Genomic DNA, 115,343 nt, shown 5'->3' with positions numbered 1-115,343 from the left:
TTTCCCAGTCACCAAAAAACATCTCATTGAGCTCAGGCATGTTGCGCACAGGAACCTCACGATCGCCTAAGATCAACTGCGTTGTATGGCGGGCACGTTCCAACTCGCTGCACAGAACGTTGTCGACAGGCACATTGCGTAACAGCGTACCCAGTGTTTGCGCCTGAGCGATACCCCGTTCCGTTAGCGGAGTGGGGGCGTGGCCGCTGTATAAACCAGCGACATTGGCTTCAGTTTCTCCATGACGTACTAACCAGAGTCTCATTTTTTCCTCTTGAGGTTATTCGCACAAAACATGATGTTTGCCCTGATTGCGCAGAGATTTTTCACTAAAATACCTTTTTTTGCGTGGAGCGGCACGATGTCTTTATTGAAGAGCGCGCATGGTGGCAATACCCGAGAAGCCGCCGAACTGTTGGGCATCTCGCCTGAACAATTGTTGGATTTTAGCGCGAATATTAATCCGCTGGGTATGCCGACAAGTTTAAAACGCGCGATCGTCGACAACCTGGACTGCGCGGAGCGTTACCCGGATGTTGATTACGCTAAATTGCATGCGGCGCTGGCGGAGCATCATCAGATTCCTGCCTCATGGATACTTGCCGGAAACGGCGAGACTGAGTCGATTTTCACTTTGGTGCAAGGACTTAAACCACGCCATGCGATGATCGTGACGCCCGGGTTTGCTGAATATCGTCGGGCGCTGCACTGGGGAGACTGCACGATCCATGAGTTTGCGCTACGCGAAGACGATGGCTGGCAGCTTACCGATGCAATCCTCGATACGTTAACCTCAGAGCTGGACTGCCTGTTTCTCTGTACGCCCAACAATCCCACTGGCTTGCTGCCCGATAACCGCCTGCTGCGCGAAATAGCCGCGCGTTGTGAGTTGCTTGGGATCAATCTGATCCTTGATGAAGCGTTTATCGATTTTATTGCCGTGGAGCAGGGGTTTATTCCGCTGCTTCGGGATAACCCGCATATTTGGGTGCTGCGCTCGCTAACCAAGTTCTATGCGATACCGGGGCTGCGGTTGGGGTATCTGGTCAACAGTAATGAACAGGCTGTTGCACAGATGCGCCGTCGACAAATGCCGTGGTCAATTAACGCATTTGCTGCACTGGCAGGTGAGATTATTTTACACGACAGCGCATATCAGCAGGCAACATGGAAGTGGCTGGAGCAAGAGGGCGCGAGGTTTGATCGGCAGTTGAAAGAACTGCCCGGCCTGACGGTGTATCCTGGCAGGGCAAATTATCGCTTATTGCGCTGCGATCGGGCGGATTTTGATCTGCAACGCGCAATGCTGGAACAACATGTCTTGATTCGCAGTTGTGCTAATTATCCGGGGCTGGATGCGCGCTATTATCGGGTAGCCGTTCGCAGCCAGGAAGAGAATAACCGCCTGTTGGCGGCTCTACGCAAGGTGCTTAGCGGTACAACCCCTGCTGATTGATATAGTCAAGCACTGCAGCTGGCATGAGGTCGTCGCACGGCTCGCCTTTTTCCAGACGCTCACGGATGAGCGTGGCGGAGATGTTAAACCACGGCGTTTCAGCCAGATAAATTTTCCCGCAAGGCAAGTTGTGCAGGTCATCTGGCGAATGGGTCAGATGATCCTCCAGCCACTGCTGGTGCTTTTCCTGCGCCATTTCGAGCGGATAGCCCGGACGTCGGCAGACAATGAGGTGGGTGTTACCCAGAATCGTGTCGTAGTCATGCCAGGACGGAAAGGTAAGCAGTGAGTCCTGGCCAATAATAAACGCTAACGGTACTTCCGGGCCTTGCTCCTCGCGCCACTCTTTGAGCGTTTGCGCGGTGTAGGAGGCGGTATCGCGTTTCAGTTCGCGTTCATCAAGGGAGAACAGCGGCTTATCGGCAATGGCCAGTTCAACCATGCGCTGACGTTGTTCGCCGGACGCTTCGGGTTGCGCACGATGCGGCGGCACATTATTGGGCATGATAATAACCCGGGAAAGGCCAATCAGATTCGCCAGAATTTCAACCGGTTTAAGATGACCATAATGCACCGGATCAAAGGTGCCACCGAACAGAGCCTGCAATGATTTCATATCAACCATCAATAAAAACATCGGCCAGCGATTTATGGCAGAGCAACAGGGAAAGCCCCTCAAGTTCCGCCCACACTGACTGACCATAGTCTTGTTTAAGCGTAATTTCCGTACGCGTTAACAGCGTTACCGCCTGACGCAACTGCGCAGGATTCAGCCGGTTTAGCGCGTCTCCCATCATACCCCGGCGATTTTGCCACACCCGGTGTTTATCAAACAACGTGCGCAAAGGCGTATGGGCTGACTGCCGTTTTAAGTTGACCAACAGCAGTAATTCACGCTGTATCGTGCGCAGCAAAATAACCGGCTCACTGCCTTCCAGGCGTAACTGTTGCAGAATGTGCAGCGCGCGTTTGCTTTTGCCCATCAGCAGCGCATCCACCCAATGGAACGGGGTAAAGTGCGCGGCATCGTTAACGGCTTTCTCCACGCGAGGCAGCGTTAGTTTGCCATCAGGCCAAAGCAATGCTAGCCGTTCCAGCGCTTGCGCCAGCGCTAACAGATTACCTTCATAGCAATAGCACAACAGCTGATTGGCTGCGTCATCCAGTTGTAGATTGTTAAGCTTAGCTCTGGCGGCGACCCAACGAGGAAGCTGTGCTTGCTCCGGAGTCTGGCAGCTTACCTGCACCGCATTATTGGCAAGTCCGGTATACCATGCGGCGTTTTCCTGCGCTTTAGTCAGTTTGTTGCCGCGAACGATCAGCAGCAGGTCGTCATGTAGCAGTGTGACGAGTGAAGCGAGCTGTTCGTTAATGGCGGCATTGGGGCCATTTTCAGGCAACTGCAAAAGTAGGGTTTGACGGCTGGCAAACAGGCTCATTGCCTGGCAGAGTGAAAAAATCTCTCCCCAGTCGGTGCTATTGTCCAGGGTGAAAGCGTGGTGTTCTTCGAACCCTTGTGTGGCGGCAGCCTGACGGATAGCGTCCTGGCTTTCCTGCAACAAGAGAGGATCGTTACCTAAGAGCAAATACGCCGCGCGCAGCCCTTCATTGAGCTGTGCGCGGAGTTGTTCAGGGTACAACTTGAGCATCAGTTACCCAGCGTGGTGGAAACACGCGCCGGAGATGACGCAGGCTCTGCGGCTTTTGTCGCCGCTGGCTTAGCATCATCATCAGCATTGGATGACAGAGTATCGGCCAGATGTACGCTTGGCAGCTTACGAATTAACTGTTCAGCCGCTTTGTCATACATCTCTTTAACGATCATCTCTTGCTCGTTATCCTTCGCCAGTGCAGCCTGTGGGTTGTCAAAGAACGAACGATAAACTTTGGCGCTGATTGGATAAATATCATGACCTGGAATCAGCACAGTAGCACTTACGGACATCACCATCTGGTATTCAGCCGTTTGACCGTTCTGGAATACCGACGCCGTATCCTGCGAAATGCTTACTGCGCCAAGACGTAAGGACGTCACATCTTTACGCATTGTACCGTCTTCAAGCAGCGTAACGCCGTTCAGGCGCAGCTGATTACGAACCGCGCGGCTTAATGGGCCGTTCGGATCACCAGAGTTCAGGATCATGGTTTTCATTGAGGGTGGAACCTGCGTAGTATTACGCAGATGCCAGCCACACCCGGCGGTGACAAGCACCGCCAGAGATAACAACAATGTTGTCAGAAGTCGCACGCTTCCTCCCGCGCTTAGCCAACGACCAGATTGAGGAGTTTACCTGGTACATAAATCACTTTACGTACGGTAACGCCATCAAGATATTTTGCCACCAGGTGCTCCTGGCCAGCACGTTCACGAACCTGTTCTTCTGTCGCATTTACCGGAACGGTAATTTTGCCACGGACCTTACCGTTCACCTGAACAACAACCAGCGTCGAGTCTTCAACCATTGCGGCTTCGTCCGCCACCGGCCACGGTGCGTTGTCGATATCGCCTTCGCCTTTCAGTGCTTCCCACATCGTGAAGCAAACGTGTGGGGTGAACGGGTTCAGCATGCGAACGACGGCCAGTAAGGCTTCCTGCATCAGGGCTCTGTCTTGTTCGTCTTCCTGCGGTGCTTTCGCCAGCTTGTTCATCAGCTCCATAATCGCCGCAATTGCGGTGTTAAAGGTCTGACGACGACCGATATCATCGGTAACTTTAGCAATGGTTTTATGCACGTCGCGACGCAGCGCTTTTTGGTCTTCGCTCAACGCATCAACGTTCAGGGCAGCAACATCGCCTTTGGAAGTATGTTCGTAAACCAGCTTCCATACACGTTTCAGGAAGCGGTTCGCCCCTTCAACGCCGGATTCCTGCCATTCCAGCGTCATATCAGCCGGAGAAGCGAACATCATGAACAGACGTACCGTATCAGCGCCGTAACGTTCAACCATGACCTGCGGGTCGATACCGTTATTTTTCGACTTGGACATTTTGCTCATGCCGGTATAGACCAGTTCATGGCCTTCTGCGTCCTGAGCTTTGACGATACGACCTTTTTCGTCGCGCTCAACGATGGCATCAACCGGAGAAACCCAGTTACGCTCGCCGTTTGCACCAACGTAATAGAACGCATCAGCCAACACCATACCCTGGCACAGCAGCTGTTTGGCCGGTTCGTCAGAGTTGACCATGCCCGCATCGCGCATCAGCTTGTGGAAGAAGCGGAAGTAGAGTAGGTGCATGATGGCGTGTTCAATACCACCAATGTAGATATCAACTGGCAGCCAGTAGTTTGCAGCTTCTGGATCCAGCATCCCTTCGTTGTACTGCGGGCAGGTGTAGCGCGCGTAGTACCAGGAGGATTCCATAAAGGTATCGAAGGTGTCGGTTTCGCGCAGCGCAGGCATGCCGTTAACGGTGGTTTTTGCCCACTCCGGATCGGCTTTGATTGGGCTGGTGATGCCGTCCATAACCACGTCTTCCGGCAGAATAACCGGTAATTGATCTTCTGGCGTCGGCAGTACGGTACCGTCTTCCAACGTCACCATCGGAATTGGCGCACCCCAGTAACGCTGACGGGAAACACCCCAGTCACGCAGTCGGTAGTTCACTTTACGCTCACCCACGCCTTTGGCTACCAGCTTGTCAGCAATGGCGTTGAAGGCAGCTTCGAAGTCGAGGCCGTCAAACTCGCCGGAGTTAAACAGCACGCCTTTTTCGGTCAGAGCTTGTTCGGACAGATCCGGCTCTGCGCCTTCAGCGGTCAGAATTACTGGCTTGATGGTCAGGCCATATTTTGTCGCAAACTCGTAATCGCGCTGATCGTGGCCCGGAACGGCCATGACTGCGCCCGTACCGTATTCCATCAGGACGAAGTTTGCTGCCCAAACGGGGATTTCTTCGCCAGTCAGCGGGTGAACAGCTTTAAAGCCCGTGTCGACGCCTTTCTTCTCCATGGTTGCCATTTCGGCTTCAGCAACCTTGGTGTTGCGGCATTCGTCAATGAAGGCGGCCAGTTCTGGGTTATTTGCAGCAGCTTTCTGCGCCAGCGGGTGACCTGCGGCAACGGCCAGATAGGTCGCACCCATAAAGGTGTCCGGGCGGGTGGTGTAAACGGTTAGCGTGTTGTCGTAACCGTTCACATCGAAGGTGATTTCCACGCCTTCAGAACGGCCAATCCAGTTGCGCTGCATCGTTTTCACGGTGTCAGGCCAGTGATCCAGGTTATCCAGGTCACGCAGCAGTTCGTCAGCGTAAGCGGTAATTTTGATGAACCACTGTGGGATCTCTTTACGCTCGACTTTGGTATCGCAACGCCAGCAGCAGCCGTCGATAACCTGTTCGTTCGCCAGTACGGTCTGGTCGTTCGGGCACCAGTTGACCGCAGACGTTTTCTTGTACACCAGGCCTTTTTTGTACAGCTCGGTGAAGAATTTCTGTTCCCAACGGTAGTATTCCGGGGTGCAGGTCGCCAGCTCACGGCTCCAGTCGTAACCGAAACCCAGCATTTTGAGCTGGTTTTTCATGTATGCGATGTTGTCGTACGTCCACGGTGCTGGCGCGGTATTGTTTTTAACCGCAGCGCCTTCTGCAGGCAGACCGAACGCATCCCAGCCAATTGGCTGCAGTACGTTTTTGCCCAGCATGCGCTGGTAGCGGGCGATCACGTCACCGATGGTGTAGTTACGTACGTGGCCCATGTGTAGTCGACCAGAAGGATAGGGAAGCATAGACAGGCAGTAATACTTCTCTTTGCTCTCGTCTTCGGTAACTTCAAATGTGCGCTTCTCATCCCAGTGAAGCTGTACTTTGGATTCTATCTCTTCCGGGCGGTATTGCTCTTGCATGGCAGCCAGTGGTCCTGTTTTCAATACAGCTACAAACGTAGCTTTAGATGTGGTGTTTCAGATCCGCATAGCATAGCCCAAACGCCCGCGCCAAAACAGCCTTTCGCGCATTCAGCGTTGAATTCCCGCAAGGATAATTCTTGCACGAATTTACACACTCTGTGGACAGTCTTGCAAAGCGTAGCGTAAATAACGTCTATTATTATAGACAGTTAACGACCCAGGAGGCGAAGCGATGAACAAGGTTGCTCAATATTACCGTGAACTGGTGGCTTCACTGAGCGAACGTCTGCGTAATGGCGAACGCGATATTGATGCGTTGGTGGAGCAGGCGCGTCAACGAGTTATGCAGACCGGGGAGTTAACGCGAACCGAGGTAGAAGAGCTCACCCGGGCCGTCAGACGTGACCTGGAAGAGTTTGCTCTGAGCTATGAAGAAAGTCTTGATGAGGAGACAGACAGCGTCTTTATGCGGGTTATCAAGGAGAGTATCTGGCAGGAACTGGCCGATATTACAGATAAAACGCAGCTCGAATGGCGCGAGGTGTTCCAGGACCTCAGTCATCACGGGGTTTATCACAGCGGTGAGGTGGTCGGATTAGGTAATCTGGTCTGCGAGAAGTGCCACTTCCATTTAGCGGTTTACACCCCGGATGTGCTGCCGCTGTGTCCGAAATGCGGACACGATCAGTTCCAGCGCCGACCGTTTGAGCCGTGATGATTAGGCGTGCCAGAAGTTATTTGTAGGCCTGATAAGATGCGCCAGCATCGCCATCAGGCAATATGCCGGATGGTGGCGCAAGCGCCTTATCCGGCCTACAGTTTTACGCGTAATATCTTAAACGTTCTGCCAGCAAATCGACAAACCCTTCGCGATCCACGTCTACCATTACGTTGGCGTTTGGCTTATTGCCGCTCAGGAAGTAGTAATCCACCACGGTCATTCCCTGGGTATATTTACCCTGAGTTTCCACGCCGACCCAGCGTTCAACGGTGGTAAACAGTTCAGGTTTCAGCAGCCAGGCAATGGTGCATGGATCATGCAGTGGCGCGCCGATGAATCCCCATTTTTCATCTTTGTGATATTCAAAGAAGAAGTCGAGTAGTTCAGCCACGATCGTCGAAACAGGGTTGCCGATAGCGCGGAATCGTTCGGTATCTTCGCGATGTATTTGCGCTTTATGCGTGACGTCCAGACCAGCCATCACCACTGGAATGCCAGACTGGAATACGATTTCAGCGGCTTCAGGATCCACGAAAATATTGAACTCGGCGGCGGGCGTCCAGTTTCCGAGGCCCATCGCACCACCCATAATTACGATACGGGCGATTTTGGCGTGCAGCTCAGGATGGCTATTCAGGAGCAATGCGACGTTAGTTTGCGGCCCGGTGGAGACAATCGTCATCGGTTCCGGGCTTTCACGCAGGGTTTTCGCCATCAGTTCCACGGCGGTACAGTCTTGTGGCGCAAAAGCGGGTTCCGGCAGCGCCGGGCCATCCAGCCCACTCTCGCCGTGAACGTTATCGGCGATAATCAGATCGCGCATCAGTGGTTTCACTGCGCCACCAGCTACTGGTATATCCGTACGGTTGAGCAACGTTAACATGCGCAACACGTTACGCAGCGTTTTGTCAGGTGTCTGGTTACCGGCTGATGAGGTTATCGCTTTCACATCCAGTTCTGGTGAGGCGAGGGCGAGCACAATTGCGATAGCGTCGTCATGACCCGGATCGCAATCAAACAGGATAGGAAGTGCCATTGTTGCTCCTTGTAAGTGGGACTTTGTGACAAGGTTAACGCTGGGCTGTATGTGTTTCGAGAGGCGAAGGGATAAAGCGTGAGGTGGCGCGCACATGGAGGTGCGCGCCAGCAAGATTAGTGCAGTATTTTCGCGAGGAAGTCTTTGGCGCGGTCCGATTTCGGATTAGCGAAGAACTCTTCTTTCGGCGAGTCTTCAACAATTTTCCCTTCATCCATGAAGATCACCCGGTTCGCCACTTTACGCGCAAAGCCCATTTCGTGGGTTACCACCATCATGGTCATCCCTTCATTGGCCAGTTCAACCATAACATCCAGTACTTCGTTGATCATTTCAGGATCAAGCGCCGAGGTCGGTTCGTCAAACAGCATGGCGATAGGATCCATGCACAGCGCCCGGGCGATAGCGACACGCTGTTGCTGGCCCCCTGAGAGCTGAGCTGGAAACTTTTCTGCATGTGCTGACAGACCAACGCGTTCCAGTAACTTTTGCGCTTTGTCGCGGGCCGGCTTTTTATCGCGCTTGAGCACTTTTACCTGCGCCAGAGTCAGGTTCTCAATGATCGACAGGTGAGGGAACAGTTCAAAGTGCTGGAACACCATACCAACGCGAGAGCGCAGTTTGGCCAGATCGGTTTTTTTATCATTCACCACGGTACCATCAACGGTGATGACGCCTTGTTGTACCGGCTCCAGCCCGTTCACCGTTTTGATAAGCGTTGATTTACCTGAACCTGACGGGCCGCAGACCACCACCACTTCCCCTTTTTTCACTTCCGTGGAGCAGTCGGTCAGCACCTGAAAGTGACCATACCATTTAGAAACATTTTTCAGGGTAATCATTAAACTGTCCTTTTCTTCAAATAGCTGACCAACAACGATGCGCTCAGACTGAATACAAAATAAACGGCGCCAGCAAACAGGATCATTTCAACCTGTGTGCCGTCACGCTCGCCAATGGTAGAGGCGGTACGGAAGAAGTCTGCCAGACTTAATACGTAGACCAGCGAGGTATCCTGGAAGAGTACGATGCCCTGGGTTAGCAGCAGCGGTACCATCGCGCGGAATGCCTGCGGCAGAATAATGAGCTTCATCGACTGCCAGTGGGTCATCCCCAGAGCCAGCGCGGCGCTGGATTGCCCACGAGAAATACTCTGGATACCGGCACGGATAATCTCGGAATAGTACGCGGCTTCAAACATCGAAAACGCGACCATTGCTGAGATCAGGCGAATATCGGTTTTTGGCGACAGACCCAGTACGTTTTGCAGGAAGCCGGGCACAATCAGGTAGAACCACAGCAGCACCATGACCAGCGGAATAGAACGAAATACGTTGACGTAGCCTTTCGCAAACCAGGCAATCGGCGCGAAGCTGGACAGACGCATGACGGCCAGGATAGTTCCCCATACGATACCAATGACTACCGCCGTAACGGTGATTTTCAGCGTGATGATCAGCCCGTCCAGCAGATACGGCAGGGAAGGGATGATAGAACTCCAGTCAAATTCGTACATTATTTGCCTCCCAAATTGCCAGGCAGGCGGATTTTACGTTCAACGAGATTCATCACCAGCATGATGACGGCGTTAATCAGGACGTAAGCCAGAGTGATAGCGGTAAACGATTCCCATGCGTGGGCGGAGTAATCCAGCAGTTTGCCTGCCTGTGCCGCCATATCGACCAGGCCGATGGTGGAGGCGATCGCGGAGTTCTTCACCAGGTTCATCATCTCTGAGGTCATTGGCGGAACAATCACGCGGTATGCGTTTGGCAACAGAACATAGCGGTAGGCCTGCGGTAACGTCAGCCCCATCGCCAGTGCGGCGTGTTTCTGCCCACGAGGCAGAGACTGAATAGCGGCGCGAACCTGTTCGCAGACGCGCGCGGCGGTAAACAGCCCCAGACAAAGCATCGATGAAAGGAAGAACTGGATGTTGGGATCCAACTCAGCCTTGAACCACATCCCAATGTTTTCCGGCAGCAGTTCAGGAATAACCAGATACCAGGTAAAAAACTGGACGATGAGCGGAACGTTACGAAACAGCTCAACGTACAGCGTGCCGATCCCAGAAAGGAAACGATTTGGAACGGTACGTAAGATGCCGAATAAAGAGCCTATGAGGAAAGCGATAATCCATGCGGTGATGGATAACGCGACAGTGACCTGGAAACCACTCCAGAGCCAGCCGAGATAGGTGGTGTTGCCGAACGGGGCTTGTTGTAAAAAAATACCCCAGTTCCAGTCTATAGACATAAATCTACTCCAGAAAAAAAAGGGTAGCAGCGCTACCCTCGAAGATTGTTATTCGGCGTTTTGCGGTTTTCAGGCCTGATGGGGAACGACCATCAGGCTTATAGTCTGTCCGTGCCGAGTAACAATCGAGAGGGAGGGGAAGCCTCCCATTTATTTTAGTTAGTTAAGCGCTTTATCATTCGGTTCTTTGAACAGGGCTTTCATCTCGTCTGACAGTTCGAAATTCATGTTCAGGTTCTTCGGCGGAATTGGATTTTTAAACCACTTATCAAACCATTTCTCAGCTTCGCCTGAGGTTTGCGCCTTGGCGATAGTGTCGTCCATCAGCTTTTTGAACTCAGGATCATCTTTGCGCAACATACAGCCGTAGGCTTCCTGAGACTGTGGCTTGCCGACGATCTCCCAGTTGTCTGGTTTCTTCGCTTTCGCGCGCTCACCAGCCAGCAGGGCGTCATCCATCATAAAGGCAACGGCGCGACCGCTTTCCAGAGTACGGAAAGAGTCACCGTGGTCTTTCGCGCTGATGATGCGCATATCCATTTTTTGTTCTTCATTCAGCTTGTGCAGCAGAACTTCGGAGGTGGTACCTGAAGTCACGACTACGGCTTTACCTTTCAGATCGGCGAAATCTTTAACGTCGCCGCCTTTTTTCGCCAGCAGACGGGTGCCGACAACGAAAATGGTGTCAGAGAAAGCCGCTTGTTTTTGGCGCTCGACGTTGTTGGTGGTGGATCCACATTCAAAATCGAAGGTGCCGTTTTGCAGCAGCGGGATACGGTTTTGTGAAGTAATCGGGATCAGTTTCACCTGCAGATCAGGCTTGTTCAGCTTTTTCTTCACGGCTTCAACGATCGCGTTGGAGTAATCCTGTGAATAACCGACCACTTTTTGCTGATTATCGTAGTAAGAAAACGGTACTGATGATTCACGGTGGCCGACAACGATCACGCCATTTTTGGCGATCTTATCCAGCGTGCTGCCTGCCGCTGGTGCTGCGTCTTCTGCGTGCGCCAGACCGGCGGACATTCCCATAACCAGCATGGCAGTGGCGAGCTTACGTAATTGCATATCCAACTCCTTTATCGTCTGCGCCAGGGACGCATTGATACCCATTGTGATGTTGTTATTGTTTGCTACTAAAACGTGCAGTCTTGTATGTGTTTGTTAACATTTAGTTTGGATGAATGTAAAGAATTTGCTGTGTTATTGTTTATTTTTGCGAAGTGCGCCGCACCATTTGGGGGCAAAAATATCTTGTTGCACTTTTCAGGTGCTACCGGCGCTCAACTTTGGTGCGACCAGGTTGCACATTCAGCCAAAACAGCGTTTGCCTTGTAGAACAAAGCAATAGACGTGCCAGAATGGTCTTTTGGAGGGGGGAAGTAGGCCTGATAAGCGTAGCGCCATCAGGCACGATGCTGCACAACTGCCGGATGGCGGCGTACCGCCTTATCCGGCCTGCATTTGATGGGGCGCTGTTTTACTTACGACGTTGGCGCAGACTCATTATCACTGCGCCAAAGCCAAACAGCGCGGTTAGCAGCCAGAGCGGCCAGTTTCCGGTACGGGCATAAGGGGTTAAGCCCGTCGTTGGCGTCACGCTGGTGGTCAGCACCTGACGGGTAAACTGCGGGATCATCGCCTGAACTTCGCCCTGTGGACCAATCACCGCCGTAATACCGTTGTTGGTGCTACGCAGCAGAGGTCGCGCCAGCTCCAGGGAACGCATACGCGCCATCTGGAAGTGCTGCCACGGGCCAATAGATTTACCAAACCATGCATCGTTGGAGATAGTCAGCAGGTAGTCCGTATCCGGGCGGAAGTTATCCCGTACCTGTTCGCCAAGAATGATTTCGTAGCAGATGGCAGCGGTCAGCTTAAAGCCGTGTGCATGCAACTGTGGCTGTACATAAGGACCGCGGCTGAACGAAGACATTGGCAGGTCAAAGAATGGCGCTAGCGGGCGCAGGATAGATTCCAGCGGGACAAACTCGCCAAACGGTACCAGATGGTTTTTGTTGTAGCGGTTGCTGGAGTCGTAGCTGTATGGGCTGTCTTTACCCAGTGTGATGATGGTGTTGTAAGTGTCGTAACGATTCTGCTTGTTCAGACGTGCGTCTACAATACCGGTAATCAGCGTGCTATTTTTCGATTTCAGCAGGTCATCCATCATACTCAGAAAACGCTGCTGGTTAATTTCCAGGTCCGGAATAGCGGATTCTGGCCAGATGATGAGCTGTGATTTGCCCATCTCAGGCTGGGTGGCGTCGAGATAAATCTTCAGGGTGTTGAGTAACTGGCCTTCATCCCATTTGAGCGACTGCGGGATGTCACCCTGCACCATCGAGACCTGGGTGGTTTTTTCCGGCTCCAGCGTGTACCACTGAATATAACGTAGCGGGAAGGGCAGAGCGAAAAGCACCACGGCGGTAGCCAGCGGCTTCCAGTTACGCGTTACCAGTGCAAGTGCCAGCAGGCCGCTAACCATCATCAGCAGGAAGTTTATCGCCTCAACGCCCATTACCGGCGCCAGCCCTTTTAACGGACCGTCGATCTGGCTGTAGCCGAACTGCAGCCACGGGAAACCGGTCAGTACCCAGCCGCGTAGAAATTCAGTGATTTGCCAGACTACCGGCGCGGCAATCGCTACGCGTATCCAGGTTGTTTTCGGCCACAGACGCGCCAAAACGCCGGCAAACAGGCCAGTGTAGAGGGAAAGGTAAGCAGCAAGCAGAACCACGAGGAAGACGTTAACGGGGCCCGGCATACCGCCAAACTGCGCGATACTGACGTAAACCCAGTTGATGCCTGAGCCAAACAGTCCCAGTCCCCAGAAATAGCCGATAGCGGCAGACTGGAGCGGACGGCGGTTGAAGGTGAGAGCCTGCAGGCCCATCAGCGAAACAATCGCAGCGGGCCAGATGTCATACGGTGAGAAAGCCAGTGTCCCGCAGGCACCGAATAATAACGCCAGCAGCAGGCGAATGCGCTGGCGTTCAATTAAAGGGGCAAATGCCATGTAGTCTTAGATCCAGTTTCGGGTTTATTCGTCCAGTTTGGGCTGGGGTGAGTCGTCCGGAATTCTGACATGAACCTGAATAATACGACGGCTGTCGGCCATTGCCACTTTGAACTGGTAACCATCAATGTCGATGGTCTCTCCACGCGCGGGCAGATGACCGAAGGCCTGCATGACCAACCCGCCAATGGTATCCACTTCTTCATCGCTGAAATGCGTGCCGAAAGCTTCGTTGAAGTCTTCAATCGGCGCCAGTGCACGAATAGTCCAGGTGTGGCGACTGAGCTGACGGAAATCAATATCGTCTTCTTCGTCGTACTCATCTTCAATTTCACCGACAATCAGTTCAAGGATGTCCTCAATGGTCACCAGACCTGAGACACCGCCAAACTCGTCGATGACGATAGCCATATGATAACGCTGGGAGCGGAACTCTTTCAGCATGCGGTCAACCCGCTTGCTTTCAGGGACGACAACCGCCTGGCGTAACACTTTCTCCATGCTGAAGGCTTCGGCATCGCTACGCATAAACGGCAGCAGATCTTTGGCCATCAGAATCCCTTCAATGTGATCCTTGTCTTCGCTAATTACCGGGAAACGCGAGTGGGCAGACTCGATAATGACATCGAGGCATTCGTCCAGAGTTTGGTTGCGTTTCAGGGTAATCATCTGGGAGCGAGGGATCATGATGTCGCGAACGCGTTGGTCCGCAATATCCATTACCCCTTCGAGCATATCGCGCGTATCTTCATCGATAAGGTCGTTTTGCCCGGAATCACGGATCAGCTCCAACAGTTCGTCGCGGTTTTTCGGTTCACCGTGGAAAAGTTGGCTCAGTAACAGGGAAAAAAATCCCTTTTTGCTGTTTAAGGTGTCACTACTGTGTGAATTGTCGTCGCTCATGGCGTCGTATGGGTTCTCATGTTAGTTAATACAAAGCGCGTCATGCGTTTACTCAGCTGTTGACGGCATATCTCTTCATTGTACTTCAAACCTTGTAGGCCTTATCAGGCCTACAAGATGTCGAAATGCTTACTCTTTCTCGGCAATGTACGGATCCTCATAGCCCAGAGCAAGCATAATCTCTGTTTCGAGGGATTCCATCTCTTCCGCTTCATCGTCTTCAATATGGTCGTAGCCGAGTAAATGCAGGATACCGTGCACCACCATGTGCGCCCAGTGGGCCTCAAGCGGTTTGCCTTGCTCCTGCGCTTCTTTCTCGACCACCTGACGGCAGATGATCAAATCGCCCAGTAGCGGCATCTCAATGCCCGGCGGAGCCTCAAACGGGAAAGAGAGCACGTTGGTGGATTTGTCTTTCCCGCGATAGGTCAGGTTCAGGTCGTGGCTTTCCGCGTCATCGACCAGACGAATCGTCACTTCAGACTCTTCCTGAAATTGCGGGATCACCGCATCCAGCCAGCCCTGAAACTGACTTTCTGTTGGCAAACCGGATTCGTCTTCACATGCCAGCTGTAAATCGAGGATAACCTGACTCATTTTTGTTCCTGCTCCTGAGCTTCGCGCTTGCGTTCTGCAGCCTGCTCGGCTTTGCGTTTCTGTTCTGCTTCTTCCCAGGCTTCATACGCCGTGACGATACGGGCGACCACCGGGTGGCGCACCACGTCTTCGCTATGGAAGAAATTAAAACTAATTTCGTCGACTTCAGCCAGCACTTCAATGGCATGACGCAGACCGGATTTGGTGCTACGCGGCAGGTCAATCTGGGTGATATCGCCAGTGATGACCGCTTTGGAGTTAAAGCCGATACGGGTCAGGAACATTTTCATCTGTTCGATGGTGGTGTTCTGGCTTTCATCAAGAATGATGAACGCATCGTTCAACGTACGACCGCGCATATAGGCCAGTGGGGCAACTTCAATGACGTTACGCTCAATCAGCTTTTCAACCTTTTCAAAGCCGAGCATTTCGAAAAGCGCGTCATACAGCGGTCGTAAATACGGATCGACTTTCTGGCTGAGATCTCCTGGCAGGAATCCCAGTTTTTCGCCCGCTTCCACTGCCGGACGGGTCAGCAGAATGCGACGGATCTCCTGACGCTCAAGCGCATCAACCGCAGCGGCAACCGCGAGATACGTTTTACCCGTACCCGCAGGGCCAACGCCAAATGTGATGTCGTGGTCGAGGATATTCGCAATGTACTGTGCCTGGTTCGGCGTGCGCGGCTTAATTACTCCACGCTTGGTTTTGATGTTCACCGCTTTGCCAAATTCAGGCACGCTGTCTGCGCTTTGCTCAAGCACACGCGCTTCTTTGATCGCCAGATGAATTTGTTCAGGCTCGATGTCCTGCGTCTGACCGCGCATTGGGGCGGTATCGACGTACAGGCTACGTAAAATATCTGCCGCAGCGGTGACGCAAATTGGACGACCGGTCAGTTTAAAGTGGTTATCACGGCGGTTAATTTCGATGCCGAGGCGACGTTCCAGCTGTTTGATGTTGTCATCAAATGGGCCGCAAAGGCTCAACAGGCGGGCGTTGTCTGCGGGTTCAAGGGTGATTTCGCGAGTGTCTATGTTCAAACTGTTCCTCTTATGCATGTCTCGCCGGACGCTGAACATTTACCGGCATCTAAGGAAATTATTCACGCCATGGGGGAAAGGCGCAAGCATTGCAGCAAATATGGGGATGATAGGGCAGATTACAAGACCCGCCGGGACAGCGAGCCCAGGATTGTAGGCCCGATAAGTGTAGCGGCATCGGGCCTTTTTTACGTTTTTCAGCAGGATTAAGGCTGATAAATACCGACGCCCAGATCGTTTTCTTTGCGGGTACGCGCAATGACCGATTCAGGGGATTCTGCGATACGCAGACCCATTTCGTCCTCGGTACGCACCACTTTACCGCGCAGGGAGTTAGTCCAGACATCGGTAATTTCTACGTCTACGAACTTACCGACCATATCCGGGTTGCCTTCAAAGTTCACCACACGGTTATTTTCGGTACGGCCTGACAGTTCCATGATGCTCTTACGCGAAGTGCCTTCAACCAGAATGCGCTGGGTCGTGCCGACCATACGGCGGCTCCAGGCCATAGCTTGCTGGTTGATACGCTCCTGTAGAATGTACAGACGCTGTTTCTTCTCTTCCTCCGGTACGTCGTCAACCATATCGGCGGCAGGGGTGCCAGGACGCGCAGAGAAAATAAAGCTGTAGCTCATGTCAAAATTGACGTCAGCAATCAGCTTCATGGTCTGCTCGAAATCCTGAGTGGTCTCACCCGGGAAGCCAACGATGAAGTCGGAGCTAATCTGGATATCCGGACGCGCAGCGCGCAGTTTGCGGATGATCGCTTTGTATTCCAGCGCGGTATGGGTACGCCCCATCAGGTTCAGTACGCGGTCTGAACCGCTCTGTACCGGCAGATGCAGGAAGCTCACCAACTCTGGCGTATCGCGATAAACTTCAACGATATCATCGGTGAATTCGATCGGATGGCTGGTGGTGAAGCGGATACGATCAATACCGTCGATCGCTGCGACCAGACGTAACAGATCGGCAAAAGATCCGATCGTGCCGTCGTAGTTCTCACCACGCCAGGCGTTCACGTTTTGCCCCAGCAGGTTCACTTCGCGCACGCCTTGGGCTGCAAGCTGGGCGATTTCAAACAGAATATCATCCGCCGGACGGCTGACTTCCTCACCGCGGGTGTAGGGCACCACGCAGTAAGTACAATATTTATTACAACCTTCCATGATGGACACAAACGCGCTTGGACCTTCAGCACGCGGTTCTGGCAGGCGGTCGAACTTTTCGATCTCCGGGAAACTGATATCAACCACCGGGCTACGGGTCGTGCTTCCACGCACTTTGTTGATCATTTCCGGCAGGCGGTGCAGCGTTTGCGGCCCAAAAATAATATCGACGTAATGCGCGCGCTGGCGAATATGATCGCCTTCCTGAGACGCAACACAGCCACCGACCCCAATGATGAGCTTGGGGTTTTTCTCTTTTAACAGTTTCCAGCGGCCCAGTTGATGGAACACTTTTTCCTGAGCCTTCTCACGGATTGAGCAGGTATTCAGCAGCAGCACATCCGCTTCTTCCGCCACGTCAGTCAGTTGATACCCATGGGTGGCATCCAGCAGATCGGCCATCTTCGATGAATCGTATTCGTTCATCTGACAGCCCCAGGTTTTAATATGGAGTTTTTTGGTCATCGACTTGCTCTTGCGAAATTGTGGCTGAAATGCAGGGCGCATAGTGTACTGCTTTGGCGCGGTTGTGACCAGTATGACGGATGTCAGCCTCAAGGGGTAAAAAATCCTGTAAACTTACACAATACATGTAACTGGATAATTGACCATGACAAATCAACCAACGGAAATTGCCATTGTCGGCGGGGGGATGGTCGGCGGCGCGCTGGCGCTTGGACTGGCGCAGCATGGATTTACGGTAACGGTCATTGAGCATGCCGTTCCCGTGCCGTTTGTGGCTGACGGACAGCCTGATGTCAGAATTTCTGCCATAAGTTCCGCATCGGTGTCGTTGCTAAAAGGGCTGGGCGTCTGGGATTCGGTGCAGGGGATGCGCAGCCATCCTTATCGTCGACTGGAAACGTGGGAGTGGGAAAATGCCCATGTGATGTTTGATGCCGCCGAGCTTAAGCTGCCTCTGTTGGGCTATATGGTGGAAAACACGGTCCTGCAACAGGCGCTCTGGCAGGCGCTGGAAGCCCACCCTAAAGTCACGCTGCGCGTACCGGCGTCCCTGATTTCTTTGCATCAACATAACGATCGACATGAGCTTGAGCTGGCAGGCGGCGAAACCATCAGCGCGAAGCTGGTCATCGGCGCCGATGGTGCCAACTCTCAGGTGCGAAAAATGGCCGGGATTGGTATCCATGCCTGGCAGTACGCGCAGTCCTGTATGTTGATAACCGTGCAATGCGAAAATTTACCGGGAGACAGCACCTGGCAGCGATTTACGCCTGACGGCCCGCGCGCGTTTTTACCGCTGTTTGATAACTGGGCCTCGTTGGTGTGGTACGACTCACCGGCTCGCATCCGCCAATTGCAAGCGCTGAATATGCCGCAATTGCAGACGGAGATTGCTAAACATTTTCCATCGCGACTCGGTAAGGTGATGCCAGTGGCTGCGGGGGCGTTCCCGCTTACGCGTCGTCATGCGCTGCAATATGTGCAACCGGGGCTGGCGCTGGTAGGTGATGCCGCGCATACCATTCATCCGCTGGCGGGGCAGGGCGTTAATCTGGGCTTTCGTGATGTCGATGCGTTGATTGATGTGCTGGTGAACGCGCGCAGCTACGGTGAATCCTGGGCCAGTCAGCCGGTGCTCAAGCGCTATCAGAATCGCCGTATGACTGACAATTTCATCATGCAAAGCGGTATGGATCTGTTCTATGCCGGATTCAGCAATAACCTGCAGCCGCTGCGCATCATGCGTAATCTCGGGCTCATGGCCGCAGAGCGCGCTGGCGTACTGAAACGTCAGGCACTGAAGTATGCGTTAGGGTTGTAATTCAGGCAGGCCTACGGGGAAAATACGTAGGCCTGATAAGCGGAGCGCCATCAGGTGATAAATGCAGAAAAGCAAAAAGCTCGCCGAAGCGAGCTTTTTTAATATGGCTGGGGTACGAGGATTCGAACCTCGGAATGCTGGTATCAGAAACCAGAGCCTTACCGCTTGGCGATACCCCAACGGGTGCACCCACAGAGTGGACGACTTTTTGAAATTGGCTGGGGTACGAGGATTCGAACCTCGGAATGCTGGTATCAGAAACCAGAGCCTTACCGCTTGGCGATACCCCAACAATTTTTTGGATTTACCGAACGAGTCGATACGTCCTTAATATGGTGGCTACGACGGGATTCGAACCTGTGACCCCATCATTATGAGTGATGTGCTCTAACCAGCTGAGCTACGTAGCCAAATACTAACATTTTCTTCGATGGCTGGGGTACCTGGATTCGAACCAGGGAATGCCGGTATCAAAAACCGGTGCCTTACCGCTTGGCGATACCCCAATGACCGTTGCGGTGAACCGCTATATCGAAGAAAAAATGGCTGGGGTACCTGGATTCGAACCAGGGAATGCCGGTATCAAAAACCGGTGCCTTACCGCTTGGCGATACCCCATCCGTGCAACGCTTACGGGTGAATGGTGCGGGAGGCGAGACTTGAACTCGCACACCTTGCGGCGCCAGAACCTAAATCTGGTGCGTCTACCAATTTCGCCACTCCCGCAAAAAAGATGGTGGCTACGACGGGATTCGAACCTGTGACCCCATCATTATGAGTGATGTGCTCTAACCAGCTGAGCTACGTAGCCATCTTTTTTTCGCGTAACCTTATCGGCGTTGCGGGGCGCATTATGCGTATTGAGCCTTGAAGCGTCAACCCCTTTTTCATTGAAAATAGCTGGAATGTGACTGTTTGGTTAGGTTGCGAACAGCATGACGCAATATTCGGCAATTATTAGTTATTAATTGTTTTTTTGCACAGAAAACAAACATAAAAAAAGAGCCCCGCAGGGCTCTTATCTAAGGATTAACTTATTTATAAGCGGACTGGTGTACGCCAACGGCACGGCCAGATGGATCGTTCATGGTTTTAAACGCCTCATCCCATTCGATCGCCTTGGCAGAAGAACAGGCAACCGACGGCCCGCCAGGCACGCATTCGGCAGCGCTTGCTACCGGGAACAACTCTTCGAAAATCTCACGGTACAAATACGCTTCTTTTGACGATGGCGTGTTGTACGGGAAACGGAAGCTGGCGGTTTCCAGTTGTTGGTCTGAAACTTGTTCTGCAGCCACCTCTTTCAGCGTGTCAATCCAGCTGTAACCGACACCGTCAGAGAACTGCTCTTTCTGACGCCATGCGACGCTTGCCGGCAGGTAGGACTCAAAACATTCGCGCAGAACGTGTTTTTCCATTTTGCCGTTGCCGCACATTTTGTCCTGCGGGTTGATGCGCATCGCCACATCAAGGAATTTCTTATCCAGGAAGGGCACGCGAGCTTCTACACCCCAGGCCGACATGGCTTTGTTGGCACGGGCGCAGTCGAACATATGCAGCGCTTGCAGCTTGCGCACGGTTTCTTCGTGCAGTTCTTTTGCATCTGGCGCTTTGTGGAAATAGAGATAGCCGCCAAACACCTCGTCCGAACCTTCACCCGACAACACCATTTTAATACCCATCGCTTTAATTTTACGCGACATTAAGTACATTGGCGTCGAGGCGCGAATCGTCGTGACATCGTAAGTTTCGATGTGGTAAATCACGTCGCGGATCGCATCCAGACCTTCCTGCACGGTGAAGTGGATCTCATGGTGCACGGTCCCCAGATGGTTCGCCACCTCTTGCGCAGCTTTCAGATCCGGAGCGCCTTCCAGGCCGACGGCGAAGGAGTGCAGCTGTGGCCACCAGGCTTCGCTACGTTCCTGATCTTCAACACGGCGTGCCGCGTATTTTTTAGTTATCGCGGAAATGACGGATGAATCCAGACCGCCGGACAACAGAACTCCATAAGGAACATCTGACATCAGGTGACTTTTCACCGCATCTTCCAGCGCCTGGCGCAGCTCGTTTTTATCGGTAACGTTGTCTTTGACGGCATCGTATTCAAACCAGTCGCGCTGGTAGTACTGACGAATTTCACCGTCTTTACTCCACAAATAGCTACCGGCCGGGAATTCTTTGATTGTGCGGCAGACGGGAACCAGCGCTTTCATTTCAGACGCAACGTAGAAGTTACCGTGCTCGTCGTAACCCATATACAGCGGGATGATCCCGATATGATCACGACCGATCAGGTAGGCGTCCTGCTCGCTGTCGTACAGGGCAAAAGCGAACATGCCTTGCAGGTCATCGAGGAACGCGGGTCCTTTTTCCTGATACAGCGCGAGGATAACTTCGCAGTCGGAACCGGTCTGGAACTGGTAGCGATCGCCGTATTCAGCACGCAGTGTCTGGTGGTTATAAATTTCACCGTTAACCGCCAGGATATGTGTCTTCTTCACGTTGTACAGCGGCTGAGCACCGGCATTGACGTCGACGATGGACAGACGTTCGTGCGCCAGAATGGCGTTATCACAGGCGTAAATACCTGACCAGTCCGGGCCGCGGTGGCGCATCAGACGAGACAGTTCCAGGGCTTTTTTACGCAGTTCAACTGCGTCAGTTTTAATATCGAATACGCCAAAAATAGAACACATAACCTTCTCCGTTAACCTGTTGCGTGATGCTTTTTAAGTTTGCTTGATAAAGAAAATGCCGCAAAGCTGGAGAGGGCGCAAGCGAATTACGGGTCAGAAAATAAAAAACGCAATGGTCATTGTGGATTGATGAAAAAAGAATATGTAATGAGCGCTATTATTGATGAATCAGCAGTGAAATGGTGATTTTATTGAATGGATGTATTTTTCAGGCCGGATAACTTGCAGATGTTGTTATCCGGCTAAAGAGATTAAATGACGTCTATTTCAGCAACGGACGGGTAAATCCAGCTTGGTCTGAACGGCATGTTGTCAATATCATCAAGCTTGGAAACGCCAGACAGTACCAGGATAGTTTCCAGACCCGCCTGAAAACCTGCCAGAATATCGGTACGCAGGTTGTCACCAACGATAACGGTTTCTTCCGAGTGCGCCTGCATTTTGTTGAGCGCCGCGCGAATAATCCACGGGCTGGGTTTGCCGACATAAAACGGTTTACGGCCTGAGATCTTCTCAATACCGGCACAGAGTGCTCCACAGGCGGGATAAAAGCCGCGACCGTGGGTATCCGGGTTAGTGGCGATAAAACGAGCGCCGTTGGCGACAAAATACGCCGCTTTATGCATCATGTCCCAGTTATAGGAACGTGTCTCGCCAACAATCACAAAATCGGGGTTCACGTCGGTAATGGTAAATCCAGCTTTATACAGTTCGTGTATTAACGCGCCTTCACCCACCACGTAGGCCTTTTTTCCTTCCTGGCGACGAAGAAAATCAGCGGTAGCCATCGCGGAAGTATAAAAGACGCTATCAGGGACATTCACACCCGCGGTGGCGAAGCGGTTTGCCAGATCTTGCCCGGTCTGCGAAGGGTAGTTAGTCAGCAGGACTAACGGCAGGCCTTTTTCCAGGATCCCAGTCAGAAATTCTGCCGCACCCGGTACAGCAACATTGTCGTGCATCAGCACGCCGTCGATATCACAAATTACATTCTTAATGGCCATGGACAATCCGACATTAAAAAAAGAAGGCATTACTATACACAAAATACACTACATCATTCGAGTTGCATCAAGGCGGCAAGTCTGCGAACCCCTGGAGCTTACTGAAGTAAGTGACCGGGGTGAGCAGATGCAGCTAACGCAGAGGCAGCTCGAAGGATGACGTGTATTAGTTTTCCAGCAAACGTTGCAGCAGTGTACCGTTGAGCATTGCGCGCTTCACCAGCGCAAAGGCGCCAATGGCGGAGCGGTGATCCAGCGTGGACCGAACCACCGGTAAATTATGGCGAAACGCCTTTAACGCCTGCGTGTTGATACAGCTTTCTATTGCAGGCAGCAGCACCTTATCCGCCTCGGTAATTTCGCCCGCAATGACGATTTTTTGCGGGTTAAACAGGTTGATGGCAATGGCGATAGTTTTACCCAGGTGGCGACCAACGTGCTCAATAACTTCTGCTGCCAGATTATCGCCTTTATTTGCTGCCTTACAGATGGCTTTGATGCTGCAATCATCCAGCGTGAGTCGACTTGGATAACCCTGCTTCAGTAAGTTTTGCACGCGATGTTCAATAGAAGCATTGGCGGCAATGGTTTCCAGGCAGCCGAAATTACCGCAGTGACAGCGCTCACCCAACGGCTCTACCTGAATATGACCAATCTCGCCGACGTTGCCATTGCGACCGATGAAAATTCGGCCGTTGGAGATGATACCCGCGCCGGTTCCGCGGTGCACTCGCACCAAAATAGAGTCTTCGCAATCCTGGCTTGCCCCGAAATAGTGCTCAGCCAGCGCAAGGCTGCGAATATCATGACCAACAAAGCAGGTGACTTTGAAGCGTTTTTCGAGCGCTTCGACCAGTCCCCAGTTTTCGACCTGAATGTGTGGCATATAGCGGATGACGCCGCTTTCAGGATCGACAAGGCCTGGCAGGATGACAGAAATTGCGATCAGCTCACGGATTTTCCGCTGGCAGCTCTCAATAAAGATGGCAATGGTGTTGAGCAGCGCATATTCCAGCGTTTCCTGGGTGCGCTCCGGGAGGGGGTAATGCTCTTCGGCGACAACTTTACTGCTCATATCATAGAGCGTGAGCGTTGTGTCGTGGCGACCCAGTCGTACGCCAATGGCGTGGAAATTGCGGGTTTCTGTGACGATAGAGATAGCGCGGCGGCCCCCGGTGGAGGCCTGCTGATCGACTTCTTTGATCAGCCCGCGTTCGATCAACTGACGCGTAATTTTGGTTACGCTGGCGGGGGCAAGCTGGCTTTGCTCGGCAATTTGAATTCGCGAGATTGGCCCATGCTGGTCAATCAGGCGATAAACCGCCGCGCTGTTAAGCTGTTTTACGAGATCAACATTACCTATTTGAGCTTGTCCGCCTGGTGTCATTCTTTCTCTTACTCAGTAACGACCTCGTTGCCATTAACGATGGTCTTGATAATTTTAAAGTCGTGCGTGAACGCAGTCAGGTTGGCTACTTTGCCTGGCGCGATGCTGCCGAGTTGTTTGTCGACGCCGATGGCGCGAGCAGGGTAGAGCGTTGCCATGCGTAAGACTTCGTCGAGAGCGATATTCGCATGTTCGACCAGATTGCGTACGCCTTCAATCATGGTTAATGATGAACCGCTCAACGTACCGTTCTCATCAACACACAGTCCATTGCGGTAGTATATTGTTTTACCAGCGAAAATGAACTGTTCAATGTTTGCACCTGCTGGCGCGGTCGCGTCAGTAACCAGGCACAGCTTGTCGCCTTTCAGGCGCTTAGCATTACGAATGTTAACGTAGTCAACGTGCAGGCCATCGGCGATGATACCGCAGTAGATATCGGCTTCATCCAAGATAGCGCCCGCCAGACCGGGTTCGCGGCCGGTAATGTACGGCATCGCGTTGAACAGATGCGTTGCAAAGGTAATACCTGCACGGAATCCGATTTTTGCTTCTTTTACCGTTGCATTGGAATGACCCGCAGAAACCACGATACCCGCATTCACCAATTTGGTGATGACCTCTACCGGGACCATTTCTGGCGCCAGTGTGACTTTGGTGATCACATCCGCATTATCGCACAGGAAATCAACCAGTGCAGCGTCCGGCTGACGGACAAATCCCGGATTATGGGTGCCTTTTTTCACCAGGTTCAGCCACGGGCCTTCAAGATGAAGTCCTAATGCCTGATTCGGGTGTTTCGCCAGGTATTCACGCATCACGCGAACACCTTGTTTCATCAGGTCATCGCTGGTGGTGATAAGCGTTGGCAAATAGTTGGTGCAGCCAGATTTTTCATTGGCTTTCTGCATGATTTCCAGCGTTTCAACGGTTACGGCTTCTGCCGTATCGTTAAACTGCACACCGCCGCAGCCGTTCAGCTGTACATCAATAAAACCGGGGGAAACAATGGCCCCATTCAGTGAGCGCTGTTCAATCCCTGACGGTAATTCAGCCAGTGGGCAAACGCTGTCGATCAGGCCATTGGCGACAACAATCGCATGGTCATCAAGAATTTCGTGACCGGTAAAGATCCGGCCCTGGGTTAAAGCATACATTCCGACCCCCGATTTCAAAAAAATGCCGCCCTGCAACTTATCGACAGGGCGGAGACATCAATTACAGACCTTTAATATTTTCCGCTTCTAACTCGTTGAAGTATTTCAGCGTCTTCACTTTCAGTTCCATGGTGGAAGGCTCATCGCAGACCACAACGGCTTTTGGATGCAACTGCAGGCAGCTGATGGTCCACATGTGGTTAACGTTGCCTTCAACGGCGGCTTGCAGCGCCTGTGCTTTCTGGTGGCCCAGAACCAGGATCATCACTTCTTCAGCATCCAGCAGGGTGCCCACGCCAACGGTCAGCGCATATTTAGGCACCTGGCTTACGTCGCCGTCAAAGAAGCGTGAGTTAGCAACACGTGTGTCGTGAGTCAGCGTTTTGATGCGGGTACGGGAAGCCAAAGAGGAAGCTGGCTCGTTGAACGCGATGTGACCATCGTTGCCTACACCGCCCATAAACAGGTGGATTTTACCGTAAGAACGGATTTTTTCTTCATACTGACGGCATTCTGCATCAATATCCGGCGCGTTACCATTGAGGAGGTTGATGTTTTCTGCTGGAATATCAACGTGATCAAAGAAATTGCGGTGCATAAAGCTGTGGTAGCTTTCCGGATGCTCTTTCGGCAGGCCAACATATTCGTCCATGTTGAACGTAACAACATGCTTGAAGCTCACCTGGCCCGCTTTGTGCATTTCAACCAATGCTTTATAAGCTGTCAGCGGAGTACCGCCAGTCGGCAGGCCCAGAACGAACGGACGATCTGCCGTTGGTTTGAACGCGTTAATACGGTTAACGATATGGCGAGCAGCCCATTTGCCGACTTGTTCAGCGGTATTCAGGGGGATCAGTCTCATTCTTCACCTCAAAAGTAAAAGTAAGCAGTTGGCGGATTGAGTCTCTGTGCAGTAATAAGCGTAACCTGGTTTTGCATCGGTAAGGATCAATCCGTTTCGATTTTTTGAATGATAAAATAAGTTTTCGTAGTTAGCCAGTGAAAGGGAGGGTTAATAACGATATTTGGTGACTGGAATCACAAAAAACACGCGTTTAATTTGCGATACGAATTAATTTTTCACACACTCTGAATGTAGATGAATGGTTAATATCGTTGTTACAGAATCTTGCTGTCAGGAATGGTCGCACAATAAAAATATGGCTTCAAAGAAGCCTAATCGGGGTCTCGTAGGGGGAATAAAATGAATATTTTAGGTTTTTTCCAGCGGCTGGGTAGGGCGTTACAGCTCCCCATCGCTGTGCTGCCAGTCGCGGCACTGCTGCTGCGATTCGGCCAACCAGATTTACTTAACGTACCCTTCATCGCGCAAGCGGGTGGGGCCATCTTTGATAACCTCGCGTTAATTTTTGCGATCGGTGTTGCTTCCAGCTGGTCAAAAGACAGCGCAGGTGCAGCAGCGCTGGCAGGTGCGGTCGGTTATTTCATATTGACCAAAGCAATGGTTACCATTAACCCTGCAATCAATATGGGCGTGCTGGCTGGTATCATCACCGGTCTGGTCGGCGGTGCCGTGTATAACCGCTGGTCTGGTATCAAACTGCCTGACTTCCTGAGCTTCTTTGGCGGCAAACGATTTGTGCCGATCGCCACTGGCTTCTTCTGCCTGGTGCTGGCTGCTATCTTCGGTTACGTATGGCCGCCGGTGCAGAACGCCATCCATGCGGGTGGTGAGTGGATCGTGGGCGCTGGCGCGCTGGGTTCCGGTATCTTTGGTTTCATCAACCGTCTGCTGATCCCAACCGGTCTGCATCAGGTGCTGAACACCATCGCCTGGTTCCAGATTGGCGAATTTACTAATGCTGCAGGTACCGTATTCCACGGTGACATCAACCGCTTCTACGCGGGTGACGGCACTGCGGGTATGTTCATGTCTGGCTTCTTCCCAATCATGATGTTTGGTCTGCCGGGTGCGGCGCTGGCGATGTACTTCGCGGCTCCGAAAGCACGTCGTCCGATGGTTGGCGGTATGCTGCTGTCCGTTGCGATCACCGCGTTCCTGACCGGTGTTACCGAGCCGCTGGAATTCCTGTTCATGTTCCTGGCTCCACTGCTGTACCTCCTGCACGCACTGTTAACGGGTATCAGCCTGTTCGTTGCAACACTGCTGGGGATCCACGCAGGCTTCTCCTTCTCCGCAGGTGCTATCGACTACGTGTTGATGTACAACCTGCCGGCAGCAAGCCAGAACGTCTGGATGCTGGTGGTGATGGGGCTGGTGTTCTTCGTTATCTACTTTGTGCTGTTCAGCGCGGTTATTCGTATGTTTAACCTGAAAACGCCGGGCCGCGAAGATAAAGAAGACGATATCGTTACTGAAGAAGCCAACAGCAACACTGAAGAAGGTTTGGCTCAACTTGCAACCAACTACATTGCAGCGGTTGGCGGTACTGATAACCTGAAAGCGATTGATGCCTGTATCACTCGTCTGCGTCTGACCGTTGCCGACTCCGGTCGCGTTAACGATGCGATGTGTAAGCGTTTAGGCGCATCTGGGGTAGTTAAGCTGAACAAGCAAACTATCCAGGTCATCGTGGGGGCGAAAGCCGAATCCATCGGCGACGAAATGAAGAAAGTTGTCGCGCGTGGCCCGGTGGCAGCAGCATCTGGTGAAAGTGCGCCAGCAGCAGCGGCTCCAGTAGCAAAACCGCAGGCTGTAGCGAATGCAGTCACCGTTGAAGCGCTGGTTTCTCCGATTACTGGTGACGTAGTTGCTCTGGATCAGGTTCCTGATGAAGCCTTCGCCAGCAAAGCAGTAGGCGACGGCGTGGCAGTGAAACCAACGGATAAAATCGTGGTTGCTCCGGCTGCGGGCACCATCGTGAAAATCTTCAACACTAACCATGCGTTCTGCCTGGAAACTGTTAAAGGCGCGGAAATCGTGGTCCATATGGGCATCGATACCGTAGCGCTGGAAGGCAAAGGCTTTAAGCGTCTGGTTGAAGAAGGTGCTGAAGTTACGGCAGGCCAACCGATTCTGGAAATGGATCTGGAGTTCCTGAACGCTAACGCACGTTCGATGATAAGCCCGGTTGTGTGCAGCAACAGCGATGATTTCGGCGCTCTGGTTATTGAAGCCGAAGGTCATGTGGTTGCCGGTCAAACACCACTGTATGAGATTAAAGGTAAATAACTGCTCCTGAGTAAAGTGAGTTAAGTGCCTTAAGCGGCGGGGGATATTCCTCCGCCGCTTTTTTTTGCAGCAAATGCCCTCATATATCCTGTTGAAACACCTTTTTTGTGCAACTAATAGTTGTCTCCTGACGTCGCTTATAAGATCATACTCCGTTATACGTTGTTTACGCTTTGAGGAATCCACGATGAGTGAGGCTGAAGCCCGCCCGAGTAACTTTATTCGTCAGATCATCGATGAAGATCTGGCCAGTGGTAAGCACACCACTATCCATACCCGTTTTCCGCCGGAGCCAAATGGCTATCTGCACATTGGCCACGCGAAATCCATTTGTCTGAACTTTGGCATTGCGCAAGATTACCAGGGCCAGTGCAACCTGCGTTTTGATGATACGAACCCGGTTAAAGAAGATATCGAGTACGTTGAGTCGATTAAAAACGACGTTGAATGGTTAGGTTTCCACTGGACTGGCGACATTCGCTACTCTTCGGATTACTTCGATCAGCTTCACGCCTATGCGGTAGAGCTTATTAATAAAGGCCTGGCGTACGTTGACGAACTGTCAGCGGACGAAATCCGCGAATACCGCGGCACGCTGACTCAGCCTGGCAAAAATAGCCCGTACCGCGATCGTAGCGTCGAAGAGAACCTGGCGCTGTTCGAAAAAATGCGTGCCGGTGGCTTTGAAGAAGGTAAAGCGTGCCTGCGTGCGAAAATCGACATGGCGTCGCCGTTTATCGTGATGCGCGATCCGGTGCTGTACCGTATTAAGTTCGCCGAACACCACCAGACCGGCAACAAGTGGTGCATCTACCCGATGTACGACTTTACCCACTGCATCAGCGATGCGCTGGAAGGCATTACGCATTCCCTGTGTACCCTGGAGTTTCAGGATAACCGTCGTCTGTACGACTGGGTGCTGGACAACATCACCATTCCGGTTCATCCGCGACAGTACGAATTCTCGCGCCTGAATCTGGAATATACCGTGATGTCCAAGCGCAAGCTGAACCTGCTGGTGACCGACAAGCACGTTGAAGGCTGGGACGATCCGCGTATGCCGACAATTTCTGGCCTGCGTCGTCGCGGTTATACCGCTGCCGCGATCCGTGAGTTCTGCAAACGCATTGGCGTGACCAAGCAAGACAACACCATTGAGATCGCTTCTCTGGAATCCTGTATCCGCGAAGATCTGAACGAAAACGCCCCGCGCGCGATGGCGGTTATCGATCCGGTTAAACTGGTTATCGAAAACTATCCGCAGGGCGAAAGCGAATTGGTCACCATGCCTAACCATCCGAACAAACCGGAAATGGGCAGCCGCGAAGTGCCATTTAGCGGTGAAATTTGGATCGATCGCGCAGACTTCCGTGAAGAAGCGAACAAGCAGTACAAGCGTCTGGTGATGGGCAAAGAAGTACGTCTGCGTAATGCTTATGTGATCAAAGCCGAACGTGTTGAGAAAGATGCGGAAGGGAATATCACCACCATTTTCTGCACCTACGATGCCGACACCCTGAGCAAAGACCCGGCCGATGGTCGTAAAGTCAAAGGCGTTATTCACTGGGTGAGCGCGTCCCATGCGCTGCCGATTGAAATCCGCTTGTACGATCGTCTGTTTAGCGTGCCAAATCCAGGCGCGGCGGAAGACTTCCTGTCCGTTATTAACCCGGAATCGCTGGTCATTAAGCAGGGTTACGGTGAGCCGTCGCTGAAGGCAGCGGTTGCAGGTAAAGCGTTCCAGTTTGAGCGTGAAGGTTACTTCTGCCTGGACAGTCGTTATGCAACGGCTGACAAGCTGGTGTTTAACCGAACCGTTGGTCTACGTGACACGTGGGCTAAAGCGGGCGAATAAGCCGCAACACATCCTCTCTAAACGCCGCTTCATGCGGCGTTTTTTTTCGCAAAAAAACCATGTTCCAGGCTCCGTTTGCGGAGCGAATTAATTACATGTCCGTAATAATGGACTGGGCGAATGTTTTTACGTTTAAATAACTTACCTCAATATGAAATGGGCTGAAACCGATTTCATCTCCATGGAAAACAAGCGATTTTTTAATTTTTTCAACGCTTTTTTATCTTCCGATGAAAATGTAACAGAAAGCAATCAAATATGTGCGGTTGCTCATACTATTACATACTCGTTACAGAAAGAGATTGATAATTCGCGTCGCGAAAAATAGTCTATTCATTGTAGTCACTGAGGTTTTCTTAGCGCTACTTTTTTATTTTTTGTTTTTTCGCTGTCCGCTTTTGTCGGCAGCATTTTATATGTCAAAGAGGATTAACATATGCGTACGTTTAGTGGCAAACGTAGTACGCTGGCGCTGGCTATCGCCGGTATCACAGCAATGTCGGGTTTTGTTGTCGCTCCGCAGGTACACGCCGAAGGATTTATTGATGACTCAACCTTAACCGGCGGCATCTATTACTGGCAGCGTGAGCGTGACCGTAAAGATGTGACCGATCATGACAAATATAAAACCAACCTTTCTCACTCCACCTGGAACGCTAACCTCGACTTCCAGTCCGGTTATGCGGCCGATATGTTTGGTATTGATATCGCAGCATTTACCGCGATTGAAATGAACGAAAGTAGCGAAAGCGGCCATCCAAACGAAATCGCATTCTCTTCTAAAAATAAAGGCTATGACGAGGATTACTCCGGCGATAAGAGCGGGATTAGCCTTTATAAAGCAGCAGCCAAATTTAAATACGGCCCAACCTGGGCGCGCGCCGGTTACATTCAACCAACCGGGCAGACTCTGCTGGCACCGCACTGGAGTTTTATGCCAGGTACCTATCAGGGTGCTGAAGCCGGTGCCAACTTCGATTACGGTGATGCTGGCGCACTGAGCTTCTCCTATATGTGGGCTAACGAATATAAAGCACCGTGGCACACCGAAGTCGATAAATTCTATCAGGCTGATAAAAAGACCAGTGTTGATTACCTGCACTCAATTGGCGCGAAATATGACTTCAAAAATAACCTGTTGCTGGAAGCGGCATTTGGTCAGTCTGAAGGTTATGTCGATCAGTACTTCGCAAAAGCCAGCTATAAATTTGATTTAGGCGGTAACCCATTTACCACCAGCTACCAGTTCTACGGTGCACGCGACAAGGTTGATGATCGTACCGTGAACGATATTTATGATGGCACTGCCTGGTTGCAGGCGTTGACCTTTGGCTACAAAGTGGCAGAAGTCGTCGACCTTCGTCTGGAAGGGACCTGGGTTAAAGCGGACGGCCAGCAGGGTTACTTCCTGCAGCGTATGACCCCAACCTACGCCTCTTCAAACGGTCGTCTGGATGTCTGGTGGGATAACCGTTCTGACTTCAACGCCAACGGTGAAAAGGCAGTCTTCTTCGGCGCAATGTATGACCTGAAGAACTGGAATCTGCCGGGCTGGGCGGTAGGTGCGTCCTACGTTTACGCATGGGATGCTAAGCCATCAACCTGGCAGCTCAACCCGGATGCGTACTACGACAAAAACCGGACTATCGAAGAATCTTCTTACAGCCTGGATGCGGTCTACACCCTGCAGGAAGGTCGTGCGAAGGGCACCATGTTTAAGCTGCACTTCACTCAGTACGACAACCATTCAGACATTCCGAGCTGGGGCGGTGGTTACGGCAACATGTTCCAGGATGAGCGCGACGTGAAGTTCATCGTTATTGCTCCGTTCACCATCTTCTAATGCCAACAGCGGCAGGCCGGGTGCCTGCCGCATCGTTGAGGAAAGTGCTATGAAAAAACTGATACTCATCGCCGTTATGGCATCAGGGCTGGTGGCGTGTGCGCAATCTCCTGCGCCGAAAGAGGACAGCCGTCTGAAAGAAGCCTACAGCGCGTGTATTAATACCGCGCAGGGATCGCCGGAGAAAATTGAAGCCTGCCAAAGCGTGTTGAATGTGCTGAAGAAAGAAAAACAGCACCAACAGTTTGCCAATGAAGAAAGCGTACGCGTGCTGGATTATCAGCAGTGTATCCAGGCCACGCGCACGGGTAACGGTCAGTCCGTCAATGCTGATTGTGACAAGGTCTGGCAGGAAATACGCAGTAAGAATACTGCGCAGTAAATCGAAAAATGAAAATACAACGGGCGGAGAATTCTCCGCCCGTTTGCATGTCAGAGTTTCTGTTCGGCCGGTTGATAATGACGACTCAGGCGGACAAACAACATTGCCGTGGCGGCGAGTCCGCAAAGTGCCGCGCACATCAGCCACCATCCCGGCGAGCTTTTATCTCCGGTTAGCTGGACCAGCGCCGTGGATATGACGGGTGTCAGACCGCCAAAAATCGCCGTAGCCAGACTGAAGGCCAGTGAAAAACCCACCGTACGGACATAGACAGGCATCACCTCGGTGAGTGCCGCGACCATTGCCCCATTGTACATACCAAAAAAGAACGAGAACCAAAGCAGGACCAGCGTCATGCGTATAAAATCTGGCGCGGCGGTGAGCCAGTGCATGACCGGCAAGGTGGTGAGCAGTGCGAGTACGGTAATCCCCATCAACACCGGGCGGCGACCAATTCGGTCAGAAATCGCTCCGCCAATCGGCAGCCAGATAAAGTTAGAAATACCGACCAGCATGGTGACGATCAGGCTGTCGCGAGCGCTCAGATGGAGTACAGCCCTGCCATAGGTCGGGGTATAGACGGTAATAAAGTAAAACGTCGTTGTGGTCATCGCCACCAGCAGTGTACCCGCTGAGATCAGACGCCAGTTTTTGATGATAGTGGTGAAAATTTCCCTGGTGTCGGGACGGTGTGTACGTTGTAAAAATGCGTCCGTTTCCTGAAGCGAGCGGCGCAGGACGAAGATCAACGGAATAATCATACAACCAATAAAGAACGGAATGCGCCAGCCCCATTCAGAGATTTCATCGTGCCCCAGCGTGGCATTCAGGCCGTAGCCAATCAGCGCTGCCACCACAATGGCAACCTGTTGGCTGGCGGACTGCCAGCTGGTGTAGAAACCTTTATTGCCAGGCGTGGCGATTTCAGAAAGATAAACCGAAACGCCGCCCAACTCTACGCCCGCAGAGAAGCCCTGCAATAATCGACCGACTAATACCAGCACAGGAGCCAGCAGGCCAATACTTTGATAACCGGGTACCAGGGCAATCAGCAGGGTACCGCATCCCATAATGGCCAGCGTCACCATCAGTCCTTTGCGGCGACCAATTCTGTCGATATAAGCACCCAGCACGATTGCGCCAACGGGCCGCATTAAAAAACCCGAACCGAAAACCGCAAAGGTCAACATGAGCCCGGCAAACTCACTCTCCGCGGGGAAGAAAGTCTTTGCGATATAGGTGGCGTAAAACCCGAACAGAAAAAAGTCGAACTGTTCGAGAAAATTACCGCTGGTTACCCGCAGTATTGCGCCGAAAGTTCCGGTGCGCGATGGTTGTTGTGTCATTGGGTTTGCTCCACTGTCTTATCATAATATTTATAGAGGTAAGAGTTTGCGGGTTAGTCGCCTGAGACTCCCGCCTGTTTGCCGCGCCGTTTCTCAATCGCCCACTTGAGTAAGGCTGCGCAGCGGTAAAATCCGTGGGCAAATTTTCCGTAAGGAATGGTCAGAAAAAGCGCCATGACCACGCCGAGATGAATGGCCAGTAAAATAGCCATCCATGAGGTATCTCTTCCCGCCAGCAGCGCCAGACCGGTCAGACTGGTCAGCAGCAGCAGCAAAATAAAACCGCGATCCATCGGTTTTTGCCGGGCGTCGCCGTGTAGCGGTGAGCGCCTGAGATTAAGCCATAGCAAGCCAGCCGGACCGACAACCAGGCCAATGCCACCCAACGTGCCCAGCATGACCGGAACGCTGAAGAACGGGTAGGGTGCTTCTATGCCTGCAAAGTAGTGATAGCCCGTTGCCACCACGGTGGCGGCAAAGCAGAGCATAAAACCATAGAAGGTAAAGTGGTGGAAACGGCGACGCATCAGGGTGAAAGCATCATCCGCTTCGTTACAACCTTTGCCATGGCCTCCATCGAGATACTTCAGCGTCAGCGCATTGTGCGAGGCTTCAGCAATCTCGGCGGAACGCGGCATGCCCGGAGAAATCTCGCGCCAGAAGCGGATCACTCCTGCCATCAGCAAACCGATCGCCAGAACAAAGACCGAACCAAACATCCAGGCCAGCAGGTTATGCGGGAAAATTTGATAGAAATCCCCGGCCAGCGGAGGATGGAATAGTGAACCTTTCAAGCCTATAGCGAGGAGTAAAAACAGGATCAGACCGAATACCAGCGCCAGCGTCACGGTTACGCCTGCGCGACGATATAGCGCTCCAAAAGCGGCGGGCTGCGCGTAATGCTGATAGGTTTCGAGCCGGACTTCCGCCATCGCCTTCGGCACGTTGATGGCAAATTCATGAGGCGGGGCATACTGACACGCGTGCAGGCAAGCGCCGCAGTTATGGCACAAGTTTGCCAGATAATTGATATCCGCTTTACCGAATTCCAGACGCTGAGTCATGGCCGGGAACACGGCGCAAAAGCCTTCGCAATAGCGGCAGGCGTTACACACCTGCATCACGCGTTCAACTTCAGCTTCCGGTTCGGTGATAATTTGCGCTTCGATGATCAGTTTCTCAAGCTGCTTCATGACGTGTCTCCTTACGTGCAGCCAGCGCGGCTTCTTTTCCGGCAATGCGGCCAAAGGTCGTGCCGATCGACATCCCCACGCCTGCGGTGTAACCCTTGCCCAGCACGTTACCCGCCATCATCTCTCCGGCGACGAACAGGTTACGGCTTGGAAGCCCTGCAAAATGCACAGCGGCGCGTTCGTTCACTTTTAACCCAAGATAAGTGAAGGTGAGTCCTGGCCGCAGGGCGTAGCCGTAGTAAGGCGGTTGATCCAGCGGTCGCGCCCAATGCGTTTTCTCGGGTAGCAAATCTTTAGTGGCGCAGTTATCCAGAACGGTATGGTCGAACTGACCTGGCTGGCAGGCGTTGTTGTACTCTGTCACGGTGTGGGTAAAGCGTTCGGCATCCAGTCCTAACTGAAAGGCCAGTTCAGCCAGCGTATTGGCCTGCGTGCCAGGAAAGACCGGAGGCATGAAGTGTCCGATAGCTTTACTGTCGATGATGGAGTAGCCAATCTGTCCTGGCTGTTGAGCGACCAGACGTCCCCAGATGGCGTAGCGTTTGGGCCAGAAATCTTCACCTTCATCATAAAAACGCTCAGCGTCCCGGTTCACCACAATACCGAGCGAAACGCAGTCCACGCGGGTGCAAATCCCGCCGTCATATAATGGCGCTCTGGCATCAATTGCCACACAGTGTGACTGGGAGGGATCGCCGATAATGTCTGCGCCAGCATCCATCATAAATTTGAGCAGTACGCCCTGATTAAAACGCGTGCCGCGAATCAGGAAGTTATCCGCTGGCCTCTCGCCGCGCTCGTTCTCTCCCCAGGCTTCTCGCAGCCACTCCCGGTTAGATTCGAATCCGCCAGCGGCAAGCACGCAGGATTTCGCTGTGATACGCTCGTTGCCTGACAGCGCCGCCACGAACTCGCCGTTGTGCAGTTCAAGCGCCTGAACGGGAGTGTCATAGCGGATTTGCACGCCCAGCTTTTCTGCGCTGCGGTAATAGGCATTCACCAGGGCTTTTCCGCCCCCCATAAAAAAGGCGTTGGTACGCGCCACGTGCAAAGCGCCAGAGAGAGGAGGCTGAAAGTTAACGCCGTGCTGGCGCATCCAGTCGCGGCATTGGGAAGAGGTACGGATCACCAGACGCGCCAGGGCTTCGTTGGTATTTCCTTCCGTGACGCGGCGCAGATCCTGCCAGAACTCCTCTTCCGGATAGCTTTCCACCAGCACATCCTGCGGCGCATCATGCATACAGCGCAGATTACGCGTGTGTTGGGAATTTCCCCCTCGCCATTCACGGGGAGCCGCTTCGAGCAGGAGTACCGAAGCTCCTTGCTCGCGGGCAGACAAGGCAGCGCATAACGCGGCATTGCCACCACCAATCACCAGAACATCAACCATCGTATACTCCATTACCATTTAACCATTTGTTAAATTTGTAATTGAAATGTATACGCACGGCTTGTGCGGGCGCTATGACGTGGTGCTAAACGGTACTTTAGTTATTGTAAAGGATGGCGCCAGGCCAGCTTCCTGCTTCCACCAGTTGATGCATCACTTTCGTCAGTACCACGCGGGCAGCGAGGCCCGCCGGGGTGAGCTCATCGTCTGAGAGACTCACCAGAAAGTTGGGGCGACTAAGTGTTGGATTGTGGACGCCGATCACTCTTAGCGTCTCTTTATCGAGATGGGAAATTGCCGCGCCGGGCTGGAGAGTGGCACCAATGCCACTGCGCACGGCGCGCATGAGTAGCGCCAGACCATCAATTTCCGTGGCGATCTCAATGTTCAGCGCGTGTTCCTGACAAATCGCTTCCAGCCTGCCGCGCAGACCGTGGCCCGGGCTTGGCATTATCAATGGGATACTTGCCAGCTGGGCTGGAGCAATATTGTCATCGGCAATATCAGCCAGTAAGGCATGAGTCCCAATCAAAAACAGCCGCTCTTCGAGAATCGGTATGGCGCTCCAGCGCAGGATCTTTTCTTTCTGAAACACGACAGCCAGATCAATCTGGCGGGTATTAATCATCCGCTCCAGATTGCCAGAGAGGCTTTCCACCACATGCAGACGGACATCACTGTAGCTTTCCCGCATGGCGTTGATAAACGGCATTCCGAGAACGGAAGCGGTACTGGGAGCCATGCCGACGCTGACGTGCCCGGAAAGCCGGGACTCGCGTGCGGCGAGGATCGCGTCGTCTGCGTGACGGAGCGCCAGCTGCGCCTGGGAGTAAAAAGCCAGTCCGGCGCTGGTGGGCGTCACGCCTCGCGAGGTGCGCTGCAGCAGGCGAATAGCGAGTTCGTTTTCCAGACGCGACATTTGCTGGCTGAGTGCCGAAACCCCTATATTGAGATCGAGTGCCGCGCTACCCATGCTGCCGGTTTCTACAATGCGCACAAAATAGCGTAGCTGGCGAAGTTCCATTTCGACTCTCCGGAAGGGGCAATTGATTTTACATTAAAGCAACACAGGAGCGGAGGGAAGGGGAAAAGGGCAGGTAATGCTCATAAAAAAAGCCAACCGGAAGGTTGGCTTTTCAAAAAGCATTACATTATTTGCCGTCGTGGGCATGCTCATCTTCGCGGCAATCGCCTTCAGCGCAGTGGCCGTAGAGATAGAGACTATGGTTGGTTAAACGAATGCCATGTTTAGCTGCAATCTCACGCTGGCGCGCTTCGATGGAATCATCGCTGAACTCGACCACTTTGCCGCAGTCGAGGCAAATGAGGTGATCGTGGTGATGCTGTTGAGTCAGTTCGAAGACGGATTTACCGCCTTCAAAATTATGGCGGGTCACGATACCGGCATCATCAAACTGGTTCAGCACACGATACACGGTCGCCAGACCAATCTCTTCACCCATATCGATCAGGCGTTTGTATAAATCTTCCGCACTGACGTGATGGTTATCCGGTTCCTGAAGAACTTCCAGAATTTTTAAACGAGGAAGCGTTACTTTCAGGCCAGCCTTCTTTAATGCGGTATTGTTGTCAGTCATGCGGAATCTGTCCTGTAGCTAAACGATTCACTTCATTAACAGAAGTGACAGAAATTGCACTTGAGATAATGCGTATCATTATAGAACTGCCATGGCTAAATGAAAACTGCAAGTCTCTGGCATATATTGTTAATCAAAACGTGGTATCGCCGACAAACACACTGTGCAACACCCGATTGGCATCCAGCCATTGTACAGGGTCAGACGAAAAAGTTACAAATTTGTAGCAATTATTTTGATTGGTTTTATCTATTGATGCGGCGCAGATGGAAATCTGCGCCGCACGAAATCAGGCATTAATGATTTCGTCGAGGTGCAGCTCTTCAGAGATCTGCTTAACCCATTTTTCTACGCGTTCTGCTGTCAGCTCTGGCTGGCGATCTTCATCGATAGCCAGACCGACAAAGTGGTCGTCGTCAGCCAGGCCTTTAGACGCTTCAAAGTGATAACCCGCAGTCGGCCAGTGACCAACGATAGTTGCGCCGCGCGGTTCGATGATGTCGCGAATGGTCCCTAACGCATCACAGAAATATTCTGCGTAATCTTCCTGGTCGCCGCAGCCGAACAATGCAACCAGTTTGCCATTAAAATCAATGTCTTCGAGGGTAGGGAAGAAGTCGTCCCAGTCACACTGCGCTTCACCGTAGTACCAGGTTGGGATGCCGAGCAGCAGAATGTCATAACCTTCGAGGTCTTCTTTGCTGCTTTTTGCAATGTCATGAACATCGGCAACGTCTTTACCAAGCTGTTTTTGAATCATTTTTGCGATGTTTTCGGTATTACCGGTGTCGCTGCCGAAAAAGATGCCAGTGATTGCCATGAGTAAAATAACCTCTTGAAACTTATTGAAATGGTGGTGGCGCATTGCCCACGGATAAGGGCAATCATAGCAGAACAGTCAGGCATGCGGAAACAGCAAACACGCAGGACTGCACTCTGTGCTACACGATTTATGATTTAGAGCAGAAATTCAGACTATGCCTGACCGCGCAATGTGCTGAGTTGGGTCATCAGCATCTCTTCGATGAGTTCACTGCGACTCATGTTGCGCGCCTCAGCCAGCTCGTTCAGAGCGTCAACGGCATCAGCGTTCAGTTTCAGTTCGACACGCTTAAGCCCGCGAACTTTGTCACGCTTAAGCTGATTACGTTTATTAATACGTAACTGTTCATCACGCGAGAGCGGATTAGTTTTGGGTCGTCCCGGGCGACGCTCCTGCGCGAACAGATCTAATGTCGTACGGTCCGTTTGTTCTTTGGCCATGATCTTGGTGACTTCGGGGAAACAATCAGCCAGGCGTCTGCCCGGATGGATAGCGCGCCATAATACATCAGCAGGGGTGACACGCCAACGCCCACGCGCGTAATCGCGCGCAGACGCTGAGTTTTTAATCAGTTAGCCTGTTCGTTCAGATAACGACGGATGGCGCGCAGCACCGCCTCCGGTTTTTCCGCATGCACCCAATGACCGGCTCCAGCAATAACATGCGCCCGAGCCTGTGGGAATTGCGCCAGCAGTTGTTCGCGATACGCTTCGGTAACATACGGTGAGTTGCCGCCAGGGATAAACAGCGCCGGGTGCTCCCATGCAGGAATGGTTTCCCAACCGACGATATGAGGATACTGATCCCACAGCACGGGAACGTTAAAACGCCACTCGCCGTCGACGAAAGATTTCAGCAGAAACTGGATTACGCCTTCTTCATGCAGATGTTGACGCATGACGCCGGCCGCCTGCTGACGCGAAGTGGCCTGGGCATCGGTTACGGCATTAATAGCGGTAAAGATCGCATCGTGACGGCGAACATGATAGTCGACCGGCGCAATATCAATGGCCACCAGTCGATCGATACGATCAGGAGCCAGCGCGGTTAACGCCATGACGGCTTTTCCCCCCATCGAGTGACCAATAAAGGTCGCCTTTTCTATTTGCTGAGCGTCCAGCGTATCCAGCAAATCTTGCGCCATGGCCGGATAATTCATCTCAGGGGAACGAGGGGAGAGGCCATGATTTCGCATATCGACCTGGATGATATCGTGATCGACCACCAGATCGCGCGCCAGGATCCCCAGGTTATCCAGACTGCCAAACAGGCCGTGAACCAGGACGATGGGAGAATTATTGTGCAGGTTTTGCGCAGATTGCGCTCGGATATTCAATTTCATGGCAAAGTTCTTTTTTTCACACTCACGGGTTAGGGTATCATGTTGACCATTCTGCCACATGGCTGCAACAACTACGGTTACTCTGAGTTTTGCTGGCCACCAGGCTTGACGCTATCCGCTGTTGGGATTTGCCTTTACACTACGTGTGTTTACCCCGACAACTTGTATTCAGCTAAACACTGCACTGGATTAAGATGAAAACGATTGAAGTTGATGATGAACTCTATAGCTATATTGCCAGCCACACCAAGCATATTGGCGAGAGCGCATCCGACATTTTACGGCGTATGTTGAAATTTTCCGCCGCATCACAGCCTGTCACTCCGGTAGTCAAAGAAGTCCGCGCTGTGCAACCTGTCGTGGAAGCTAAGCCGGTTAACCCCGTAAAAGATAAAGTGCGCGCGATGCGTGAACTGCTGCTGTCCGACGAATACGCGGAACAGAAGAAAGCAGTAAATCGCTTTATGCTGGTGCTGTCTACACTCTATTCACTGGATCAAAACGCGTTCGCCGAAGCAACGGAATCGTTGCATGGCCGTACGCGCGTTTATTTTGCAGCGGATGAACAGACGCTGCTGAAAAATGGTAATCAAACCAAACCGAAACACGTGCCAGGCACGCCGTACTGGGTGATCACCAACACCAATACCGGCCGTAAATGCAGCATGGTTGAACACATCATGCAGTCAATGCAATTCCCTGCGGAATTGATTGAAAAGGTTTGCGGAACAATTTAATCCTTGCATTAGAAGGACCAGGCAATGGCAATCCACAACCGTGCAGGTCAACCTGCGCAACAGAGTGATTTGATTAACGTCGCCCAACTGACGGCACAGTACTATGTACTGAAACCAACAGCAGGGAACGCTGAGCACGCCGTTAAGTTCGGTACGTCCGGACATCGTGGCAGTGCAGGTCGTCATAGTTTTAACGAGCCGCATATTCTGGCTATCGCTCAGGCGATTGCTGAAGAACGTGCGAAAAACGGGATTACTGGCCCGTGCTATGTGGGCAAGGATACCCACGCGCTGTCTGAACCGGCTTTTATCTCTGTACTGGAAGTGCTGGCGGCGAACGGCGTTGACGTCATCGTGCAGGAAAATAACGGCTTTACGCCAACCCCTGCTGTGTCGAATGCTATCCTGGTCCACAACAAAAAAGGCGGCCCGCTGGCTGACGGCATTGTGATCACGCCGTCCCACAACCCGCCGGAAGATGGCGGCATTAAATATAACCCGCCAAACGGTGGTCCGGCAGATACCAACGTCACCAAAGTGGTGGAAGACAGAGCCAACGCGCTGCTGGCTGACGGTCTGCAAGGCGTGAAGCGCATGTCGCTGGACGCTGCGCTGGCATCTGGTCATGTAACAGAGCAGGATCTGGTTCAGCCGTTTGTTGAAGGACTGGCTGACATCGTCGACATGGCGGCGATCCAAAAAGCGGGTCTGACGCTGGGTGTCGATCCGCTGGGCGGTTCCGGTATCGAATACTGGAAGCGTATTGCTAAGCACTACAACCTGAACCTGACTATCGTTAACGATCACGTTGATCAGACTTTCCGCTTTATGCATCTCGACAAAGATGGCGCAATCCGCATGGACTGCTCCTCCGAGTGCGCGATGGCGGGCCTGCTGGCGCTGCGCGACAAGTTCGATCTGGCCTTTGCCAACGACCCAGACTACGACCGTCACGGTATCGTCACCCCGGCAGGGCTGATGAATCCGAACCACTATCTGGCGGTGGCGATCAACTACCTGTTCCAGCATCGTCCGCAGTGGGGCAAAGACGTTGCCGTTGGTAAGACGCTGGTGTCCTCGGCGATGATTGACCGCGTGGTGAATGATTTAGGGCGTAAACTGGTCGAAGTGCCGGTTGGCTTTAAATGGTTTGTTGACGGTCTGTTCGACGGCAGCTTTGGCTTTGGTGGTGAAGAGAGCGCGGGGGCATCTTTCCTGCGTTTCGACGGTACACCGTGGTCGACCGACAAAGACGGCATCATCATGTGCCTGTTGGCGGCAGAAATTACCGCAGTGACCGGTAAGAATCCGCAGGAGCACTACAACGAACTGGCTGCCCGCTTTGGTGCGCCGAGCTACAACCGCCTGCAGGCAAGTGCGACCTCTGCACAGAAAGCGGCGCTGTCTAAGCTGTCTCCGGAAATGGTGAGTGCCAGCACGCTGGCGGGCGACCCGATCACCGCACGTCTGACGGCGGCACCGGGCAACGGTGCTTCTATCGGCGGTCTGAAAGTGATGACTGACAACGGCTGGTTTGCCGCTCGTCCGTCCGGCACCGAAGACGCTTATAAAATCTATTGCGAGAGCTTCCTCGGTGAAGAACACCGCAAGCAGATCGAAAAAGAAGCGGTTGAGATCGTCAGCGAAGTGCTGAAAAACGCGTAAACCGTAGGCCGGATAGCGTCGCTATCCGGCATGAATTAAAAAGCCGGATAGCTTTGCGCTGATCCGGCTTTTTTTTATTCGGCTTAGATTCACGGCATAAACCGATAGCCAATCCCGGTTTCGGTCAGAAAATGACGCGGACGCGCCGGGTCCTGTTCCAGCTTCTGGCGCAGGTGTCCCATGTAAATTCGCAGATAGTGACTGTGTTCGACGGCGTTCGGTCCCCAAACCTGATTTAGCAACTGGCGTTGCGTTAGTACCTTTCCGGCATTATTCAGCAGTACCGCTAACAGGCGAAACTCAATCGGCGTCAGATGAATCTCTTCATCACCACGATGTACGAGGCGGGCGGCGATATCTACTTTTACGTTGGAAAAATGCACCACCGGCTCGGGAGACGCGCCGCTGGCGTGGCGGCGCAATGCCACGCGTAATCGCGCCTGTAGCTCGCCAATACCAAAGGGTTTACTGAGATAGTCATCGGCACCGGCATCCAGGGCAGCGATTTTATCGCTTTCTTCGCTGCGGGCTGAGAGCACAATTACCGGTATCGCGCTCCATTGTCGTAGGTCACGAATAAAATCAATGCCGTCACCGTCCGGCAGACCGAGATCGAGAATGATGAGATCGGGTTTTCGCGTGGCGGCTTCCAGCAGACCACGTTGCAGCGTTTCCGCTTCATATACACGCAGACCATCGGCTTCCAGCGCGGTGCGCAGAAAGCGACGGATAGCCTGTTCATCTTCAACAATCAGTACGTTCGTCACATATCCTCATGAAAATCTTCAAGTTCAGGGGGGATTTCCTGGGGCAGTGTAACACGGAAACATGCTCCTCCCTGTGCGCGATTGTGGACGGAAATCGTACCGCCGTGCACGTCCACAATGGCCTGACAGATTGCCAGCCCCAGCCCAACGCCCGGTACCGATGACTCTTTGTTTCCCCGGGAAAACTTGTCAAAAACTCGCTGCTCCATACCCGATGGAATGCCGGGACCATTATCCCAGACGTCCAGTTGCAGGTGCTCGCCATCGACGCTGGCATCAATACCGATTTGCGCCGCTGGACCTGCGTATTTAACGGCGTTTTCCAGCAGATTAATCAGCACCCGTTCAAAGAGTGGGCCATCGACGTGGATCAGCGTCAACGGTGCTGGTAGCGACAAATTAATAGGAGCAGAGAGTCCTGGCTCCAGCATCTGCAGGGCGCTGCCGACCACCTCTTCCAGTGTTAACCACTCCTTCTTAAGATTAAAGCCGCCAGACTGAATTCGCGCCATATCCAGCAGGTTATTAACCAGTCGGGTCGTATTCAGGACGTGCTGGCGAATCTCACTGGCCTGGCGCGCGTGCGGCGATCCTTCGCTTGCCAGATCCAACGTTAAGATCTCTGCCTGACCAAACAGCACCGTTAGCGGCGTACGTAAATCGTGGGAAAGGGCGGCGAGCAGCGCGTTGCGAATGCTTTCGCGCTCGCTGGCAAACCGGGCTTGCTCTTCGCTGGCAGTCAGCGTCAGACGCTCCAGCGCACTGGCGACCAGTAAAGTAAAAGTTTCCAGCAGGCGTTGCTGTTCGGGGATCATCAACTGGCGTAAATTTCCTGGTTCCACAACCAGCAGCCCATGCGTTTTGTCAGCACTTTTTAACGGTAAAATTTGATACGGCACACCTGGCAACGTGTCAGTACCTGCGCCAGCCGGTTGCCCTTTATCAAAGCTCCATTGGGCAATGGCATCATCCCACGGCGTCATGCCCTGTTGATGGGTGAGAGGGGCCAGCTTACCGTTCTCACCGGGCAGTAAAACCTGGCTGCGGGCCTGGAACGTTGAGGCAATAAACTGTTCGCTGGTGGCGGCAATATCTTGCTGACTACGCCCAACGGCCAGCGCTTTTGACATCTCATACAAATGGCGCGTACGTTGTTCACGATAACGGGCCACCCGCGCCTGATAACGCACTCCGGCGGTAAGATTACCGATTACCAGCCCTACCGTTAGCATCACGGCGAAGGTAAGCAGGTACTGGACATCGGAAACGGCCAGCGTGCCGCGCGGAGCAATAAAGAAGAGATCGAAGCTGGCGACGTTAATAAAAGTTGCCAGCACCGACGGCCAGCGTCCGTAAAAGAGGGCGATAACCACCACGCCCAATAAATAGATCATCACCAGGTTGGCGGCGTCAAAGGCCATCAACCACTGCATGGCAATCAACGTAATGATGGCGCACAGCGCGACGGCAACCACACAACCCTGAATTTGTACCCGCCATTTATCCTTAAAGGTGCGGTTATCTGCAGTTTGTAGCACAGGGCGCGAAGGTGGCTCATCGAGCGCAACAATCATCAGGTCGAGATCCGGTGCGCGATGGGCCAGTTTGTCAGCAAAGGAATCACTGCGCCACCAGCGTCGTGTAGTCGGACGTCCGAGGACAATTTTTCCCAGATTATGCTCACGGGCGTAGCGGATTACCGCCTTGTCTTCAGCGGGATCGGAAAGGGTGGCGGTTTCTGCACCCAGCTCCTGGGCTAACCGCAGAGCGCTTAGGATTGCCCGGCGCTGTTTTTCGGGCAGTCGGTGCAGCGCTGGCGTTTCGACATACACTGCATGCCAGACGCTGCCGAGGCGCGCTGCCAGACGCGCGGCTGCACGCACCAGCTTTTCGCTGCCGGTATTGTGTCCAATACACAGTAAAATGGCGTCACGGGTATGCCAGACTTTTTCTTCCCCCGGACGCCCTCGCCAGGCACGCATCTGATCGTCAACCCGATCGGCCGTGCGGCGCAGGGCCAGCTCACGTAGCGCGATCAAGTTCCCTTTGCGAAAGAAATGCTCGATGGCTCTTTCCGCCTGACCGGCGATATAGACCTTGCCTTCGTTCAGGCGTTGGCGCAAATCGTCGGGGGGAAGATCGACCAGCACCACATCGTCGGCGGCATCGAAAAAAGGATCGGGGACGGTTTCGCGAACCTGAATGCCGGTGACGCCGCTGACCACATCATTGAGGCTTTCCAGATGCTGCACGTTGACGGTAGTAAAAACGTCAATACCGGCTTCGAGCAGTTCTTCAATATCTTGCCAACGCTTAGGGTGGCGTGAGCCAGGCGCATTACTGTGCGCCAGTTCATCCATCAAAATGAGCGCCGGACGGCGGGCCAGCGCCGCGTCGAGATCGAACTCGCTAATATGACGGCCATGGCGCGCCTGTCTCTTTAGCGGCAGGATGCTGAGACCGTCCAGCAACGCGGCGGTCTCTTTGCGTCCGTGGGTTTCCACCACGCCAATCAGCACATCTAACCCCTGCGCCCGCAGCCGCTGGGCCTCTGCCAGCATGGCCCAGGTTTTACCGACGCCTGCACACGCGCCGAAGAAAATTTTCAGTTTTCCGCGGTGCGGGGCAGCGGTCTGCTCCAGCAGGCGATCGGGGTCGGGGCGTAAGGGTTCGTTATGCATGTCCTTTTTCTCAGTGCTTATCCAGCGCTAAATTAAGTTCCACCAGGTTCACCACCGGCTGGCCGATAAAACTGACCAACGGCTTTTGCGTGTATTGTGCAACCAGGCGCGTGACCTCTTCAATGCTGAGGTTGCGAGCCTGCGCCACGCGGGGGATTTGCCAGGCCACCGCGGCGGGTGTCAGATTGTTATCCAGCCCGCTGGCAGAAGCCGTTACCAGCTCTACCGGAACGACAGGATTTGCCTGCGGGTTGGCGGCACGCAGCGCGGCTATCCGGCTTTGCAGCTGTTTATCCAGTTCCGGGTTGCTGGCTGCCAGGTTACTGCCGCCTGAAGCCATTGGATTATAGGGCATTTCTGCTGTAGCTGACGGACGTCCCTGAAAATAACCGGCCGCGGTAAAATGTTGCCCAATGAGCGCAGAGCCGCGAACGACTTGACCTTCGCGTAGAAGCGAACCGTTAGCCTGGTGGGGAAACCACCACTGCCCCAACGCGGTGGTCAACAACGGGTAAGCCCCGCCGGTGATAAGCATCAGGAAAATCAATGTTGATAATGCAGGACGTAATCCACTCATCTGAAACCTCACACCAGACCCAGCAGGGTCAGCAGTAAATCAATTGCTTTGATACCGATAAACGGCACAACCAGACCACCCAGACCATAGATCCACAAATTACGGCGCAGCATTGCGGATGCGGATAACGGTTTGTAGCTCACGCCTTTAAGCGCCAGCGGGATCAGAAAGACGATAACCAGCGCATTAAAGATAACCGCGCTGAGGATCGCCGAATCCGGCGAATGCAGACCCATCACGTTAAGCGCATTGAGCTGCGGGTAGGTGGCGGCGAACGCGGCCGGGATAATGGCGAAATACTTCGCCACGTCGTTGGCGATACTGAAGGTGGTCAGCGAACCACGCGTCATCAGCATCTGTTTACCAATGTGCACCACCTCAATCAGCTTGGTGGGGTTAGAGTCGAGATCCACCATGTTGCCTGCTTCCTTCGCCGCCTGGGTCCCGGAGTTCATGGCGACTGCCACGTCGGCTTGCGCCAGCGCCGGGGCGTCATTGGTTCCGTCGCCGGTCATCGCCACCAGACGACCTTCCGCCTGATACTGACGAATCAGCGCCAGCTTGGCTTCCGGCGTGGCTTCAGCTAAGAAGTCATCTACCCCGGCTTCTGCCGCAATCGCGGCAGCGGTCAGGCGGTTATCGCCGGTGATCATCACCGTTTTGATGCCCATTTTACGCAGTTGGGCAAAACGTTCCTTGATTCCGCCTTTTACGATATCTTTCAGGGCAATCACGCCCAGCACGCGGGAGCCTTCGGCAACCACCAGCGGCGTAGCGCCAAGGCGTGCGACGTTTTCGACCTTCTGCTCCACGTCGGCAGGGAACTGGCCGCCGTTGGCCTCGACGTGACGACGAATAGCATCGACCGACCCTTTGCGGATCATGCGGTTGTCGATGTTGATCCCGCTCATCCGACTTTGGGCGGTAAACGGTACAAAGGTGGCGTGTAGCGATTGCACGTCGCGAATACGCAGATTAAAGCGCTGTTTAGCCAGAATCACGATGCTGCGGCCTTCTGGGGTTTCATCGGCAAGTGATGAAAGCTGCGCGGCGTCGGCCAGCGTTTTTTCGTCCACGCCCTGGGCGGGCAGGAAATCTGAAGCCTGGCGGTTACCCAGCGTAATGGTGCCGGTTTTGTCCAGCAGCAGTACGTCCACGTCACCCGCAGCTTCTACTGCACGTCCGCTGGTGGCGATGACGTTCGCGCCCAGCATGCGGCTCATCCCGGCGACGCCAATTGCGGAGAGTAGCCCGCCGATGGTGGTGGGGATCAGACACACCAGCAGGGCAACCAGTACCGTGACGCTAACCGCGCTACCACCCCAGGCGGAAAATGGCCACAGCGTGGCGGTCGCCAGCAGAAAAACGATGGTCAGGGCTATCAACAGGATCGTCAGGGCGATTTCATTCGGCGTTTTACGCCGCTGCGCGCCTTCAACCATGGCGATCATCCGGTCGAGGAACGTTTCACCAGGGTTTACGCTACATTCAATCACCAGCCAGTCGGAGAGGATGCGGGTCCCGCCGGTGACGGAGGCGAAATCACCTCCGGATTCACGAATGACCGGCGCGGATTCACCGGTAATGGCGCTTTCATCTACCGATGCGCCACCTTCGATGACCTCGCCGTCACACGGGATAATATCGCCCGCTTCTACTAACACGATATCTCCTTTGCGCAAATCCTCCGCCGGAACGTGATCCATGGCGGCACCGTATTTCGGTTCGCGGAGTTTGCGAGCAAATGCGGTTTTTTTCACTCCTTTCAGACTGTTAGCCTGAGCCTTACTGCGTCCTTCCGCCAGCGCTTCGGCAAAGTTGGCGAACAGAACGGTGACCCACAGCCACAGACTTATCGCGCCGGTAAACCACGGATTGCCTTGCATATGGCCTGTGGCCATTGCCAACGTTAACAGGGTTGTCAGCAGACTGCCCAGCCAGACGATAAACATCACCGGATTGCGCCACTGGGTATGTGGGCTTAATTTTTTCACGGCGTCCATCAGCGCCTGTGCGACCAGAGAGGGTTCGAACAGCGCCAGTTGCTTGCGACTCATAGTCATGTGCTCCGCATCACTCAGTGTAATGACAGGTATTCTGCGACCGGGCCAAGCGCCAGGGCAGGAACAAAGGTGAGGGCGCCAACCAGTAACACCGTACCGATTAACAACCCGACAAACAGTGCACCGTGAGTAGGCAGCGTGCCTGGACTTGCTGGCTGGATCTTTTTACTGACCAGCGATCCGGCAATTGCCATCACGGGAATGATCACGCCGAAACGGCCGAAGAACATGCACAGGGCCAGCAGACAGTTCCAGAACGGGCTGTTGGCGCTTAATCCGGCGAAGGCACTGCCGTTGTTGTTCGCGGCAGACGATACGGCGTACAACACCTCACTAAAGCCATGTGGACCAGGATTGAGCATGGCGCTGCGTCCGGCGTCGCTCATCATCGCTATCGCCGTACCGAGCAGGACCAGCGCAGGGGTGACCAGAATCGCCAGTGCGGTCATTTTCATTTCACGCACGTCTATTTTCTTACCCAGATATTCCGGCGTGCGACCAATCATCAGGCCCGCGATAAACACCGCCAACAACACGAACAGCAGCATGCCGTACAGGCCCGAACCGACACCACCGAAGACCACTTCGCCAATCTGCATTAGCCACATCGGCACCATCCCGCCCAGCGCGGTGAAGGAGTCATGCATCGCATCGACAGCGCCGCAAGATGCCGCTGTCGTCACGACGGAAAAAAGACTCGTAGCCAGCACGCCAAAGCGGCTTTCTTTGCCTTCCATGTTGATATTACTGTCTGCACCGAATGCCATCAGGTGCGGGTTGCCTTGAACTTCGGCCCACATCACCACGGCTACGCAGACTACAAATATCAGCGACATGGCCCACAGCAGGGTCCGCCCCTGGCGACGATCGCCAACCACATCACCAAAGGCAAAACACAGCGCGGTAGGAATTAAGAAAATGGCCAGCATCTGTACCAGATTGGTCAACGCGGTAGGGTTTTCAAACGGATGTGATGAGTTAGCGTTAAAGAACCCGCCCCCGTTAGTGCCAAGCATCTTAATCGCTTCCTGTGAGGCGACGGGCCCCATCGGCAGCAGCTGTTTCACCCCTTCAAGGGTAGTAATGGGCTGATAGGGCAACACGTTTTGCAGCACACCTTGCTGAATGAAGAACAACGCAATGAGCAATGCAATTGGGAGCAGGATCCACAATGTAATGCGAACCAGATCGACCCAGGCATTGCCCAGCGTGTTCATGCTCTGGCGAGTAAAGGCACGGGCCAGGGCAAAAATCACCGCAATCCCGGTTGCCGCTGACAGGAAGTTCTGCACGGTCAGCCCGACCATTTGGCTGAAGTAGCTTAAGGTGGTTTCGCCAGCATAGGATTGCCAGTTGGTATTAGTGACAAAACTCACCGCTGTGTTGAGCGCCAAATCCCACGAAAGCCCAGGTAGCTGTTGCGGATTTAGCGGCAGCAGGTTTTGCGCCATCAGCATTGAAAACAGGACCAGCAAACCCAGCACATTGAGCACGAGGATCGCCAACAGATACTGCCGCCAGTTCATCTCCTGCTGCGAGATGCCCAGACCGCGCCAGAGCAGATGTTCCACGCCAGCCAGGCCCGGCAGGGACGTATTATTGATCAGCCGAGCCAAGCCAAAACCCAGCGGTCTGGCGATGATAAACAGTACCAGCAAGAAACTGGCAATGAGTAAAAATCCTTGGGCCGCCATCAGAACGCCTCCGCATTAATCAGGGCATACACCAGATAACCTAATAATAAAAAGACCAGCACAATGCCGGTTATCACGCCTGCACTCACGGTGCACCTCCAGTGGCATAAATGTGATAACCAGAGCGTAGATTTTTGCTTGCAAAGATTTCGCAAAAATCAGTGGGAGGGGTGTAAAAAAAGTATAAAAATGGCAAAGACCATTACTTAACTAATGATTAGTATTAATTTAACTTTTATGTAACTTAATTACGGTTTTTAGCTAAACGGAGCATCAATAGATAAAAATAAGTGGTCGGATGAGTAGCAAAATTACACACAAGGCGGTATTATTTTCATCAGTTAACCAACTTTATTTTTCCGGTGCGATTCACCGAACAGATATATGGGAGAGGATTATGGACTTTTATAAAGAATATCCAGCACACATTGTTTTCTTGCGCCGTACCTTTGCCGTTGTGGCGGGCGTGCTGGCGCTGCCGGTCATGTTGTTCTGGAAAGACCGCGCCCGTTTTTACAGCTATCTGCACCGCGTCTGGTCCAAAACCAGTGATAAACCGGTGTGGATGGAGCAGGCTGAAAAAGCCACCTGCGACTTCTATTAAGTTGTCGTTATTGTTCAAGAAAACCGCCAACAGCAATGTGGCGGTTTTTTTATACGCCGACGTCTACACTTATCTGAGTAACGGATAAGGAGTGGCGATGAGCACGAGAATTCCTGTTGGTATCCGCACCTGTCTGACCACAGAAGCGAGTGAGGCACCTCAGTTCGACGAAAATACATTAATACGTGTTTACGCTTTGCATGAATTGCACCGCCTGCGTCAGCGAAAATTAACGCGGGGCGCATTAATTGACTATCATACCCGTTACAAACTAGTACTACTGGCGCATTCCCAGCCAGAGTATCGGGAGCTTGGCCCCTTCGTTGCCGCAATCCATGAATGGCAAGATCTCGATGCTTTTTTTACCGAGTATCGCCTACGATTGACCCATCTGTTATTAAATCCTGCTACCCGGCGTAACCATACCAATGTATTGATGCACGTACAGGGCTATTTCCGTAATCAGCTCGATCTGCGTCAACGTCAGGAATTGACTTCGATAATCGATAACTATCGACGCGAGGCGCAGCCGCTACTTGCACCCTTAATGCTTCTCAAACACTATATGGTTGAGCACCCGAACACATGGTTGTCCGGGCAACGTTATTTTGAACTCTGGCCTGCGATTTGGCGTTTACAGGGCAATGATTAATTTTTATCAGGGAGTGTTATGACCACGCATCTGGTCTGGTTTCGGCGTGATTTACGCCTGCATGACAATCTCGCGCTGGCGGCGGCTTGTCGGGATCGTTCTGCACATGTACTCGCGCTCTATATCTCCACGCCTGAACAGTGGAAGGCGCATGATATGGCCCCACGTCAGGCGGCATTGGTTAACGCGCAGTTGAACGCGTTGCAAACGGCGCTGGCAGAAAAGGGCATCCCGCTTCTGTTTCATGAAGTCGGTGATTTTGCGACCAGTGTGGAAACCGTCAAAAACGTCTGCGTACAGCATGGCGTCAGTCGAATATTTTATAACTATCAATATGAAATAAACGAACGCCAGCGTGATGCTGCCGTTGAAAAGTCAATACCTCAGGTGGTGTGCGAAGGGTTTGACGACAGCGTGATCCTGCCTCCGGGGGCGGTCATGACCGGTAATCACGAGATGTATAAAGTCTTTACGCCGTTTAAAAATGCCTGGCTGAAGCGGATAAAAGACGGGATCCCAGAATGTGTCAGTGCGCCGAAGGTGAGAGAAAGCGGTGCTCTTGACTCTCCATTAACATCCATCACGCTGAGCTACCCGCAGCAGGATTTTGATTCGCAGCAATTTCCGGCAGAAGAAAAATTGGCCATCGCGCAGTTACGCCATTTTTGCCAGCAGGCCGCCGGAGAATATGAACAACTGCGTGACTTTCCGGCGATTGATGGAACCAGTCGATTATCCGCGAGCCTGGCGACAGGAGGGCTATCGCCGCGCCAGTGCCTGAATCGACTGCTCGTGGAGCAGCCGCAGGCGCTTGAGGATGGGGCAGGCAGCGTTTGGTTGAATGAGCTTATCTGGCGCGAATTTTATCGTCATCTGATGACTTACCATCCGGCGCTGTGTCGGTATCAACCTTTTATTCGCTGGACCGATCGCGTGCAATGGCAGAATAATCCGACGCATTTGCAGGCCTGGAAAACAGGGAATACGGGCTACCCCATTGTGGACGCGGCCATGCGTCAGCTCAACGCCACGGGCTGGATGCATAATCGTTTACGAATGATTACCGCCAGTTTTTTAGTGAAAGACCTGCTGATCGACTGGCGTAAAGGCGAACAATATTTCATGTCGCAACTGATCGATGGCGACCTGGCGGCCAATAACGGCGGCTGGCAGTGGGCAGCCTCAACCGGAACCGACGCCGCACCGTATTTCCGTATCTTTAACCCCACGACGCAGGGCGAAAAATTCGACCGTGACGGTGAGTTTATCCGCCAGTGGGTGCCGGAACTGCGCGACGTGCCGGGTAAAGCCATTCATGAACCGTGGTCGTGGGCTGAAAAAGCGCAGGTAACACTGAGTTATCCTCGCCCGATTGTGGATCATAAACAGGCGAGGCTGGCGACGCTGGCGGCATATGAGGCGGCGCGTAAGGGATAAGCGCGCAGCGGATTTCTGCGTAATACCTTCCAGCAGAATGAATATGTTGCAGTGGGGGGCATTTAGCGCTGAAGCGTGTACGCAAGGCTGCTAATGCCTTGATGAAGATGTTTTCCGCCAGCAGTAAAGTGCCGTCATCTTCATTCAGGTGACGGAATTTGATGACAACACCAACGACATCTACACCGCACGATGCGGTATTTAAAACGTTTTTACATCATCCAGAAACAGCTCGGGACTTCCTCGAAATTCATCTACCCGCAGATCTGCAAACGCTTTGCGATTTAAATACGCTGAAGCTGGAGTCAGAAAGCTTTATTGAAGCGGATTTACGTACCCGCTACTCCGACGTGCTCTGGTCTGTGCATACGCACGATGGTGAAGGTTATGTATACGTGGTTATAGAACACCAGAGTTCAGCCGATCCGCATATGGCTTTTCGTCTGCTGCGTTACGCAATAGCGGCGATGCAGCGTCATTTGGATGCCGGGCACAAAGAACTGCCGATTGTGATACCCATGCTGTTTTATCATGGCTGTCGAAGTCCGTATCCGTACTCACTGTGCTGGCTTGATGCGTTTACCGATCCTGTAACGGCACGGCAACTTTATGCCAGCGCATTTCCATTGGTGGATATCACAGTGGTGCCCGATGACGAAATCATGGCTCACAGGCGAATGGCACTGCTGGAACTAATGCAAAAACATATCCGTCAGCGGGATTTGATGGGGCTGGTAGATCAACTGGCCACGCTGTTACTTACAGGGTGCGCTAATGACACGCAACTACAGGCGATGTTTAATTACATCCTGCAATCCGGCGATGAATCTCGCTTTAATGAATTTATACAAGAGATGGCGCAACGGATCCCCCAACATAAGGAGAAGCTGATGACGATTGCCGAGCGGTTACGCTTAGATGGATTACAGGAAGGGTTGCAGCGAGGCAAACGAGAAGCCGCATTACGTATAGCGCAAACTATGTTGGAGCAGGGAATAGATCGCAACATGGTGCTTCTGGTTACAGGTCTTTCTGAAGAGGAGTTGACTGCCAGCCATGCGTAATTCCTGAAAAAAGCCCGAATCAGATTACATCATCGGGCCCCTACACTCAGGATTCTACCGCCAGTGAACGGTTTCTGAACTTAAGCGACTGGTACAGCCAAATCAGCAGCACCAGCACCACACAGGCCAGCGCGCCCCAGGTAATTTCACTAAAGACATCAATGTATGCATTGATGGAGTAGTTGATAGCGCCCGCAGCATCAAACGAACCTTGCGAGGTCTGATCGGCGATAACACCAGCCAGGTAGTTGGCGATGGCACCGGAAAGCAGCATATAAATGCCGGTTAATACGCCGGTAACACCAGGGATCTCAATACGCGTAATTTGTGACATTGCCACCGGATCGATAAACAGTTCGGCAAAGCCCATGACCGCTAACCCAAGTACCATCAGCGGCATGGAAGAGTGGCCGTAAGCAGCGGACCAGCGAGCGCTCAAGGTTAGAATACAGAATCCAGCGCTCATTAAGCCGAGGCCAAGGGCAAATTTACCCCAGATACGTACGGTACGATTGCCACTTACGCTTTCTTTGACTACCCACGCCAGTACGATACCGCACAGCATAACGGCAAAAGCGTTAACCGACTGGAACATCGCGGTAGGGACGGAATACCCCAGAATATCGCGGTTAACGAAGCGGTCGATATACAGGCTGATCGAACTGCCGCCCTGTTGAGCAAAGGCCCAAAACAACAGGCTAAAGAAGGTCAGTGTGACGATAAGCCCCAGCTCTTTGCGCTGTTTCTGCGTCTGTGCCTGGCGATAAATCTTCGCCAGAACTGCCAGACCAATAACAGTGGCAACAATCAGTGCGTAAACGGACCACTCTTTCCAGAACAGCACGGTAATCAGCAGCGGTGTGGTAACTAGCAGAACTAACAGCCAGGCCCAGTTTGGCAGAATAAAGGTTTTAGCACACAGAACGGCCTTGTTGACGCCGGTGGTGTGGGCGAAATGGCGATTTCCACATAAGAAAATCACCAGCCCTGCCAGCATGCCGATGGCAGCCAGCGCAAAGCCCATCGCCCAACTGTACTCTTCCTGCACGTATCCGCAGGCAATTGGTGCGATGATCGAACCGATGTTACCGGCGGCGTAGAGCAGAGAGAATCCACCGTCGCGACGCGGGTCTTCAGGTTGATATAACTCGCCCAGCAGGCAACTGATATTTGATTTAAACAGACCGTAACCGCAGACAATTATCGCCAGCGACAAATAGAGGAACGCCGGAGCCATTTCACTGGCACCTAATACCAGATGTCCCACCGCCATTAAAAATGCGCCGATCATCACCGCCATTCGATTGCCGAGCACTTTATCGGCCAGGTATCCCCCGAGAATAGGGGTGACATAGACCAGCGAGCAGTAGGCGCTGAACAGTTCATATGCGTGATTATCGTCGTACTTAAGCTGGTTAGTGAGATACAGGATCAGCAGCGCACGCATGCCGTAAAAACTGAAGTATTCCCAGATTTGTAGCGCGACGACGTAGTAAATCGCCCGTGGTTGAGATGCTTGTTTATTCATTATTTTCTCGAAGTAAATGCCTCGCGACTGGCTGAACGTGCTGCGCGAGTGTGTTTCCTTAAAGTTGTAACTTTGATACAGATCTGATTATTTTTGCAATATGCTGTCTGATTGCATAAATATACATGAATTAGATCGCGTAGTGGTAAGCAAATCACGTTCAAAGCGGGTGTGATTGTTTCTTTATGTGTCAGTGAAATGGCTATCGACGAACGCAGGTGGGGACGCTATTTTAACCTAAGCTGTGTTGCTGATTGGGCAGGCAGAAATGATGACTACGAGGACGATGATGAAAAACACCGAACTGGAACAACTGATCAACGACAAACTAAACAGCGCCGCCATTAGCGATTATGCGCCGAATGGTTTGCAGGTTGAGGGCAAAGAGACGGTGCATAAAATCGTGACCGGTGTGACTGCAAGCCAGGCATTGCTGGACGAGGCGGTACGCCAGCAAGCGGATGCGGTTATTGTTCACCACGGCTATTTCTGGAAAGGCGAATCTCCGGTTATTCGCGGCATGAAGCGCAATCGTCTGAAAACGCTGTTAGAAAATGATATCAACTTGTATGGCTGGCACTTGCCGCTGGATGCTCACCCGGAATTGGGGAATAACGCGCAGTTGGCCGCGCTGTTGGGAATCACCGTGATGGGGGAAATTGAACCGCTGGTGCCATGGGGAGAACTCTCCATGCCGGTACCGGGGCTGGAGCTGGCATCGTGGATTGAAGCGCGTTTAGGCCGTAAACCGTTATGGTGCGGTGATACCGGGCCGGAGAAAGTTCAGCGCGTTGCCTGGTGTACCGGGGGCGGTCAAAGTTTTATTGATAGCGCAGCCCGATTTGGTGTCGACGCCTTTATTACCGGTGAAGTCTCTGAGCAAACCATTCACTCAGCCCGCGAGCAGGGGCTGCATTTTTATGCTGCCGGTCACCATGCGACCGAACGCGGCGGCATTCGAGCATTAAGCGAATGGCTGAATGAAAATACCGATCTGGACGTAACCTTTATCGATATTCCTAATCCAGCGTAATAAAGAGGGATGAAAGTGCAGCGAGCGCGTTGTTATCTGTTAGGTGAAACGGCGGTGGTTCTTGAACTGGAGCCCCCCATCACGCTGGCGACTCAGAAACGCATCTGGCGTCTGGCTCAGCGTTTAGTTGACGCCCCGAATGTGCTTGAAGCTATTCCGGGAATGAACAATATCACGGTTACCCTGCGCGACCCGCAAACACTGGCGCTGGATGCGATTGAACGCCTGCAGCGCTGGTGGGAAGAGAGCGAAGCACTGGAGCCGGATTCACGCTTTATTGAAATACCTGTGACCTATGGTGGTGAGTTTGGCCCCGATCTGGCAGAGGTCGCCCGACACAGCGGATTAAGCGACAAGCAGGTCGTCGAACTTCATGCGTCAGTTGGCTATGTGGTGTGGTTTATCGGTTTTCAGCCGGGATTTCCCTATCTCGGGAGCTTACCTGAACAGCTGCATACCCCCAGACGTGCGGAACCGCGTTTGCTTGTTCCGGCAGGTTCTGTCGGTATCGGTGGATCTCAAACGGGGATCTACCCGCTTGCAACACCCGGTGGATGGCAATTGATTGGGCGTACCTCCGTTTCGTTATTTGATCCAAAACGGGAGGAGCCGATTCTGTTACGGGCTGGCGATACTGTGCGTTTTGTCCCGCAGAAGGAGGGGATATGTTAAACATCATCCGCGCTGGCATGTACACCTCAGTACAGGACGGGGGACGCCATAGTTTTCGTCAATCCGGAATTAGTCACTGTGGCGCGCTGGATAAACCGGCGCTGAACGTGGCTAACCTGCTGGTGGGTAATGATGCGAATGCCGCAGCGCTGGAAATCACGCTGGGGCAACTGGTGGTGGAGTTTGAAGCCGATGGCTGGTTTGCCCTGACCGGTGCTGGATGCGAAGCGCATCTGGATCGAACTCCCGTATGGAGCGGATGGCGGTTACCGGTAAAAGCCGGGCAGCGTCTGACGCTAAAACGTCCTCTTCATGGCATGCGCAGTTATCTGGCGGTAGCGGGCGGTATCGATGTTCCCGAAGTGATGGGCTCGCGTAGTACCGATCTGAAAGTGGGCATTGGTGGGTTTGAAGGGCGTCTGCTGCGTGATGGCGATCGACTGGCGATTGGCATATCTACCCGGCAATTCAGCGGGCCACAAGGTGTAAAACAACTGATGTGGGGTAATCTCATTCGTGCACTGCCCGGCCCTGAATATCAGGAGTTTGATGAGGTATCGCAGGCCTCTTTCTGGCGCTCGCCGTGGCAGCTTAGCCCGCAAAGTAACCGTATGGGGTATCGTCTTCAGGGGCAGCCGCTGACGCGCACGACCGATCGCGAGCTGCTGTCGCATGGTTTGCTCCCCGGCGTGGTGCAGGTTCCGCATAATGGCCAGCCAATCGTGCTGATGAACGATGCTCAGACGACGGGTGGCTATCCGCGCATCGCCTGTATTATCGAGGCAGATATGTATCATCTGGCGCAGATCCCGCTCGGTCAGCCGATTCATTTTGTGCAGTGTTCGCTGGAGGAAGCGCTGAAGGCGCGGTACGACCAGCAGCGTTATCTGGAACAGTTAGCATGGCGACTTAACAATGAAAATTGATCTCAATGCAGACCTCGGTGAGGGATGTGCGAACGATGCAGCGTTGCTGCAATTGGTGTCATCGGCCAACATCGCCTGTGGGTTTCACGCCGGCGATGCGCAAACTATGCTCTCAAGCGTGCGTGATGCGTTAAAAAATGGTGTGGCGGTAGGCGCGCACCCCAGCTTTCCGGATCGGGAAAATTTTGGTCGTAGCGCCATGACCCTGCCTGCACAAACGGTGTATGCACAGACGCTGTATCAAATTGGCGCGCTGGCTGCCATCACGCGGGCAGAAGGTGGCGTGATGCGCCATGTCAAACCGCATGGCATGCTCTATAACCAGGCGGCGAAAGATCCTCAATTGGCCGATGCGATTGCGAAAGCGGTTCATGCCTGCGATCCGTCGCTGGTTCTGGTCGGGCTGGCGGGAAGCGAACTGATTCGCGCTGGAGAACACTATGGCTTGATAACGCGTCAGGAGGTTTTTGCCGATCGGGGTTATCAGGCCGATGGCAGTCTGGTACCTCGCAGCCAGCCGGGCGCACTGATTGAGGATGAAGAGCAGGCGCTGGCGCAAACGTTAGAAATGGTGCAATCCGGCAGAGTAAAAAGCCAAAGTGGAACATGGGCAAGCGTAACCGCCCAGACGGTATGCATTCATGGGGATGGCGAGCACGCACTCGCTTTTGCCCGTCGCTTGCGTAGCGCCTTTAATGCATGCAATATTGAAATTGGTGCATAAGATTTACCATACAAAACAACAATATATTACACAACAACATATACGGGAATGAATTATGGGAGAGGTAATTTCTCTCTGGCCATTGACGGGGATCGCCGTCATCGTGGTCGGATTTCTTTTACGTTTTAATCCGGTATTGGTAGTTATTATTGCCGGGATCGTCACGGGACTGGCGGCGCATATGCCGATCGCCACCATCCTCGAGAAGCTGGGTGAAGGTTTTCTTAACACCCGCAACCTGCCGTTTATCCTGCTGATCCCACTGGCGGTTATTGGCCTGCTGGAACGTCACGGACTCAAAGAGCGCGCTCAGGCGTGGATTGCGAAAATCCGCAGTGCCACCAGTGGCCGTCTGCTTATTGTCTATCTGTTCATTCGTGAAGCGACCGCTGCGTTAGGGTTGACGAGCCTGGGGGGGCATCCGCAGATGGTGCGCCCGCTGCTGGCGCCAATGGCGGAAGGGGCCGCCGAGAAAAATCACGGCGAGATACCCGGCGCGGTTCGCTATCGCCTGCGCGCAATGTCAGCGGCGACCGATAACGTCGGGCTGTTTTTCGGTGAAGATATCTTTGTTGCCTTCGGCGCGATCATATTCATGCACAACTTTATGCTGGAGTCTGGTGGGATCCAGACCGAACCGCTGCATATCGCCTTGTGGGGGATCCCGACGGCAATTTGTGCTTTCCTGATCCACGGCACGCGTTTGTGGCGTCTGGATAGCTATTTGCAACGTGAAGTGGCGAAAGCGAATGCCGCAGCGAAAGGGGAAGCGAAATGAATTTTCAACAAAGCTATCTCTACTGGCTGGCAGGTGCGGTATTACTGATTGTGGCGCTGATGTCCTGGCAGGACAAAGCAAACCCGCGCCGTTTCACCACAGGCCTGTTTTGGGGCATATATGGCGTACTGTTTCTGCTTGGTGACTGGACATACTCGCTGTTTGGCGATAAACGCGCAGTGCATATTGCCGTCGGCGTTGCGGTGGTTGTGCTGGCCCTGATCGCGGGTTTTGGCGGTGTGAAGCTGGGAAGCTACCATCAACGCACGCAGCAACAACGCGAAGAAAGCGCCAGCCGCCTGGGCAACCGCCTGTTTTTCCCGGCATTAGCGATCCCGGTGGTAACGGTCATTGGCGTACTGATGTTCAACCATATTCCGGGCTTACAGGATGCGCTGTTCGGGCCGGGTAATCACGCCACGCTGGTAACGCTCTTTTCAATGACAGCGGGCTCGTTGATTGGTCTGGCGATGGCGATAAAAATGACCCATGAGCGGGTGCATCAACCGATTCAGGAGGCACGCCGTCTGCTGGACTCCATTGGTTGGGCGTTCATTTTGCCGCAGATTCTGGCTACGCTTGGGTTGCTGTTTACAGCGGCGGGTGTCGGTAGCGGCATTTCATACCTGACGCAGGAATATCTGGCGGTGGATAGTCGCTTTATCGCGGTGGCGGTGTACACCATCGGCATGGCATTGCTGACCATGGTTATGGGTAATGCGTTTGCTGCTTTCCCGATCGTGACCGCTGGGATTGGTATTCCAATCCTCGTACTGCAACACGGCGGCAACCCAGCGGTAATGGCGGCGATTGGTATGTTCTCCGGCTATTGCGGGACGCTGATGACGCCGATGGCGGCGAACTTTAATATTGTTCCCGCAGCGTTGCTGGAGCTACCGGACAAAAATGCGGTGATTAAAGCGCAGGTGCCAACCGGCATACTGCTGCTGCTGGTCAACGTGTTCCTGATGTATTTCCTGATGTTCCTGTAAGGAGGAAGGATGAAAACAGTACTCATCACGGGATTTGAACCCTTTGGCGGCGAGTCAGTTAACCCTTCCTGGGAAGTGGTCTCGAGCCTCGACAATGCTATTATCGGCGGATGCCGCGTAATAGCCCGCCAACTACCGTGTGTCTTTGGCGAGTCTCTCGCCGTACTCAACGCCGCGATTGACGCGTTGTCGCCATCACTGGTGTTGGCGGTGGGGCAGGCGGGTGGTCGCACGGATATTACCGTGGAACGCGTGGCAATTAACGTTGACGATGCGCGTATTGCGGATAACCAGGGGCAACAGCCGGTCGATGTGCCGATTGTGGTCGATGGCCCGGCGGCATGGTTTAGTTCGTTGCCGATTAAAGCGATGGTTGTCGCCATGCGCAACGCGGGAATTCCGGCCTCGGTTTCCCAGACTGCGGGTACTTTCGTGTGTAACCACGTGATGTATGGCCTGCTGCATAAACTACGCGACGTACCGGCGGTGAAGGGCGGCTTTATTCATATCCCTTATTTGCCGCAACAGGCTGCACAGCATCCCGGGGCGCCAAGTATGGCGACAGAAACGGTGCGCCGTGCGCTGGAGATTGCGATTGCCACCGCCTTGCAGGTGGAAAGCGATATCGCAGTGACGGGCGGCGCAACACATTAACAAAGGACAGTATTATGCCTGAAGGCCCGGAGATCCGCCGCGCGGCGGATAACCTGGAGGCGGCAGTCAAAGGCAAACCCCTGACGGATGTCTGGTTTGCCTTTGAGCAGTTAAAACCGTATCAATCTCAACTGATTGGGCAACGTGTTACCCAGCTTGAAACGCGGGGGAAAGCATTACTGACCCATTTTTCTAATGGCCTGACGCTGTACAGTCACAATCAGCTCTATGGCGTGTGGCGAGTGGTGGATACAGGCAAAATTCCGCAAACTTCGCGGGTACTGCGCGTCAGGCTGCAGACACACGACAAAACTATCCTGCTCTATAGCGCGTCTGATATCGAAATGCTGACGCCAGAACAGCTCTCCACCCATCCGTTCCTGCAACGGGTAGGGCCGGATGTACTGGATTTACGTTTAACGCCCGATGAGGTTAAAGCGCGTCTGTTATCTCCGCGTTTTCGCAATCGCCAGTTTTCTGGTCTGCTACTGGACCAGGCGTTTCTGGCGGGATTAGGTAACTACCTGCGGGTAGAGATCCTTTGGCAGGTTGGGTTGACCGGGCAGCATAAAGCGTCGCAGCTTAGTGATGAGCAACTGGATCAACTGGCACATGCGCTGCTTGATATTCCGCGGCTGTCTTATACTACCCGCGGCCTGGTCGATGAGAATAAACATCACGGTGCGTTGTTTCGCTTTAAGGTCTTTCATCGGGACGGCGAAACCTGTGAGCGTTGTGGTGGAATAATCGAGAAAACGATGCTCTCTTCGCGCCCCTTTTACTGGTGCCCGGGTTGTCAGCACTAAGCGGGTTGTTTTGGTGCGTGCACCGAAATAAACCGCGCGACTGCGGGGCCAGTTAACAAAATGCTGAACAGTCGCAGGGTTTGCATCGCCATGATGAGCGCCATATCAGCGTGGCTTCCTGCGGCGATCACCGCAACAGAATCCACTCCTCCAGGACTGGTTGCCAGATAGGCAGTGAGAAAATCGATCTGCATGTAATGCGCCAGTCCCCAGGCCATGGCTGCGCAGATCGCCATCAGTGAAAAAATGGACAACAGGATCTGTGGCAGTGGTCGTAACGCCATCAAAAAGATCTGCTTGTCAAAGCCAAGACCGATTTGCCAGCCAATTGACATGTAGGCTATAGCCAGTAGCCATTCCGGCAGTTCAATCACCATCACTCCGCTTGCATTCAGCATGGCACCCACCAGCATTGGCAATAGCATAACGCCAGAGGGAATACGCAGTAGGCGCCCAGCCGTGCCGGCAACGGCGGCCAGCATCAGAGTGCTGAAAAGATTGCCGCTTAGCGGCGGAAACCAGATGATTTGTTCACTGATCGTTTGGGCCTGGTCGCCCATCACCAGCCGGGTGACCAGCGCTGCCGCGCCGACCACCAACAGTACGCGCAGATACTGCATAAACGCCACCAGCCGGATGTCGGCGCCATAATCCTGGGCCATTGCGACCATTGCCGCTGCACCGCCTGGTGACGAGCCCCACGCACCGGTATTCCCCGGTAGATTACTATAGCGAACCAGCAGCCAGCCGATTATCGCGCTGCTGATAAGGGTAGCCAGCAGGATAACAATCACCATCGGCCAGTGGGCTGCAAGGGTTGTGAAGATTGAACCGGTCAGATTTTGGGCAATCATGCAGCCGAGAATCGCCTGTGCGCCAAGAAATGTGCAACGAGGAGGATGCAGCGAGATGCCGCGCATACTGAAGATGATGCCGACGATCATCGAACCGAGCAGCAAGGGGCCTGGAAGATGGATAAACAGAAAGAGCAGGGAAAGAAGGAGCGATAGCACAAACAACAGGCTCCACTGCAAAACAGGCATCCCATGCTCCTGAGTAAAATGTGAGAAATCTCAGTAAATCATAGAGAAAGCACGATAAGAATAAAATAATTTGGATCAAATAAAAACAGGCCGGACACAGGCATCACTGCTTTATCCGACCTGAGAGCGTTTATAATTTTAAGCCGGACAAGCGCTAGCGCCATCCGGCAGACAATTAACGCTTAATAGCAGACTTAAAATCGCGCTTGTCGTAGCCGGTGTACAGCTGACGCGGACGCGCGATTTTCATGCCGTCGGTGTGCATTTCGTTCCAGTGTGCAATCCAGCCAACGGTACGTGCCATGGCGAAGATCACGGTGAACATGGAGGACGGAATACCCATCGCTTTCAGGATGATGCCGGAGTAGAAGTCTACGTTCGGGTAGAGTTTCTTCTCGATGAAGTACGGGTCGTTGAGCGCAATGTGCTCAAGTTCCATCGCCACTTCCAGCAGATCATCTTTGGTGCCCAGTTCTTTCAGTACTTCATGGCAGGTTTCACGCATGACGGTAGCGCGCGGGTCATAGTTTTTATAAACACGGTGACCAAAGCCCATCAGGCGGAAGGAATCATTCTTGTCTTTCGCGCGGCGAACAAATTCCGGAATGTGTTTAACAGAGCTGATTTCTTCCAGCATTTTCAGCGCAGCTTCGTTTGCGCCGCCGTGTGCCGGTCCCCACAGGGAAGCAATACCTGCCGCGATGCAGGCAAACGGGTTAGCGCCAGAAGAGCCCGCGGTACGTACGGTAGAGGTTGAGGCGTTCTGTTCGTGGTCAGCGTGCAGGATTAAGATACGGTCCATTGCGCGTTCCAGAATCGGATTCACTTCGTATTTTTCGCACGGCGTAGAGAACATCATGTTCAGGAAGTTACCGGCGTAGGAGAGATCGTTACGTGGGTACACGAACGGCTGCCCGATGGAATATTTGTAGCACATCGCTGCCATGGTTGGCATTTTGGACAGCAGGCGGAAGGCGGCGATTTCACGGTGACGCGCGTTGTTTACATCCAGCGAGTCATGATAGAACGCTGCCAGCGCTCCGGTTACACCGCACATAACGGCCATCGGGTGAGAGTCGCGGCGGAAACCGTGGAACAGACGGGTGATCTGCTCGTGGATCATGGTATGGCGAGTGACTGTGGTTTTGAACTCGTCGTACTCTTCCTGCGTCGGTTTTTCGCCGTACAGCAGGATATAACACACTTCCAGATAGTTGGACTCGGTCGCCAGTTGGTCAATCGGGAAGCCGCGATGCAGCAAAACACCTTCGTCACCGTCGATGAAAGTAATTTTGGATTCGCAGGATGCGGTAGAGGTGAAACCTGGGTCAAAAGTAAACATCCCTTTTGAGCCAAGGCTACGAATATCAATAACATCTTGACCGAGCGTACCTTTCAGCACATCCAGTTCAATAGCAGCGTCACCATTTAGAGTGAGTTTTGCTTTAGTATCAGCCATTTACGGTCTCCTTAGCGCCTTATTGCTTAAGACTGCCGGAACTTAAATTTGCCTTCGTGCATCAATAAACCGTTACCAGTTTGTTATTTGGCTCGCCGCTCTGCGAAAGAGGGGATGACCTGGGTACAGAGCTATGGGCGCTTGCAGGTAAAACGGTCTTTTCATGGCGAATAAACTGCAAATCAAGAACTTAGCAATCCGAATTATTTAACCTGTCTATCACTAATAACTGTCCTGAAGGTATTGGTCAATACTTCCACACTGTTACATAACTAAATCTCCGGTGAAAGAGTGACCCCATAACTTTTACGCATTATATGCTTTTTCTGGTGTCGTTTGTAACAACTTTGTTTAATGATTGTCAAATCAGATGATTAAAAATTAAAATAATGTTGTTATCGTGACCTATGTCACTGTTCGGGATAAAACCCGACAAACTATATGTAGGTTAATTGTAATGATTTTGTGAACGTCCTATACTGCCGCCAGGTCTCCGGAATACCCTGCAATCCCGAGCCAACCAGCGTTGTAACGTGTCGTTTTAGCATCTGGAAGCAGTGTTTTATATGACGCGTAGTTATAGTAAGGACGCTGTCTGACCCGCACGCAGACCGGAGGAAGGAAATCCCGTCGTCTTTCAGGCTACAGGTGTCTTCATCTTCTGTACCCGAAGTCTAAAGGGAATAATAAGAACAGCATGTGGGCGTTATTCATGATAAGAAATGTGAAAAAACAAAGACCTGTCAATCTGGATCTGCAAACGATCCGGTTCCCAATCACGGCGATAGCGTCCATTCTCCATCGCGTATCCGGAGTGATCACCTTTGTGGCGGTCGGGATTCTGTTGTGGTTATTGGGTACCAGCCTTTCCTCCCCTGAAGGTTTCCTCACCGCGTCATCCATTATGAATAACTTCTTTGTGGAGTTAATTCTGTGGGGGATCCTGATTGCGCTGGCATATCACGCCGTAATGGGCATTCGCCATCTGTTGATGGATTTTGGCTATATCGAAGAAACCCTCGAAGCAGGGACACGCTCCGCCAAAATTTGTTTCGTTATCATTGTCGTGCTTTCACTTCTCGCAGGAGTCCTCGTATGGTAAGCAACGCCTCCGCATTAGGACGCAACGGCGTACATGACTTCATTCTGGTCCGTGCTACCGCTATCGTTCTGACGTTATACATCATCTATATGGTCGGTTTCTTCGCCACCAGCGGCGAGCTGACGTATGAAGTCTGGACCGGTTTCTTCTCATCGGCATTCACCAAAGTCTTCACCCTGCTGGCACTCTTCTCCATCTTGATTCATGCCTGGATTGGCATGTGGCAGGTGTTGACCGACTACGTTAAACCTCTGGCTGTGCGCCTGATTCTGCAACTGGCTATCGTCATTGCGCTGGTGGTTTACGTCATTTATGGATTTGTTGTGGTGTGGGGTGTGTAATGAAACTGCCAGTCAGAGAATTTGATGCTGTTGTGATTGGTGCCGGCGGCGCAGGTATGCGCGCGGCGCTGCAAATTTCCCAGAGCGGTCAGACCTGTGCGCTGCTCTCCAAAGTGTTCCCAACCCGTTCCCATACCGTATCCGCGCAGGGTGGCATCACCGTTGCGCTCGGTAATACCCATGAAGATAACTGGGAATGGCACATGTACGACACCGTTAAAGGGTCGGACTACATTGGTGACCAGGACGCTATTGAATATATGTGTAAAACCGGTCCGGAAGCGATTCTGGAGCTGGACCACATGGGGCTGCCGTTCTCTCGCCTCGACAATGGCACAATTTATCAACGTCCGTTTGGCGGCCAGTCGAAGAACTTCGGCGGCGAGCAGGCGGCTCGTACTGCGGCAGCGGCCGACCGTACCGGTCATGCGCTGTTGCACACGCTGTATCAGCAGAACCTGAAAAACCATACCACCATCTTCTCCGAGTGGTATGCGCTGGACCTGGTGAAAAACGCCGATGGCGCCGTTGTCGGTTGTACCGCGCTGTGTATCGAAACCGGTGAAGTGGTTTACTTCAAAGCCCGCGCGACCGTGCTGGCGACCGGTGGTGCTGGCCGTATTTATCAGTCCACCACTAATGCCCACATCAATACCGGTGACGGTGTTGGTATGGCTATCCGCGCTGGCGTGCCGGTGCAGGATATGGAGATGTGGCAGTTCCACCCAACCGGTATCGCCGGTGCAGGCGTTCTGGTAACAGAAGGCTGCCGTGGTGAAGGTGGCTACCTGCTGAACAAACATGGCGAGCGCTTCATGGAGCGTTATGCCCCGAATGCGAAAGACCTGGCGGGTCGTGACGTGGTGGCGCGTTCCATCATGATCGAAATTCGCGAAGGTCGCGGCTGCGACGGCCCGTGGGGTCCGCACGCCAAACTGAAACTCGACCACCTGGGTAAAGAAGTACTGGAATCCCGTCTGCCGGGTATTCTCGAACTGTCCCGTACCTTTGCTCACGTTGACCCGGTCAAAGAGCCGATTCCGGTTATCCCAACCTGCCACTATATGATGGGCGGTATTCCGACCAAAGTAACCGGTCAGGCGCTGACCGTGAATGAGCAGGGCGAAGATGTGGTGATCCCTGGGCTGTTTGCCGTCGGCGAAATCGCCTGCGTGTCGGTTCACGGCGCCAACCGTCTGGGCGGCAACTCGCTGCTGGACCTGGTAGTATTTGGTCGTGCGGTTGGTCTGCATCTGCAGGAATCCATCGCTGAGCAGGGTGACCTGCTGGATGCGACCGAAGATGAAATCGACGCTTCTCTGGCGCGTCTGAACCGCTGGAACGGTAACCGTAACGGTGAAGACCCGGTGGCGATTCGCAAAGCGCTGCAAGAATGTATGCAGCATAACTTCTCGGTATTCCGCGAAGGCGATGCGATGGCGAAAGGTCTGGAAGAGCTGAAAGCGATCCGCGAACGCCTGAAAAATGCCCGTCTGGACGATACCTCCAGCGAGTTCAACACCCAGCGCGTTGAGTGTCTGGAGTTGGATAACCTGATGGAGACCGCGTACGCCACTGCAGTATCTGCAAACTTCCGTACCGAAAGCCGTGGCGCGCATAGCCGCTTCGACTTCCCGGAACGTGATGATGAAAACTGGCTGTGCCATTCCCTGTACCTGCCAGAATCGGAATCCATGACGCGACGTCAAGTCAATATGGAACCGAAGCTGCGCCCGGCATTCCCGCCGAAGATTCGTACTTATTAATGCGGAGACAGGACAATGAAACTCGAGTTTTCAGTTTATCGCTATAACCCGGATGTTGACGACGCTCCGCGCATGCAGGATTACACCCTGGAGGCGGAAGAAGGGCGCGACATGATGCTGCTGGATGCATTGATGCAGCTGAAAGAAAAAGATCCGTCGCTGTCGTTTCGTCGCTCCTGCCGTGAAGGGGTTTGTGGCTCCGACGGTCTGAACATGAACGGCAAAAATGGACTGGCCTGTATCACTCCTATTTCTGCGCTGAATCAGCCGGGCAAAAAAATTGTCATTCGCCCGCTGCCGGGTTTACCGGTTGTGCGCGATTTGGTGGTAGACATGGGGCAATTCTACGCACAGTATGAGAAGATTAAGCCTTACTTGTTGAATAATGGGAAAAATCCGCCAGCTCGTGAGCATTTACAAATGCCAGAGCAGCGTGAGAAGCTCGATGGGCTGTATGAATGTATTTTGTGTGCATGCTGCTCAACGTCCTGCCCATCATTCTGGTGGAACCCGGACAAATTTATTGGCCCGGCAGGCCTGCTGGCAGCGTATCGCTTCTTAATTGATAGCCGCGATACCGAGACCGACAGCCGCCTGGAAGGTTTAAGTGACGCTTTCAGCGTATTCCGCTGCCATAGCATCATGAACTGCGTCAGCGTATGTCCGAAAGGACTGAACCCGACGCGCGCCATCGGCCATATTAAGTCGATGCTGCTCAAACGTAGTGCGTAAGTAGTTGTAGTGGTTGCCGGATGGCGACGTAGCGTCTTATCCGGCCTACGGGTTACGTACCTTGTAGGCCTGATTAGCGAAGCGCCATCAGGCAATTTAAGTGCAGGAAACCTCTAAAAACTGCCACATTATTAGACAGTTTTTAAAGGTTCCTTAGCGGACGCAGATGACACGACAGTCCGCAACAAGTGAACCCCGGCACGCACATCGGTGTGCGTGGTAGTATCCACGGCGAAGTAAGCATACAAATGCTTAAGGGATCACGATGCAGAACAGCGCTTTGAAAGCCTGGTTGGACTCTTCTTACCTCTCTGGTTCTAACCAGAGCTGGATAGAACAGCTCTATGAAGACTTCTTAACCGACCCTGACTCGGTAGATGCTAACTGGCGTTCGACGTTCCAGCAGTTACCTGGTACCGGAGTCAAACCGGATCAACTTCACTCAAAAACACGTGATTATTTCCGTCGACAGGCGTTGATTACCCCACGTTACTCTTCTTCTATTTCCGACCCTGATGCCAATGTGAAGCAGGTTAAAGTCCTGCAGCTCATTAACGCCTACCGTTTCCGCGGTCATCAGCATGCGAATCTTGATCCGCTGGGACTGTGGCAGCAAGAAAATGTGGCCGATCTGGACCCGTCTTTCCACGATCTGACCGATGCGGATTTCCAGGAAAGCTTTAACGTAGGTTCTTTTGCCGGCGGCAAAGACACGATGAAGCTGAGCGACCTGGTTGTTGCGCTGAAACAAACCTACTGCGGCCCAATTGGCGCCGAGTACATGCACATCACCAGCACCGAAGAAAAACGTTGGCTTCAGCAGCGTATCGAGTCTGGCCGTGCCGCATTCAGTAGCGAAGAGAAGAAACGTTTCCTCAGTGAACTGACCGCAGCAGAAGGTCTGGAACGCTACCTGGGCGCTAAGTTCCCGGGCGCGAAACGCTTCTCGCTGGAAGGCGGCGATGCGTTAATCCCAATGCTCAAAGAGATGATCCGCCACGCCGGCAACAGCGGTACCCGTGAAGTGGTACTGGGCATGGCGCACCGTGGTCGTCTGAACGTTCTGGTTAACGTACTGGGCAAACGCCCGCAGGAACTGTTCGACGAATTTGCGGGCAAACATAAAGAACACCTCGGCACCGGTGACGTGAAGTACCACATGGGCTTCTCGTCAGATATCGAAACCGAAGGCGGTCTGGTGCACCTGGCGCTGGCGTTTAACCCGTCGCACCTGGAAATCGTTAGCCCGGTGGTTATCGGTTCCGTACGTGCGCGTCTGGATCGTCTGGACGAGCCGAGCAGCAATAAAGTCCTGCCAATCACCATTCACGGTGATGCGGCAGTTACCGGGCAGGGCGTGGTTCAGGAAACCCTGAACATGTCGAAAGCGCGTGGTTACGAAGTGGGCGGTACCGTTCGCATCGTTATCAACAACCAGGTGGGCTTCACTACGTCTAACCCGCTGGATGCGCGTTCTACACCGTACTGTACCGACATCGGTAAGATGGTTCAGGCGCCGATTTTCCACGTGAACGCGGATGACCCGGAAGCGGTCGCTTTCGTGACCCGCCTGGCGCTGGATTTCCGTAATACCTTTAAACGCGATGTCTTTATCGATCTGGTGTGCTACCGCCGTCACGGCCACAACGAAGCCGACGAGCCGAGCGCAACCCAGCCGCTGATGTATCAGAAAATCAAAAAGCATCCGACCCCGCGCAAAATCTACGCTGATAAGCTGGAAGCGGACAAAGTCGCCACACTGGAAGATGCGACCGAGATGGTCAATCTGTACCGTGACGCGCTGGATGCTGGCGAATGCGTAGTGAAAGAGTGGCGTCCAATGAACATGCACTCCTTCACCTGGTCGCCGTACCTCAACCACGAATGGGATGAAAACTACCCGAACAAAGTTGAGATGAAGCGTCTGCAGGAGCTGGCAAAACGTATCAGCACCGTACCTGAAGCGGTTGAAATGCAGTCGCGTGTTGCCAAGATTTACGGCGACCGCCAGGCCATGGCCGCAGGCGAGAAGCTGTTTGACTGGGGTGGTGCAGAGAATCTGGCTTACGCCACGCTGGTTGACGAAGGCATTCCGGTCCGTCTGTCGGGTGAAGACTCCGGTCGCGGAACCTTCTTCCACCGTCACGCGGTGATTCATAACCAGGCGAACGGTTCAACCTACACGCCGCTGCAGCATGTGCATAACGGACAAGGCACCTTCCGCGTATGGGACTCCGTGCTGTCTGAAGAAGCCGTGCTGGCGTTCGAGTACGGTTATGCCACAGCAGAACCACGCACGCTAACCATCTGGGAAGCACAGTTCGGTGACTTCGCTAACGGTGCACAGGTCGTTATCGACCAGTTCATCTCTTCCGGCGAGCAGAAATGGGGCCGTATGTGTGGTCTGGTTATGCTGCTGCCGCACGGCTATGAAGGTCAGGGTCCGGAGCACTCCTCCGCGCGTCTGGAACGTTATCTGCAACTTTGCGCTGAGCAAAACATGCAGGTTTGCGTCCCGTCTACCCCAGCGCAGGTTTACCACATGCTGCGTCGTCAGGCGCTGCGCGGTATGCGTCGTCCACTGGTGGTGATGTCACCGAAGTCGCTGCTGCGTCATCCGCTGGCGGTGTCTACGCTGGACGAACTGGCAAATGGTACTTTCCTGCCAGCCATTGGCGAAGTAGATGAACTTGATCCTAAAGGCGTGAAGCGTGTCGTGATGTGTTCTGGTAAGGTTTATTACGACCTGCTGGAGCAACGCCGCAAGAACGACCAAAAAGATGTCGCCATTGTGCGCATCGAACAGCTCTATCCGTTCCCGCATAAAGCGGTGCAGGAAGCGCTGAAACCATTTGCTCACGTACATGATTTTGTCTGGTGCCAGGAAGAGCCGCTCAACCAGGGCGCATGGTACTGCAGCCAGCATCATTTCCGTGAAGTAATTCCATTTGGGTCAGCTCTGCGTTATGCAGGTCGCCCGGCCTCTGCCTCTCCGGCAGTAGGGTATATGTCCGTTCACCAGAAGCAGCAACAAGATCTGGTAAATGACGCGCTGAACGTCGATTAAATAAAGGATAAATAATGAGTAGCGTAGATATTCTTGTTCCCGACCTGCCTGAATCCGTAGCGGATGCAACGGTTGCAACCTGGCACAAAAAACCGGGCGATGCAGTACGTCGTGATGAAGTACTGGTAGAAATCGAAACTGACAAAGTGGTACTGGAAGTACCGGCATCAGCGGACGGTATTCTTGATGCGGTTCTGGAAGATGAAGGGACAACCGTCACTTCTCGCCAGATCCTCGGTCGCCTGCGTGAAGGCAACAGCACCGGTAAAGAAACCAGTGCTAAGTCTGAAGAGAAAGATTCTACTCCGGCACAGCGCCAGCAGGCGTCTCTTGCTGAGCAGAACAACGATGCCCTGAGCCCGGCGATCCGTCGCCTGCTGGGTGAGCATAACCTCGAAGCCAGCGCTATCAACGGCACCGGTGTCGGCGGTCGTATCACCCGTGAAGATGTTGAAAAACATCTGGCGAAAGCTCCGGCTGCGAAAGCCGAAGCAAAAGCGCCGGCTGCAGCACCTGCACCGCAGGCTCAACTGGGCGCGCGTGGCGAAAAACGTGTTCCGATGACCCGTCTGCGCAAACGCGTAGCCGAGCGTCTGCTGGAAGCGAAAAATTCTACCGCCATGCTGACCACGTTCAACGAAGTCAACATGAAGCCAATAATGGACCTGCGTAAGCAATACGGTGATGCGTTCGAGAAACGCCACGGTATCCGTCTGGGCTTTATGTCTTTCTACGTGAAAGCGGTTGTTGAAGCGCTGAAACGCTATCCGGAAGTGAACGCGTCCATCGACGGCGATGACGTGGTTTACCACAACTACTTTGATGTCAGCATGGCGGTCTCCACGCCGCGTGGCCTGGTCACGCCGGTCCTGCGTGATGTGGATCTGCTGGGTATGGCTGACATTGAGAAGAATATTAAAGAACTGGCAGTTAAAGGTCGCGACGGCAAGTTGACGGTCGAAGATCTGACGGGTGGTAACTTCACCATCACTAACGGTGGTGTGTTCGGTTCCCTGATGTCCACGCCGATCATCAACCCACCGCAGAGCGCCATCCTGGGTATGCATGCCATCAAAGATCGTCCGATGGCGGTAGACGGCAAGGTTGAAATCCTGCCGATGATGTATCTGGCGCTGTCTTATGACCACCGTCTGATCGATGGTCGTGAGTCAGTAGGCTTCCTGGTAACCATTAAAGAGTTGCTGGAAGATCCAACGCGTCTGCTGCTGGACGTGTAGTTAATAAGAGTATCACCTGCCCCGTAGGTCTGGACGCTTATCAGACCTACGGGTAAAAGATAACGATTACCTGAAGGATGGACAGAACACATGAACTTACATGAATATCAGGCAAAACAACTTTTTGCCCGCTATGGCTTACCGGCACCGGTGGGTTATGCCTGTACTACTCCGCGTGAAGCCGAAGAAGCTGCATCTAAAATCGGCGCTGGCCCGTGGGTAGTGAAATGTCAGGTTCACGCTGGTGGCCGTGGTAAAGCGGGCGGTGTGAAGGTGGTAAACAGCAAAGAAGACATTCGCGCTTTTGCTGAACACTGGCTGGGTAAACGTCTGGTCACTTACCAGACAGATGCTCATGGCCAACCGGTAAATCAGATTCTGGTTGAAGCCGCGACCGACATTGGTAAAGAACTTTACCTCGGCGCAGTTGTTGACCGTAGCTCCCGTCGCGTGGTCTTCATGGCCTCTACCGAAGGCGGCGTGGAAATCGAAAAAGTAGCGGAAGAAACCCCGCACCTGATCCACAAAGTGGCGCTCGATCCGCTGGCAGGCCCGATGCCTTACCAGGGTCGTGAGCTGGCGTTCAAACTGGGTCTGGAAGGTAAACAGGTTCAGCAGTTCACCAAGATCTTCATGGGTCTGGCGACTATCTTCCTGGAGCGCGATCTGGCGCTGATCGAAATCAACCCGCTGGTGGTGACCAAGCAGGGTGACCTGATCTGCCTCGACGGTAAACTGGGCGCTGACGGCAACGCACTGTTCCGCCAGGCTGACCTGCGCGAAATGCGCGACCAGTCTCAGGAAGATCCGCGTGAAGCGCAGGCTGCACAGTGGGAACTGAACTACGTCGCACTGGACGGTAACATCGGTTGTATGGTTAACGGTGCGGGCCTGGCAATGGGCACCATGGACATCGTTAAGCTGCACGGCGGCGAACCGGCTAACTTCCTCGACGTTGGCGGCGGTGCGACCAAAGAGCGTGTAACCGAAGCGTTCAAAATTATCCTTTCCGATGACAATGTTAAAGCCGTACTGGTTAACATCTTCGGCGGTATCGTACGTTGCGATCTGATCGCTGACGGTATCATCGGCGCGGTAGCAGAAGTAGGTGTAAACGTTCCGGTCGTGGTACGTCTGGAAGGTAACAACGCTGAACTCGGCGCGAAAAAACTGGCTGATAGCGGCCTGAATATTATTGCAGCGAAAAGTCTGACGGATGCAGCTCAGCAGGTTGTTGCCGCAGTGGAGGGGAAATAATGTCAGTTTTAATTAATAAAGATACCAAGGTTATCTGCCAGGGCTTCACCGGTAGCCAGGGGACATTCCACTCCGAACAAGCGATCGCCTACGGTACGCAAATGGTCGGTGGCGTTACGCCGGGCAAAGGCGGCACCACGCATCTGGGTCTGCCAGTGTTCAACACCGTACGTGAAGCGGTAGAAGCGACCGGCGCAACCGCCACCGTTATCTATGTTCCGGCACCGTTCTGCAAAGATTCCATTCTGGAAGCAATCGATGCAGGCATCAAGCTTATCATCACCATCACCGAAGGTATCCCAACGCTGGATATGCTGACCGTGAAAGTGAAGCTGGATGAAGCTGGCGTACGCATGATCGGCCCGAACTGCCCAGGCGTTATCACTCCGGGTGAATGTAAAATCGGTATCATGCCGGGCCACATTCACAAGCCGGGTAAAGTGGGTATCGTTTCCCGTTCAGGTACCCTGACCTATGAAGCGGTTAAGCAGACCACCGACTATGGTTTCGGCCAGTCTACCTGTGTGGGTATCGGTGGCGACCCGATCCCTGGCTCTAACTTCATCGACATCCTGAAGCTGTTCCAGGAAGATCCGCAGACTGAAGCGATCGTCATGATCGGTGAGATCGGCGGTAGCGCGGAAGAAGAAGCGGCTGCTTACATCAAAGATCATGTAACCAAGCCGGTTGTGGGTTACATCGCGGGCGTGACTGCGCCGAAAGGTAAGCGTATGGGTCACGCGGGTGCGATCATCGCGGGTGGTAAAGGTACGGCGGATGAGAAATTCGCTGCGCTGGAAGCTGCAGGTGTGAAAACTGTTCGTAGCCTGGCCGATATCGGCGAAGCGCTGAAAACCGTTATTAAGTAAGAAATAAAAAAACAGCCCTGACTCTCTGCATAGTCAAGGGCTGGTCCCATTTCGACATGGTTGGCCATCTGATGATGGCCTTTTTTTTGCTGGGAATTTAGCGTTCAGCCAGCGTTTTCAACCAGCGAATTCCGCTTTCCGGTGAGGTCATTACCGGCACCGGCGGGGAAGGGAGCTGTTGTAAAACGCGCGCCATCGAAGCCTGCGCCAGCATCACGACATCCGCGTGGGTAAAGGCGCTCTGTAACCCTTCACTGACGATACGGTCATGGGTATCCATATCTCCCGCCAGCAGCGCGTGGAATGCATCCTCCATTAATACAGGCGTAATGGTTCGTGATTTACCGCTTTGCTGAACTTTACGCTGGACGTAATCCAGCGTTGGCTTCAGCGTGGTTGCCTCAGTTGCCAACACGGCGATCCGCTCGCCTTTTCCAATCGCCTCTTCTACCATCGCGCAGTCAATGCGCGCGAGCTGGAGTGGAGTCATAAACTGGCATTGCTCCACCGCAGTACCAATTGAAGAGCAGGCGGTAATAAAGATATCGCAGTCCGCCTTTTCAGCAATATGCACATAGTCGGCGATGCGGGCGGCAATATTTGGCGATACGCCTCCGGCTTTCATCACCTGTTTAATCATAGATTCTTCAACCAGGTGCATCACTTCGACCTCCGGCATGATGTCGGCGATCAGTTGTTGCATCATCGCAAGGGTGGCTGCACTGGTATGCAGCATGGCGACCTTTTTCATTGGGCAATCTCCTTAAGTAATATTTCTGCGACGGACAGCGCCGCATCATGATCTTCCTGCGCGGATAAACCACCTACCGCGACGGCTCCAAGGCATTTCCCCTGGTGCAGAATAGGGATCCCGCCCGGCAGCGCCGTAAAACGCGGATCGGCAAAATAGCTAATATCCAGTTGCTCTTTTTGCAGACGCTGTAAAAATGCCTGCGTGGTGCAGCCCAGGCGGCTGCTGGTGCGCGCTTTACGCTGGGTTAACTCGATGGTTAACAGTTTGGCGTTATCCATCCGCGCAAAGCTGAGCAGTTCTCCATTGGCATCGCATACGGCCACGCTTAACGGGCGATTTGCATAACGTGTTTCGGCGAGTTCGAGCGCACAGGTTACGGCGCGCAGGGCCTGTCCCAGAGTGAGAGTTGTCATCGTGATTATCCTTTCGACAGATTTTCGCAAGCAGGTTGAACGGGATCTTTGGCTGCTGCTACCTGCGCCTGTCTGGCGTCTTTTTTGCGCCAGTAGTTGGCGAGCAGCGAGCCGCTAACGTTACCCAGCGGTGTCATCACCGCTGATGCGAGTCCAACCGTTGCCAGTTTGCCCATCGCGGCGGCAAGCCCTGACGCCATACCGCCGTTTTGCAGGCCGACTTCAAAGGCCACGGTACGGGCAGACTGCACGTCCATGCGGAAGATCCAGCGGCTCATCAGATAACCAATCAGGAAGCCGCCGAGGTTACGCATCAACATGGCGAAGCAGAGCAGGAAACCGACCTGCACCAGGTTGTCGCGCCCGGCTGCGGCGGCGGTGGTGGTAAAGAAAATGATCCCCATCATTGAGATGGTTGGCATGACCTTCTTCACGCCCGCCACGCGGCCATACAGCCAGTTGTAGAACAATGCCCAAACGAGGCCGCCTGCTACGAAGTTGAGGACCACCGCGTACATCTGCGCTTCGGCGCTGGCATGACCAAACAGCGCGTCCCAGCCGCCGGCAATCATATACAGCAGCCAAATTGCGCCGATCCCGGCCAGCATCTGGACAACACGGCGTCCGCGCACGCCTGCATAGGTTTTCAGATAGTCATGCAGAATTGCTGCGCCGATGGGAATTAATACGATTTTCACCACGTCCATCACCATCGCGGTGAGCTGGATATCGATCATCGAACCCGCCAGCAGATTAACCCACAACGGTGTCATTACCGTTGCCGCCAGCGTTGAGACTGCGGCGATTGATACCGCCAGCGCGAGGTTGGCGTTGGCGATGTAAACCATCACCGTCGACGAGAGACCGCTGGGGCAAGCGCCAATCAATAAAATGCCTACCGCGACTTCAGGCGGAAAATCAAAGATCAGGGTAATGCTCAGGCCGAGCAGGGGCATGATCACGAAATGGCAGAAGGTACCGATAAAAACTGCCCACGGCATTTTGGCGACATCAATAAAATCCTGGATCGTTAGCTTGGTGCCCATGCTGAACATGGTGGCCTGAATCACAAGGAACACGATCCATTTATGGGTGATATTGAAACCGCCCCAGACGATCAGATCCGTAGACCAGGTCATGGCGGCAACAAAACCAGCGATGATCCACAGCGTAAACTGATAGCTGCGTAAACCAGGCCAGTAGCCTGCACCGGCGGCGAATCCGACGGTGAACATCACCAGCCCCGGCTGCCACAGCGCCGTGGACTGGATGAGCGCGCCGATAATCGCCAGCGCCGCGCCCGCAACGCTGACGCCGAGTCCGGTTTTGTGAATAACAGTGGTCATAGTCATGTTGAAATGTCCTTGCTGTTGTTATTGCTGCCGGGGTGGAATAGATAACATGCGCCGCGCAATTTCCGGCGTAGCAACTTTTTTATCCATACTGCGAATGAGCGTAGCGAGTTTGGTGACCTGCTGATAATTATGCTGAGCTTTCTCTTCGACGCTTAAATAATAACTATCTTCAAAGCCGATTCGCACTTCACTGGCACCCATAGCGACCGCGGCAGCGATAATATCGAAATTCCTTCTGCCAAAATGAGTAATTCCCCATAAGGCTTCGCGTGGGATCATGCTACGCAGAGCAATTAATGCATCAACGGTTGCAGGCGTACTGCCGCGGTGACCGAGAACAATATTAAAGAGCATAGGTTTTTGAAATTTTATTTTATCTTCAAGGTTCAGGATGTTATTAATCATGCCGATTTCAAAAACTTCAAACTCTGGAATAATATTGCGTTCAGTTATTTGCCGTGAACAATATTCCACGTCCGGACCGGGATTAAAATACACCGCATCACCGAGGTTAACGGAACCGACGTTCAGCGAGGCCATCTCCACGCCGGGGCAGGCCAGTGGCGCGCAGCGCTCGGCGATGGACATCGAAGAGACGCCGCCGGTAGAAGCCTGAATAATCAGGTTTGAATGGCGCATAACGCGGTCAATTGTTGCCTGAAAGTCGGTAGTATCTGGCGTTAGGCGTCCCTGTTTATCGCGAACGTGTAAATGGACGATGGACGCGCCATGTTCTACGCTGGCGAGTATTTCCTGCGCCAGTTCTTCGGGTATAACTCTGGGGCAATCCGCGGCAACGGGTGCCAGCGAAATAATAACAGTATCCGACATTTTTTCCTCCGGTACAGAGATATTAAAATTATAGGTAAGGCGTTATCCAGCGTAATGATTCCGGCCCTGATGTTGATGGTTGATATTCACAGCCAATCCAGTCCTGGTAATTCATTTTTCTTATAAAATTAAATAGCCATGCTTCATTTAACTCCCCGGTTCCCGGTTCATGGCGATAAGGAACAGAAGCGATTTGAAAATGTTTAATAAGGGTAAAATAGCGTTCGATATTTTTCGCCACGTTGCCATGAGTTTTCTGACAGTGGTAAATATCAAACTGTAAGCCGATATTCTTCTTACCAACCTCGTGAATGATAGATTCAGCCAGCGGGAAACTGTCAATAAAATAACCGGGCATATCCTGCGAATTTAATGGTTCAATCAGTACATCGATTTCCGCGTCTGCCATCACATCGCAGGCGATGCGCAGTCGATTCGTCAGGAGGTCGCGCTGGGCGTGCAGCGTCAGGTCATTGCAGCGCAAGCCGGACATAACGTGAACCCGGCGACAACCCAGTGCCGTGGCGTAATCTCGCGCCACGTTCAGGCTGTGATGAAATTCCTGGTCTCGACCGGGCAATGCTGCGAGTCCCCGTTCACCCTGTGCCCAGTTGCCAGCCGGGGCGTTCATTAGCACCACCGGCAGAGAAGTTTCCCGCTGAGCGGCCCGCAAATGCTCCAGCGGGTGCTGCCAGAGAAACAGCCCTTCTACGCCGCGAAAACCGGCTGCTTTTGCCGCCTGAAATCGACCCGCTATCGGTAAATCAGTAAATAACCAGTCGAGGTTAGCCGCTAACTTCAGCATGGCGTGCACCCTCCCGGCCATCAACCAGATGCAGCTTAACGCCCTGGCTGACAATAGTCTGCTGCGCATTTTCCGGTAACCGGTTATCAGAAATAATGTCGGTTAACTGCTCCAGCCCACAGATGTGGAACATGCCGTATTTGCCAAATTTACTGCTGTCACAGACCAGTACCCGACGCCGGGAGACGGTAAGCACCGCTTCTTTGACCGAGGCTTTCCCTTCACTCGGCGTCGACATGCCGCGCTCGGTATCCCACGACGATGAACTGAGAAACGCCACATCAATATTAATGGTGCGCAGAAAACTGGCGGCGCTTTTGCCAAGACATGAGCGGTTACGCTGATCCACCAGACCGCCGGTGTGATAGAGCGTAATGTGTGGCATATCCATCAGATAGTGGCTGATGGAAAAATCGTTGGTGACTACCGTCAGATTGAAACAGTGGCTGGCGGCTACCGCTTTCGCCACTTCAAACAACGACGTTCCGGCATCCAGATACAGCGTTTGTCCGGGCTCAATGAGCATTGCGGCGAGCTGGCCCATCTTACGCTTCACGTCATGATTCAACTCGGCTTTTTCCCGCCACGGCAGTTCGGATTTCAGCAGGTTATTGAGCTTTACGCCGCCGTTAATGGCAATAACTTTGCCTTCTTCTTCCAGCAACTGAATGTCGCGACGCACGGTCATATGCGACACGCTCATCAGATCTGCCAGTTCATTAAATGAGGCGGCATTCTTTTCGTGCACATAGCGGTAGATAAAATCACGTCGTTGCTCGGGGATCATCATGTCACCTCACGCTTGCCGGGAATGTTCAAGTTCGGCCACCGCCTCTTCTGAGAGCGGAACATAGCCGAGCGGTTTTAATGTCAGCCAGATGCGGGCGCTGTCTTCCAGTTCCTCGGCGTTAAACACCGCCTCACGCAGCGAGCGACCGCTTACTACCGGCCCGTGATTGGCCAGCAACGCAGCCGTATGATCTGCCGCGATTTCACTCAATGCGCTGGCAATGCCTTCATGGCCGGGCTTGAAATAAGGCAGCAGCGGTAGCTGTCCGACGCGCATCACATAGTATGGCGTTAGTGGCGGTAGACAGTTTTCTGGCGTAGAGCAAGGCAGACAGGAGAGCGCGGTCAGCCATGGAGAATGCAGGTGCACAACCGCGCCGCAGGATGGCCGATGCCGATACCACGCCAGATGCATGGGTACCTCTTTTGACGGTTTGTCACCGCTAAGATGCACGCCGTTGGCATCCAGCCTACTTAGCGTGGCAGGATCAAGCTCACCCAGGCAGGAGTTGGTCGGGGTCACCAGATAGCCGCCATCCGGCAATTTGACGCTGAGGTTGCCGGAGCCGCCGCTGCTGTAACCACGCATAAACAAGGAACGGCCATAGTGGACGAGTAGTTCGCGTAGTTGGTGTTCACTCACCGGATTCATAATGCGTACTCCTGGGCTGTAAAAAAGAAATCTTCGTCACCAAAGTTGCCTGACTTCAGCGCCAGCGCCAGACCGGAGGAAAATACCCACGGCACGCCAGGCGCAATGGCTTTGCCAACGGACAGACGCTTCACCTGCAGTGCCTCTACCACGGTGCCGGATGTTTCTCCGCCTGCGACGATAAAGGTGTTTACACCTGCAACTTGTAGCTTTGCGCTCAGTCGGGAAAAAGCGTGTTCGATCGCCTGGCTGGCAGTCTGTTCGCCGTACTCTTGTTGAATGCGTTGGAGTACGTCTGGCGGCTGGGTGGCGTATATCATCGGCGCGAATGGGTCGTTGATATGCGTCATCGCCCAGGCACACAGTTCATCAGTGTAGCGTTCTGTATCAGACAGGCAGCGGGCCACGTCGAGTACACGAGAGGCTGCTGCGGCCTTATAGCGATTGACCTGACGATTACTCATTGCAGAACAGCTACCGGAGAACACCACCGTTTTAGCGGGTAGTGGAAAAGCGTCCGGCGGCATGGTTTGCTGAGTTCCGGTGCAGGCGGCCAGTGCGCCACCGAGCCCGGAGCCCCCGGCTAACAGAGGGCTGGCATGGAGTGCCTGCGCCAGCGTGGTGAGATCTGCTTCATCCAGCGTATCGACGATAACGTGACGCATACCTTCAGCCTGAAGTTGGGCCAGAGCGTCAGTGACCGCTTCCACACCTTGACGCAGCGTCGTGAGGTTGATGCAACCAACCTTGCCTGGCGTTTGCGCGCTCAGCAGGCGTGGCAGGCTGGCATCGGTCATAGGATTAAGCGGATGCTTTTCCATCCCGGATTCGTTAAGCAGTACGCCGTTTACAAAAAGATGGCCATGCACCACCGTGCGCCCGTTTTGCGGCAGGGCGGGGCAGTGGACGATCACGGGTGTACGCAGGTCGTTCATCAACGCATCGCTGACCGGTCCAATATTGCCTGTTGGCGTGGAGTCGAACGTCGAACAATATTTAAAATAGATCTGGCGGACACCTGCCTTTTGTTTCAGCCAGCGGGCACAGGACAGAGATTGTGCGATGGCCTGTTCTGCGGGTAATGAGCGGCTTTTCAGCGAGATGACGATAGCGTCAACCTCTTCATTCCAGCATTGAGTGGTATCAGGCATTCCGGGCAGGAGTGCAACGTGCCACCCCTGCTGCGCCATAAAGCTTGCAATGTCCGTTGCGCCGGTGAAATCGTCGGCGATAACGCCTGTGGTGACGGCCATGGATCAACTCCGTTCAGATTGTTTGCTAATTGAACATATTATTCAGGAGGGACTTTCACATTCACATGATGATTATCACAAATAAGCACATCATTGATTCACAGTAAAAATGAGTAATCTATTGAAAATAATGGAGAAAGATGTTTGGTGTTGCGAAAAGAGCCTCACAAGAGAGTGTGAAGATTCGTTAATCTTTGAGAAAGCGAAGTCAGTAGTATGCAGCGGAGTATTATCGAGGTCGCTTTAACTCTCTTGCCAATTGATCATAATCATCTGCATAAATGAGATTATTTTTTGCGGTGAGCATCATTCTTTCTCTTGATTAAATTCTGCATATTACCGGCTTTAATTTCATTAATGCCGGAGGATACCGTGTCGTTGAAAATCCAGGATGATTATCTACAACGTTTTTTCTCGATAGCAAAAGTATTCTCCAGTGCGACTGGATTAGCCACGGTTGTGGTTGATGTTAACGGAAAAACTCTCTCGGATTGCCATAACTTTAATTCGTTCTGCACATTAATGCGGGCGGATGAACGCTATTGTACGAGTTGCCAAAAGTGTGACAAATATTGTGCTTTTGAAGGATTAAAACACCTTAAACCCAGAATACTCAGCTGCCATGCAGGGCTAAGTCTGTTTTCTATGCCATTAATTCGCGAGGGGCATCTGTACGGTTTTATGCTCTGTGGGCAGGTGCGGGCAAAATATCAGGAATATAAAACTATCGTTATTGATAATGAATGCTCATGGATGGATGAACCAAAAATAAAAGCTGAATGGAGTCAGGTGGCGGTAGTCGATAATAATACACTGGTGGCATCAGCTAATTTATTAAATTATATTGTTGATAATTTTGAGACAGAACAGCAACAACCTGATGAGTTTGTTATCCCGCCGACCAGTTACATGCGTCATTATTTTACAGAGCCTTCCCGACACGAGAAAAAGCTTCTGGCAGCGTTGCGTTATATTGATGAGAATTTATATAGTGAATTATCCCTGGAATCCGTAGCAGCTCACGTTTGCTTAAGCGCAAACTATTTCAGCCGTTTTTTTAAGAAACGGCAGGGCGTTAACTTTAAAACCTGGGTGAATCAGAAAAAAATGCAAAAAGCGGGGGAGTTATTGCACGATCCCGTTCATTCAATAGACAGCATTGCCCGGAAACTCCAATACGCACAAACCAGTTACTTTTGCCGTGTTTTCCGGGCGGCGCATCAAACGTCGCCCCAGTCTTTTCGTCATGCCAGACTGTCGCAGTAAAGGTTTTCCGGCAGCGTGATGGCTTCAGGGATAAAAGAGAGCCGATCGCTCAGGGTTACCACATCACCAATCACTATCAGCGCAGGGGGGAGGATGTTAGCTTCCTGCGCCTTGCTCAGTAGTGAACCGAGCGTACAGGTCAGTCGGCGTTGGTTATCGCGGGTGGCGGACATAATTAGCGCTGCAGGCGTATCTGCTGATTTTCCACCCATCAATAATTCCTCACAGATAAACGCCAGATTGGCGATACCCATGACGATAACCAGCGTACCATTCAGTTTGGCCAGCTGACGCCAGTCCTGCTGTTGGTTGCCCTCCCGCGTATGACCGGTTACCACGTGAAATCCCGAGGCGAAATCGCGGTGTGTTACCGGAATCCCGGCATAGGTCAGGCCACCAATGGTTGAGCTAATACCCGGCACCACTTCAAACGGGATGCCCGTCTCGACTAGATCTTCAACTTCTTCAGCCCCACGTCCAAAAACATACGGATCGCCGCCTTTCAGACGCACAATATTATTGTGCGTTTGGGCATACTGGACAAGCAGTGCATTGATTTCATCCTGCGGTACACAATGGAAACCCGGGTTTTTGCCGACATTGATAAGCAGACAATCAGGTAATGCCCATTCCAAAATTTTAGGATTGACCAGCCGATCGTAAATAATGACATCAGCCTGTTTAATGCACATCATTGCTTTGAGGGTAAGTAATGAAATATCACCGGGACCTGCCCCAACGAGCCAGACCTTTCCGAAAGTTTTCACATTGTGTCCTTTATCACATCGTTCAAAAAAAGGCAGAAACCACATCAAGGAATGATAAAAAGCAGTCGTTTGCCCGTAAGTTATAACGTGAAATTATCCAAAATTATCGCACTGATAATATTGATTAATCTCGCAAAGTTTTTTCTGCAATAAACAAGATGACTTGAAAAATTATTAAGAACTTATTGGCACCATTTGCTTAGGTTTAACCTTATTTAAATTGTGTTTATTGCTGCTCTTGAGTATTATTGGTTAATATTTATCCGCCATCAGTGTGAGTAAATCATGGATTGGATCAATGACATTAATGGATGAAATAAAATATAACTCTCGGTGCTTATCTGGGTAGCTTGAATTATTTTTTATAAATTAAACTATTTTTGTACGCTGCATATGGAAGAGGTTATGAGAGGAAAAATACCCAAGACGGAGTTGCTGGTAACTTTTGAAGTTGTTGCGCGTCACGAAAGTTATACCCGGGCAGCTGAAGAGCTGGCTTTGACACAAAGTGCTGTTTTCCGCCAGGTAAATGCACTGGAGGATTTTCTCAATACCGCGCTATTTAATCATGCCAAAAAACGCATTTTCTTAAATGCGGCCGGCAAACACTATTTAAGTATCGTTAAAGAAACGTTAAATAAACTTGAACGAGATACGACGACGATAATGACCTGGCAGCCGACGGTACAGGTTATTGAGCTGGCGGTGAATCCGACGTTCAGCACGCACTGGCTGATCCCAAACCTGCGTGAATTTAACAAACTTAATCCTGATATTATCGTGAACATTCATTCCCTGGCGAATATTGGTGATTTTCTCAATCGAGAGTATGACGCGGCAATCATGCGCGAAGACTTTTATTCGCCATGGTCAGGGGTTGAGTACCTGTTTGAAGAGGAAATTCTGCCGGTTTGCAGTCGCTGTTTGCTGGCCGAACCGGAACGAAAACTGGCGGTGAACGAATTACTAAACGAATTTCCGCTCTTGCATCAAAGCACGCGCATCAAAGGGTGGCAGGAGTGGTTTGCGCTGTCAGATGTCAGCAGTCCGCTGGTGAATAAAGGTCCGAGATTTGATTTGTTATCGATGCTGATCGCGGCGGTCCGCTCTAATCTGGGCGTTGCGCTGCTCCCACGTTTTGCCATTCAGCACGATCTGGACAGCGGTGATATGGTCATTCCTTGCGATGTTCCAATGCGTACCGGGAATCGATTTATTATGACGTGGCGTGAAGAGAAATCGGAATCCGAGCATTTACAGATTTTCCGTAACTGGTTGCTCAGTAAGTCCGTGGTATCGGCTGCCTGAAGGTGGCTTGCGCCTTATCAGGCCTACAACGATGGGTAGGCCGGATAAGACGCGTTAGCATCGTTATCCGGCAAAAGAACGGCTACCAGTCGATCCCAACCTGTGCCTGAATACCGCGGTCAAACGCGTGTTTGACCGGGCGAATTTCACTGACCGTATCGGCCAGTTCCAGTAACAGCGTATGGCATCCGCGTCCTGTGACGATAACGCTCTGACCGGCAGGACGATTTTCGATGGCGCTGATAACCTCTTGCGTATCCAGATAGTGGTAAGCAAGCATGTAGGTGAGTTCATCCAGCACCACTAGATCGTAATGCGCATCAGCCAGCATGCGCTTACTTTCCTGCCAGACAACCGTTGCCGCCTCGATATCTGCTTGCCGATTTTGGGTTTCCCATGTAAATCCGGTACCCATAATATGGAACTCGACGCCGAGGGGGTGCAGCGTGTTGTACTCGCCATTATCCCACTGGCCCTTAATAAACTGCGCGATGCCAACGGTTTTTCCGTGACCCACTGCGCGCGTTGCCGTGCCAAAGGCTGCGGTGGATTTTCCTTTTCCGTTGCCGGTGAAGACAATCAGGATCCCTTTCTTCTCCGTTGCCGCCGCTACGCGGGTATCAACCTGCTCTTTCAGCTTCTGCTGACGCTGACGGTGTCTGTCGTTATTGGCGCGCGCTTCCATGGAAACTCCTTAATGCCCTGCCGGACAAGTTGCGCAGCGATGCTGCTGCTCGAACTGGCTAAAGAAGTTATTGCCTTTGTCATCCACTAATACGAAGGCCGGCATATTTTTAACTTCCATCATCCATACAGCTTCCATTCCCAGTTCGGGATATTCAAGGCACTGCAGGCTTTTCACGTACTGCTGCGCCAACAGGGCTGCTGCACCGCCAATGCTGCCGAGGCTAAATCCACCGTGTTTCTGACAGGCATCAGTGACCTGCTGGCTGCGGTTACCCTTGGTGAGCATAATGAGGCTGCCGCCTTGTGCCTGGAAAGCATCGACATACCCATCCATGCGCCCGCCGGTGGTGGGCCCCATCGAGCCACAGGCCTGATTTTCCGGGGTTTTGGCGGGTCCTGCGTAGTAAACGATATGCTTTTTCATGTATTCCGGCATCGGTTCGCCGTTATCCAGTCGCGCTTTGATGTTCGCGTGGGCGATATCGCGAGCGACAACAATCGGGCCGCTTAACGACAGGCGTGTACCAATGGGCAGAGCGGAAAGGTCATGCAGGATGTCACGCAGCGGACGGTTCAGATCCAGTTGTACGGTCTGAGCGCCGTTTTCTACTCGCTGTGAGTCAGGAATGAATTTGCCCGGATTATGCTCGAGTTTCTCCAGCCAGATACCGTGTTTATTAATTTTGGCCTTAATGTTACGGTCGGCAGAGCAGGAGAGGGCCATCGCGATTGGGCAGGAGCCGCCGTGGCGCGGTAAGCGAATTACGCGGATATCGTGGGCAAAGTATTTGCCGCCAAACTGCGCCCCGATGCCAAACTCGCGGCTGGCATTGAGCAACTCGGCTTCCAGCGCCGTATCACGGAACGCCTGGCCCAGCTCGTTCCCGCTGGTGGGTAGATTATCGTAATATTTGGTTGAAGCCAGTTTGGCGACTTTCAGCGCCTGGTCGGCGGATAAGCCCCCAACCACAAAAGCGATGTGATACGGCGGACAAGCGGCTGTACCCAGTGATTTCATTTTTTCGATCAGGAACGCAGTGAGTTTTTCCGGCTGTAGAATGGATTTGGTTTCCTGGTACAGCGCCGCTTTGTTAGCTGAGCCGCCACCTTTATTGACGAACAGGAAACGGTATTCGTTACCTGGGGTGGCGCTAATATCGATTTGTGCGGGCAGGTTGGTCTGGGTATTGACCTCGGTATACATATCCAGCGGGGCATTTTGCGAGTAACGCAGGTTGTTTTCGGTAAAGGTGGAATACACGCCTTTGCTTAATGCTTCTGCGTCATCGCCGCCGGTCCAGACATGTTGTCCTTTGCTGGCCACTATGGTTGCCGTCCCGGTATCCTGGCAGTTGGGCAGTACGCCTTTAGCTGAAACCTCTGCATTGCGCAGCAGCTGCAATGCGACGTACTTATCGTTACTGCTGGCCTGTGGGTCGTGCAAAATGCTGGCAATCTGTTTTAAATGTCCGGCGCGCAGGAAAAATGAAGCCTCATAAAACGCCTGCTGTGCTAACAAGGTTAACGCTTCCGGTGCAACCTTGATCACTTCCTCTCCGTCTAACTCCGTTACCGTAACGTGCTGGTTACTAAGTAATTCATACTCGGTACTATCTTTACTCTGAACAAAGAGTTCCTGCCAGACAAATGGTTTAGACATGTTTACTTCTCACCTCTTCGTGTTGTTTACCGAATGGCGCTTCGCTTATCCAACCTACACCAATGCGTTAATCGTAGGCCGGATAAGCGAAGCGCCATTCGGCGTAAAGTTATTTGGCTAAAAAGACATTGGCTTTTGTCGCTTCGGCGACATATTCGATAGTTTTCTGGGCACGCACGCTGTTTCCGGCTTCATCAAGCGGTGGAGAATAGACCGCAATCGCATATTCGCCTGGGACAACGGCAACCATGCCGCCGCCGACGCCGCTTTTCGCCGGGATGCCAACGGTGTACAGCCATTTACCGCTACCGTCGTAAAGCCCGGCAATTGCCATTTCTGCCAGCACCTGCGGAACATATTTCTCATTCAGCAACTGTTTACCGTTGAACGGAGATTTGCCTTTGTTCGCGAGCACGGCACCCATTTTGGCCAGTTGCTCAACGGTGATATCCACCGAGCACTGGCGGGTATAAATTTCAACGGCTTCGTCAGTGTTGCCATAGAAGCTGTTATAGGATTCCATCAGTTTGGCCAGCGCCTGATTGTGCTGGTTGGTTTCCATTTCAGATTTGAAAACCGGTTCGTTCACGGTGAGAGTGGCATCGGCCCAGACGTTCAGGTTGTCGAGGATTTTGTTCCAACGATCGGTTTTGTCTTTGGCTTCGATCAGGCTAACGGTGCTCATGGCCCCGGCGTTTACCAGAGGGTTTTCAGGCGCGCCTTTGGTCAGTTCAACAGCTAAACCTGAGTTGAATGGCATTCCGGTGGCATTGGCGCCAAGTTTATCCAGCACTACCTGAGGACCGTGCTGCTCCATGGCGAGCGCCATGGTGAACACTTTACTCAGGGATTCCATTGGGAAAGGTTTGTTAACATCGCCAACCTGGTAGATCTTGCCGTCCACCGTCGCAATGGTGATGGCAAAATTTTTCGGGCTATAGGTCGCCAGAGCAGGGATGTAGTCGGCGACTTTTCCATCGTTGTTACTTTTGTACTTCTGATGAGCCTGTTCTATCAGCTTGGCGTAGTCGGGCGTGGTTTGCGCGAATGTGGTTGCGCTAAACAAGACGCTGAAAGAAAAGAGACTCACGCCGAGAATTGTTTTATTCATTATGCATTCCTGTTGGTGTTGTTGGGAAAACTATCCTGTAGGCCGGATAGGGCGTTCACGACGCCATCCGGCCTACGATTAGTTGTTGTTCTATTGTCAGGACAAAGCGATTTCCGTTTCGGTAACCGGACGTTCCTGCTCCGGGGACTTCACTGGTGCAGAGCCACGGCAACCCTGGCCGAAGTGTTCACCTTCCCAACGGCTGACAATGGCTGCTCCCATTGCGTTACTCATAACGTTCGTGGCGGAACGACCCATATCGAGGAACGGATCGACACCCATCAGCAGAATCAGACCTGCTTCTGGAATGTTGAACTGGTTCAGAGTTGCAGCGATAACCACCATTGATGCGCGCGGTACGCCTGCCATTCCTTTTGAGGTCAGCATCAGGATTAACAGCATGGTGATTTGCTCGCCCATGCTCAGTTCGATGTTGCACGCCTGGGCAATAAAGACGGTGGCAAATGAGCAGTAAGCCATGGAACCGACCAGGTTAAAGGAATAACCGATAGGCAGAACGAAGCTGGCGATTTTTGACGAAACACCGAATTTTTCCAGCTTGTCCAGCGTACCCGGGAAGGCGGCTTCAGAGCTTGAAGTGGTAAAGGCCAGCAGAGCGGGTTCGAGGATTGATTTAGTTAACCGTGCGATGCAAGGCCCGACGATCATAGTAGACAGGCCAATGAGGATCGCCCACAGCATACCCAGCGTCAGGTAGAACTCACCCATGAAGATCCCGGCGCTAACCATCACACCCAGACCACGTTCGGCAATCAGACCTGAAATAGCGGCAAACACGGTCAGTGGTGCAAACAGCATGACGTAACCCGTCAGCTTCAGCATGACGTGCACCAGTGAATCCAGCACTTTCACGATAGGATCGGCTTTTTCACCAATCGCAGCGAGGCTGCAACCGAGGAAGATTGAGAACACGACGATCTGCAGAATTTCGTTACGCGCCATCGCATCGACAATACTGGTCGGTACCGCGTGTGAGATGAATACTTTCAGCGTGAATGGCTCTGACTTAACGGCGGCAACGGCTCCGACGTCATGTGGCACAAAGTTGATACCTGCGCCTGGCTGGAAGATATTAACGATAACCAGACCCAGTGCAATTGACACCAGAGAGGCGCAAATAAACAGGAAGAAGGTTTTCGAAAATATACGTCCCAGCGTTTTGGCATCGCCCATTTTGGCAATACCTACAACCAGAGTTGAAATAACCAATGGAGCGATAATCATTTTCACCATACGTAAGAATATGGTGGTGAAAATGGAAATGTCTGCTGCATAAGATTTTGCTGTTTCAGCCGCGGCCATATTATTTATGGCCACCCCGGCAATCATGCCGAGTATCAGGCCTAATATGATCATCTTCGTTAAACTAATTTTCTTCATGTGTACTCCATCGGATAAAGGCTGGTAATTGGAATTGTGTAGGGTGGCGTGCGCCTGAACCTGGACAGCAGCTCAGACGCACGCCTGTTGTGACCAACCGCATGAATAATTCGAAGCACTGTGATACAGCTGAATTCTGTGCTCCAATGGTTGTTATTGTGTTTTTTTGTTACAAGTCGAACTCAATACTTAATAATGGAGCGTGTTGCTGCGCACCATAAACATCATTGTCACCGACGTTGCCGGAAATAATATCTCGTGGCATGACGATTTTTACGGCATTCGCTGGATCGAACCAGACGATATTGTGAATAAATTCAGGCTCAACATTATATAAGCCGGCAATAAGCTGCGGTGTTAATTGCTCGCAGGCTTTTACCCGCTGATAGTCTTCCCTTGTTTTAAATAAAATATCTAAAACCAGTTCGTACGGTCCGGCGTTTTTGGAACGAATTACTTGCGCCAGTGAACAAATTGAGTGTTTCATGCCTGAACTCCTTCTGGCGTCACCTGTTCAATGTGGAAATCAAAACGCAGCGCATCGCTCGCTTCAATCAGGTGATAGATCGAGAACTCATACACCGGTCCACTCTGAATATCAGATGGCGAGAACGGGAAGGCGAGGTTGCCCGCAGTCGCAATGCGATTTTCATAGCCGTAGTGCAGCAGGGTAGAGCGCACCAGCGAGCAAACGCTGTTAGCGATATCCTGCGTTGGCGCAACGACATCCAGTAAAATTCCCAGTTCATGGCCCGCAGTTTTCATCGGCTCATGGTTGCCCATCACACCGTTCTTACCGTAAAGGTGGAACGTCATGCGGATACTGTCGTCATTCAGTGAGAGGTTACGTGCAACGCTTGCCTGTACCTCTTCAAGAATCGTGTCAATCCCGGCAATCATAATAGGGTCACGTGTTCCGGCGATGGTCAGGCAACGGAAGCCAACCTGGCGTGCACCTTCCAGTTTCAACGCATACGGTGTTTCTTCATGCCGTGAACCGCTGACATACACTTCACCCTCGTTAACCTGGGTGAAAGTGCATGCCTTCAGGTTCAGCACACCGCCTGGCCCTGGCAGGAAGTACGGATCTGACTTCTCGTACAGAGTGTGCGCTGCTGCGGAAGTCTCGGTGAACTTACGCTTGGGATTGAACGCCTTCAGCGTAAAGCCGTTATCGTCAATGATTCCCATCGCACAATCTGAGCCGGAACCAGGGGTGGCGGCAATGGCTGCACACTCAAGGATCTTACCGCAATGAAGCGCCAGACCTTCATCAAAGCCCTGCATAATCGGCAGCGCGGCGAAGCAGGCCGGATCGTAGGCACGTCCGCCCAGGACCACCTGCGCACCGGCTTTCAGCGCACGCTGGAAAGGCTCGACGCCCATCTGCGCGACAATGTAGGTGCTCTCTTCAATGGCCTCGTGAGTCAGTTCAGGCACAAAATCGAGCGCGGTGATTTTGCCGTTATCCAGCGCCTGATGAACGATTTCTTTGTCGACATCAGACGGAATCAGCGCCATTGAGAAAGACAGTTTTTCTTCCTGCGCGATCTCATGGATTATCTGGCGACACCACTCCAGATGCGGAGCTGCACCAGAACCACCGGCTGTGCCGATCACGACAGGGATGTTGTTCTTAACGCCTGCCACAATCATATAGCGCAGATCGCGTTTCACTCCGGCCCTGTCAGTAAAGGGTTTACCTGCCCCCAGGTAGTGGGGGCCAGGATCGGAGGAACCTGCGTCAACAGCAATAAGATCCGGTGACTCTTCCATGGCTTTACGAAAACTTTCTTCCGGGAAGCCATAACCCAGGATAGCCGTAGGCGATAAGATCTTAAATGTGCGTGCCATCTCTTAATCCTTAGTTTGCAACAGCGCGATGGTGCGGTTCATTTCGTTAAACACGATGTTGAGACCTTCATCGAAACCCATACCCGGTTTGATCAGCATGCGCATTGGACGCGCGGCCAGCGCGACGTGTACGCAGGTACGAGCACTGATTTCCGTTTCGTTACAGGTACCGCCCTGATAGGCTTCCATTCCGTGTTTGTTGCAATACAGCACTGCATCAACGATGTTGTGAATACCGCCCAGGTCCGGGGTTTTAATCTGCACCATGTGGCAGCTGCCCGCGTCGGTGAAGTCCACGATGTCCTGATAGGTGTTACACCATTCATCCGCAACGATTTTCACGCCGGAACCCAGACGAGTCAGCTCCTGAGTGATCTCGGTTAACATGCGGATCTGATCCGGCTTGTTACCGGCATCAACCGGGCCTTCAATGTACAGCGGCAGGCCTTGCGCTTCGGCTTCCAGGCTGGCGATGTATTCGGCGCAACGCACTGGATCCATATCAAAGATCAGACCGATGGTGCCGTAGACATCAATGTGCAGCGTTGGGTGATAGCTATCGTTGGTGCGCAGGCTCAGGATGCGGTTAGACAACCAGCGGACGTACTCACGCAGTTTTTCACCTTTAAAGCCCAGCTTCTCTTCAACGTTATTGATCAGCGCATGCGGCAGGACATCCACACCTTTGAGGATCATCTTGTCGACGGCGATATAACGGTCGTCGCCGCTCTGACCAAATAACGGAATGGCTTCCGGGACACATGGCAGTTGCCATTCATCACAAACCACTTCGGCTTTCAGACGACCGGTAGCCAGTGCCGCCGCGTCGAGCAGCGCCTGAGACAGACCATAACGTACGGCGGTATGCAGCAGATGGCCGTCAATACGCAGTTCGTCAAAGAAACGGGCGTTGGTCAGGAACGAATCAACGTCACGACCTTCCAGTAACGGCTTGATGTGGTCGTTGAGGAACGGAATGAAGTTTTCAGCCAGGAACAGTGGGTCACGACCGCCTGCACCTGAATATTGCACCGCTGCGCAATCGCCCACAGCTACCGCGCCGTTTTCCAGAATCAGCTGTACGGAAACACATTCACCCGCCTGACGAACAGACGTAAATCCTGGCGTTACCGGATCGCCGGTATAGATAAACCCGTCATGACCGGCGCCGTTTTTGATGGCCTGCTGATCGTCAAAATAAAATGAGGAGTAGCCAGCTGTGAAAAGGGCCTGTTTAATTTTCATTATGGTCTTCCTATTAATTTACTGTGGGATACGGCGTTGATGTCATCAATGACCATCTGGAAAGAAGGCTTGCGACCTTCGAAATGTGCGCGCTCTGCAACGTAGTCGTGGTGCAGGGCGAGAATATCTTTCGGCAGCGGCACGGCACCGGCTTCAAGAATACGGATTGCGCCTGTGTTATCGCGAACAGGCAGGATCTTACCGGCGTTACAGGCGGCAGGAGCGAAAGGCACATCCAGCACGCCAGCTTCAAAGGCCAGCACCGTACCGCGCGCAATGTCGCCATTGCCCAGTTCGAAGACTTTCTTCAATACCGCGCGGACTTCGCTCTTAATCAGGTCAACTTCCTGCTCCACGGCAGCGCACTGCGGGAATTTCTGATCGCTGACCATGTTGAGCATCTGGCGTGACGCTTTCAGACCCTGGGCGTTAGCTGCCGCGGTTGGGATACCGAATGCTTCGTGCGGACTTTTGGTAATAACTTTTGTGGCACCAGACATACCGGCAACCGCTGCGCCCCAGGCGATAACGGAGAAGGCTTTTGCTTCATCTTCCGGGAATCCGCCCATCCACTGGTGGAAAACGGTGCTCAGCTCGTAATCGTCGAAGCCATGGTTATGGAAGTATTCGTGGGACAGTTCACGCAGTGCCTGAATAGCAGCGATATCCTGTGTCAGGCTACCGACCTGGCCGTAACCGACGGTAATAGACTTCACGCCCTGCTCCAGCGCCAGCAGACCTTCGATAATCGCGACTGAGTGGGACATGAACGGCGGGATCAGCGTGCCGGTCAGCGGACCAAACGGCTCACGGTTGATGCGAATGCCGTTCTCTTCGTACAGACCCATCAGACGGTCGCAGTACTGCCAGTCACGGATAGATTTTTCCAGGGTGACGCGTTTGGCGTAAGGGATGTTGTAGGAGATACCGCCGCCTTCGTAGCTGGTAAAGCCACTGGCCATGGCGATTTCTGCCAGCAGACGCGCATCCGGTGTACCGTGGCGAACCTGGATCGGTTTATCCAGCGATTCAGTCATACGACGGCAGGCAGCAACCCCGTGATTGACGACCGGTAAACCATTCAGCTTGGAAGTACCTGCTTCGATGGATTTTTGGATCCCGACAGCGGCTTCTTCATAGCGGTTCAGACGGGTATAGGCATCGATAGTACTTGGCAGGAGGTCGCACTCTTCCTGCAATGTTTTGAGCAGCGCAATATGCTCATCCATTAATGCCACACCTGCGCGCGGCTGGCTCAGAGTTTTACCTTCCTGATCGGCCTTCAGCAGGGCGAGGGAGAAACGCTTTTTCTCTGGAATTGATTGCTGGTACTTCACGCCATCTTCGAAGTTCTCAACGTCTTTGCCGGTTTCCCAGGTTTGTAACACCTGATGCCTTTCGGTCATGAATTCGTCGTGGGTCAATTTTTTATTTCGAAGTTCCATTCGTAGCTGCCTTAAGTTTTATAGGGTTAAACACTGAATGCTGGTGCGAGCAGCGGCTTGCGGGTACAGCCTGGCGACGTTTGCCAGTAGAGGGAGCAGGCCATTTGAATCGCGGTAATACTCAAACTGATTCGGTAACAGAATTCTTTTACCCTGGTCGTCCAGCTCCCTGTATTTGAGCCAGTTATGGATATCGAACTGGCTGGCGCGAGAGAGCCATCCCCCTGAACCGACGATTTTGCGTACGGTGGTGAGATCGCGACCCATCTGTAAATCCACATTACCCACGCAGGTGCAAACCTGCTTTTTAGTGCCCGCGTGGCGCTCAGCGGCATAGCCCACGCATAAACCTGCCAGCAGGGTGTCGAAATATTTCTCTTCCTCGCTGAGTGGCAGGTAATCCGGTTGCCCAACCAGGTGGCGTAGATAGCGGTAAAACGCTTCCTCGCGCTGTGGCTGCTGGGCGAAGATGACTTTCACCATATCCTGCGTGCTTTCTCCCACCACAACGGCGGAAACGCGCATTCCAAGGTCGCCTTCAACGGTACGTTTGACGAACGGTTCAGGAACACCATGCAGGACGGTATCGGGGGAGAGGGTATTCGCGCTGGCCGAATAGACATCCGTGGTGGCTCCGCCCATATCAATCAGCATGAATTCCTTCCATGCGCTGTCGTAATCGCTAATGGCTTTGACTAACTCATATACCGTCCATGGCGTCGGCATAGGCTCTTCGCCTGTTTCGCCGACGATAACGTCCAGACCTTTGCCTTTGACGATGCGTGACAAGAACACATCGCAAATCGCCTGGCGCGCGGCAAACGGATTCGGGTGATCGAGGTCCGGCAGAATGTTGTCTACCGTGGTCAGATCCTTATGTCCCAGAATCGTTTGTATTTCGTCCTGAATGTCCCGGTTTCCGGCGTAGATAATGGCGCAATCAAGCTTTGAGCCTGCCAGCGCGTGCGCATTCGCCAGGCCGTAACTTTCTTCGCCACCGTCTGTCCCGCCGGTAAACAACAGAATGTCTGGCGGTGATGATTCCAGCTCCTGGATGTCATGACGGTTCAGCTTGTACGAATAATATTGCGCGATTTTCGCTCCTGCCGAATGGGCGGTAACTTTTGCCGACTCCAGCGTAATGGAAGGCACCAGCCCCATTGCTGCAACGGCGAGCCCACCTTTCGCTGAGGAGGAGTATTTCAACTGCACTTCACCACTTTTCAGTAACGGGCGAGCATCGGCAACATTCAGCACCTGATTCAGGCTGGCAAAAAAACCGTCTGCCAGATGATGTGTGGTGGTTGGGGTCAGGACATGGTTTACCAGGGTTAATTCCTCGCCTTCATGTGCGAAGAGGGCTGCCTTGGTCCATGTCGAGCCGATATCGACAGAAACTGTTTGCATCAGATGGCCTCTTCCAGGCAACGCTGTTCGAGGCCATTGTGTTGGTGAATATCATTAGTGATAAGCGCGCAAACATCTTCCAGATCGTGGCTGGGGGCGAAGACCCGGTTAAAGCCCATCTCTTTAAACTTCACTTCCACGTCGGCGAAGTCATGTTTACCGACGACCAGGTTGCCGCCGACGTACAGCAGAATGTCGCCAAGGCCGCGTTCGATGCAGCGCTCACGTAGTCCGAGGCAGTCAATGTCGCCATGACCGTAGATAGAGGACACCACGATGGCATCGGCGCCTGTTTCAATCGCAGCATCAATATATTCATCCTGGCTCACCATCACCCCGAGGTTGATTACGTGAAAATCATGAGCAGTAAAAACGCGATCCAGAACTTTATTACCTACTGCATGGCAGTCAGCACCGATGACGCCAATAACAAGTGTAGATTTCTTCATGGGTAATCCTCTGTAGGGCTGATGGTCAATAAGTGAAATTATTTTCTAATATTTAGAACATGGATTGTGACAACCTCTTAATAGGGTTGGAGTTTCTGTGGAAGCGAAAAAGGAAGCAATTGATCTATTTTCAAAATATCCTGAGAAAAATGATTGTTATATTTGTAATCTATAAAATCCTTTCATAATCAATGTGATAGATTATCTTTTCTTAGCTGGTTTTAATTTATTAGAGAATTGGGTAATAAATGACTTGCCATGTTTGTGATCGAAATCTTATTTTGTTATGCGCGCCGTTTATGACGTGTTTTAAATAATTTCAAAAATCCCAATTACTAATTAACTTGTGAACGACATAACGGTTTTTTATTTTTTAATCTTATATGTCACAATTCATTTTTGTTAAATTTAGGATAAAAATGATAAGGAAATGTTTGTGGCATATTTAATCTTTGCCACATAAGAGAAGAGGGGGTGTTAATGATAACTTTCAGTGATGATTTAAGCGAAACGTCAGCGTTCTCTCGCAGAACGACAAACGCAATGCATCGGTCATTGTGGAACGTTTTCGCTTCCAGTTGAGATAGTTACATCCCGGTGTTAATTATAAGTAAAATTTAAATGAATAATTTGTATGAAATAACAAATCCATGACTTGCTAAACAAAAAACTGTGAGCTACCCAGCATTAGTGATTCTTTATCTTCTATCAATTAAGTCATCCGGGCTGGTTAAAAGATCGTGTACATTTAAATAAATATCCTATCATTTGTAGTAACGGCAATTACTCATTGAAAAACATATTGTTAACATCGCGTTCACTAGTAGCGTGAGTGCTAAACACTATTAACATTAAATTTGAAAATTGATTTAAATCAATGTTTAAAACTTGGAAAACAGCATCAAAAGAGGGTAAATTGCTTCAGATCAAATTGGTCTGAAAGTGGTAAATTAGCTATAAATTGATCACTATCGAAAAATGCAAATTTGTCTCGATAAAAACCTGTTTATTGTAAGGATTTTACGGCGTAATATAATTGCGGGATCAATTTGAGTGTTTTATTAACATGTTTGTAACCTTTCATCATTGTCCTTTCTTCAAATGAGAGGAAAGGGTAGCGGCGGAAGGAAGCAGATAAATTTGTATTGGGGCATGCGTGTGACCCTTTCTAACGGGGTTCACTCTCGGAGTCTTCATGCGATGAGCAAGGAGTCATGATGTTAGATATAGTCGAACTGTCGCGCTTACAGTTTGCCTTGACCGCGATGTACCACTTCCTGTTTGTGCCACTGACGCTCGGTATGGCGTTCTTGTTGGCCATCATGGAAACGGTCTACGTCCTTTCCGGCAAACAGATTTATAAAGATATGACCAAGTTCTGGGGCAAGTTGTTTGGTATCAACTTCGCTCTGGGTGTGGCTACCGGTCTGACCATGGAGTTCCAGTTCGGGACTAACTGGTCTTACTACTCCCACTATGTAGGGGATATTTTCGGTGCGCCGCTGGCGATCGAAGGTTTGATGGCCTTCTTCCTCGAATCCACCTTTGTAGGTCTGTTCTTCTTCGGCTGGGACCGTTTGGGTAAAGTCCAGCATATGTGTGTCACCTGGCTGGTGGCTCTGGGTTCTAACCTGTCCGCGTTGTGGATTCTGGTTGCGAACGGCTGGATGCAGAACCCAATCGCAGCGGATTTCAACTTCGAAACCATGCGTATGGAGATGCTGAGCTTCTCTGAACTGGTGCTCAACCCGGTAGCACAGGTGAAATTTGTTCACACTGTGGCATCTGGTTATGTATGTGGCGCGATGTTCGTTCTGGGTATCAGCTCCTACTATATGCTGCGCGGTCGTGACTTCGCGTTTGCTAAACGTTCTTTTGCTATCGCTGCCAGCTTTGGTATGGCTGCTATTCTGTCTGTTATCGTTCTGGGTGATGAATCTGGTTACGAAATGGGCGACGTGCAGAAAACCAAACTCGCTGCGATTGAAGCAGAATGGGAAACTCAGCCTGCACCGGCTTCCTTCACGCTGTTCGGTATTCCGGACCAGGATGCGCAGGAAAACCATTTTGCGATTCAGATTCCTTATGCGCTGGGCATCATTGCCACCCGCTCTGTTGATACACCGGTCATTGGTCTGAAAGACCTGATGGTGCAACACGAAGAGCGTATCCGTAACGGGATGAAAGCGTATCAGCTGCTGGAAGAACTGCGTGCTGGTACTACCGACCAGGCCGTTCGCGACCAGTTCAACAGCATGAAGAAAGACCTGGGTTATGGTCTGCTGTTGAAACGCTATACGGACAAAGTTACCGACGCGACCGAAGCGCAAATTCAGCAGGCAACGAAAGATTCTATTCCTCGTGTTGCGCCGCTGTACTTCGCTTTCCGTATCATGGTGGCATGCGGCATTCTGATGCTGGCAATTATCGCGGTGTCCTTCTGGACTGTGCTTCGTAACCGTATCGGTGAGAAAAAATGGCTGCTGCGCACCGCGCTGTATGCGATTCCTCTGCCGTGGATTGCTATTGAATCCGGTTGGTTTGTTGCAGAGTACGGTCGTCAACCGTGGGCGATTGGTGAAGTGTTACCAACAGCCGTAGCGAACTCTTCGCTGACTGCTGGCGACCTCATCTTCTCGATGCTGTTGATTTGCGGCCTGTATACCCTGTTCCTGGTGGCTGAACTGTATCTGATGTTCAAGTTCGCACGCCTTGGGCCGAGTAGCCTGAAAACCGGTCGTTATCACTACGAGCAGTCCACTGTGACTTCTCAGCCGGCACGCTAAGACAGGAGTCGTCAAATGATCGATTATGAAGTATTGCGTTTTATCTGGTGGCTGCTGGTTGGCATTCTGCTGATTGGTTTTGCAGTCACTGATGGATTCGACATGGGGGTGGGCATGCTCACCCGTTTCCTCGGTCGTAATGATACCGAGCGTCGAATTATGATTAACTCCATCGCCCCGCACTGGGACGGTAACCAGGTTTGGCTCATCACCGCGGGGGGCGCACTGTTCGCTGCCTGGCCGATGGTGTATGCCGCTGCGTTCTCCGGTTTCTATGTGGCGATGATTTTGGTTCTGGCGTCCTTGTTCTTCCGTCCGGTCGGTTTTGACTACCGCTCTAAGATTGAAGATATGCGCTGGCGCAACATGTGGGACTGGGGCATCTTCATTGGTAGCTTCGTGCCACCGCTGGTGATTGGCGTGGCGTTCGGTAACCTGCTGCAAGGGGTTCCGTTCCACGTAGATGACTACATGCGTTTGTACTACACCGGTAACTTCTTCCAGTTGCTGAATCCGTTTGGTCTGCTGGCAGGTGTCGTGAGCGTTGGGATGATCATCACCCAGGGTGCGACCTATCTGCAGATGCGTACGGTAGGTGAACTGCATCTGCGTGCTCGTGCAACTTCACAGGCTGCGGCGCTGGTGACTCTGGTCTGCTTCGCGCTGGCCGGTGTGTGGGTAATTTACGGTATTGACGGTTATGTTGTGACCTCTGCACTGGATCATCATGCCGCCTCTAACCCGCTGACCAAAGAAGTGGCTCGTGTGGCTGGCGCATGGATGGTGAACTTTAACAATGCACCTATCCTGTGGTTGGTTCCTGCTCTGGGCGTGGTTCTGCCGCTGTTGACCATCCTGACTTCTCGCATGGAGAAAGGGGCATGGGCGTTCGTCTTCTCCTCACTGACGTTAGCCTGCATCATCCTGACTGCCGGTATCGCAATGTTCCCGTTTGTGATGCCATCCAGCACCATGATGAACGCAAGTTTGACCATGTGGGATGCCACCTCCAGCCAGCGTACATTGAATCTGATGACCTGGGTCGCGGCGGTGTTTGTACCGATTATTCTGCTGTACACCAGCTGGTGTTACTGGAAGATGTTCGGTCGCATCACTAAAGAAGATATTGAAAGCAACACCCACTCTCTGTACTAAGTAAGGAGCTTAAAATGTGGTATTTCGCATGGATTTTGGGAACGCTTCTTGCCTGTGCATTTGGGATAATCACAGCGCTGGCGCTTGAGCACGTTGAATCAGGCAAAGCCGGGCAAGAAGATAGCTAATGACCAACATTATCGCGATGGTATACAACGCGATGGACAAGCGCCCCTTGCGGGCGCTTTCATTTGTGCTGGCAATCGTGTTGGCTGGCTGCATATTCTGGGATCCGTCACGTTTTGCGGCCAAAACCAGTGAGCTTGAAATCTGGCATGGTTTCCTGCTGATGTGGGCGGTCTGCGCAGGCATTATTCACGGCGTTGGCTTCCGTCCTCGCGCCGTACATTGGCAGGGCATCTTCTGCCCGCTGATCGCGGATATTGTCCTCGTTGTTGGTCTGATTTTCTTCTTCTTTTGAATAAGAAACATCCTTAAATATTTATGGGCTTGCATAAGCCCATAATTTTTTACTCTCCGTTTACTTTCCCCCATTCCAAAGCACCATTCCCGCGCGTATAGTAGCGAAGTTTGAAAGCACTAACCTTTTGTTGCATTACCGGGATGTACAGTGAAGACAGCGCGATATACAACGACATTCTTGATGCATCGCGGCGGCAAGAACGCGAATCACCAGACGCTTACAAAGGTAAGTAACTGGTGCGAGTGGGCGAAGCCAACAAAGAGGCAGTAGGAATGAATAAGTATATGTTTCGATGGCCGGTTCGTGTCTATTATGAAGATACCGATGCCGGTGGGGTGGTTTACCACGCCAGTTACGTCGCTTTTTATGAAAGAGCACGCACAGAAATGCTTCGTCATCATCACTTCAGTCAGCAGGTCCTGTTGGCCGAACGTGTAGCCTTTGTGGTGCGCAAGATGACCCTCGAGTATTTTGCGCCTGCCCGGCTCGACGATATGCTCGAAGTTCAAACCGAAATTACGTCAATGCGTGGCACCTCATTGGTTTTCACGCAACGCATTGTCAACGCAGAGAACACCGTGCTGAATGAAGCCGAAGTTCTGATTGTTTGCGTTGATCCACTCAAAATGAAGCCTCGTGCGCTTCCCAAGTCTATTGTCGCGGAGTTTAAGCAGTGACTGACATGAATATCCTTGATTTGTTCCTGAAGGCAAGCCTTCTGGTTAAACTTATCATGTTGATTTTGATTGGTTTCTCAATCGCATCCTGGGCCATCATCATCCAACGGACCCGTATTCTTAATGCTGCTTCACGTGAAGCCGAAGCATTTGAAGACAAGTTCTGGTCCGGCATTGAATTGTCGCGCCTGTACCAGGAAAGCCAGGGGCGTCGTGATAATTTGGCGGGCTCGGAACAAATTTTCTATAGCGGATTCAAGGAATTTGCGCGTTTGCATCGAGCAAATAGCCACGCGCCGGAAGCGGTCGTTGAGGGGGCTTCCCGTGCGATGCGTATCTCGATGAACCGTGAACTGGAAACGCTGGAAACGCATATTCCATTCCTCGGCACCGTTGGCTCCATCAGCCCGTATATCGGTCTGTTCGGTACCGTTTGGGGGATCATGCACGCATTTATCGCGCTGGGCGCGGTAAAACAGGCGACGTTGCAAATGGTCGCACCGGGTATCGCAGAAGCGTTGATTGCAACGGCTATCGGTCTGTTTGCGGCAATCCCGGCGGTTATGGCCTACAACCGTCTGAACCAGCGCGTGAACAAACTGGAACTGAATTACGACAACTTTATGGAAGAGTTCACCGCGATTCTGCACCGCCAGGCGTTTACCGTTAGCGAGAGCAACAAGGGGTAAGCCATGGCCAGAACGCGTGGACGAGGTCGTCGCGAACTCAAGTCCGAAATCAATATTGTACCGCTGCTCGACGTACTGCTGGTGCTGTTGCTGATCTTTATGGCAACCGCACCGATCATTACGCAGAGTGTGGAAGTCGACCTGCCGGATGCGACCGAGTCGCAAGCCGTCAGCAGTAACGACGAACCCCCGGTCATTATTGAAGTTTCCGGTATTGGGCAATACAGCGTGGTGGTTGAGAAAGATCGTATGGATCAACTACCACCGGAGCAGGTTATTGCGGAAGCGAAAAGCCGCCTGCAGACCAATCCGAAAACGGTCTTTTTAATCGGTGGTGCGAAAGACGTGCCTTATGATGAAATAATTAAAGCGCTGAACTTGTTACACAGTGCAGGCGTAAAATCGGTTGGCTTGATGACGCAGCCAATCTGATGACTGCGTTTTGCTGGCTTGAAAGAGAGCACGTAACAGGCGAACAGTTTTTTGGGAACCGAGAGTGTCAAAGGCAACCGAACAAAACGACAAGCTCAAAAGGGCGATAATTATTTCAGCGGTGCTGCATGTCATTTTATTTGCAGCGCTGATCTGGAGTTCGTTCGATGAGCACATTGATGCTTCAGCCGGCGGCGGTGGAGGTTCGTCCATCGACGCCGTTATGGTCGATCCTGGCGCCGTTGTGCAACAGTACGACAGGCAGCAGCAACAGCAGGCAAGTGCGAAACGTGCTGAAGAGCAGCGTGAAAAGCAGGCGCAGCAGCAAGCTGAAGAACTTCGCGAGAAGCAGGCAGCTGAGCAAGAGCGACTGAAGCAGCTGGAAAAAGAACGTTTAGCCGCGCAGGAAAAAGTGCGCGAACAGGCGGAACAGCAGAAGCAAGCTGAAGCCGCCGCAGCGAAAGCGCAAGAGCAACAGAAACAGGCTGAAGAGGCTGCGGCGAAGGCTGCTGCAGACGCGAAGGCTAAAGCTGATGTCCAGGCTAAGCAAGCGGCAGATGCCGCGAAGAAAGCCGCTGCAGACGCACAGAAAAAAGCTGAGGCTGAAGCCGCTAAAGCCGCCGCTGATGCGAAGAAAGCTGCAGAAGCACAAGCTGCTAAGGCAGCTGCGGACGCTGCGAAGAAAGCACAGGCTGAGGCCGCTAAGCAAGCAGCAGCCGAGAAAGCTGCTGCTGAGAAAGCAGAAAAAGCCGCTGCCGCGAAAGCTGCCGCTGCTGAAAAAGCGGCGGCTGATAAGAAAGCCGCTGCAGAAAAAGCAGCAGCAGACAAAAAAGCTGCAGCTGAGAAAGCCGCTGCCGATAAGAAAGCTGCGGCAGATAAAGCAGCTGCTGCTAAAAAGGCTGCGGCCGAAAAAGCCGCTGCAGCCTCTGGCGTTGACGACTTGTTGGGTGACCTGAGCTCCGGTAAGAATGCACCGAAATCGGGCGGTGGAGCGAAAGGAAACGGCCAACCGGCGAAAGATAGTGGTACAAGTGGTGCCAATGGCGGTGCATCTGGCGCTGATATCAGTGCTTACGCATCTCAAATTCGCAATGCGATCCAGAGCCGTCTGTATGGTGCAGATTTGTATGCAGGTAAATCTTGCGTATTACATATCAAGTTAGCACCCGATGGTCTGTTACTGGATGTGACCGAAGAGGGCGGGGATCCGGCATTGTGTCAGGCTGCGCTGACGGCTGCGAAAACCGCCAGAATTCCTAAACCGCCTAGCCAGGCAGTTTATGAAAAAGTAAAAGATGCCAAACTGGACTTCAAACTGTAATAACGACCCCTGAGAAATCAGGGGAAACGGTCTAAGGTTGAGACAGAGTTCTGGTAGTTTTGTGTATTTGAGTTTGTTAACATTCTGCTAAATTATCGTGGGCTTTCCGTCCAGATAAGGGAGATATGATGAAGCAGGCATTACGAGTAGCATTTGGTTTTCTGATGCTGTGGGCAGCGGTGCTGCACGCAGAAGTACGTATCGAGATCACCCAGGGGGTGGACTCGGCGCGCCCGATTGGTGTTGTCCCCTTCCAGTGGGCAGGACCGGGTGCTGCACCTGAAGATATCGGTGGTATCGTAGGTGCTGACCTGCGTAACAGCGGTAAATTTAACCCGTTAGACCGTTCTCGTCTGCCTCAGCAGCCCGGTACCGCGCAGGAAGTTCAACCTGCCGCGTGGTCTGCGCTGGGCATTGATGCCGTAGTCGTCGGCCAGGTTACGCCGAACCCGGATGGTTCTTACAGCGTTGCCTATCAGCTGGTTGACACCGGTGGCGCACCGGGTACCGTACTGGCACAGAACACCTATAAAGTGAACAAGCAGTGGCTGCGTTACGCGGGCCATACTGCAAGTGACGAAGTGTTTGAAAAACTGACCGGCATTAAAGGTGCATTCCGTACCCGTATCGCTTATGTTGTTCAGACCAACGGTGGTCAGTTCCCGTACGAATTACGTGTGTCCGACTACGATGGTTACAACCAGTTCGTGGTACACCGTTCTCCGCAGCCGCTGATGTCTCCGGCGTGGTCCCCGGACGGTTCAAAACTGGCGTACGTTACCTTCGAAAGCGGTCGTTCTGCACTGGTTATTCAGACACTGTCTAACGGCGCGGTTCGTCAGGTAGCCTCGTTCCCACGTCACAACGGTGCGCCTGCGTTTTCTCCGGATGGCAGCAAACTGGCGTTTGCCCTGTCTAAAACCGGTAGCCTGAACCTGTATGTCATGGACATTGGTTCCGGTCAGATCCGTCAGGTGACGGATGGTCGTAGCAACAACACGGAACCTACCTGGTTCCCGGACAGCCAAAACCTGGCCTTTACGTCTGACCAGGCCGGTCGTCCGCAGGTATATAAAGTTAACGTCAACGGCGGTGCTCCGCAGCGCATTACCTGGGAAGGTTCGCAAAACCAGGATGCGGATGTGAGCAGCGACGGTAAATTTATGGTAATGGTAAGCTCGGCCAACGGTCAGCAACACATTGCCAAACAAGATCTGGTAGCGGGTGGCGTACAAGTTCTGTCGTCAACGTTCCTGGACGAAACGCCAAGTCTGGCACCTAACGGCACTATGGTAATCTACAGCTCTTCTCAGGGGATGGGATCCGTGCTGAATTTGGTTTCTACAGATGGGCGTTTCAAAGCGCGTCTTCCGGCAACTGATGGACAGGTTAAATTCCCTGCCTGGTCGCCGTATCTGTGATAATAAATAATTGATTAATAAAGGAATCATTGAAATGCAACTGAACAAAGTGCTGAAAGGGCTGATGATTGCTCTGCCTGTTATGGCTATTGCAGCGTGTTCTTCTAACAAGAACGCCAGCAATGACGGCAGCGAAGGCATGCTGGGTGCCGGCACTGGTATGGATGCAAACGGCAGCGGCAACATGTCTTCTGAAGAGCAAGCGCGTCTTCAGATGCAACAGCTGCAGCAGAACAACATCGTTTACTTCGATCTGGACAAGTACGATATCCGTTCTGACTTCGCTGCAATGCTGGATGCTCACGCTAACTTCCTGCGTAGCAACCCGTCTTACAAAGTCACCGTAGAAGGTCATGCGGACGAACGTGGTACTCCTGAGTACAACATCTCCCTGGGTGAGCGTCGTGCGAACGCCGTTAAGATGTACCTGCAGGGTAAAGGCGTTTCTGCTGACCAGATCTCCATCGTTTCTTACGGTAAAGAAAAACCTGCAGTACTGGGTCATGACGAAGCGGCTTACGCCAAAAACCGTCGCGCCGTACTGGTTTACTAAGAGAATTGCATGAGCAGTAACTTCAGACATCATCTGTTGAGTCTGTCGTTACTGGTTGGCATAGCGGCCCCCTGGGCCGCTTTTGCACAGGCGCCAATCAGTAGTGTCGGCTCTGGCTCGGTCGAAGACCGTGTCACTCAACTCGAGCGTATTTCTAACGCTCACAGTCAGCTTTTAACCCAACTCCAGCAACAACTCTCCGATAATCAGTCCGATATTGATTCCCTGCGCGGTCAAATTCAGGAAAATCAGTATCAACTGAATCAGGTTGTTGAACGCCAGAAGCAGATATTGCTGCAGATGAATAATCTTGGTAGCGGTAGTGCACCTGCGGCGCAATCTGCGGGCGGCGATCAGAGTGGGGCAGCAGCAACCCCTGCACCTGATGCGGGTGCAGCGGCAGCGTCAGGTGCTCCGGTACAAACTGGCGATGCGAATACCGATTACAATGCGGCCATTGCTCTGGTGCAGGATAAATCCCGCCAGGATGACGCGATTGAAGCATTTCAGAACTTCATTAAAAAGTACCCAGACTCAACTTACCTGCCAAATGCGAATTACTGGCTGGGTCAGTTGAATTACAACAAGGGGAAAAAAGATGATGCAGCGTTCTATTTTGCTTCAGTAGTCAAAAACTTCCCGAAATCACCAAAGGCTGCAGACGCGATGTATAAAGTCGGCGTCATCATGCAGGACAAAGGTGATAAAGAGAAAGCGAAAGCCGTTTATCAGCAGGTTATCACTAAATACCCTGGCACTGATGGCGCGAAACAAGCGCAAAAACGCCTTGGCGCGATGTAATGAACACCATGCGACCAGAAATCGTGTTAATTCTGGTCGCGTCGTGTGATTCCTAAGCAGTTGAGTTATTTACATCGAAATTTTTGTTGCGCTAAAATCTGAAATCAGTAATATATGCCGCCGTTGCCAAGGGATATCAAACAGCCCGAAAGCGGCAAAAAAAGTGGGTCGTTAGCTCAGTTGGTAGAGCAGTTGACTTTTAATCAATTGGTCGCAGGTTCGAATCCTGCACGACCCACCACTAACTTAGTTAGTAAGTAGTATCCAGCGCAGTATCGGGTGATTAGCTCAGCTGGGAGAGCACCTCCCTTACAAGGAGGGGGTCGGCGGTTCGATCCCGTCATCACCCACCACTCGGGGCGTTAGCTCAGTTGGTAGAGCAGTTGACTTTTAATCAATTGGTCGCAGGTTCGAATCCTGCACGCCCCACCAACTTTAACATCGTACTCAGATGTTAAACGTGAAGGATAACGTTGCTTTAGCAACGGCCCGTTAGGGCGAGACGAAGTCGAGTCATCCTGCACGCCCCACCAATTTATTGGTGGCACCGAGTAAAAATTTTCAGGTTATACCCGAGCGGGTCGTTAGCTCAGTTGGTAGAGCAGTTGACTTTTAATCAATTGGTCGCAGGTTCGAATCCTGCACGACCCACCATCCTGAAAGTATAAAGAAGTAAACCCCATACGGGGGCGTTAGCTCAGTTGGTAGAGCAGTTGACTTTTAATCAATTGGTCGCAGGTTCGAATCCTGCACGCCCCACCAGTGTAAAAAGGCGCCCTAAAGGCGCCTTTTTGCTATCTGCGATTTATAAGATTCGAAGCTGCTTGCCTGATGCGCTTCGCTTATCAGTCCTACAGACGACACTATTCACGTAGGCCGGATAAGACGTCAGTCGCCTTCCGGCATTCCTCACACGCAATTATTGTGACTTTCTTACGCCAATCCGCTATCTTGTTTAGCATATAAAACAAATCTAACCGAATACGGCGTGAGTCACGCTTTTAATCGGTTATTTCGTTAAGCCAGTAAAACGAGAAAGCAAGATGAGCGTGATGTTTGATCCAGAAGCAGCAATTTATCCGTTTCCGCCGAAGCCAGCCCCGCTGAGTGTGGATGAAAAGCAATTTTATCGTGAAAAAATCAAGCGCCTGCTGAAAGAGCGTGATGCCGTTATGGTCGCGCACTATTACACCGATCCTGAAATTCAGCAGTTGGCCGAAGAGACCGGTGGTTGTATTTCTGATTCTCTGGAGATGGCGCGTTTCGGCTCAAAACATTCTGCCTCTACGCTGTTAGTTGCAGGCGTGAGGTTTATGGGGGAAACCGCCAAAATTCTCAGCCCGGAAAAGACCATCCTGATGCCGACCCTACAGGCGGAATGCTCATTAGATCTGGGCTGTCCGATTGATGCGTTCAGCGCGTTTTGTGATGCGCACCCCGATCGTACCGTAGTGGTTTACGCCAATACCTCAGCCGCCGTTAAAGCACGTGCGGACTGGGTCGTCACATCCAGTATCGCGGTAGAACTTATTGAGCATCTTGATAGTTTAGGTGAAAAAATCATCTGGGCTCCGGACAGACATCTGGGCAACTACGTACAAAAACAGACCGGTGCAGACGTTCTTTGTTGGCAGGGGGCCTGTATCGTCCACGACGAATTTAAAACTCAGGCTTTAACACGCATGAAGGGGCTTTACCCTGATGCAGCGGTGTTGGTGCACCCGGAGTCCCCTCAGTCTATCGTTGATATGGCCGATGCGGTTGGCTCAACCAGCCAGTTAATCAACGCAGCTAAATCGTTACCGCATCAACAGCTGATTGTGGCGACTGACCGGGGCATATTTTACAAAATGCAGCAGGCCGTTCCGGATAAAGAATTGCTTGAAGCGCCGACGGCTGGTGAGGGGGCAACCTGCCGCAGCTGTGCGCATTGTCCGTGGATGGCGATGAACGGCCTCAAGGCGATTGCTGAGGGCCTGGAACAAGGCGGAGCGGCTCATGAGATACATGTTGATGCTGCGCTGCGAGAAGGGGCGTTGTTGCCGTTAAACCGCATGTTGGAATTTGCGGCTACACTTCGAGCTTAATTAATTTTTTTGCTCTGGGGGAAAAGATGGACTTTTTTAGCACGCAGAACATTCTGGTACATATTCCGATTGGCGCTGGCGGTTACGATCTGTCGTGGATCGAAGCTGTGGGGACGATCGCCGGGTTGCTGTGTATTGGCCTGGCAAGCCTTGAGAAAATCAGCAATTACTTCTTCGGCCTGATAAACGTCACGCTGTTTGCGATTATCTTCTTTCAGATCCAGCTCTATGCAAGCCTGTTGCTGCAAGTTTTCTTCTTTGCCGCCAACATCTACGGCTGGTATGCCTGGTCCAGGCAAACCAACCAGCATGAAGCGGAGCTGAAAATTCGCTGGTTGCCGTTACCAAAAGCGATCGGCTGGCTGGCGGCTTGCGTGGTGGCGATCGGCCTGATGTCGGTCTATATCGATCCGGTCTTTGCGTTCCTGACCCGCATTGCGGTGAACATTATGCAGGCATTAGGATTGCAGGTTGTTGTGCCTGAGTTGCAACCCGATGCATTCCCGTTCTGGGACTCCTGCATGATGGTGTTGTCGATTGCGGCGATGATCCTGATGACGCGTAAGTACGTTGAAAACTGGCTGCTGTGGGTGATCATTAACGTAATAAGCGTAGTGATTTTCGCCCTGCAAGGCGTATATGCCATGTCGCTGGAATATGTGATCCTGACGGTTATCGCCCTGAACGGTAGCAGGATGTGGATTAACAGCGCGCGCGAGCGGGGTTCCCACGCGCTGTCCCATTAATGGTGATGGTGTGAATGGCCGGATACCCCCTGATACAGGTGGCAGTCCGGCCCATTACACGGCTGATACTCCATCTGGATCGTGGCGTGTTCAATCTGGTAGTGATGGATAAGGAAATGCTGAATACGCTCCAGCAGCGCGTCGTGATCGTGCGGCGGGACCACCTGCACATGCAGCGTCATTACCGGTTTTTCACCCACCATCCAGACATGGACATGGTGCACATTGCGGACTTCGGGGATATCCCGGCTGAGATGGCGCTGTAGTGCGGCGATATCCAGCGTCAGCGGGGCGCCTTCCAGTAATTCATTAACGCTATCCTTTAACAGTCGCCAGGCGCTACGCAGTACCAGCACGGAAACCAGAATCGAGAGAATCGGGTCCGCAGGCGTCCAGCCCGTCCAGATAATAATCAGCGCAGCGATGATCGCCCCGACCGAGCCGAGTAAATCGCCCATCACATGTAGTGCCGCGGCGCGGACGTTCAGGTTTTTCTCCTCACTGCCGCGGTGTAGAACCCAAAAAGCCAGTACGTTAGCCAGTAAACCCGCGACAGCTATAACCATCATCATGCCACCAGCCACGGGGCGGGGCGTATGGAAGCGCTCAATGGCTTCCCAGACGATTAAAATGGTGATCACGACCAATGCGATGGCATTAACAAACGCGGCCAGTGTCGTGAGCCTCAGCCAGCCGAAGGTATGCCGTATTGTGGGCGGGCGATGGGAAAACCGGACGGCCAGTAGCGCAAAAAGGAGCGCTGCGGCATCAGTGAGCATATGCCCGGCATCGGCCAACAAGGCCAGTGAACCTGAAAGTATTCCACCCACCACCTCAACCAACATAAATCCGGCTGTAATGCAGAATGCAATCATCAAGCGGCGGGCATTATTGTCCTTGGGTTGCTCAGAAGAAGTATGAGTATGCGAGTGCGCCATTATGCCATCCCTTTGTTATTCTCATCTTTACTGTATGCCATCATACCGTTTTTGGGATGATAAAATTAAAAAGGAGAGCTATTGCTCTCCCATTATTAGCTTTATTTTCAGCGTTACTGCGTAGTGCCATCAGTTTTTGTCTCAGCATCATTGTTAATGCCGTTTCCGGTCTCAACCTTCTTATTCACATCAGGGCAGCGACCGTCCTTACACATGGTGTTTTTGTGCATCTCATCTTTGGTCATCCCTTCATGGTTCATTGATGAACCGTTCGGATGCAGCATTGTGCCACCCGAATTCACGTTACTGTTGTCGACATTATTTGGTGCCACGTTTTCGCGTGCGTCTGGGGCGACCTGACCGGCATCCGCCGAGGAATTTGCCTGGCCGTTATTGGACTGCGTATTGGTTTCAGCTGCCAGCGCCGCGCCGCTGGCGAGGCTGAGTGTAGCGGTAAGAAAGAGTGAAGCCAGCTTTGTCATATGCATAATATGCTCCTGTTATGGTCGATATGTCGGATAACGTCTTCCAACAGTGCATGTGCCAGTTACATCATCAATATGTGGTTAATAGTTTTGCCAGAGAAATTAAACCCAGCATAGAATCTTGAAATTTATGAAAATTAAAGCTGTTACAGTTATAAATTGTAGGTTGGATCTCGTTTTTCGCTACTTTATTGCGTTTTTTTTGCCAATTCCAGGATTAATCCGTCCAAAGTGTAAAACCCCGTTTACACTTTATGACTGAAGATATAGATTGGAGGGATTGCATTCATTTATATAAGTATGGCAACGCTGGAATAATCATGAATTATCAGAACGACGATTTACGCATTAAAGAGATCAACGAGTTATTACCGCCAGTCGCATTGTTGGAAAAATTCCCCGCTACTGAAAATGCCGCAAACACGGTGGCTCATGCCCGTAAGGCGATTCATAAAATCCTGAAAGGGAGTGACGATCGCCTGCTGGTAGTGATTGGGCCTTGCTCTATTCATGATCCGGCAGCCGCCAAAGAGTATGCCGCTCGCCTGCTGGCACTGCGTGAAGAGTTAAAAGGCGAGCTTGAAATCGTTATGCGCGTCTATTTTGAAAAACCGCGAACTACCGTAGGCTGGAAAGGGCTTATCAACGATCCGCACATGGACAACAGCTTCCAGATCAACGATGGGCTGCGCATTGCGCGTAAACTGCTGCTGGATATCAATGACAGCGGATTGCCTGCAGCGGGTGAATTCCTCGATATGATTACGCCGCAATACCTCGCCGACCTGATGAGCTGGGGCGCGATTGGGGCACGTACCACAGAATCTCAGGTGCATCGCGAATTGGCGTCTGGTCTGTCCTGCCCGGTTGGCTTTAAAAACGGTACTGATGGCACGATAAAAGTAGCGATCGATGCGATTAACGCCGCAGGAGCGCCGCACTGCTTCCTGTCTGTGACCAAATGGGGTCATTCGGCGATCGTAAATACCAGTGGTAATGGCGATTGCCATATTATTTTGCGTGGCGGCAAAGAGCCGAACTACAGTGCTCAGCACGTTGCCGACGTGAAAGAAGGTCTGATCAAAGCAGGGCTTTCAGCGCAGGTGATGATCGACTTTAGCCATGCCAACTCCAGCAAGCAGTTCAAAAAGCAGATGGATGTCGCGAAAGATGTTTGCGGACAAGTTGCTGGGGGCGAAAAAGCAATTATTGGCGTGATGATCGAAAGCCATCTGGTAGAAGGTAATCAGAACCCGGATAGCGGTGAGCCGCTGACTTACGGTAAGAGCATCACCGACGCCTGCATTGGCTGGGAAGATACCGATGCGGTGTTGCGCCAGCTGGCGGATGCAGTAAAAGCGCGCCGCGGTTAAAAAATTCATCCGGGCTACGCTCGTTAGGCCGGATAAGGCAACGCCGTCATCCGACAATAAAAAAGCGTGGAGCATTCCACGCTTTTTTCGTTTGACCCGGGATGAAAATTACTTCGCTTTACCCTGGTTCGCAACGGCTGCCGCTTTTGCTGCGATCTCGTCAGCGTTACCCAGATAGTAGTGTTTGATTGGTTTGAAGTTTTCGTCGAACTCATATACCAGCGGTACGCCGGTTGGGATGTTCAGTTCAAGGATCTCATCTTCGCCCATGTTATCCAGGTATTTAACCAGCGCACGCAGAGAGTTACCGTGAGCGGCGATAATTACGCGCTCACCGCTTTTCATGCGCGGCAGAATGGTTTCGTTCCAGTAGGGGATAACGCGATCGATGGTCAGCGCCAGGCTTTCGGTAACCGGTAACTCTTTGTCGGTCAACTTCGCATAGCGCGGATCGTGACCCGGATAACGCTCGTCATCTTTGGTCAGTTCCGGTGGCGTTACCGCAAAGCCGCGACGCCATTGCTTAACCTGCTCGTCACCGTATTTTTCAGCGGTTTCAGCTTTGTTCAGACCCTGCAGCGCGCCGTAATGACGTTCGTTCAGTTTCCAGGATTTTTCAACCGGCAGCCAGGCCTGATCCAGTTCGTCCAGTACGTTCCACAGGGTGTGGATGGCACGTTTCAGCACAGAGGTATAAGCAAAATCGAAGCTGTAGCCTTCTTCTTTCAGCAGTTTACCTGCCGCTTTTGCTTCGCCCACGCCTTTCTCTGACAGATCAACGTCATACCAACCGGTAAAACGGTTTTCGTTGTTCCACTGACTTTCACCGTGACGTACCAGAACCAGCTTAGTTACAGCCATACACTCACTCCTATAAATCATATTGAATGATAATAATTCTCATTATATTGCCGTAAAGCGTCAGCGGCAATGCTTACGCATAACCATAGCGAAAATAGCGCCACAGTGTAAGGTTCTTGTGAATTCAAGGTTGCGATTTTGTCTTTGAGTGGTGGGGATTTGAGCGGTTCTACTGTGATAAACAAATAACAGGCCCGCTACGTTACGTCATCGGGCCTGTGAGGGGAAAGGATCAGACTGGAATAAACTGATATTCCGTCACGCTGGCATACTCTTCACCCGGGCGTAAGAAGCAGTCCGGCTGCTGCCACTCTGGATGGTTTGGGCTGTCCGGGAGAAACTCACTTTCCAGCGCCAGACCTTGCCAGTCTTCGTAGGCGTCTGGTCCGCGAGATGGTGTACCGCCGAGGAAGTTGCCGGAGTAAAACTGCAATGCCGGGGCGGAGGTGTATACCACCATCTGCAGTTTTTCATCTTGGGACCACAGTCGAGCGACCGGTGTACGCGCATTGCCCTGTGCCTGAAGCAGGAAGGCGTGATCGTAACCTTTCACCTTGCGCTGATCGTCATCGGCAAGAAATTCACTGCTGATGATTTTAGGCGTGCGGAAATCGAAAGTGCTACCAGCGACGGATTTCAGCCCGTCATGCGGGATGCCCATTTCGTCTACGGGTAAATACTCGTCCGCCAGAATTTGCAGCTTGTGCTGGCGCACATCTGTTTTGTCACCGTCTAGATTAAAATAGACATGATTCGTCAAATTTACCGGGCAGGGCTTATCAACCGTGGCACGGTAGGTTATCGAAATACGATTATCGTCAGTCAGGCGATACTGCGCGGTGGCGCATAGATGGCCAGGGAAACCCTGATCGCCATCGTCAGATGTTAAGGCGAACAGCACCTGACGGTCATTCTGATTGACTATCTGCCAGCGACGTTTGTCGAAACCGTCTGGCCCGCCGTGCAGCTGGTTGTTGCCCTGACTTGGTACCAACTCAACGGTTTCGCCGGCAAAGGTATAGCGGCTGTTGGCGATACGGTTAGCGTAGCGACCAATTGAAGCGCCCAGAAACGCAGCCTGCTCCGGGTATTGTTCCGGACTGGCGCACCCGAGCAATGCTTCACGCACGCTACCATCGCTAAGCGGAATACGCGCAGAGAGCAGCGTCGCGCCCCAGTCCATGAGCGTGACGACCATCCCTGCGTCATTGCGCAGGGTGAGCAGGCGAAACGGCTGACCGTCCGGAGCCTGCACAGGGATTTCGCTTAACATTGTCCTGCTCCTTGTGAAGGTTTGCAGACGTAGAATGTTTCTTTGATACCGGTTTTTGCTTCGTATTGTTCCGCGACGGCCTGCTGTACGGCAGGTACCAAATCTTGCGGGATCAGCGCCACGATGCAGCCGCCGAAGCCGCCGCCGGTCATACGGACACCGCCTTTATCGCCGATGGTCGCTTTGACAATCTCGACCAGCGTATCAATTTGCGGCACGGTAATTTCAAAGTCATCGCGCATTGAGGCGTGAGATTCCGCCATCAGCTGGCCCATGCGCAGCAGGTCGCCTTTTTCCAGCGCCTGTGCGGCTTCAACGGTACGCGCATTTTCCGTGATCACGTGGCGAACGCGTTTGGCGACAATCGGATCCAGTTCGTGGGCGACGGCGTTGAAGGCTTCAAGGCTGACATCACGCAGCGCTGGCTGCTGGAAGAAACGCGCGCCGGTTTCACACTGTTCGCGACGGGTGTTGTATTCGCTACCGACCAATGTGCGTTTAAAGTTACTGTTGATGATCACCACCGCGACGCCCTCAGGCATGGAAACGGCTTTGGTGCCCAGCGTTCGGCAGTCAATCAGTAGTGCATGATCTTTCTTACCAAGTGCCGAGATCAGTTGATCCATAATGCCGCAGTTACAGCCGACAAACTGGTTTTCAGCTTCCTGGCCATTCAGGGCAATCTGCGCGCCGTCGAGCGGCAGATGATAGAGCTGCTGGAATACCGTACCCACAGCGACTTCCAGTGAGGCTGAAGAGCTTAAGCCCGCACCCTGCGGGACGTTACCGCTGATCACCAGATCAGCACCGCCAAAGGCGTTATTGCGCTTTTGCAGATGTTTCACTACGCCACGCACGTAGTTTGACCACTGCTGGCTGTCATGAGCGATAATTGGCGCATCAAGCGAGAACTCATCAACCTGATTGTCGT

Annotated in this window: 108 protein-coding genes, 12 tRNA genes and 2 pseudogenes (2 of these 122 cut by a window edge); 52 read left to right on the top strand and 70 right to left on the bottom strand. The window is 52.5% G+C overall.

Features of this window, described 5'->3' with window-relative positions; all coding sequences use genetic code 11:
- On the bottom strand, positions 1–265 hold the 5' portion of the coding sequence (locus ACHHZ7_RS02030; RefSeq protein WP_060682581.1) for an adenosylcobalamin/alpha-ribazole phosphatase. Its footprint begins 347 nt before the window's first position; only the first 265 of its 612 coding nucleotides appear in the window; its start codon is at positions 263–265; the stop codon falls past the left edge of the window.
- A gap of 96 nt (positions 266–361) precedes the next feature.
- On the opposite strand from ACHHZ7_RS02030, the gene cobD reads away from it, so the two are divergent.
- Positions 362–1,456: a threonine-phosphate decarboxylase CobD gene (cobD, locus tag ACHHZ7_RS02025; protein ID WP_060683747.1), complete on the top strand. Its 1,095-nt coding sequence runs from the start codon at positions 362–364 to the stop codon at positions 1,454–1,456.
- Here the strand turns inward: cobD and nadD are convergent.
- From nadD to leuS, 4 genes are read right to left on the bottom strand one after another with little or no spacing between them, the layout of a single operon-like run.
- Positions 1,431–2,072: a nicotinate-nucleotide adenylyltransferase gene (gene nadD, locus ACHHZ7_RS02020; protein ID WP_122973951.1), complete on the bottom strand. Its 642-nt coding sequence runs from the start codon at positions 2,070–2,072 to the stop codon at positions 1,431–1,433. The two genes, cobD and nadD, sit on opposite strands and share 26 nt — an antisense overlap.
- Before the next feature lies 1 nt (position 2,073).
- A complete protein-coding gene (gene holA / locus ACHHZ7_RS02015; RefSeq protein ID WP_032942687.1) occupies positions 2,074–3,105 on the bottom strand; it encodes a DNA polymerase III subunit delta in 1,032 nt (343 codons plus the stop codon).
- On the bottom strand, positions 3,105–3,704 hold the full coding sequence (lptE, locus tag ACHHZ7_RS02010) for an LPS assembly lipoprotein LptE (protein ID WP_020996551.1): 600 nt from the start codon (positions 3,702–3,704) through the stop codon (positions 3,105–3,107). The genes holA and lptE overlap by 1 nt, the downstream gene beginning before the upstream one ends.
- 14 nt (positions 3,705–3,718) lie before the next feature.
- The gene (leuS, locus tag ACHHZ7_RS02005) at positions 3,719–6,301 is read right to left on the bottom strand and encodes a leucine--tRNA ligase (RefSeq protein WP_095533124.1); all 2,583 of its coding nucleotides are present in this window, start codon (positions 6,299–6,301) and stop codon (positions 3,719–3,721) included.
- Positions 6,302–6,536: 235 nt separating this feature from the next.
- On the opposite strand from leuS, the gene ACHHZ7_RS02000 reads away from it, so the two are divergent.
- Positions 6,537–7,019: a zinc ribbon-containing protein gene (locus tag ACHHZ7_RS02000; RefSeq protein WP_003022748.1), complete on the top strand. Its 483-nt coding sequence runs from the start codon at positions 6,537–6,539 to the stop codon at positions 7,017–7,019.
- 106 nt (positions 7,020–7,125) lie between these two features.
- Here ACHHZ7_RS02000 and rihA read toward each other — a convergent pair whose 3' ends face one another.
- From rihA to miaB, 10 genes are all read right to left on the bottom strand, one after another.
- Complete coding sequence (gene rihA, locus ACHHZ7_RS01995) at positions 7,126–8,061, bottom strand: pyrimidine-specific ribonucleoside hydrolase RihA (RefSeq protein WP_060682580.1); 936 nt, start codon at positions 8,059–8,061, stop codon at positions 7,126–7,128.
- A gap of 116 nt (positions 8,062–8,177) precedes the next feature.
- Positions 8,178–8,903 carry a glutamate/aspartate ABC transporter ATP-binding protein GltL gene (gene gltL, locus ACHHZ7_RS01990; protein ID WP_003022754.1) on the bottom strand — a complete coding sequence of 242 codons (726 nt, stop codon included), beginning with the start codon at positions 8,901–8,903 and terminating at the stop codon, positions 8,178–8,180.
- A complete protein-coding gene (gene gltK, locus ACHHZ7_RS01985) occupies positions 8,903–9,577 on the bottom strand; it encodes a glutamate/aspartate ABC transporter permease GltK (RefSeq protein ID WP_003831315.1) in 675 nt (224 codons plus the stop codon). The genes gltL and gltK overlap by 1 nt, the downstream gene beginning before the upstream one ends.
- Positions 9,577–10,317: a glutamate/aspartate ABC transporter permease GltJ gene (gene gltJ, locus ACHHZ7_RS01980; protein ID WP_060682579.1), complete on the bottom strand. Its 741-nt coding sequence runs from the start codon at positions 10,315–10,317 to the stop codon at positions 9,577–9,579. Before gltJ ends, gltK begins: the two co-directional genes overlap by 1 nt.
- A 159-nt stretch (positions 10,318–10,476) precedes the next feature.
- On the bottom strand, positions 10,477–11,385 hold the full coding sequence (gene gltI / locus ACHHZ7_RS01975) for a glutamate/aspartate ABC transporter substrate-binding protein GltI (protein ID WP_003022762.1): 909 nt from the start codon (positions 11,383–11,385) through the stop codon (positions 10,477–10,479).
- A gap of 412 nt (positions 11,386–11,797) precedes the next feature.
- Positions 11,798–13,336: an apolipoprotein N-acyltransferase gene (lnt, locus tag ACHHZ7_RS01970; RefSeq protein ID WP_060682578.1), complete on the bottom strand. Its 1,539-nt coding sequence runs from the start codon at positions 13,334–13,336 to the stop codon at positions 11,798–11,800.
- 24 nt (positions 13,337–13,360) lie between these two features.
- Entirely contained in the window at positions 13,361–14,239 is an 879-nt protein-coding gene (gene corC / locus ACHHZ7_RS01965; protein WP_003022770.1) for a CNNM family magnesium/cobalt transport protein CorC, read from the bottom strand.
- Positions 14,240–14,368: 129 nt separating this feature from the next.
- The gene (gene ybeY / locus ACHHZ7_RS01960) at positions 14,369–14,836 is read right to left on the bottom strand and encodes an rRNA maturation RNase YbeY (RefSeq protein WP_060682577.1); all 468 of its coding nucleotides are present in this window, start codon (positions 14,834–14,836) and stop codon (positions 14,369–14,371) included.
- Positions 14,833–15,879: a PhoH family protein gene (locus tag ACHHZ7_RS01955; RefSeq protein ID WP_003022776.1), complete on the bottom strand. Its 1,047-nt coding sequence runs from the start codon at positions 15,877–15,879 to the stop codon at positions 14,833–14,835. The genes ybeY and ACHHZ7_RS01955 overlap by 4 nt, the downstream gene beginning before the upstream one ends.
- 206 nt (positions 15,880–16,085) lie before the next feature.
- Positions 16,086–17,516, bottom strand: coding sequence for a tRNA (N6-isopentenyl adenosine(37)-C2)-methylthiotransferase MiaB (gene miaB / locus ACHHZ7_RS01950; RefSeq protein WP_003831327.1), 1,431 nt, complete (start codon positions 17,514–17,516; stop codon positions 16,086–16,088).
- 145 nt (positions 17,517–17,661) lie between these two features.
- Between miaB and ubiF the strand changes: the two genes are divergently transcribed.
- A complete protein-coding gene (gene ubiF / locus ACHHZ7_RS01945; protein WP_395148539.1) occupies positions 17,662–18,837 on the top strand; it encodes a 3-demethoxyubiquinol 3-hydroxylase in 1,176 nt (391 codons plus the stop codon).
- 104 nt (positions 18,838–18,941) lie between these two features.
- Here ubiF and ACHHZ7_RS01940 read toward each other — a convergent pair.
- From ACHHZ7_RS01940 to asnB, 8 genes are all read right to left on the bottom strand, one after another.
- A tRNA-Gln gene (locus ACHHZ7_RS01940) sits at positions 18,942–19,016 on the bottom strand.
- Positions 19,017–19,052: 36 nt separating this feature from the next.
- Positions 19,053–19,127 (bottom strand) — tRNA-Gln (locus tag ACHHZ7_RS01935).
- A 43-nt stretch (positions 19,128–19,170) separates the two neighbouring features.
- A tRNA-Met gene (locus ACHHZ7_RS01930) sits at positions 19,171–19,247 on the bottom strand.
- A gap of 21 nt (positions 19,248–19,268) precedes the next feature.
- Positions 19,269–19,343 (bottom strand) — tRNA-Gln (locus ACHHZ7_RS01925).
- A 37-nt stretch (positions 19,344–19,380) separates the two neighbouring features.
- Positions 19,381–19,455: transfer RNA gene (locus ACHHZ7_RS01920), tRNA-Gln, on the bottom strand.
- A gap of 23 nt (positions 19,456–19,478) precedes the next feature.
- Positions 19,479–19,563 (bottom strand) — tRNA-Leu (locus ACHHZ7_RS01915).
- 8 nt (positions 19,564–19,571) lie between these two features.
- A tRNA-Met gene (locus ACHHZ7_RS01910) sits at positions 19,572–19,648 on the bottom strand.
- 223 nt (positions 19,649–19,871) lie between these two features.
- A complete protein-coding gene (gene asnB / locus ACHHZ7_RS01905; protein ID WP_008784099.1) occupies positions 19,872–21,536 on the bottom strand; it encodes an asparagine synthase B in 1,665 nt (554 codons plus the stop codon).
- Between the two features lie 39 nt (positions 21,537–21,575).
- On the opposite strand from asnB, the gene ACHHZ7_RS01900 reads away from it, so the two are divergent.
- Entirely contained in the window at positions 21,576–21,722 is a 147-nt protein-coding gene (locus tag ACHHZ7_RS01900; RefSeq protein WP_122973776.1) for a peroxiredoxin, read from the top strand.
- A 65-nt stretch (positions 21,723–21,787) separates the two neighbouring features.
- Here the strand turns inward: ACHHZ7_RS01900 and nagD are convergent, their stop codons facing one another.
- The 4 genes from nagD to nagB form a co-directional block, all read right to left on the bottom strand.
- Positions 21,788–22,540, bottom strand: a complete 753-nt coding sequence (gene nagD, locus ACHHZ7_RS01895; RefSeq protein ID WP_003022792.1) for a ribonucleotide monophosphatase NagD — start codon at positions 22,538–22,540, stop codon at positions 21,788–21,790.
- Positions 22,541–22,706: 166 nt separating this feature from the next.
- Positions 22,707–23,927, bottom strand: coding sequence for an N-acetylglucosamine repressor (locus tag ACHHZ7_RS01890; protein WP_048235883.1), 1,221 nt, complete (start codon positions 23,925–23,927; stop codon positions 22,707–22,709).
- A gap of 8 nt (positions 23,928–23,935) precedes the next feature.
- A complete protein-coding gene (nagA, locus tag ACHHZ7_RS01885; protein WP_003831339.1) occupies positions 23,936–25,084 on the bottom strand; it encodes an N-acetylglucosamine-6-phosphate deacetylase in 1,149 nt (382 codons plus the stop codon).
- Between the two features lie 61 nt (positions 25,085–25,145).
- Positions 25,146–25,946, bottom strand: coding sequence for a glucosamine-6-phosphate deaminase (gene nagB / locus ACHHZ7_RS01880; RefSeq protein ID WP_003022803.1), 801 nt, complete (start codon positions 25,944–25,946; stop codon positions 25,146–25,148).
- 342 nt (positions 25,947–26,288) lie between these two features.
- On the opposite strand from nagB, the gene nagE reads away from it, so the two are divergent.
- The 4 genes from nagE (at position 26,289) to chiQ (ending at position 32,318) form a co-directional block, all read left to right on the top strand.
- A complete protein-coding gene (nagE, locus tag ACHHZ7_RS01875; RefSeq protein WP_060682575.1) occupies positions 26,289–28,238 on the top strand; it encodes a PTS N-acetyl glucosamine transporter subunit IIABC in 1,950 nt (649 codons plus the stop codon).
- Positions 28,239–28,425: 187 nt separating this feature from the next.
- Positions 28,426–30,093: a glutamine--tRNA ligase gene (gene glnS, locus ACHHZ7_RS01870; RefSeq protein ID WP_048226099.1), complete on the top strand. Its 1,668-nt coding sequence runs from the start codon at positions 28,426–28,428 to the stop codon at positions 30,091–30,093.
- 436 nt (positions 30,094–30,529) lie between these two features.
- The gene (gene chiP / locus ACHHZ7_RS01865) at positions 30,530–31,936 is read left to right on the top strand and encodes a chitoporin (protein WP_008784105.1); all 1,407 of its coding nucleotides are present in this window, start codon (positions 30,530–30,532) and stop codon (positions 31,934–31,936) included.
- Between the two features lie 49 nt (positions 31,937–31,985).
- Positions 31,986–32,318, top strand: a complete 333-nt coding sequence (gene chiQ, locus ACHHZ7_RS01860; RefSeq protein ID WP_008784106.1) for a ChiQ/YbfN family lipoprotein — start codon at positions 31,986–31,988, stop codon at positions 32,316–32,318.
- A 50-nt stretch (positions 32,319–32,368) separates the two neighbouring features.
- On the opposite strand, the gene ACHHZ7_RS01855 is transcribed toward chiQ, so the two are convergent.
- The 9 genes from ACHHZ7_RS01855 to ybfF all read right to left on the bottom strand — a co-directional run bounded on the left by ACHHZ7_RS01855 (position 32,369) and on the right by ybfF (position 40,010).
- Positions 32,369–33,664, bottom strand: a complete 1,296-nt coding sequence (locus ACHHZ7_RS01855; protein WP_060682574.1) for an MFS transporter — start codon at positions 33,662–33,664, stop codon at positions 32,369–32,371.
- A 53-nt stretch (positions 33,665–33,717) separates the two neighbouring features.
- Positions 33,718–34,857 (bottom strand): tricarballylate utilization 4Fe-4S protein TcuB, encoded by a 1,140-nt coding sequence (gene tcuB, locus ACHHZ7_RS01850; protein WP_060682573.1) that lies wholly within the window; start codon positions 34,855–34,857, stop codon positions 33,718–33,720.
- Positions 34,844–36,247 carry an FAD-dependent tricarballylate dehydrogenase TcuA gene (tcuA, locus tag ACHHZ7_RS01845; RefSeq protein ID WP_060682572.1) on the bottom strand — a complete coding sequence of 468 codons (1,404 nt, stop codon included), beginning with the start codon at positions 36,245–36,247 and terminating at the stop codon, positions 34,844–34,846. Before tcuA ends, tcuB begins: the two co-directional genes overlap by 14 nt.
- Before the next feature lie 97 nt (positions 36,248–36,344).
- Positions 36,345–37,271 (bottom strand): tricarballylate utilization LysR family transcriptional regulator TcuR, encoded by a 927-nt coding sequence (tcuR, locus tag ACHHZ7_RS01840; RefSeq protein ID WP_060682571.1) that lies wholly within the window; start codon positions 37,269–37,271, stop codon positions 36,345–36,347.
- A 127-nt stretch (positions 37,272–37,398) separates the two neighbouring features.
- Positions 37,399–37,845, bottom strand: coding sequence for a ferric iron uptake transcriptional regulator (gene fur / locus ACHHZ7_RS01835; protein ID WP_003022836.1), 447 nt, complete (start codon positions 37,843–37,845; stop codon positions 37,399–37,401).
- Positions 37,838–37,924 carry a ryhB-regulated fur leader peptide gene (locus tag ACHHZ7_RS01830; RefSeq protein WP_100247215.1) on the bottom strand — a complete coding sequence of 29 codons (87 nt, stop codon included), beginning with the start codon at positions 37,922–37,924 and terminating at the stop codon, positions 37,838–37,840. The genes fur and ACHHZ7_RS01830 overlap by 8 nt, the downstream gene beginning before the upstream one ends.
- A gap of 210 nt (positions 37,925–38,134) precedes the next feature.
- On the bottom strand, positions 38,135–38,665 hold the full coding sequence (gene fldA, locus ACHHZ7_RS01825) for a flavodoxin FldA (RefSeq protein ID WP_003022839.1): 531 nt from the start codon (positions 38,663–38,665) through the stop codon (positions 38,135–38,137).
- A gap of 155 nt (positions 38,666–38,820) precedes the next feature.
- Complete coding sequence (ybfE, locus tag ACHHZ7_RS01820) at positions 38,821–39,108, bottom strand: LexA regulated protein (RefSeq protein WP_003831362.1); 288 nt, start codon at positions 39,106–39,108, stop codon at positions 38,821–38,823.
- Between the two features lie 128 nt (positions 39,109–39,236).
- Entirely contained in the window at positions 39,237–40,010 is a 774-nt protein-coding gene (gene ybfF / locus ACHHZ7_RS01815) for an esterase (protein ID WP_060683746.1), read from the bottom strand.
- A 194-nt stretch (positions 40,011–40,204) separates the two neighbouring features.
- Here ybfF and seqA point away from each other — a divergent pair, with 194 nt between their 5' ends.
- Positions 40,205–40,747, top strand: a complete 543-nt coding sequence (seqA, locus tag ACHHZ7_RS01810) for a replication initiation negative regulator SeqA (protein ID WP_048214679.1) — start codon at positions 40,205–40,207, stop codon at positions 40,745–40,747.
- Between the two features lie 24 nt (positions 40,748–40,771).
- Entirely contained in the window at positions 40,772–42,412 is a 1,641-nt protein-coding gene (gene pgm / locus ACHHZ7_RS01805; RefSeq protein WP_008784117.1) for a phosphoglucomutase (alpha-D-glucose-1,6-bisphosphate-dependent), read from the top strand.
- Between the two features lie 89 nt (positions 42,413–42,501).
- Here the strand turns inward: pgm and kdpE are convergent, their stop codons facing one another.
- From kdpE to kdpF, 6 genes are read right to left on the bottom strand one after another with little or no spacing between them, the layout of a single operon-like run.
- Positions 42,502–43,179, bottom strand: coding sequence for a two-component system response regulator KdpE (gene kdpE / locus ACHHZ7_RS01800; RefSeq protein ID WP_048226088.1), 678 nt, complete (start codon positions 43,177–43,179; stop codon positions 42,502–42,504).
- A complete protein-coding gene (kdpD, locus tag ACHHZ7_RS01795) occupies positions 43,176–45,860 on the bottom strand; it encodes a two-component system sensor histidine kinase KdpD (RefSeq protein WP_032942706.1) in 2,685 nt (894 codons plus the stop codon). The genes kdpE and kdpD overlap by 4 nt, the downstream gene beginning before the upstream one ends.
- A 10-nt stretch (positions 45,861–45,870) precedes the next feature.
- The gene (gene kdpC / locus ACHHZ7_RS01790) at positions 45,871–46,437 is read right to left on the bottom strand and encodes a potassium-transporting ATPase subunit KdpC (RefSeq protein WP_048235873.1); all 567 of its coding nucleotides are present in this window, start codon (positions 46,435–46,437) and stop codon (positions 45,871–45,873) included.
- A gap of 8 nt (positions 46,438–46,445) precedes the next feature.
- Positions 46,446–48,494, bottom strand: coding sequence for a potassium-transporting ATPase subunit KdpB (kdpB, locus tag ACHHZ7_RS01785; protein ID WP_060682570.1), 2,049 nt, complete (start codon positions 48,492–48,494; stop codon positions 46,446–46,448).
- Between the two features lie 20 nt (positions 48,495–48,514).
- Entirely contained in the window at positions 48,515–50,194 is a 1,680-nt protein-coding gene (kdpA, locus tag ACHHZ7_RS01780; protein WP_060682569.1) for a potassium-transporting ATPase subunit KdpA, read from the bottom strand.
- Entirely contained in the window at positions 50,194–50,283 is a 90-nt protein-coding gene (kdpF, locus tag ACHHZ7_RS01775; protein ID WP_001670793.1) for a K(+)-transporting ATPase subunit F, read from the bottom strand. The genes kdpA and kdpF overlap by 1 nt, the downstream gene beginning before the upstream one ends.
- A 308-nt stretch (positions 50,284–50,591) precedes the next feature.
- Between kdpF and ACHHZ7_RS01770 the strand changes: the two genes are divergently transcribed.
- The 4 genes from ACHHZ7_RS01770 (at position 50,592) to ACHHZ7_RS01755 (ending at position 53,951) form a co-directional block, all read left to right on the top strand.
- Entirely contained in the window at positions 50,592–50,798 is a 207-nt protein-coding gene (locus tag ACHHZ7_RS01770; RefSeq protein ID WP_003022870.1) for a YbfA family protein, read from the top strand.
- Between the two features lie 97 nt (positions 50,799–50,895).
- Positions 50,896–51,450, top strand: coding sequence for a DUF1722 domain-containing protein (locus tag ACHHZ7_RS01765; RefSeq protein ID WP_123969713.1), 555 nt, complete (start codon positions 50,896–50,898; stop codon positions 51,448–51,450).
- 18 nt (positions 51,451–51,468) lie between these two features.
- The gene (gene phrB / locus ACHHZ7_RS01760) at positions 51,469–52,887 is read left to right on the top strand and encodes a deoxyribodipyrimidine photo-lyase (RefSeq protein ID WP_057067721.1); all 1,419 of its coding nucleotides are present in this window, start codon (positions 51,469–51,471) and stop codon (positions 52,885–52,887) included.
- Positions 52,888–53,048: 161 nt separating this feature from the next.
- Positions 53,049–53,951 carry an Rpn family recombination-promoting nuclease/putative transposase gene (locus ACHHZ7_RS01755; protein WP_020996544.1) on the top strand — a complete coding sequence of 301 codons (903 nt, stop codon included), beginning with the start codon at positions 53,049–53,051 and terminating at the stop codon, positions 53,949–53,951.
- Positions 53,952–53,997: 46 nt separating this feature from the next.
- On the opposite strand, the gene dtpD is transcribed toward ACHHZ7_RS01755, so the two are convergent.
- Positions 53,998–55,479, bottom strand: coding sequence for a dipeptide permease DtpD (gene dtpD / locus ACHHZ7_RS01750; protein ID WP_008784127.1), 1,482 nt, complete (start codon positions 55,477–55,479; stop codon positions 53,998–54,000).
- Positions 55,480–55,768: 289 nt separating this feature from the next.
- Between dtpD and ybgI the strand changes: the two genes are divergently transcribed.
- Genes ybgI through nei form a run of 8 tightly spaced genes read left to right on the top strand, consistent with a single transcriptional unit; the run spans position 55,769 to position 62,064 of the window.
- Positions 55,769–56,512, top strand: a complete 744-nt coding sequence (gene ybgI / locus ACHHZ7_RS01745; protein WP_003831390.1) for a radiation resistance protein YbgI — start codon at positions 55,769–55,771, stop codon at positions 56,510–56,512.
- A 15-nt stretch (positions 56,513–56,527) separates the two neighbouring features.
- A complete protein-coding gene (gene pxpB, locus ACHHZ7_RS01740) occupies positions 56,528–57,184 on the top strand; it encodes a 5-oxoprolinase subunit PxpB (protein ID WP_060683744.1) in 657 nt (218 codons plus the stop codon).
- Positions 57,178–58,110, top strand: coding sequence for a 5-oxoprolinase subunit PxpC (pxpC, locus tag ACHHZ7_RS01735; RefSeq protein ID WP_057067723.1), 933 nt, complete (start codon positions 57,178–57,180; stop codon positions 58,108–58,110). Before pxpB ends, pxpC begins: the two co-directional genes overlap by 7 nt.
- Positions 58,100–58,834: a 5-oxoprolinase subunit PxpA gene (gene pxpA / locus ACHHZ7_RS01730; RefSeq protein ID WP_057067724.1), complete on the top strand. Its 735-nt coding sequence runs from the start codon at positions 58,100–58,102 to the stop codon at positions 58,832–58,834. The genes pxpC and pxpA overlap by 11 nt, the downstream gene beginning before the upstream one ends.
- A gap of 55 nt (positions 58,835–58,889) precedes the next feature.
- Positions 58,890–59,612, top strand: a complete 723-nt coding sequence (locus tag ACHHZ7_RS01725) for a DUF969 domain-containing protein (RefSeq protein WP_003831395.1) — start codon at positions 58,890–58,892, stop codon at positions 59,610–59,612.
- On the top strand, positions 59,609–60,604 hold the full coding sequence (locus tag ACHHZ7_RS01720; protein ID WP_032942722.1) for a DUF979 domain-containing protein: 996 nt from the start codon (positions 59,609–59,611) through the stop codon (positions 60,602–60,604). The genes ACHHZ7_RS01725 and ACHHZ7_RS01720 overlap by 4 nt, the downstream gene beginning before the upstream one ends.
- A gap of 9 nt (positions 60,605–60,613) precedes the next feature.
- Positions 60,614–61,258, top strand: a complete 645-nt coding sequence (pcp, locus tag ACHHZ7_RS01715; protein ID WP_008784132.1) for a pyroglutamyl-peptidase I — start codon at positions 60,614–60,616, stop codon at positions 61,256–61,258.
- Between the two features lie 14 nt (positions 61,259–61,272).
- Positions 61,273–62,064 carry an endonuclease VIII gene (nei, locus tag ACHHZ7_RS01710; protein WP_060682568.1) on the top strand — a complete coding sequence of 264 codons (792 nt, stop codon included), beginning with the start codon at positions 61,273–61,275 and terminating at the stop codon, positions 62,062–62,064.
- Here the strand turns inward: nei and ACHHZ7_RS01705 are convergent.
- The 3 genes and pseudogenes from ACHHZ7_RS01705 to ACHHZ7_RS01695 all read right to left on the bottom strand — a co-directional run bounded on the left by ACHHZ7_RS01705 (position 62,061) and on the right by ACHHZ7_RS01695 (position 64,880).
- Entirely contained in the window at positions 62,061–63,107 is a 1,047-nt protein-coding gene (locus ACHHZ7_RS01705; protein ID WP_057067727.1) for an AbrB family transcriptional regulator, read from the bottom strand. The genes nei and ACHHZ7_RS01705 overlap by 4 nt on opposite strands.
- A gap of 175 nt (positions 63,108–63,282) precedes the next feature.
- Positions 63,283–64,566 (bottom strand): citrate synthase, encoded by a 1,284-nt coding sequence (locus ACHHZ7_RS01700; protein ID WP_060682567.1) that lies wholly within the window; start codon positions 64,564–64,566, stop codon positions 63,283–63,285.
- A 203-nt stretch (positions 64,567–64,769) separates the two neighbouring features.
- Positions 64,770–64,880: pseudogene (locus ACHHZ7_RS01695) on the bottom strand (hypothetical protein).
- Between the two features lie 383 nt (positions 64,881–65,263).
- Between ACHHZ7_RS01695 and sdhC the strand changes: the two are divergent.
- The 8 genes from sdhC (at position 65,264) to sucD (ending at position 74,938) form a co-directional block, all read left to right on the top strand.
- On the top strand, positions 65,264–65,668 hold the full coding sequence (gene sdhC / locus ACHHZ7_RS01690; protein WP_003831406.1) for a succinate dehydrogenase cytochrome b556 subunit: 405 nt from the start codon (positions 65,264–65,266) through the stop codon (positions 65,666–65,668).
- Positions 65,662–66,009 carry a succinate dehydrogenase membrane anchor subunit gene (gene sdhD, locus ACHHZ7_RS01685; protein ID WP_060682566.1) on the top strand — a complete coding sequence of 116 codons (348 nt, stop codon included), beginning with the start codon at positions 65,662–65,664 and terminating at the stop codon, positions 66,007–66,009. Before sdhC ends, sdhD begins: the two co-directional genes overlap by 7 nt.
- Positions 66,009–67,775 (top strand): succinate dehydrogenase flavoprotein subunit, encoded by a 1,767-nt coding sequence (sdhA, locus tag ACHHZ7_RS01680; RefSeq protein WP_003831409.1) that lies wholly within the window; start codon positions 66,009–66,011, stop codon positions 67,773–67,775. Before sdhD ends, sdhA begins: the two co-directional genes overlap by 1 nt.
- 15 nt (positions 67,776–67,790) lie before the next feature.
- Entirely contained in the window at positions 67,791–68,507 is a 717-nt protein-coding gene (gene sdhB, locus ACHHZ7_RS01675) for a succinate dehydrogenase iron-sulfur subunit SdhB (protein ID WP_003022921.1), read from the top strand.
- Positions 68,508–68,772: 265 nt separating this feature from the next.
- Positions 68,773–71,574: a 2-oxoglutarate dehydrogenase E1 component gene (sucA, locus tag ACHHZ7_RS01670; RefSeq protein ID WP_003831411.1), complete on the top strand. Its 2,802-nt coding sequence runs from the start codon at positions 68,773–68,775 to the stop codon at positions 71,572–71,574.
- Between the two features lie 14 nt (positions 71,575–71,588).
- On the top strand, positions 71,589–72,812 hold the full coding sequence (gene odhB / locus ACHHZ7_RS01665; RefSeq protein WP_003022925.1) for a 2-oxoglutarate dehydrogenase complex dihydrolipoyllysine-residue succinyltransferase: 1,224 nt from the start codon (positions 71,589–71,591) through the stop codon (positions 72,810–72,812).
- A 90-nt stretch (positions 72,813–72,902) separates the two neighbouring features.
- Positions 72,903–74,069, top strand: a complete 1,167-nt coding sequence (sucC, locus tag ACHHZ7_RS01660; protein ID WP_003022927.1) for an ADP-forming succinate--CoA ligase subunit beta — start codon at positions 72,903–72,905, stop codon at positions 74,067–74,069.
- The gene (gene sucD, locus ACHHZ7_RS01655; RefSeq protein ID WP_003022929.1) at positions 74,069–74,938 is read left to right on the top strand and encodes a succinate--CoA ligase subunit alpha; all 870 of its coding nucleotides are present in this window, start codon (positions 74,069–74,071) and stop codon (positions 74,936–74,938) included. The genes sucC and sucD overlap by 1 nt, the downstream gene beginning before the upstream one ends.
- A 97-nt stretch (positions 74,939–75,035) precedes the next feature.
- On the opposite strand, the gene ACHHZ7_RS01650 is transcribed toward sucD, so the two are convergent.
- Genes ACHHZ7_RS01650 through otnK form a run of 8 tightly spaced genes read right to left on the bottom strand, consistent with a single transcriptional unit; the run spans position 75,036 to position 81,790 of the window.
- Positions 75,036–75,689 (bottom strand): aspartate/glutamate racemase family protein, encoded by a 654-nt coding sequence (locus ACHHZ7_RS01650; RefSeq protein WP_060682565.1) that lies wholly within the window; start codon positions 75,687–75,689, stop codon positions 75,036–75,038.
- Complete coding sequence (locus ACHHZ7_RS01645) at positions 75,686–76,105, bottom strand: heme-binding protein (protein ID WP_060682564.1); 420 nt, start codon at positions 76,103–76,105, stop codon at positions 75,686–75,688. Before ACHHZ7_RS01645 ends, ACHHZ7_RS01650 begins: the two co-directional genes overlap by 4 nt.
- Before the next feature lie 5 nt (positions 76,106–76,110).
- Positions 76,111–77,457, bottom strand: coding sequence for a bile acid:sodium symporter family protein (locus ACHHZ7_RS01640; RefSeq protein ID WP_060682563.1), 1,347 nt, complete (start codon positions 77,455–77,457; stop codon positions 76,111–76,113).
- Between the two features lie 21 nt (positions 77,458–77,478).
- Positions 77,479–78,291, bottom strand: coding sequence for a 3-keto-5-aminohexanoate cleavage protein (locus tag ACHHZ7_RS01635; RefSeq protein WP_060682562.1), 813 nt, complete (start codon positions 78,289–78,291; stop codon positions 77,479–77,481).
- Between the two features lie 28 nt (positions 78,292–78,319).
- On the bottom strand, positions 78,320–79,096 hold the full coding sequence (locus ACHHZ7_RS01630; protein WP_020996542.1) for a hydroxypyruvate isomerase family protein: 777 nt from the start codon (positions 79,094–79,096) through the stop codon (positions 78,320–78,322).
- Positions 79,077–79,886, bottom strand: coding sequence for a DeoR/GlpR family DNA-binding transcription regulator (locus ACHHZ7_RS01625; protein ID WP_008784145.1), 810 nt, complete (start codon positions 79,884–79,886; stop codon positions 79,077–79,079). The genes ACHHZ7_RS01630 and ACHHZ7_RS01625 overlap by 20 nt, the downstream gene beginning before the upstream one ends.
- A gap of 6 nt (positions 79,887–79,892) precedes the next feature.
- Positions 79,893–80,537, bottom strand: a complete 645-nt coding sequence (locus ACHHZ7_RS01620) for an aldolase (protein ID WP_008784146.1) — start codon at positions 80,535–80,537, stop codon at positions 79,893–79,895.
- Positions 80,534–81,790 (bottom strand): 3-oxo-tetronate kinase, encoded by a 1,257-nt coding sequence (otnK, locus tag ACHHZ7_RS01615; RefSeq protein WP_220708854.1) that lies wholly within the window; start codon positions 81,788–81,790, stop codon positions 80,534–80,536. The genes ACHHZ7_RS01620 and otnK overlap by 4 nt, the downstream gene beginning before the upstream one ends.
- Before the next feature lie 372 nt (positions 81,791–82,162).
- On the opposite strand from otnK, the gene ACHHZ7_RS01610 reads away from it, so the two are divergent.
- A complete protein-coding gene (locus ACHHZ7_RS01610) occupies positions 82,163–83,056 on the top strand; it encodes a PocR ligand-binding domain-containing protein (RefSeq protein ID WP_060682561.1) in 894 nt (297 codons plus the stop codon).
- Here the strand turns inward: ACHHZ7_RS01610 and cobA are convergent.
- Entirely contained in the window at positions 83,035–83,823 is a 789-nt protein-coding gene (gene cobA / locus ACHHZ7_RS01605) for a uroporphyrinogen-III C-methyltransferase (protein WP_003831416.1), read from the bottom strand. The two genes, ACHHZ7_RS01610 and cobA, sit on opposite strands and share 22 nt — an antisense overlap.
- A 405-nt stretch (positions 83,824–84,228) precedes the next feature.
- On the opposite strand from cobA, the gene ACHHZ7_RS01600 reads away from it, so the two are divergent.
- Positions 84,229–85,131, top strand: coding sequence for a LysR substrate-binding domain-containing protein (locus ACHHZ7_RS01600; protein ID WP_003022936.1), 903 nt, complete (start codon positions 84,229–84,231; stop codon positions 85,129–85,131).
- 82 nt (positions 85,132–85,213) lie between these two features.
- On the opposite strand, the gene cobO is transcribed toward ACHHZ7_RS01600, so the two are convergent.
- A complete protein-coding gene (gene cobO / locus ACHHZ7_RS01595; RefSeq protein ID WP_008784150.1) occupies positions 85,214–85,816 on the bottom strand; it encodes a cob(I)yrinic acid a,c-diamide adenosyltransferase in 603 nt (200 codons plus the stop codon).
- A 9-nt stretch (positions 85,817–85,825) separates the two neighbouring features.
- Positions 85,826–87,478 (bottom strand): class I fumarate hydratase, encoded by a 1,653-nt coding sequence (locus tag ACHHZ7_RS01590; RefSeq protein WP_060682560.1) that lies wholly within the window; start codon positions 87,476–87,478, stop codon positions 85,826–85,828.
- Between ACHHZ7_RS01590 and ACHHZ7_RS01585 the strand changes: the two genes are divergently transcribed.
- Positions 87,477–87,599 carry a hypothetical protein gene (locus tag ACHHZ7_RS01585; RefSeq protein WP_259471461.1) on the top strand — a complete coding sequence of 41 codons (123 nt, stop codon included), beginning with the start codon at positions 87,477–87,479 and terminating at the stop codon, positions 87,597–87,599. The genes ACHHZ7_RS01590 and ACHHZ7_RS01585 overlap by 2 nt on opposite strands.
- Here ACHHZ7_RS01585 and glsA read toward each other — a convergent pair.
- The 8 genes and pseudogenes from glsA to glmS all read right to left on the bottom strand — a co-directional run bounded on the left by glsA (position 87,588) and on the right by glmS (position 96,390).
- Positions 87,588–88,589 carry a glutaminase A gene (glsA, locus tag ACHHZ7_RS01580; RefSeq protein WP_032942734.1) on the bottom strand — a complete coding sequence of 334 codons (1,002 nt, stop codon included), beginning with the start codon at positions 88,587–88,589 and terminating at the stop codon, positions 87,588–87,590. The genes ACHHZ7_RS01585 and glsA overlap by 12 nt on opposite strands.
- 119 nt (positions 88,590–88,708) lie before the next feature.
- A pseudogene (locus ACHHZ7_RS01575) lies at positions 88,709–89,990 on the bottom strand (dicarboxylate/amino acid:cation symporter); the annotation flags it as partial.
- Positions 89,991–90,159: 169 nt separating this feature from the next.
- Positions 90,160–90,477, bottom strand: coding sequence for a DUF4387 domain-containing protein (locus ACHHZ7_RS01570; protein ID WP_003831425.1), 318 nt, complete (start codon positions 90,475–90,477; stop codon positions 90,160–90,162).
- A complete protein-coding gene (locus ACHHZ7_RS01565; protein WP_003022951.1) occupies positions 90,474–91,844 on the bottom strand; it encodes an acyclic terpene utilization AtuA family protein in 1,371 nt (456 codons plus the stop codon). The genes ACHHZ7_RS01570 and ACHHZ7_RS01565 overlap by 4 nt, the downstream gene beginning before the upstream one ends.
- Before the next feature lie 3 nt (positions 91,845–91,847).
- Positions 91,848–93,089, bottom strand: a complete 1,242-nt coding sequence (locus ACHHZ7_RS01560; RefSeq protein ID WP_032942736.1) for a methylaspartate ammonia-lyase — start codon at positions 93,087–93,089, stop codon at positions 91,848–91,850.
- Entirely contained in the window at positions 93,089–94,534 is a 1,446-nt protein-coding gene (locus ACHHZ7_RS01555; protein WP_003831428.1) for a methylaspartate mutase subunit E, read from the bottom strand. Before ACHHZ7_RS01555 ends, ACHHZ7_RS01560 begins: the two co-directional genes overlap by 1 nt.
- Positions 94,535–94,552: 18 nt before the next feature.
- A complete protein-coding gene (gene glmL, locus ACHHZ7_RS01550; protein WP_032942739.1) occupies positions 94,553–95,941 on the bottom strand; it encodes a methylaspartate mutase accessory protein GlmL in 1,389 nt (462 codons plus the stop codon).
- The gene (glmS, locus tag ACHHZ7_RS01545) at positions 95,941–96,390 is read right to left on the bottom strand and encodes a methylaspartate mutase subunit S (protein ID WP_003022963.1); all 450 of its coding nucleotides are present in this window, start codon (positions 96,388–96,390) and stop codon (positions 95,941–95,943) included. Before glmS ends, glmL begins: the two co-directional genes overlap by 1 nt.
- A gap of 1,217 nt (positions 96,391–97,607) precedes the next feature.
- Between glmS and cydA the strand changes: the two genes are divergently transcribed.
- From cydA to pnuC, 18 genes are all read left to right on the top strand, one after another.
- Positions 97,608–99,176, top strand: coding sequence for a cytochrome ubiquinol oxidase subunit I (gene cydA, locus ACHHZ7_RS01540; RefSeq protein ID WP_008784156.1), 1,569 nt, complete (start codon positions 97,608–97,610; stop codon positions 99,174–99,176).
- A gap of 15 nt (positions 99,177–99,191) precedes the next feature.
- Positions 99,192–100,331, top strand: a complete 1,140-nt coding sequence (gene cydB, locus ACHHZ7_RS01535; RefSeq protein WP_060682559.1) for a cytochrome d ubiquinol oxidase subunit II — start codon at positions 99,192–99,194, stop codon at positions 100,329–100,331.
- Between the two features lie 14 nt (positions 100,332–100,345).
- Entirely contained in the window at positions 100,346–100,459 is a 114-nt protein-coding gene (cydX, locus tag ACHHZ7_RS01530) for a cytochrome bd-I oxidase subunit CydX (protein WP_003022970.1), read from the top strand.
- Positions 100,459–100,752: a cyd operon protein YbgE gene (ybgE, locus tag ACHHZ7_RS01525; protein ID WP_003831434.1), complete on the top strand. Its 294-nt coding sequence runs from the start codon at positions 100,459–100,461 to the stop codon at positions 100,750–100,752. Before cydX ends, ybgE begins: the two co-directional genes overlap by 1 nt.
- A 275-nt stretch (positions 100,753–101,027) precedes the next feature.
- Positions 101,028–101,432, top strand: coding sequence for a tol-pal system-associated acyl-CoA thioesterase (gene ybgC, locus ACHHZ7_RS01520; RefSeq protein ID WP_003831439.1), 405 nt, complete (start codon positions 101,028–101,030; stop codon positions 101,430–101,432).
- Positions 101,429–102,121 (top strand): Tol-Pal system protein TolQ, encoded by a 693-nt coding sequence (tolQ, locus tag ACHHZ7_RS01515; protein WP_003022976.1) that lies wholly within the window; start codon positions 101,429–101,431, stop codon positions 102,119–102,121. Before ybgC ends, tolQ begins: the two co-directional genes overlap by 4 nt.
- Positions 102,122–102,124: 3 nt before the next feature.
- Positions 102,125–102,553: a colicin uptake protein TolR gene (tolR, locus tag ACHHZ7_RS01510; protein ID WP_003022978.1), complete on the top strand. Its 429-nt coding sequence runs from the start codon at positions 102,125–102,127 to the stop codon at positions 102,551–102,553.
- Positions 102,554–102,617: 64 nt separating this feature from the next.
- A complete protein-coding gene (gene tolA, locus ACHHZ7_RS01505) occupies positions 102,618–103,874 on the top strand; it encodes a cell envelope integrity protein TolA (RefSeq protein WP_060682558.1) in 1,257 nt (418 codons plus the stop codon).
- Between the two features lie 128 nt (positions 103,875–104,002).
- A complete protein-coding gene (gene tolB / locus ACHHZ7_RS01500; RefSeq protein ID WP_003022981.1) occupies positions 104,003–105,295 on the top strand; it encodes a Tol-Pal system beta propeller repeat protein TolB in 1,293 nt (430 codons plus the stop codon).
- A gap of 34 nt (positions 105,296–105,329) precedes the next feature.
- Positions 105,330–105,848: a peptidoglycan-associated lipoprotein Pal gene (gene pal / locus ACHHZ7_RS01495; protein WP_003022983.1), complete on the top strand. Its 519-nt coding sequence runs from the start codon at positions 105,330–105,332 to the stop codon at positions 105,846–105,848.
- A gap of 9 nt (positions 105,849–105,857) precedes the next feature.
- Complete coding sequence (cpoB, locus tag ACHHZ7_RS01490; protein WP_003831441.1) at positions 105,858–106,649, top strand: cell division protein CpoB; 792 nt, start codon at positions 105,858–105,860, stop codon at positions 106,647–106,649.
- Positions 106,650–106,814: 165 nt separating this feature from the next.
- Positions 106,815–106,890: transfer RNA gene (locus ACHHZ7_RS01485), tRNA-Lys, on the top strand.
- 36 nt (positions 106,891–106,926) lie between these two features.
- Positions 106,927–107,002, top strand: a tRNA-Val gene (locus ACHHZ7_RS01480).
- 3 nt (positions 107,003–107,005) lie between these two features.
- Positions 107,006–107,081, top strand: a tRNA-Lys gene (locus ACHHZ7_RS01475).
- Between the two features lie 146 nt (positions 107,082–107,227).
- Positions 107,228–107,303: transfer RNA gene (locus ACHHZ7_RS01470), tRNA-Lys, on the top strand.
- A gap of 32 nt (positions 107,304–107,335) precedes the next feature.
- Positions 107,336–107,411 (top strand) — tRNA-Lys (locus ACHHZ7_RS01465).
- 281 nt (positions 107,412–107,692) lie between these two features.
- Positions 107,693–108,736, top strand: coding sequence for a quinolinate synthase NadA (gene nadA, locus ACHHZ7_RS01460; RefSeq protein ID WP_003837113.1), 1,044 nt, complete (start codon positions 107,693–107,695; stop codon positions 108,734–108,736).
- Between the two features lie 26 nt (positions 108,737–108,762).
- Positions 108,763–109,482 carry a nicotinamide riboside transporter PnuC gene (pnuC, locus tag ACHHZ7_RS01455; RefSeq protein WP_003831446.1) on the top strand — a complete coding sequence of 240 codons (720 nt, stop codon included), beginning with the start codon at positions 108,763–108,765 and terminating at the stop codon, positions 109,480–109,482.
- On the opposite strand, the gene zitB is transcribed toward pnuC, so the two are convergent.
- Complete coding sequence (zitB, locus tag ACHHZ7_RS01450) at positions 109,479–110,420, bottom strand: CDF family zinc transporter ZitB (protein ID WP_008784162.1); 942 nt, start codon at positions 110,418–110,420, stop codon at positions 109,479–109,481. The genes pnuC and zitB overlap by 4 nt on opposite strands.
- 113 nt (positions 110,421–110,533) lie before the next feature.
- Entirely contained in the window at positions 110,534–110,908 is a 375-nt protein-coding gene (locus ACHHZ7_RS01445; protein ID WP_003022994.1) for a YbgS-like family protein, read from the bottom strand.
- A gap of 317 nt (positions 110,909–111,225) precedes the next feature.
- Between ACHHZ7_RS01445 and aroG the strand changes: the two genes are divergently transcribed.
- Complete coding sequence (aroG, locus tag ACHHZ7_RS01440) at positions 111,226–112,278, top strand: 3-deoxy-7-phosphoheptulonate synthase AroG (RefSeq protein ID WP_003831449.1); 1,053 nt, start codon at positions 111,226–111,228, stop codon at positions 112,276–112,278.
- Between the two features lie 108 nt (positions 112,279–112,386).
- Here the strand turns inward: aroG and gpmA are convergent, their stop codons facing one another.
- The 3 genes from gpmA to galK all read right to left on the bottom strand — a co-directional run.
- Positions 112,387–113,139 (bottom strand): 2,3-diphosphoglycerate-dependent phosphoglycerate mutase, encoded by a 753-nt coding sequence (gene gpmA, locus ACHHZ7_RS01435; protein ID WP_003022999.1) that lies wholly within the window; start codon positions 113,137–113,139, stop codon positions 112,387–112,389.
- Positions 113,140–113,371: 232 nt separating this feature from the next.
- Positions 113,372–114,412 (bottom strand): galactose-1-epimerase, encoded by a 1,041-nt coding sequence (gene galM / locus ACHHZ7_RS01430; RefSeq protein ID WP_060682557.1) that lies wholly within the window; start codon positions 114,410–114,412, stop codon positions 113,372–113,374.
- Positions 114,406–115,343: the 3' portion of a galactokinase gene (galK, locus tag ACHHZ7_RS01425; protein ID WP_032942744.1), read on the bottom strand. The gene runs 211 nt beyond the window's last position; 938 of the gene's 1,149 nt are visible here — the last part of the coding sequence; its start codon lies off the right edge, out of view — the gene reads right to left on this strand; the stop codon is at positions 114,406–114,408. The genes galM and galK overlap by 7 nt, the downstream gene beginning before the upstream one ends.

It is taken from the genome of Citrobacter freundii complex sp. 2024EL-00216 (assembly GCF_043945515.1).
GTDB lineage: Bacteria > Pseudomonadota > Gammaproteobacteria > Enterobacterales > Enterobacteriaceae > Citrobacter > Citrobacter portucalensis.
Note: the sequence above shows the minus strand (reverse complement) of the source record. Positions and strands in the feature narration are given on the sequence as shown.

Bases quoted from the DNA above. Each gene is read 5' to 3' on its own strand.
- cobD (WP_060683747.1), top strand. From the start codon at position 362: ATGTCTTTATTGAAGAGCGCGCATGGTGGCAATACCCGAGAAGCCGCC.
- nadD (WP_122973951.1), bottom strand. From the start codon at position 2,072: ATGAAATCATTGCAGGCTCTGTTCGGTGGCACCTTTGATCCGGTGCAT.
- holA (WP_032942687.1), bottom strand. From the start codon at position 3,105: ATGCTCAAGTTGTACCCTGAACAACTCCGCGCACAGCTCAATGAAGGG.
- leuS (WP_095533124.1), bottom strand. From the start codon at position 6,301: ATGCAAGAGCAATACCGCCCGGAAGAGATAGAATCCAAAGTACAGCTT.
- ACHHZ7_RS02000 (WP_003022748.1), top strand. From the start codon at position 6,537: ATGAACAAGGTTGCTCAATATTACCGTGAACTGGTGGCTTCACTGAGC.
- rihA (WP_060682580.1), bottom strand. From the start codon at position 8,061: ATGGCACTTCCTATCCTGTTTGATTGCGATCCGGGTCATGACGACGCT.
- gltL (WP_003022754.1), bottom strand. From the start codon at position 8,903: ATGATTACCCTGAAAAATGTTTCTAAATGGTATGGTCACTTTCAGGTG.
- gltK (WP_003831315.1), bottom strand. From the start codon at position 9,577: ATGTACGAATTTGACTGGAGTTCTATCATCCCTTCCCTGCCGTATCTG.
- gltJ (WP_060682579.1), bottom strand. From the start codon at position 10,317: ATGTCTATAGACTGGAACTGGGGTATTTTTTTACAACAAGCCCCGTTC.
- gltI (WP_003022762.1), bottom strand. From the start codon at position 11,385: ATGCAATTACGTAAGCTCGCCACTGCCATGCTGGTTATGGGAATGTCC.
- lnt (WP_060682578.1), bottom strand. From the start codon at position 13,336: ATGGCATTTGCCCCTTTAATTGAACGCCAGCGCATTCGCCTGCTGCTG.
- corC (WP_003022770.1), bottom strand. From the start codon at position 14,239: ATGAGCGACGACAATTCACACAGTAGTGACACCTTAAACAGCAAAAAG.
- ybeY (WP_060682577.1), bottom strand. From the start codon at position 14,836: ATGAGTCAGGTTATCCTCGATTTACAGCTGGCATGTGAAGACGAATCC.
- miaB (WP_003831327.1), bottom strand. From the start codon at position 17,516: ATGACCAAAAAACTCCATATTAAAACCTGGGGCTGTCAGATGAACGAA.
- ubiF (WP_395148539.1), top strand. From the start codon at position 17,662: ATGACAAATCAACCAACGGAAATTGCCATTGTCGGCGGGGGGATGGTC.
- asnB (WP_008784099.1), bottom strand. From the start codon at position 21,536: ATGTGTTCTATTTTTGGCGTATTCGATATTAAAACTGACGCAGTTGAA.
- nagD (WP_003022792.1), bottom strand. From the start codon at position 22,540: ATGGCCATTAAGAATGTAATTTGTGATATCGACGGCGTGCTGATGCAC.
- ACHHZ7_RS01890 (WP_048235883.1), bottom strand. From the start codon at position 23,927: ATGACACCAGGCGGACAAGCTCAAATAGGTAATGTTGATCTCGTAAAA.
- nagA (WP_003831339.1), bottom strand. From the start codon at position 25,084: ATGTATGCTTTAACCCAGGGCCGGATCTTTACCGGTCACGAAATTCTT.
- nagB (WP_003022803.1), bottom strand. From the start codon at position 25,946: ATGAGACTGATCCCCCTGAATACCGCTGAACAAGTCGGCAAATGGGCT.
- nagE (WP_060682575.1), top strand. From the start codon at position 26,289: ATGAATATTTTAGGTTTTTTCCAGCGGCTGGGTAGGGCGTTACAGCTC.
- glnS (WP_048226099.1), top strand. From the start codon at position 28,426: ATGAGTGAGGCTGAAGCCCGCCCGAGTAACTTTATTCGTCAGATCATC.
- chiP (WP_008784105.1), top strand. From the start codon at position 30,530: ATGCGTACGTTTAGTGGCAAACGTAGTACGCTGGCGCTGGCTATCGCC.
- chiQ (WP_008784106.1), top strand. From the start codon at position 31,986: ATGAAAAAACTGATACTCATCGCCGTTATGGCATCAGGGCTGGTGGCG.
- ACHHZ7_RS01855 (WP_060682574.1), bottom strand. From the start codon at position 33,664: ATGACACAACAACCATCGCGCACCGGAACTTTCGGCGCAATACTGCGG.
- tcuB (WP_060682573.1), bottom strand. From the start codon at position 34,857: ATGAAGCAGCTTGAGAAACTGATCATCGAAGCGCAAATTATCACCGAA.
- tcuA (WP_060682572.1), bottom strand. From the start codon at position 36,247: ATGGTTGATGTTCTGGTGATTGGTGGTGGCAATGCCGCGTTATGCGCT.
- tcuR (WP_060682571.1), bottom strand. From the start codon at position 37,271: ATGGAACTTCGCCAGCTACGCTATTTTGTGCGCATTGTAGAAACCGGC.
- fur (WP_003022836.1), bottom strand. From the start codon at position 37,845: ATGACTGACAACAATACCGCATTAAAGAAGGCTGGCCTGAAAGTAACG.
- ACHHZ7_RS01830 (WP_100247215.1), bottom strand. From the start codon at position 37,924: ATGATACGCATTATCTCAAGTGCAATTTCTGTCACTTCTGTTAATGAA.
- fldA (WP_003022839.1), bottom strand. From the start codon at position 38,665: ATGGCAATCACTGGCATCTTTTTCGGCAGCGACACCGGTAATACCGAA.
- ybfE (WP_003831362.1), bottom strand. From the start codon at position 39,108: ATGGCCAAAGAACAAACGGACCGTACGACATTAGATCTGTTCGCGCAG.
- ybfF (WP_060683746.1), bottom strand. From the start codon at position 40,010: ATGAAATTGAATATCCGAGCGCAATCTGCGCAAAACCTGCACAATAAT.
- seqA (WP_048214679.1), top strand. From the start codon at position 40,205: ATGAAAACGATTGAAGTTGATGATGAACTCTATAGCTATATTGCCAGC.
- pgm (WP_008784117.1), top strand. From the start codon at position 40,772: ATGGCAATCCACAACCGTGCAGGTCAACCTGCGCAACAGAGTGATTTG.
- kdpD (WP_032942706.1), bottom strand. From the start codon at position 45,860: ATGCATAACGAACCCTTACGCCCCGACCCCGATCGCCTGCTGGAGCAG.
- kdpC (WP_048235873.1), bottom strand. From the start codon at position 46,437: ATGAGTGGATTACGTCCTGCATTATCAACATTGATTTTCCTGATGCTT.
- kdpB (WP_060682570.1), bottom strand. From the start codon at position 48,494: ATGAGTCGCAAGCAACTGGCGCTGTTCGAACCCTCTCTGGTCGCACAG.
- kdpA (WP_060682569.1), bottom strand. From the start codon at position 50,194: ATGGCGGCCCAAGGATTTTTACTCATTGCCAGTTTCTTGCTGGTACTG.
- ACHHZ7_RS01770 (WP_003022870.1), top strand. From the start codon at position 50,592: ATGGACTTTTATAAAGAATATCCAGCACACATTGTTTTCTTGCGCCGT.
- ACHHZ7_RS01765 (WP_123969713.1), top strand. From the start codon at position 50,896: ATGAGCACGAGAATTCCTGTTGGTATCCGCACCTGTCTGACCACAGAA.
- phrB (WP_057067721.1), top strand. From the start codon at position 51,469: ATGACCACGCATCTGGTCTGGTTTCGGCGTGATTTACGCCTGCATGAC.
- ACHHZ7_RS01755 (WP_020996544.1), top strand. From the start codon at position 53,049: ATGACAACACCAACGACATCTACACCGCACGATGCGGTATTTAAAACG.
- dtpD (WP_008784127.1), bottom strand. From the start codon at position 55,479: ATGAATAAACAAGCATCTCAACCACGGGCGATTTACTACGTCGTCGCG.
- ybgI (WP_003831390.1), top strand. From the start codon at position 55,769: ATGAAAAACACCGAACTGGAACAACTGATCAACGACAAACTAAACAGC.
- pxpC (WP_057067723.1), top strand. From the start codon at position 57,178: ATGTTAAACATCATCCGCGCTGGCATGTACACCTCAGTACAGGACGGG.
- pxpA (WP_057067724.1), top strand. From the start codon at position 58,100: ATGAAAATTGATCTCAATGCAGACCTCGGTGAGGGATGTGCGAACGAT.
- ACHHZ7_RS01725 (WP_003831395.1), top strand. From the start codon at position 58,890: ATGGGAGAGGTAATTTCTCTCTGGCCATTGACGGGGATCGCCGTCATC.
- ACHHZ7_RS01720 (WP_032942722.1), top strand. From the start codon at position 59,609: ATGAATTTTCAACAAAGCTATCTCTACTGGCTGGCAGGTGCGGTATTA.
- pcp (WP_008784132.1), top strand. From the start codon at position 60,614: ATGAAAACAGTACTCATCACGGGATTTGAACCCTTTGGCGGCGAGTCA.
- nei (WP_060682568.1), top strand. From the start codon at position 61,273: ATGCCTGAAGGCCCGGAGATCCGCCGCGCGGCGGATAACCTGGAGGCG.
- ACHHZ7_RS01705 (WP_057067727.1), bottom strand. From the start codon at position 63,107: ATGCCTGTTTTGCAGTGGAGCCTGTTGTTTGTGCTATCGCTCCTTCTT.
- ACHHZ7_RS01700 (WP_060682567.1), bottom strand. From the start codon at position 64,566: ATGGCTGATACTAAAGCAAAACTCACTCTAAATGGTGACGCTGCTATT.
- sdhC (WP_003831406.1), top strand. From the start codon at position 65,264: ATGTGGGCGTTATTCATGATAAGAAATGTGAAAAAACAAAGACCTGTC.
- sdhD (WP_060682566.1), top strand. From the start codon at position 65,662: ATGGTAAGCAACGCCTCCGCATTAGGACGCAACGGCGTACATGACTTC.
- sdhA (WP_003831409.1), top strand. From the start codon at position 66,009: ATGAAACTGCCAGTCAGAGAATTTGATGCTGTTGTGATTGGTGCCGGC.
- sdhB (WP_003022921.1), top strand. From the start codon at position 67,791: ATGAAACTCGAGTTTTCAGTTTATCGCTATAACCCGGATGTTGACGAC.
- sucA (WP_003831411.1), top strand. From the start codon at position 68,773: ATGCAGAACAGCGCTTTGAAAGCCTGGTTGGACTCTTCTTACCTCTCT.
- odhB (WP_003022925.1), top strand. From the start codon at position 71,589: ATGAGTAGCGTAGATATTCTTGTTCCCGACCTGCCTGAATCCGTAGCG.
- sucC (WP_003022927.1), top strand. From the start codon at position 72,903: ATGAACTTACATGAATATCAGGCAAAACAACTTTTTGCCCGCTATGGC.
- sucD (WP_003022929.1), top strand. From the start codon at position 74,069: ATGTCAGTTTTAATTAATAAAGATACCAAGGTTATCTGCCAGGGCTTC.
- ACHHZ7_RS01650 (WP_060682565.1), bottom strand. From the start codon at position 75,689: ATGAAAAAGGTCGCCATGCTGCATACCAGTGCAGCCACCCTTGCGATG.
- ACHHZ7_RS01645 (WP_060682564.1), bottom strand. From the start codon at position 76,105: ATGACAACTCTCACTCTGGGACAGGCCCTGCGCGCCGTAACCTGTGCG.
- ACHHZ7_RS01640 (WP_060682563.1), bottom strand. From the start codon at position 77,457: ATGACTATGACCACTGTTATTCACAAAACCGGACTCGGCGTCAGCGTT.
- ACHHZ7_RS01635 (WP_060682562.1), bottom strand. From the start codon at position 78,291: ATGTCGGATACTGTTATTATTTCGCTGGCACCCGTTGCCGCGGATTGC.
- ACHHZ7_RS01630 (WP_020996542.1), bottom strand. From the start codon at position 79,096: ATGCTGAAGTTAGCGGCTAACCTCGACTGGTTATTTACTGATTTACCG.
- ACHHZ7_RS01625 (WP_008784145.1), bottom strand. From the start codon at position 79,886: ATGATGATCCCCGAGCAACGACGTGATTTTATCTACCGCTATGTGCAC.
- ACHHZ7_RS01620 (WP_008784146.1), bottom strand. From the start codon at position 80,537: ATGAATCCGGTGAGTGAACACCAACTACGCGAACTACTCGTCCACTAT.
- otnK (WP_220708854.1), bottom strand. From the start codon at position 81,790: ATGGCCGTCACCACAGGCGTTATCGCCGACGATTTCACCGGCGCAACG.
- ACHHZ7_RS01600 (WP_003022936.1), top strand. From the start codon at position 84,229: ATGAGAGGAAAAATACCCAAGACGGAGTTGCTGGTAACTTTTGAAGTT.
- cobO (WP_008784150.1), bottom strand. From the start codon at position 85,816: ATGGAAGCGCGCGCCAATAACGACAGACACCGTCAGCGTCAGCAGAAG.
- ACHHZ7_RS01585 (WP_259471461.1), top strand. From the start codon at position 87,477: ATGTTTACTTCTCACCTCTTCGTGTTGTTTACCGAATGGCGCTTCGCT.
- ACHHZ7_RS01590 (WP_060682560.1), bottom strand. From the start codon at position 87,478: ATGTCTAAACCATTTGTCTGGCAGGAACTCTTTGTTCAGAGTAAAGAT.
- glsA (WP_032942734.1), bottom strand. From the start codon at position 88,589: ATGAATAAAACAATTCTCGGCGTGAGTCTCTTTTCTTTCAGCGTCTTG.
- ACHHZ7_RS01570 (WP_003831425.1), bottom strand. From the start codon at position 90,477: ATGAAACACTCAATTTGTTCACTGGCGCAAGTAATTCGTTCCAAAAAC.
- ACHHZ7_RS01565 (WP_003022951.1), bottom strand. From the start codon at position 91,844: ATGGCACGCACATTTAAGATCTTATCGCCTACGGCTATCCTGGGTTAT.
- ACHHZ7_RS01560 (WP_032942736.1), bottom strand. From the start codon at position 93,089: ATGAAAATTAAACAGGCCCTTTTCACAGCTGGCTACTCCTCATTTTAT.
- ACHHZ7_RS01555 (WP_003831428.1), bottom strand. From the start codon at position 94,534: ATGGAACTTCGAAATAAAAAATTGACCCACGACGAATTCATGACCGAA.
- glmL (WP_032942739.1), bottom strand. From the start codon at position 95,941: ATGCAAACAGTTTCTGTCGATATCGGCTCGACATGGACCAAGGCAGCC.
- glmS (WP_003022963.1), bottom strand. From the start codon at position 96,390: ATGAAGAAATCTACACTTGTTATTGGCGTCATCGGTGCTGACTGCCAT.
- cydA (WP_008784156.1), top strand. From the start codon at position 97,608: ATGTTAGATATAGTCGAACTGTCGCGCTTACAGTTTGCCTTGACCGCG.
- cydB (WP_060682559.1), top strand. From the start codon at position 99,192: ATGATCGATTATGAAGTATTGCGTTTTATCTGGTGGCTGCTGGTTGGC.
- cydX (WP_003022970.1), top strand. From the start codon at position 100,346: ATGTGGTATTTCGCATGGATTTTGGGAACGCTTCTTGCCTGTGCATTT.
- ybgE (WP_003831434.1), top strand. From the start codon at position 100,459: ATGACCAACATTATCGCGATGGTATACAACGCGATGGACAAGCGCCCC.
- ybgC (WP_003831439.1), top strand. From the start codon at position 101,028: ATGAATAAGTATATGTTTCGATGGCCGGTTCGTGTCTATTATGAAGAT.
- tolR (WP_003022978.1), top strand. From the start codon at position 102,125: ATGGCCAGAACGCGTGGACGAGGTCGTCGCGAACTCAAGTCCGAAATC.
- tolB (WP_003022981.1), top strand. From the start codon at position 104,003: ATGAAGCAGGCATTACGAGTAGCATTTGGTTTTCTGATGCTGTGGGCA.
- pal (WP_003022983.1), top strand. From the start codon at position 105,330: ATGCAACTGAACAAAGTGCTGAAAGGGCTGATGATTGCTCTGCCTGTT.
- cpoB (WP_003831441.1), top strand. From the start codon at position 105,858: ATGAGCAGTAACTTCAGACATCATCTGTTGAGTCTGTCGTTACTGGTT.
- nadA (WP_003837113.1), top strand. From the start codon at position 107,693: ATGAGCGTGATGTTTGATCCAGAAGCAGCAATTTATCCGTTTCCGCCG.
- pnuC (WP_003831446.1), top strand. From the start codon at position 108,763: ATGGACTTTTTTAGCACGCAGAACATTCTGGTACATATTCCGATTGGC.
- zitB (WP_008784162.1), bottom strand. From the start codon at position 110,420: ATGGCGCACTCGCATACTCATACTTCTTCTGAGCAACCCAAGGACAAT.
- ACHHZ7_RS01445 (WP_003022994.1), bottom strand. From the start codon at position 110,908: ATGCATATGACAAAGCTGGCTTCACTCTTTCTTACCGCTACACTCAGC.
- aroG (WP_003831449.1), top strand. From the start codon at position 111,226: ATGAATTATCAGAACGACGATTTACGCATTAAAGAGATCAACGAGTTA.
- gpmA (WP_003022999.1), bottom strand. From the start codon at position 113,139: ATGGCTGTAACTAAGCTGGTTCTGGTACGTCACGGTGAAAGTCAGTGG.
- galM (WP_060682557.1), bottom strand. From the start codon at position 114,412: ATGTTAAGCGAAATCCCTGTGCAGGCTCCGGACGGTCAGCCGTTTCGC.